The sequence below is a fragment of the Streptomyces sp. CB02400 genome, assembly GCF_001905725.1.
GTDB lineage: Bacteria > Actinomycetota > Actinomycetes > Streptomycetales > Streptomycetaceae > Streptomyces > Streptomyces atrovirens.
Window position 1 is genome coordinate 56,065 of record NZ_LIWB01000022.1, and the last position, 91,986, is coordinate 148,050.

Genomic DNA, 91,986 nt, shown 5'->3' on the forward strand with positions numbered 1-91,986 from the left:
GCACCCGGGAGGGCGACGGAGCCCCACGGCCCCTGGTCGGCAGGGCCGTTCAGCAGCTGGTGTGGGTCCTCACCGGCACCTCCGTGCTGCTCATCCTGGTCGGCACCGTGGTCACCGGCGCCGGTCCGCACGCGGGCGATTCCAGCGAGGTCCCGCGGATGCCGGTCGACTGGGAGACGGTGAGCAAGGCGCACGCCGTGCTGGCGTGGATCGTGGTGACGCTGACGTTCGCCCTGTGGTTCGTCCTGAAGGCGGTCGACGCCCCCAAGGGCCCGCTGGCCCGCACCCGCGAGCTGTTCCTGATCCTGCTCGCGCAGGGGGCCCTCGGTTACGTCCAGTACTTCACCGATCTCCCCGAGGTCCTGGTCGGTCTGCACATGTTCGGCTCGAGCGTGATGTGGATCTGGGTGGTCCTGGTCCTGCTGTCGCTGCGCGAGCGGCCCGGGACGGCGGCGCCGGACCCGTCCGTACCGGCTGCTCAGGAGCCCGCCACCAGCGCGTCGATCGCCGGCCCCAGGTAGTCCCTGGTCAGCCGGGCCCGGCGTACGGTCCACCCCTCGGCGGGCGGCGCGGGATCGTCGTAGCGTCGCCTCCTGATGTCCTCGACGACCTCGCCGGGCGCGCCGAGACCGGGCAGCACGTCCAGGGCCTCCCGTTTGGAGATCAGGCGGCCCTCGCGCAGGGTCACGGTGGCGCGGGCGAAGGTCAGCAGGCCCAGGTCGACCCACACGTCCTGGGTCCAGTTGGCGGCCCGGTCCACCTCCCGCCGCCAGTAGTCGCGCTGGTCGCGCACCACGAAGTCGGCGAGCTCGCCGTCCGGCACCGGCGGCAGTACGTCCGCGGGCGGCACCCCGTGCAGGACCCGGCCGAAGCGGTGCAGCTCGGTGCGGGTGACCGGGGTGACGGGGCGCTTGAAGAGCTGCTCGTGCGCCCAGGTCAGGTGGCGCCGCTCGGCGCCCGCCGCGGCCTGTGGCGCCAGGTAGGTGCAGTGCAGCCGGTCGGCGAGCGGCTCGTCCCGCAGCCGGGCGTGCAGCAGCGCGACGCGCCACAGCGTCCGGGCCGTGACCGGGCCGTCCAGGACCGCGATCACGTCCAGATCGCTGCGGCCCTCCCGGTAGTCACCGGCGGCCAGTGAGCCGTGCGCCCATACGGCCACGGGAGTGAGCGGCGCCAGGCCGGTGAGGAAGCGGTCGAGTAATGCGTCGGTCGGCATCCGCCCAGTCTTCACAGTTCAGTCCAGGCTGTACACCCTGCCCGCGTTCCCCGAGGCGATCAGGCCGGCCACCCGCTGGGCGTCGTCGAGCGACCACGCCCCCTCGGCCACCCAGGTGCCCAGCACCCTGCCCAGCGCCTCGCGGAACAGATGCGCGCCGACCACGTGCAGCTCGGGGAGGCCGCGGGCGCCGCTGGAGAAGAGGATCTTGCCGAAGGGGGCGAGTTCCAGGATCTCCGCGAGGACGGTCGCCGCACGGGCGCCGGTGCGGACCAGGGCGGCGCCGCAGTCGGCGTAGACGTGCGGGAAGACACCGGCGAGATGGGCGGCGTGGCGGTGGTACGGGTAGCCGTGCAGCAGCACCAGGTCGGTGCCGAGACCGGCGGTGGCCCGGACGAAGTCGGTCAGCAGCACCGGGTCGGTGCGGTCGATGCGGGCGTCCGGTGCGGCGAGACCGGCGTGGAGCTGGAGGGGCCGGCCCGAGGCGACGGCGATCCACAGCAGGTGCCGTAGCAGCACGGGGTCGCTCAGTTCGTCCCCGACCCGCCGGGCGGCCAGCCAGCGCCCCGCCGCGCCGCGCACCTCCCCCGGTCCGGGCGGTTCGGGGGCGAGCGCCAGGCCGTGCCGTACGCCGGCGACGGAGGTGAAGGCGACGGCGTGCGCGGCGGCCGCGTGCACCGACTCGGCGAGGTTGGCGAGGAGGGACTCGACGGTGCCGGAGGTGTCGGCGACCTGCTCGGCGAGCTGTTCCAGGCGGACGATCTCGTGCGCCTCGGCGTCCCCGGCCGTGCCCAGCTCGGTGGGTCCTGTGAGGTCGCCGGGCAGCCCGGTGTCGACGAGGTAGGCGGTGATCCCGCTGCCCCGCAGCAGCCGCCGCCCGGCCTCGATCACGCCGAGTTCACGGCGCCGGGCGAGGTAGCGGGCGGGCGGGCAGTGCGGTTCCAGGCCGAGCAGGGGTGGACACCAGCGGCGTACGGCGAAGCCGGTCTGGGTGTCGAAGAGGGTGGTGCCGGGGGCGGGTGGGCCCTCGGTGGGGGCGAGCTGGGCCTCGAAGGTGCCTAGGCCCAGCTCTGTGCGGAGCACTCCGTGGCAGTACTGGTCCACGAGTGAGGGCGTTTCGATCATCCGGGGCTCCCCGTAATGGACCGTGGGCGTCACAGGTCCTAACGGGTGAACCCCGGAAGAGGTCGCGCGTCTGCCGGGTGCCGGTCGGTTTGGCGGGTGCCGGCCGTCTTGGGCTTGTCGCGCGGTTCCCCGCGCCCCCTGGGCCGGCTGCTGCTCAGCCCCCCAGCTGGATGCCGGCCATCCTGTTCCACTCGTACGGCCCCGTCTTCACCTTTGTCGCGAACTCGCCGTCGAAGTTCTCGTGCCTCGTGATGCCCGCCTTCTCGACGGCCTTCTCGGCGATCTCCATGGACGGGGCGAAGACGTCGCCCCAGTCGCCGTCCTCGCCGACGAGGACGATGCGGGCGCCGCGCTGTCCGAGGTACGCGATCTGTCCCTCGGCGCCGCCGTGTGCCGTGGCGAAGCCGCTGATCTGCTTGGCGAGCCGGGCCGCCTTCTGCTCGGCCTTCGGGTCCACCTGCTGCGTGTCTGCCATGACCAGGATGCTACCGACGGGTAGATCAAACGGCGACGGGCGGGGTCCGTGGCCTTGACCACGTACCCCGCCCGGTCGGCGGGCAAGGAGCGGTTACCGCAGGAACGGGTCCACCGCGATGGCCACGAAGAGCAGCGACACGTAGGTGATGGACCAGTGGAACAGCCGCATCTCCTTCAGCTTGCCGCCCGTCACCTCGGCCTTCGCGCGGTTCAGCAGCGCGTGCGCCTCCCACAGCCACCAGCCGCCCGCCGCGAGGGCGACCGCCGTGTAGAACCAGCCGGTGTAGCCGAGCGGGGTGAGCAGCAGCGACACCGCGACCATGACCCAGCTGTAGAGCACGATCTGCTTGGCGACCACCTTGTTGGAGGCGATGACCGGCAGCATCGGGACGCCGACGCGCGCGTAGTCGTCCTTCACCTTCATGGACAGCGGCCAGTAGTGCGGCGGCGTCCAGAAGAAGATGACGAGGAAGAGGATGACCGGCGCCCACGACAACGAGTTGGTGACCGCGGACCAGCCGATCAGCACCGGCATGCAGCCGGCGATGCCGCCCCACACGATGTTCTGCGACGTGCGCCGCTTGAGGATCATCGTGTAGACGACGACGTAGAAGAGGAGTGCGCCGAGGGAGAGCCACGCGGACAGCCAGTTGACGGCGAGCCCGAACATCAGGGTCGAGACGACCGCGAGGGCGATGCCGAAGGCCAGGCACTCGCGCGGGCTGACCATGCCGGTCACCAGCGGACGCTGCGAGGTGCGGTCCATCAGCGCGTCGATGTCGCGGTCGATGTACATGTTGAGCGCGTTCGCGCCGCCCGCGGACAGGTAGCCGCCGACGCAGGTCAGCAGCACCAGCCTCAGGTCGGGCACGCCCTGCTGCGCCAGGAACATCACCGGGACGGTGGTGATGAGCAGCAGTTCGATGATCCGCGGCTTGGTGAGAGCCACGAATGCCATCACACGGGCCCCGAACGGCCGATGAGCAGGGCTCTGACTCGCCCCCAGTACCCCCGCTGGACGGGATTCAACGGCCGTCACGCACACCCCTACAGAGACATCCCAGCAAGCCTCCCCAGGTGAAGTGGCGGTAAAGGCTCGCGCGTACCACGCCACTGTAGACGTTGCCCAGACCCGGACATTCGCGGGGGTCCGTTCGTGTTGGCCGACGTCCTCCGAGGTGCGCCCCGAAGCTCGATTGAGCACCCGGATGAGCGGCTCCGTATTCATCTGCCGAATGGGAAAACGAACCGGTCAGGAGGCGGATCCAGCAGAGTGCCCGCACTCTGGAATGACTCGGAAAAAGGCACGTCCTACGGGGGTAGGCTCGACCACGCCGGTGGGCAGTCACCGGCCGTCCGAATCCATGTGGAGAGGAGCCCTGACTCAGGGTGAGCAACAAGCCGACCACCACAGACCTCGAGTGGACCGAGTTGGATCAGCGGGCCGTCGACACCGCCCGCGTCCTGGCCGCCGATGCCGTACAGAAGGTCGGTAACGGCCATCCGGGTACGGCGATGAGTTTGGCGCCCGCCGCCTACACCCTCTTCCAGAAGGTGATGCGGCACGACCCGGCGGACGCCGACTGGGTCGGGCGCGACCGCTTCGTGCTGTCCGCCGGCCATTCGTCCCTGACCCTCTACACCCAGCTCTACCTGGCCGGTTTCGGCCTGGAGCTGGACGACCTGAAGGCGTTCCGCACCTGGGGCTCGAAGACGCCGGGCCACCCGGAGTACGGGCACACCACGGGTGTGGAGACCACGACCGGCCCGCTGGGCCAGGGTGTCGCCAACGCCGTGGGCATGGCGATGGCCGCGCGCTACGAGCGCGGTCTGTTCGACCCGGAGGCCGCCGAGGGCGAGTCGCCGTTCGACCACTTCGTCTACTGCATCGCCGGTGACGGCTGCCTCCAGGAGGGCATCTCCGCCGAGGCGTCCTCCCTCGCGGGCCACCAGAAGCTGGGCAACCTGGTGCTGCTGTGGGACGACAACCACATCTCCATCGAGGGCGACACCGAGACGGCCGTCTCCGAGGACGTCGTCAAGCGGTACGAGGCGTACGGCTGGCACGTGCAGCGCGTGGCCCCGAAGCCGGACGGCGACCTGGACCCGAACGCGATCTACGACGCGGTCCAGGAGGCCAAGAAGGTCACCGACCGTCCGTCGTTCATCGCCATGCGGTCGATCATCGCCTGGCCCGCGCCGAACGCGCAGAACACCGAGGCGGCGCACGGCTCGGCGCTCGGCGACGACGAGGTCGCGGCCACCAAGCGCGTCCTGGGCTTCGACCCGGAGCGGAGCTTCGAGGTGACCGACGAGGTCATCGGCCACACCCGCAAGGCGCTGGAGCGGGGCCAGGCGGCCCGCGCGGTGTGGGAGAAGTCCTTCCAGCAGTGGCGGGACAACAACCCCGAGCGCGCCGCCGAGTACGACCGGATCGCCGCCGGTGAGCTGCCCAAGGGCTGGCAGGACACGATCCCGGTCTTCGAGCCGGGCAAGGGCGTCGCCACCCGTGCCGCGTCCGGCAAGGTGCTCCAGGCGCTCGGCGCGGTGATCCCGGAGCTGTGGGGCGGCTCGGCCGACCTGGCGGGCTCCAACAACACCACGATCGACAAGACGTCGTCGTTCCTCCCGGTCGGCAACCCGCTGCCCGAGGCGGACCCGTACGGCCGCACGATCCACTTCGGCATCCGTGAGCACGCCATGGCCGCGGAGATGAACGGCATCGCGCTGCACGGCAACACCCGTATCTACGGCGGCACCTTCCTGGTGTTCTCCGACTACATGCGCAACGCCGTGCGCCTGTCGGCGCTGATGCACCTGCCGGTGACGTACGTGTGGACGCACGACTCCATCGGTCTGGGCGAGGACGGCCCGACGCACCAGCCGGTCGAGCACCTGGCCTCGCTGCGCGCCATCCCGGGTCTGAACGTGGTCCGCCCGGCGGACGCCAACGAGACCGCGATCGCCTGGCGGGAGATCCTCACCCGCTGGACGAAGGAGTTCGGCAAGGGCGCCCCGCACGGTCTGGCGCTGACCCGTCAGGGTGTGCCGACGTACGAGCCCAACGAGGACGCGGCGAAGGGCGGCTACGTGCTGTTCGACGCGGAGGGCGGCGACGCCCAGGTCGTCCTCATCGCGACCGGCTCCGAGGTGCACGTCGCCGTCGAGGCGCGCGAGCGGCTCCAGGCCGACGGCGTGCCCACGCGCGTGGTGTCCATGCCGTCCGTGGAGTGGTTCGAGGAGCAGGACCAGGGGTACCGGGACAGCGTCCTGCCGCCGGCCGTCAAGGCGCGCGTGGCCGTCGAGGCGGGTATCGGCCTCACGTGGCACAAGTACGTCGGGGACGCCGGCCGGATCGTCTCCCTGGAGCACTTCGGCGCCTCCGCCGACGGCAAGGTGCTGTTCGAGGAGTTCGGCTTCACCGCCGAGAACGTGGCGGCCGTCGCCAGGGAATCGATCGCCGCAGCCCAGCGCTGACGCCCATATACGACACGTAGGAGATGGAATTTCCATGACAGACGCACTCAAGCGCCTTTCCGACGAAGGCGTCGCGATCTGGCTGGACGACCTGTCGCGCAAGCGGATCACGTCCGGCAACCTCGCCGAGCTGATGGACCAGCAGCACGTCGTGGGCGTCACCACCAACCCGACGATCTTCCAGAAGGCGATCTCCGAGGGCGACGGCTACGACACGCAGCTGACCGACCTCGCCGCCCGCAAGGTCACGGTCGAAGAGGCCATCCGCATGATCACCACGGCGGACGTCCGCGACGCCGCCGACATCCTGCGCCCGGTCTTCGACGCCACCGACGGCCAGGACGGCCGGGTCTCGATCGAGGTCGACCCGCGGCTGGCGCACAACACCCGTTCGACGGTCGCCGAGGCCAAGCAGCTCGCGTGGCTGGTGGACCGGCCGAACACGCTGATCAAGATCCCGGCGACCGAGGCCGGCATCCCGGCGATCGCCGAGGTCATCGGTCTGGGCATCAGCGTCAACGTCACGCTGATCTTCTCCCTGGAGCGCTACCGCAAGGTCATGGACGCGTTCCTGACCGGCCTGGAGAAGGCCAGGGAGCGCGGCCTGGACCTGTCGAAGATCCACTCCGTGGCGTCCTTCTTCGTGTCCCGCGTGGACACCGAGATCGACAAGCGGATCGACGCGCTCGGCACCGACGAGGCCAAGGCGCTGCGCGGCAAGGCCGCCATCGCCAACGCGCGCCTGGCCTACCAGGCGTACGAGGAGGTCTTCTCCACGGACCGCTGGAGCGCGCTGGAGCGCGAGGGCGCCAACAAGCAGCGTCCGCTGTGGGCGTCGACCGGTGTGAAGGACAAGGCGTACAAGGCCACGATGTACGTCGACGAGCTGGTGGCGCCGAACACGGTGAACACCATGCCGGAGGCGACGCTGTTCGCCACCGAGGAGAAGGGCGAGATCCGGGGCGACGCCGTCACCGGCACCTACGAGCAGGCCCGCGCCGACCTGGACGCGGTCGAGGCGCTCGGCATCTCGTACGACGAGGTGGTGCAGCTTCTGGAGGACGAGGGCGTCGACAAGTTCGAGGGCTCCTGGAACGACCTGCTGAAGTCGACCGAGGCGGAGCTCCAGCGCCTCGCCCCCTCGGAGGGCTGAGACCTTGTCGAGCAGCAACCCGCTGCGTGACCCCGCCGACCGACGGCTCCCGCGCATCGCGGGGCCGTCGGGCCTGGTCATCTTCGGCGTGACGGGCGACCTGTCCCGCAAGAAGCTGATGCCGGCCGTGTACGACCTCGCCAACCGGGGCCTGCTGCCGCCGGGCTTCTCGCTGGTGGGGTTCGCCCGCCGGGAGTGGGCGAACGAGGACTTCGCCCAGGAGGTCCACGACGCGGTCAAGGAGCACGCCCGCACCCCCTTCCGCGAGGAGGTCTGGCAGCAGCTCATCCAGGGCATGCGCTTCGTGCAGGGCACCTTCGACGACGACGAGTCGTTCGAGCGGCTGCGCGACACGATCGAGGAGCTGGACAAGGCACAGGGCACGGGCGGCAACTTCGCCTTCTACCTGTCGGTGCCGCCGCGTTCCTTCCCGGTGGTCATCCAGCAGCTCAAGAAGCACGGGCTGGCCGACCAGAGGGACGGTTCCTGGCGCCGCGCGGTGATCGAGAAGCCGTTCGGGCACGACCTGAGGTCGGCCGAGGAACTGAACGCGATCGTCCACGAGGTCTTCGCCCCGGACCAGGTCTTCCGCATCGACCACTACCTGGGCAAGGAGACGGTCCAGAACATCCTGGCGCTGCGCTTCGCCAACACGATGTTCGAGCCGATATGGAACCGGTCGTTCGTCGACCATGTCCAGATCACCATGGCCGAGGACATCGGCATCGGCGGCCGGGCCGGTTACTACGACGGCATCGGCGCCGCGCGTGACGTCATCCAGAACCACCTCCTCCAGCTCCTGGCGCTGACCGCGATGGAGGAGCCCGCCTCCTTCGACGCGGACGCGCTGGCGGCGGAGAAGACCAAGGTCCTCGGTGCCGTGCGGCTGCCGAAGGACCTGGGCCGGGACACCGTGCGGGGGCAGTACGCGGCCGGCTGGCAGGGCGGCGCGAAGGCGGTCGGGTATCTGGAGGAGGAGGGCATCGACGCCTCCTCGAAGACCGACACCTACGCCGCGATCCGGCTGGGCATCGACAACCGCCGCTGGGCGGGTGTCCCCTTCTACCTGCGCACCGGCAAGCGGCTGGGCCGCCGGGTCACCGAGATCGCGGTGGTCTTCCAGCGGGCGCCGCACTCCCCCTTCGACACGACGGCCACCGAGGAGCTGGGCTCCAACGCGATCGTCATCCGCGTCCAGCCGGACGAGGGCGTCACGGTCCGGTTCGGCTCCAAGGTGCCGGGCACGTCGATGGAGATCCGGGACGTGTCGATGGACTTCGCCTACGGCGAGTCGTTCACCGAGTCCAGCCCGGAGGCGTACGAGCGTCTGATCCTGGACGTCCTGCTCGGCGACTCCAACCTCTTCCCGCGCACGGAGGAGGTCGAGCTGTCCTGGAAGATCCTCGACCCGATCGAGGAGTACTGGGACGAGAACGGCAGGCCGGCCCAGTACCCGGCCGGGACGTGGGGACCCGTCGAGGCGGACGAAATGCTCGAGCGAGACGGACGGAGCTGGCGCCGGCCATGAAGACAGACCTCACGGACACCACGGCCAGCAAGATCAACAAGGCGCTGGTGAAGGCCCGCCGGGCCATCGGCACCCCGGCCGTCGGCATGGTGCTCACGCTGGTCATCGTCACGGACGAGGAGAACGCCTACGACGCGCTGAAGGCGGCCGGTGACGCCTCGCGCGAGCACCCCTCGCGCACGCTGGTCGTCATCAAGCGCGTCTCCCGCTCCCCCCGTGACCGCACCCAGTCCCGCCTCGACGCCGAGGTCCGGGTGGGCGCGGACGCCGGCACCGGCGAGACCGTCGTCCTGCGCCTGTACGGCGAGGTCGTCGACCACGCCCAGTCGGTGGTGCTGCCGCTGCTGCTGCCGGACGCCCCGGTGGTGGTGTGGTGGCCGGTCAACGCCCCGCTGGACCCGGCGAAGGACCCGCTGGGCGCGCTGGCCCAGCGCAGGGTGACCGACACCTACGCCTGCGAGAAGCCGGTGGAGGAGCTCGCCGCCCGCGCCGACGCCTACACCCCCGGCGACACGGACCTGTCGTGGACCCGCATCACGCCCTGGCGTTCGATGCTGGCGGCGGCGCTGGACCAGGTCGCCTGCGAGGTGCAGGGCGTCGAGGTGGAGGGCGAGGAGTTCAACCCGAGCTGCGAGCTGCTGGCGATGTGGCTCGCGGACCGGCTGGGCGTCCCCGTCAAGCGCTCCCGCTCCGGCGGCCCGGGGCTCACGGCGGTCCGCATGGACACCGACTGCGGCCCGATCGTGCTGGACCGCGCCGACGGTTCGCTGGCGACGCTGTCCATCCAGGGTCAGCCGAAGCGTGCGGTGGCGCTCAAGCGCCGCGACACGGCGGAGCTGATCGCGGAGGAGCTGCGCCGCCTCGACCCGGACGACACCTACGCCTCGGCCCTGCGCTACGGCGTGGAGCGCCTGAAGTCGTCGGCGTCGGAGAGGGCCGGCGCACCGGCCAAAGGAGAACGGGAAGCGGTCCCCGCTCCCGTCGAGTCGGCTGCGAAAGCTCCCGCGGCCCAGGCGACGGCGCAGGCCCCGGTGAAGAAGGCGGCGGCGAAGTGAGTACGGCACCGCAGCTTGTCGTGCACCGGGACAAGGAGCTGATGGCACAGGCCGCGGCGGCCCGGCTGATCACGAAGATCGTGGACGCGCAGGCCTCGCGGGGTTCGGCGTCCGTGGTCCTGACCGGCGGCCGCAACGGCAACGGCCTGCTGGCCGCGCTGGCGGCGGCCCCGGCACGGGACGCGATCGACTGGGCCCGGCTCGACCTGTGGTGGGGCGACGAACGCTTCCTCCCGGAGGGCGACCCGGAACGCAACATCACCCAGGCCCGTGAGGCACTGCTGGACGCGGTGCCGCTGGACCCGAAGCGCGTGCACGCCATGCCCGCGTCGGACGGCCCGCACGGCACGGACGTGGACGCGGCGGCCGCGGCCTACGCCGAGGAACTGGCCGCGGCGGCGGACCCGACCAACCACGGCCCGGTCCCGACCTTCGACGTCCTGATGCTGGGCGTCGGCCCGGACACGCACGTGGCGTCCCTCTTCCCGGAACTCCCGGCGGTCCGCGAGACGGAACGCACGGTGGTGGGCGTCCACGGCGCCCCGAAACCCCCACCGACAAGGGTCACTCTGACCCTCCCCGCGATCCGGGCGGCCCGAGAGGTCTGGCTCCTGGCGGCCGGCGAGGACAAGGCGGAGGCAGCGGAGATAGCCCTCTCGGGCGCGGGAGAGATCCAGTCCCCGGCAGCAGGAGCGTACGGCCGCACCCGCACCCTGTGGCTCCTGGACAAGGCGGCGGCTTCACAACTCCCGAGAGAGCTGTATCCAGCGGCGTCGGCTTGAATCAGCCCCTCCGGCGCTTGAGGAGCGGGGGTCCGGGGGCAGCGCCCCCGGGTTCGGGACGGGAAGGGGCGGCGGGGGCGAAAACCCCTCCCGCCCCACCCCCTACTTCACGGACCCCGCCATAACCCCCTGCACGAAGTGCCGCTGGAACGCGAAGAACACGACAACCGGCACCACCAGCGACAGAAACGCCCCAGGCGCCAGCACATCGATGTTGCTGCCGAACTGCCGAATCTGCGACTGAAGCTGCACAGTCAACGGCTGCGAAGAACTGTCCGCGAAAAGCAGCGCGACCAGCATGTCGTTCCACACCCAGAGGAACTGAAAGATCGCAAGACTGGCGATCGCCGGCCGCCCCACCGGCAACACCAACCGAGTGAAGATCCGCCATTCGCTCCCCCCGTCCATCCGGGCGGCCTCCAGCATCTCCTTCGGCATCTCCGCGAAGTAGTTCCGCAACAGGAACACCGCGAACGGCAGCCCGTAAGCCACATGGAACAGCACGACGCCGGGAATCGTCCCGAACAACCCGAGCTGCCCGAAGAGCTTGGCGACCGGCAGCAGCCCGATCTGCACGGGCACGACCAACAACGCGACGACGACCAGGAAAACAGGCTCACGCCCAGGGAAGTCCAGCCACGCGAAGGCATATCCGGCCAGCGCGGCCACAACCACCACCAACACGGTGGTCGGCACCGAGATCAGCACGGTGTTCCAGAACGCCTGCGTGATCCCCGAATTCCCCAGCAACGCCGAGTAGTTCTCGAAGGACAACTCCCCCGGACTGGTGAACACGGTCCACCAGCCCCCCTCCGCCGTCTCCTCGGCCGACCGCAGCGAGGACAGGAACAACCCGGCCAGCGGAGTCATCCACACCAGCCCGATCACCACCAGGAACGCCTGCACCACCGCGTTACCCAGGACACGCCGCACCGCGCTCACCGCTGACTCCTCCGAAAACGACGGACGTTGAACACCATGGCCGGAATGACCAGGAGCAGCAGCAGCACACCCAGCGCGCTGCCCAGCCCCTGGTTGTTGCCGCCGCCGAACGACACCAGCCACATCTGCGTCGCGAGCACGGTCGCGTCCTCCTGCACGGGACCGGGCGCGATGATGTAGACGAGGTCGAAGACCTTCATCACGTTGATCACCAGCGTCACGAACACCACGGTGAGAACGGGCGCGAGCAACGGAACGGTGATCCGCCGGAAGATCTGCCACTCATTGGCCCCGTCCATCCGCGCCGCCTCCAGCGCGTCCCGCGGCAGCGTGGACAGCCCCGCCCCGATCAGCACCATCGCGAACCCGGTCCAGATCCACAGGTACGCCCCGATGATCGCCGGGGTGACGAGCGCCGGGCCGAGCCAGGAGATGCCGTCGTAGGGCGCGGCGAAGTTCGACGAGGGCAGCTTCAGGGCGTACGAGCCGCTGCCGAGCCCCGCGAACCGGAACGACCCGTCGGCCGCAGTGGTCGTACTGGCGACCGTCTCCCCGCCACGCACCGCTTCGACCGTGATCCCGGGCAGTCCGCTCTCCTCCCGGTCGACCACCCCCGGCTTCCCTCCCCCACCGGGCGTGAAGTCGAGGTACACCACACCGCGCACCTCATCGGAACCGGCCTTCTCCCCTGCCGCGGCAGCGGCGGGTTCGGCACCCCCCGGCAGATCCTTGGGAGCCACCCCGACCAGCCCCAGCACCGCCGCTGTCCCCCCGGGCGACACATCCGCCCCGGTGACGTACGCCCCGTCCGCCTCCTCGGTCAGCCCCTCACCGTCCCGCGCACGGGCGGTCGGATACGACGACGAGCCCTTGAAGGCATCGTGCACGGACACGACAGCCGCGTTGAGCACCCCCTTGTCCGGGTCGTCGTCGTAGGCGAGCCGGAAGATGATGCCGGCGGCGAGGAAGGAGACGGCCATCGGCATGAACAGCAGCAGCTTGAAGGCGGTGGCCCAGCGGACCTTCTCGACCAGGACGGCCAGGATCAGCCCCAGCCCGGTCAGCAGCGTCGGTGCCACGACGACCCAGATCGCGGTGTTCCGGATGGCCTTGAGGGTGGTCGGGTCGCGGAACATCTCGGCGTAGTTCTCGCCGCCCACGAACTCGCTGCCGGAGGCGTCGAAGAAGCTGCGGCCGACGGAGAACAGCACCGGGTACACGACCAGCGCGCCCAGCAGGAGCAGCGCGGGGAACACGAACAGCAGGGCGATGACGCGCCCCCGCCGGCGCAGGCGCCCACCGCGTGCGCCGTCGGGGTGTGCCGGCGCCGGGGGGCTCGCCTCTTTCACCAGTGTGGCGGTCACGGCCGTCAGTTCCCGTACGCCTTGGCCGCGGCGTCCTCGAGCTCGGCGGCGGTCTTCGCCGGGTCGGCCGGGTCGCGCAGGAAGTCCTGGAGGATCTTCCACTCGCCGGTGCCCTTGGTGCCGCCGAAGGCCGCGGGGGCCTGGTCGGACATGTCGAAGCGGACCGAGTCGCCCGCCTCGATCAGGGACTCGGCGGTGGCGCGGGTGACGTCGTCGCCGTAGGAGGAGAGGTCGAGCTTCTTGTTCGGGGAGAGGAAGCCGCCCGCCTCGGCCCATACGGCGGCGGCCTCCGGGGTGGCGAGGTACTCCAGGAGTGCCATGCCGGCCTCGCTGTTCTTGCCGTCCTTGAGGACGACGGCCGCGTCGCCGCCGCTGACCACGGGGGCCTTGCCGTCGCCGACCGGCGGGAAGGGGAAGAAGTTCGCGTCGGTGCCGATGCTCCTGCCGAACTGGTCCTTGGCGACACCGGCGACGAAGTCGCCCTCGTAGACCATGGCGGCCTCCGCCTCGGGCCCGAAGACCTTCTCCACGGAGCCGGGGAAGTCGGTGTTGAGGGCCTGCTTCCGGCCGCCCGCGACGAGCTGCTCGTCCTTGAAGAGCTTGCCGAGGGTGGTGAGCGCCTCGACGACGGTCGGGTCGGTCCACTTGATCTCGTGCGCGGCGAGGGCGTCGTACTTCTCGGGTCCCGCCTGGGAGAGGTAGACGTTCTCGAACCAGTCGGTGAGCGTCCAGCCGTCCTGGCCGGCCACCGAGAAGGCGGCGAGGCCGGAGTCGGAGATGGTCCGTCCGTTCTCCAGCATGGCGTCGTACGTCTTCGGCGGGGTGACGCCGGCCTGTTCGAGGGCCTCGGGGCTGTACCAGACGGTCGACTTGTGGGCGGCCTTGAAGTAGAGGCCGTACAGGGTGCCGTCGACGCTGCCGTAGTCCTGCCACACCTCGGCGAAGTTGCCGTCGACGGTGGACCGCACCTTCTTGTCGAGCGGCTTGAGCCAGCCCTGCTCGGCGAACTGCTTGAGCACGCCGACCTGCGGGACCATGACGACGTCGGGAGCGTTGCCGCCCTCGATCTTGCTGCCGACGACGGTGGAGACGTTGTCGCCGGTGGAGACGAAGGCGGTCTCGGCGCCGGTCTTCTCGGTGAAGGCGTCGAGCACCTTCTGGAAGTTCTTCTGCTCGCTGCCGGACCAGACGCCGGCCACGGTGACGGTCTGGCCGTCGAGCGACTTGTCGCCGCCGCCGGCCGTGACGGGGTCGCCGCTGCCGCAGGCGGTCGCGCCGAGCGCGAGGACGAGGGCGGTGCATCCGGTGAGCAGGGTGGTACGTCGTCGCATCATCGTCGATGTCCCTTCGTGGGTACGGGGTTTCAGGAGCCGTCGATCCACCAGGCGGCGGTGGAGCCGGGGAGCGTTCCCGGCGGGCAGGGGCCGCTGGCGAGCAGCGGGGTGCCGGCGACCGGGGCGGGTACGGGGGCGGTGCCGAAGTTGACGGCACAGACCAGGTCGTCGCCGCGGGTGAAGGCGAGGACGCCGGGCTGGGTGTCCAGCCAGTGGAGCGTGCCCTCGCCCAACTGGGTGAGTGCGGCGCGCAGTTGGAGGCCGTCGCGGTACAGGTGCCAGGAGGAGCGGGTGTCGGCGAGCGCCCGGTCGGTGGCGTGCTCGGCGAACCACTCGGGCTGCGGCAGCCAGGGCCGTACGCCCTCGGCGCCGGAGGTGAAGCCGAACGGTGAGGCCTGTCCGGACCAGGGCAGCGGCACCCGGCAGCCGTCACGGATCCGGGCGCGGCTGCCGGTGCGGCGGAAGATCGGGTCGGTGAGCACGTCGTCGGGCAGGTCCACGACCTCGGGCAGGCCCAGTTCCTCGCCCTGGTAGATGTACGCGGCGCCGGGCAGCGCCAGCATCAGCAGGGCGGCGGCGCGGGCGCGGGCCGGGCCGAGTCCACTGCCTTCCGGGGTGGGTTCGCCGTAGCGGGTGACGGTGCGGACCTGGTCGTGGTTGTTGAGGACCCAGGTGACGGTGGAGCCGGTGCCGGCGATGTCCTGCATGGCCTCGGAGATGACCTTGCGGAAGGCGTCGGCGTCCCAGGGGGCGCCGAGGAGGTCGAAGAAGAAGGCCTGGTGGAGTTCGTCCGCGCGGACGTAGCGGGCGTGTTCGCGGGCGGTGGGGACGGAGACCTCGCCGACCAGGAGGCGTTCGCGGCCGTCGCGGGCGGTGTACTTCTCGCACACCGTGCGCCAGTGCCGCCACACGTCGTGCACCTCGGGCTGGTTCCAGGCGAGCGGGTTGACCGAGTCGCGGGTGCGGGCGTCGGCCTCCGGGTCCGGGGAGTCGGGCAGCTCCGGGTGCTTGAAGAGGCCGGCGGCGACGTCGATGCGGAAGCCGTCGGCGCCCCGGTCCAGCCAGAAGCGGAGTATGCGGTCGAACTCGGCGGCGACCTCGGGCTCGCGCCAGTTCCAGTCGGGCTGTTCGGGCGTGAACATGTGCAGGTACCACTGGCCGGGCCGGCCGTCCGGTTCGGTGATCCGGGTCCAGGCGGGGCCGCCGAACATGGCGTGCCAGTTGTTGGGCGGCTCGGCGCCGTCGGGGCCGCGGCCGTCGGCGAAGTGGAAACGGGCGCGCTCGGGGCTGCCCGGGGCCGCGTCGAGGGCGGCGCGGAACCAGGGGTGCTCGCTGGAGCAGTGGTTGGGGACGACGTCCAGCAGTACCTTGACGCCGAGCCGCCGGGCGGCGTCGACCAGCAGGTCGAACTCGGCGAGGTCGCCGAAGACCGGGTCGACGCCGGTGTAGTCGGCCACGTCGTAGCCGTGGTCGTGCTGCGGCGAGGGGTAGAAGGGGCTCAGCCAGATCCCGTCCACGCCGAGCTTCTTGAGGTAGGGCAGTCCCGCCCTGACCCCGGCGAGATCGCCGATGCCGTCGCCGGTGCTGTCCAGAAAGCTGCGGACGTACACCTGGTAGATCACCGCGTCACGCCACCAGTGGTGCCTGTTCACTCCGTTGACCTGTCTGTGAGGAGTGCTCGTTATGCATGCATGTTAGGTAGCGGAGTCGCGAGGGTGTCAATGAAAGTGCGCAAGCTACCGTGGAGTTGGCCAGCCCGAACAGGTACTTAAGTGGTCATAGCGGGCGCGTTTGAGACGTCCGCGTTACCTAACATGTAACTAGGGAAGGTTCTATCGCGAGGAGACGACGGCCAGCTCGCTCGCCAGCCGGCGCACCGCGGCCCCGGGCGTCTGCCGCCCGGTCATCGCGTCGTGCACCACCGCCTGCACCACCAGGCTCACCTGGTCGTAGTGCGGGCTCTTGGGGCGCGGGGCGGCGGCGAGCACGCTCTCGCGCAGGGTCGGCAGGTAGGGGAACCGCCGGACCAGTTCCGGATCGTCGTACAGGTCGGCCCGTACGGGCGGCAGGGCGCCGCGCGTGAGGACCTGGCGCTGCACGCGCTCGCTGGTGAGGTACGCGATCAGGCGCGCGGCGGAGTCGGGGTGCCGGGCGTGGCCGGCGACGGCCAGGTTGGAGCCGCCGAGGACGCTGGTGCCCGGACCGTCCGGTCCCGGCAGCGGTACGGCGCCGACCTTGCCGGCGACCTTCGAGCCCGGGGCGGAGGCGGCGACGTAGGCGTAGGGCCAGTTGCGCAGGAAGAGCAGACGGCCGTCCTGGAAGGCCTGCTTGGACTCCTCCTCCTTGTACGTCAGCGCCTCGCGGGGGATCCAGCCCTCGCGGACTCCGCGTGCGAGGAAGCCGATGCCGTCCCTGGCCGCCCGTGAGTTCACGGTGACGCGTTCGCCCTCGTCGCCGAGGATGGTGCCGCCGGCCGAGTAGACGGCCTCGGCCGCGTTGACGGTCAGGCCCTCGTAGGGCAGGAACTGGCCGGCGTAGCCGTCGAGGCCGTACTCCGGGGCGAGGGTCTCAGCGGCCCGTTCGAGATCGGCCCAGGTGCGCGGCGGCGGGACGCCCTCGGCGTCGAGGACGTCCTCGCGGTAGAGGAGCAGTCCGGCGTTGGTGACGTACGGGACGGCGTACAGGCGTCCGTCGTAGGTCGCCGTGTCCACGACCCGGGGCAGGAAGGTGCCGAGCGGGAAGCGGTCGCGGGGCAGCGGGCGGATCCAGCCGGCGGCGGCGAACTCCGAGGTCCAGCTCACGTCGATGTTGAGCACGTCGAACCGGCCGCGCTCGCCGCCGCGCAGGTCGGTGATCATCTGCGCGCGGGTCTCGTCGGCGGAGTCGGGCAGTTCGACGAGGGTGACCTCCTCGCCGGGGTGGGTGCGGTTCCAGCCCTCCAGCACGGAGCCCAGATAGCCGGTGAGGTCGCCGGCGGTGGCCAGGGTGAGCGGTCCGCGACCGCCCCCGCCGGCCTCGTCGGCCCGCGCGCCGGAGGCGACGTAACCGGTCAGGACGACGATCAGGACGAGGAGGCCCCTACCCGCGGCATGGATCCACCGCATAGGTTCCTCCCTGTACACCGGCACCCGGGCACCATCGTCCGGGGGTCAGAGGCCATGTATACCTGTTAGGTATGCGCGATACTAGGCCCTGCGGCACATTACCCACAGGACGCGAGGAGGAGAGCACGAGTGCGGCTGCCCCTCCTGGCGCTGCTCGCCCGTGGCCCGGCCCACGGCTATGAGCTCAAGCAGGACCTTGAGCAACTGCTGGGCTCCGCGTACCCTCAGCCGAACGTCGGCCAGATCTACGTCACCCTCGGCCGCCTCGAGAAATCGGGACTGATCGAGGGCGAGGACGTCGAGCAGTCGAGCCGACCCAACAAGAAGGTCTACCACCTCACCGACGCCGGGCGGGAGGCGCTGCGCGCCTGGTACGAGGAGACGGCGGACGAGCCGCGGGTGCGGGACGAGTTCTTCATGAAGCTGGCCCTGGCCCCGCAGACCGGTCTCGTCGACCAGATCGCGCTGATCAACCGACAGCGGCGCCAGTACCTGAACACCATGCGGCAGTTGTCGAAGCTGGCCGCCGCCGAGCACCGGGACAACCGCATCTCCCAACTGCTGATCGAGGGCGCCATGCTGCATCTGCAGGCCGACCTCGACTGGCTGGAGCGGTGCCAGGAGGAGCTGGAGGGGCTTCCGTGAGCGAGCGCACCGCTGAAGTGCTGCGCGCCGAGGGCCTGGTCAAGACGCACCACGGCGAGGGCGCCCCGGCGCACGCCGTGCGCGGTGTCGACCTGCGGGTGGCGCGCGGCGAGTTCGTGGCGATCACCGGCCCGTCCGGTGCGGGCAAGTCGACGCTGCTGCACCTGCTCGGCGGGCTCCAGCGGCCCGACGCGGGCAGCATCTGGCTGGACGGCGTGTGCACGGACGGCTACGGCGAGGCCCGCTGGGCGGTGGAGCGCCGCAAGCGGATCGGGATCGTCTTCCAGTTCTTCAACCTCGTCTCCGACCTGTCGGTCGCCGACAACGTGGAGCTGCCCGCGCTGCTCGCCGGGGTGCCGCCGAAGAAGGCGCGGGCCGGGCGGGAGGAGCTGCTGGCCGAGCTGGGTCTCGCGGGCAAGGAGCGGAGCATGCCGGGCGAGCTGTCCGGCGGTGAGCAGCAGCGGGTCGCCCTGGCCCGCGCACTGGTCAACCATCCGCCGCTGCTGCTGGCCGACGAGCCCGCGGGCAGCCTGGACAGCAAGGGAACCCGCGAGGTGATGCGGCTGCTGTCCCGCTTCCACGCGCGCGGGCAGACGATCCTGCTGGTCACGCACGACGCGCGGCTGGCGAGCGCGGCGGACCGGGTGATCAGCTTCTTCGACGGCCGGATCGCCGACGACGCCGCACTCGACGGCGGCACCCCGCCGCGCCGGACCGGGACGTCCGGTGTGCTGGAGCTCAAGGACTGACATGCGCTTCCACGACCGCCCCGCGCCGAGGGACTGAGCGCCCGTGCGAGCCACTCTGCGCTGGGCGCACTCCGATCTGCGTACGCACCGTGGCGAGGCGCTGTTCCTGGTCCTCGCCACCGCGGGCATCGTCGCCTCCCTGCTGCTGGCCACGGCCCTGTTCGGGTACGCCACCAACCCCTGGCAGCGGGTCTTCGCCCAGGCGCGCGGCGCGCACGTCACGCTGCACACCACCGCCTCCGCCGACGCGGGGGAGCTGGCCGGCCTTGACGGTGTGGAGTCCGTCGCCGGGCCCTACCCGACGGCCGCGCTCACCCTCGCCTCGGGGGGCGGCCGGGCCTCCGTGGAACTGCGCGGCACCCCCGCCGAGCCCGAGGTGGGCCGCCCGCTGATCACCTCCGGGCACTGGCTGGACCCGGCGACCCCCGACGGGGTGGTCCTGGAGAGCCGGCTCGCGCGGGCACTGCTCACGGCCCCCGGTGACACGCTCACCGTGCCCGGCACCGCGCGGGAACTGACCGTGGTGGGCGTCGCCGACAGCGCCGAGCCGCGCTACCGGCCGGGCGAGCGGGCGGGCCTGGTGTGGGCACTGCCGTCGGCGGTGGCGGACCCGGGCGGTCAGGTGGTCGGGCTGCGGCTGACCGACCCGGGCGACACCGGGTACGCCGTGCAGCGGGCGGTGACCGAGCTGGGCGCCGGGACGATCGGCGAGGTGGCCACCTGGCAGCAGGCGCGCGCCGAGGCGCAGGGCGACAACCGGCTGCTCGGGCAGGTGCTCGGCCTGTTCGGTCTGGGCGCGCTGGCCGCCGCCGGGTTCGCCGTGCACGGGGCGATCGCCACCCGGATCCGGGGGCATCTGCGGGACATCTCGATCCTGAAGGCGATCGGCTTCACGCCCGGCCAGGTCGTCCGCGTCTTCCTGCTCCAGCACCTCGGCTACGCCCTGCTCGGTGCCGTGGCCGCCGCCGTGCTCACCGAGGCGCTGGGCGGCGCGGTGCCGGGGCGGCTCGGGGACGCGGTCGACGTGTGGCAGGGGCTGCCCGGACACACCGCGGCGCTGTTCGCCGTACCGGCCGGGGCGGTGCTGTTCATCGGCGCGACCACCGGGCTGGCCGCCTGGCGGGCGGGACGGGTGCCGCCGGTGCCGGTGCCGCGCCCGGCGGCGCCCCCGGCCGGGCGGCTGACCGGTGTGGCGCGGCGGGCGCTGGGGGCGCGGGTGCCGCCGGCGCTGGTCCTGGGCTGGCACAAGGCGTTCACCCGCCGGCCGCGTTCGCTGGGCACGGTGGGCAGGCTGGCGCTGCTGCTGCTGCTGATCGTGGTGGCGCTGAGCGCGTGGACCACCATCGACCGGTTCCACAGCAGTCCGGAGCGGATGGGGCTGCCCACGGCGCTCAGTGTCCGCGCGGACGCCTCGCTGGGCGACCGGGAGACCCGCGCGCTGCTGGAGCGCGACCCGGAGGTCGCCGCCGCCTATCCGGGTGTGGAGGTGGCCGCGCTGGTTCCCGGCCAGACCGCCACCATCGCCCTGCGCGGTCTCGGCACGCGTGCGGAGCCGTACCCGTTCACGCTGGCCGAGGGGCGCCCCGCGCGCGGGCCGGACGAGGCGGTGGCCGGGCAGGGGCTGCTCGACCTGCTGCACGTGCGGGTGGGCGACTGGGTGCGGATGACCGTCGGCGACCAGCCGCAGATCCTGCACATCGTCGGCCGCAGCATCGAACCGGAGAACGCCGGACGGACCATCTCCACCTCGCTGGACACCCTCCGCGCCAACGACCCGGACCTGCGTCCTGCCCTCCACCAGCTCCGGCTGGACTCCGGCGCGGACCCGGCCGCGGTCGCCGAGCGGCTGACGGCGGCGGGCCGCGGCCATCTGGACGTGCACACCGTGGCCAACCCGGCCGACGGGCTGTCCCCGCTGCGCGCGGTGGTCCTCGGGCTGATCGTGGTCCTCGCGCTGATCGGGCTGATCGAGCTGCTGACGGCGATCGGCGGCACGGTCCGCGAGGGTGAACGCGATCTGCTGGCGCTCAAGGCCATCGGCCTGACCCCCCGGCAGATCACCGCCGTCACGGTCACCGCCACGGCCGGTACGGCTCTGGCGGCCGTGCTCCTCGCCACGGCCCTGGGGCTGCCGCTGGCGCACTGGCTGATCGACGCCCAGGGAAGATCGAGCGGCATCGGCGCGGGGATCGCCCAGCTTCCCTCCCCCGCACTGCTCGTGCCGCTCGGCGCGGCGGCGGTACTGGGGGCCGCGGGCCTCGCCGCACTTCCGGCGGCGCGAGCGGCCCGACGCCGCCTCGCGGACACGCTGGGCGCGGTGGCCTGACTTCTTTCGCCCCCGCCGCCCTTACCCGTCCCATCCCGGGGGCGCTGCCCCCGGACCCCCGCTCCTCAAGCGCCGGAGGGGCTGACTTCCAGCCCCTCCGGCGCTTGAGGAGCGGAGTCTGGGACGGGAAGGGGCGGCGGAGGCGAACACTCCCCGGCGTCAGCCGTCCCAACCACGGACGTAGGGGTTCCCCTGGGGCGGTACGTGGGGCAGCCCCGTCGGCGGCACGGGCGGGGGCATCGGCGGGAGGCTCGACGGGTGGGTGCCCAGCCGGATGCCGTAGCGCCGCTTCAGCCGACCCGTCTCCGCCAGGGCGATCACCGTGACGGTCACCGGGGCGCCCAGGATGAAGACGATGCCCATGGTGAGGCTGAGCCCGTGCAGATCACCGGTGACGAGGTCGGGAATGGCCATCAGCCAGGTCGTCACCGTGGCGAGCAGGGCCGGCAGTGAGCGGTGCACGGCGGCCGTGCCGAAGAAGTTGCCGGAGACCCGGATCGCCCCGAAGACCACGAAGACGAACAACCACAGCGTCACGATCGCCAGGAGCAGGAACGCCGGCCCGCCCAGGGCGGTCGAGAACTGGAGCAGCGTGACCGTGACGACGACCGAACCGATGAACAGCAGCAGCAGCTTCAGGCAGTTGAGGAGCTGCCCCCGCAACTGCCGCACGGTGCCGCCGCGCCGCCAGACGAACAGCATCGCCCCGACGCTGAGCGGGGTGATGAACAGCAGTACGGCGGAGGCGGTGAGCGCGTTCTCCATCAGCTCCTCGAAGGCGAACCCGCCCTCGAGGAAGGTGTAGACCCCGAAGGAGGCGATCGCCCCGGCGATGACCCTGAAACGCTTGAGCCGCTCCACGGACGGGTCGACCGGCTCCGGGATCCAGGCCGGGTGGAACACCGCCCACGCCACGTCCTTGGGCTTGAGGAAGGACCGGGCCGTCAGCCTGCCGCCGATCCAACTCCCGTGCGTTCTCGCCATGTTGCGCTCCCCCGAGCGATTGCCGCCATGATCGCTGGGGATTCTACGGGAAGCGGACGGCACCCTGCCGCCCGCTTCCCATGCCCTGCTCACTGCCGGCCGCGCAGCTCCCGGTAGGTGGCGACGAGAGCCTTGGTGGAAGCGTCCAGACCGGGGACGTCCGCACCCTCGGTGAGGGCGGGTTCGACGCGCTTGGCGAGGACCTTGCCGAGTTCGACGCCCCACTGGTCGAAGGAGTCGATGTTCCAGATGGCGCCCTGCACGAACACCTTGTGCTCGTAGAGCGCGACGAGCTGGCCGAGCACGGACGGCGTGAGCTCGCGCGCGAGGATCGTGGTTGTGGGGTGGTCGCCCTTGAACGTCTTGTGCGGGACCAGTTCCTCCGACACCCCTTCGCCGCGCACCTCGTCGGGGGTCTTGCCGAAGGCGAGGGCCTGGGTCTGGGCGAAGAAGTTGGCCATCAGCAGGTCGTGCTGCGCCTCGAGTTCGTCGCCCAGCTCGGCGACGGGCTCGGCGAAGCCGATGAAGTCCGCCGGGATCAGCTTCGTACCCTGGTGGATCAACTGGTAGTAGGCGTGCTGCCCGTTGGTGCCGGGCGTGCCCCACACCACCGGCCCCGTCTGCCAGTCGACCTCGCGCCCGTCCCGGCCGACGTACTTGCCGTTGGACTCCATGTCGAGCTGCTGGAGGTAGGCGGTGAACTTCGACAGGTAGTGCGAGTACGGCAGCACCGCGTGCGACTGCGCGTCGTGGAAGTTGCCGTACCAGACGCCCAGCAGGCCCAGCAGCAGCGGCACGTTGGACTCGGCCGGGGCGGTGCGGAAGTGCTCGTCGACGATCCGGAACCCGTCGAGCATCTCCCGGAAGCGGTCCGGGCCGATGGCGATCATCAGCGACAGGCCGATCGCCGAGTCGTAGGAGTAGCGTCCGCCGACCCAGTCCCAGAACTCGAACATGTTCGCCGTGTCGATGCCGAAGTCGGCGACCTTCTCGGCGTTCGTCGACAGGGCGACGAAGTGCTTGGCGACAGCGGCCTCGTCCTCGAGGGCGCTCAGCAGCCAGGTCCGCGCGGAGGTGGCGTTGGTGACCGTCTCGATGGTGGTGAAGGTCTTGGACGCGATGATGAACAGCGTCTCGGCCGGGTCCAGGTCCCGGGTGGCCTCGTGCAGGTCGGCGCCGTCCACGTTGGACACGAAGCGGACGGTGAGGTCTCGGTCGGTGAAGGCGCGCAGCGCCTCGTACGCCATGGCGGGGCCGAGGTCGGAGCCGCCGATGCCGACGTTGACGACGTTGCGGATGCGCTTGCCGGTGTGACCGGTCCACTCTCCGGAGCGGACGCGGCCGGCGAAGTCGGCCATCTTGTCGAGGACGGCGTGCACGGCCGGGACGACGTTCTCCCCGTCGACCTCGATCACCGCGTCCCGCGGGGCGCGCAGGGCGGTGTGCAGGACGGCCCGGTCCTCGGTGGTGTTGATCTTCTCGCCGCGGAACATGGCGTCGCGCAGCCCGAACACGTCGGTGGCGACGGCCAGCTCGCGCAGCAGCCGCAGGGTGTCGTCGGTGACCAGGTGCTTGGAGTGGTCGACGTACAGGTCACCGACCCGGAGCGTGTAGCCGGTGCCGCGGCCGGGGTCGGCGGCGAACAGCTCACGCAGCCGCACCTCGCCGAGCTCCTCACGGTGCTTGGCCAGTGCGGTCCACTCGGGCATCTGGTTGAGCCTGGTACGACCGTCTGCGTTCATCTCGGACTTCAGCCTTCTTCCTTGGGTGGCCCCGCTGTGTCCAACCTAATTGATCAGCGGTGAACAGAACGGAAGAAGAAGACGAAAGGAAACCGACACTGTTCGGCAGTGCCCTGAAGGGGCGCGGGACCGTACCGACGTGCGGCTACCGCCGCGTGGGCGCGACCGGCCACGACGGCGCCGCGGACGACCGACGGCACATCGCCGTACTTCCCCGCGGAGCGCTCAGATCTCGCCCCGCAGTTTTGCGAGGGCTTCCGCGAGGATCGCCTCGCCGTCCGCGTCGCTGCGCCGCTCCCGCACATAGGCGAGGTGCGTCTTGTAGGGCTCGGTGCGCGGCGGGTCCGGCGGGTTGTCGCGGTCCTGCCCGGCCGGGAATCCGCAGCGGGGGCAGTCCCAGGTATCGGGCACCTGCGCGTCGCTCGCGAAGCTCGGCTGTGTCTCGTGCCCGTTGGAGCACCAGAAGGAGATGCGCAGCCGGGGCGCGGACTCGCCGCGCTCGGCCTCGCCCATCGGGCCCGCCCCGACCCGGCTTCCCCGGATCGCGTTGCCACTTGCCACGGTCGTAACTCCCTGCGTGATGGTGCCGCGAAGCGAGTCGGCGTGCCGCTTCGCTGCGAGCGCCTCAGTCTACGTAAGGCCCAACGCACGTCCAGTGTGGGGAGTTACCGCCCCCGTATCCAGACGCAGGCCCCATGATAGGCCGCGCTCTGCTGCGCGTACCGAACATGGGGCCTTACGTGCGGAATGCTTGGGGAATGGGTGCGTGACACGCCCTCGGGTCAGTTGCTGACCTTCATGGTGATGCCGAGCACGACGATGCACGCGAACCAGAGCAGACCGACCACGAGGGTGATCCGGTCGAGGTTGCGCTCGGCGACCGAGGAGCCGCCGACGGAGGACTGCATGCCACCACCGAACATGTCGGAGAGGCCGCCGCCCTTCCCCTTGTGCATCAGCACCAGCAGCATCAGCAGCAGGCTGAAGACGATCAGGGCGATGGAGAACCCCATAACCACGGCTGGACCAACTTCCTCGGATTCGGATGGACGACGCGGGGTCCAGCACAGTGCTGGACCCCGCAAGGGTACGACGGATCGCTGCTAGCGCATACTCGCAGTTTGCCGATTCGCCTCCGGGGCGCGGCTCACTGGTCGCGGAAACGAACGATCTTGACGAACTCGTCGGCGTCCAGCGAGGCGCCGCCGACCAGGGCGCCGTCGATGTCGGCCTGCGCCATGATCTCGGCGACGTTGCCGGACTTGACGGAGCCGCCGTACTGGATGCGGACCTTGTCGGCCAGCTCCTGGCCGTACAGCTCGGCGAGCTTGCCCCGGATGGCCGCGCAGACCTCCTGGGCGTCCTCGGCGCCGCAGACCTTGCCGGTGCCGATGGCCCACACCGGCTCGTAGGCGATCACGACCGTCTCGGCCTGCTCGGCCGGGAGGTCCTTCAGACCGCCCTCGACCTGGGCGAGGGTGTGGGAGACGTGGTTGCCCGCCTCGCGGACCTCCAGCTCCTCGCCGACGCAGAGGATGGGGGTGATGCCGTGCTTGTAGGCGGCCTTCACCTTGGCGTTCACGATCTCGTCGGTCTCGGCGTGGTACTGCCGGCGCTCGGAGTGCCCGACGGCGACGTAGGTGCACTTCAGCTTGGCCAGCATCGGGCCGGAGATCTCGCCGGTGTAGGCGCCGCCGTCGTGCGCCGAGATGTCCTGGGCGCCGTACGTGATCTTCAGCTTGTCGCCGTCGACCAGGGTCTGCACGGAGCGCAGGTCGGTGAAGGGCGGCAGGACGGCGACGTCGACGGCCTCGTAGTCCTTGTCGGCGAGGGCGAAGGCGAGCTTCTGGACGTGGGCGATGGCCTCGAGGTGGTTGAGGTTCATCTTCCAGTTGCCCGCCATCAGCGGCGTGCGGGTGGTCATTGAGGTCAGTCCTCCAGTGCGGCGAGGCCGGGGAGCGTCTTGCCCTCGAGGTATTCGAGGGAGGCGCCGCCACCGGTCGAGATGTGGCCGAATGCCTGCTCGTCGAAGCCCAGGATGCGGACGGCCGCGGCGGAGTCGCCGCCGCCGACCACGGTGAAGCCCGGGGAGTCGATGAGGGCCTGGGCGACCGCCTTGGTGCCCTCGGCGTAATCGGGGTGCTCGAAGACGCCCATGGGGCCGTTCCAGAAGACGGTGGCGGCGTCGGCGAGCTTCGAGGCGTACAGCTTGCGGGTCTCCGGACCGATGTCCAGGCCCATGTGGCCGGCCGGGATGGCGTCCGCGGCGACGTTGGTGGGGTGGGACGGCGCCTTGGTCTTCATGTCGGGGAACTCCGCGGCGACCAGCGTGTCGACCGGCAGCAGCAGCTCGACGCCGTTCTTCTCGGCGCGCTCCAGGTACTCCAGGACGGCCGGGATCTGGTCCTCCTGGAGCAGGGAGGTGCCGATCTCGTGGCCCTGGGCCTTGAGGAAGGTGTACGCCATGCCGCCGCCGATGAGGATGCGGTCGGCCTTGCCGAGCAGCTCGTCGATGACGGCGAGCTTGTCGGAGACCTTGGCGCCGCCGAGGGCGACGACGTAGGGCCGCTTGACGTCGTCGGTGAGCTTCTTCAGCACGCCGACCTCGGTGGCGATGAGGTGGCCGGCGTAGTGCGGCAGCCGCGCGGGGAGGTCGAAGACCGAGGCGTGCTTGCGGTGCACCGCGCCGAAGCCGTCGCCCACGTACGCGTCGGCGAGGGCGGCGAGCTGATCGGCGAAGGCGCCGCGCTCGGCGTCGTCCTTGGAGGTCTCACCGGCGTTGAAGCGCAGGTTCTCGACGACCGCGACCTGTCCGTCGGCCAGTCCCGCGACGGTGGCGGTCGCGGACTCGCCGACGGTGTCGGTCGCGAACGCGACGTCGGCGCCGAGGAGTTCGCCGAGGCGCGCGGCGGCCGGGGCGAGCGAGAAGGCGAGGTCCGGGGCGCCCTTGGGGCGGCCCAGGTGGGAGGCGACGACCACGCGGGCGCCCGCCTCGGCGAGGGCCTTGACGGTGGGCAGCACGGCGCGGATACGGCCGTCGTCGGTGATGGTGGTGCCGTCCAGCGGCACGTTGAGGTCGGCGCGGACGAAGACCCGCTTGCCCGCGACGCCTTCGGAGAGGAGTTCGTCGATCGTCTTCATAGGGGCTCCCTGGCTAGAGCTGGCTAGAGCAACGTGTTCAGCGACGTGTTCGCTCGTGATCGCTCGTGATCGAAAGAGGGCGACCGTTCCGATACGTGCGTCAGGGCTCGGACAGCGCGTTGCCGCACCGGCCGAGCCCTGCACTCATATCAGGCTGCCCGCTCCGCGATCAGAGCTGGTTGCCCACGAAGACCGTCAGGTCGACGAGGCGGTTGCTGTAGCCCCACTCGTTGTCGTACCAGCCGATGACCTTCACGTTCTTGCCCTCCTGGACCATGGTCAGGGAGGAGTCGAAGGTGCAGGACGCCGGGGCGTTGACGATGTCGGAGGAGACGATCGCGTCCTCGGTGTACTCGAGGTAGCCCTTCAGCTCGCCCTCGGCGGCCTTCTGGAAGGCGGCGTTGACCTCTTCCTTGGTGACCTCGCGGGAGAGCTCGACGACCAGGTCGGTGACCGAGCCGGTCGGGACCGGGACGCGCATGGCCATGCCGTCCAGCTTGCCCTTGAGCTGCGGGAGCACCAGGGCGGTGGCCTTGGCGGCACCGGTGGTGGTCGGGATGATGTTCTCGGCGGCGGCACGGGCGCGGCGCAGGTCCTTGTGCGGGAAGTCCAGGATGCGCTGGTCGTTCGTGTACGCGTGCACCGTGGTCATCAGACCCTTGACGATGCCGAAGTTCTCGTCGAGCACCTTCGCCATCGGCGCCACACAGTTGGTGGTGCAGGAGGCGTTGGAGATGACGTGGTGGCTGGCCGCGTCGTACTGCTCGTGGTTGACGCCCATGACGAGGGTGATGTCCTCGTTCTTCGCCGGGGCGGAGATGATGACCTTCTTGGCGCCGCCGGTGATGTGCTTCTCGGCGTCTTCCTTCTTGGTGAAGATGCCGGTCGACTCGATGACGATGTCGACGCCCAGCTCGCCCCACGGGATGTCGGCGGGGTTGCGCTCGGAGAGCACCTTGATCGTCTTGCCGTCGACGGTGATCGTGTCGGCGGTGTGGGTGACCTCCTGCTTGAGGCGGCCCAGGATGGTGTCGTACTTGAGCAAGTGGGCGGTGGTCGCGGTGTCACCCAGGTCGTTGACAGCCACGATCTCGATGTCCGCGCCCTGCTCCAGCAGCGCGCGGAAGTAGTTGCGACCGATGCGGCCAAAGCCGTTGATGCCTACGCGGATCGTCACGAACCGATCTCCTCGTTGGTACGCCGGCCCGATGTGCCGGCGAGCTGTATTTGGGATGTCCCCGACCACTGCCGACCCTACCTCTCCGGGGCCCCGGCCGTGACATCGAGTTGCCCCATACCCGGCAGGGCGGCCCGTACCCGTCAGTAGGGTGCGGACCGCCCCGTCCGATGCTCCGTCGTCACTCGATCTCGTTACGGATCGTCAACGTGCGTTGACGCGAGGTGTCACCCGTCCAGGGCGGCCAGCGCCTTCCTCAGCAGCGCGGTCCGGTCGGCCGCGGAGGTGAGGTGCTCCAGGCCGAAGCCCAGCAGCACGGTGTCGCCGGTGGTGACCGCTCCGTAGGTCTGGAACAGCGCTCCGGTGCGCGTCCAGTCCTTCAGGACGGCCGGGCTGCCCGCGGGCGGCCCGGAGACCGTCCAGGCGCCGAGCGAGCTCTCGAAGCCCTCGGTGTCGGCCGCGGCGCCGCCGACCACGAGCGAGGCCTCGTCGGCGAGGACGCCGTGGCCGCCGCTGCCCGGGTCGGTGACGTAGGCGAGGGAGACCTCGACCGTCTTCCCGGCGTAGGCGCTCAGGTCGAACTCCACCTGCTGCCAGCCGCTGGAGGAGCCGGTGAGGCTGTTCCAGGAGCCGGTGGTGCCGGTCGCGGCGCAGCTGCCGTCGCCCAGCGTCAGGTAGTGCTCCAGCCAGGGGTGCTCGCCCATGTAGAACCCGGCCGCGCACTCGGCCGGCACGGTGGTGCGGGTCGCGCCGCCGGCCTCGGGCAGGGTCGTCCAGTCGTCGGCGCCGGTGGTGTGCGCCTCGACGATGACGTTGTCGTAGCCCGGCTCGGTGTCCCACAGGAGCTGGGTGCGCAGGGTGGGCCGGTCGGCCGCGGCGGTGCCGGTGAGGTCGATGGTGCGGGTGAGGCGCTTGTAGCCGTCGTCGGTGTGCACGGCGGCGGCCATGGAGGAGCCGGCGTAGGGCCCGTACGGGTTGACCGTGCCGGGGAACTGTCCGGCGCCGGCGCTGGCGAACTGCGGGTATGTGCCGACGGGCAGTTCGTCGGAGGTGACGCCGTAGGTGCCGGCCTTGTCCAGCGGGTTGCCGGGCGCGTCGCCGAGCGGGCCGGTGAAGCCGCCCAGGCCGCCGGAGCCGGTGAACGCCGCGGCCCCCGGGGTGGAGGTGCGGGAGTAGGCGCCCAGGTAGTACTGGCTGAAGTCGTCGGACAGCGTGCCGCCGCCGAGGTCGACGCTGCCGCCGGCCTGCTCGCCCGCCTCGATCAGCCGGCCGCCCTCGTTGAGGAAGGCCCGCAGCTGGAGCTGGGTGGCGATGCCCGGGGTGGCGGCGCCGGTGTGGTGGACGACCGTGTGGAAGTGGCTCAGCACGCCGAGCGCGTCCGGGGTGCCCTGCTCGGCGACGTCCCAGACCGCCGCGCGGTGGCCGTTGGCCTTCAGCGCGTCGACGTACTTCTGGGTCTGGGTGGCCTTCGCGCCCTCCTCGGAGACGACGAGGACGTCCGCGCGGGGCCGTTCGGCGACGGTGTAGGTGAAGTGCTCGCTGGAGACGTCCCGGCCCCTGCGGGCCTCACCGGTGAACCACACCTCGACCTTGTCACCCGGGTCCGCGTGCCTCACCCTGGCCCGGTACTCGTCGAAGTAGAGGTTGTCCTCACCGCCGTACCGCTCGCCGCCCTTCCACCGTCTGAGGTCCGCGTCGTGCGTACGGCCGCCGTTGACGCGGTACTTGAGCTCCTTGTCGCGTACGGCCTTGCGGACGACGACGGAGACCTCCTGGTCGGCGCCGCGCGCGTACGACGTGCCGAAGGCCGCCGGGGTGAAGTCCGCGGCCTCCAGGCCGACCGAGGAGGACGGCCGGTCGGGGTGGGCGGCGGACTCGGCGACGGAGAGCGCGAACGGGATGTTCTTCGCGAACTCCTGCTGGATCAGCTTCTCGTCGTCGGGGAAGTTGAAGCCCGACCGGCAGTCGCTCGCGTTCCACTCGTCGTCGGGGTCGGCTTCGGAGACGGTCTGGCAGGTCGACATCTCGGGGGTGAACATCGCCATGCCGTTGACGTTGGCCGCGTGGCCGTCGGCCTCACCGTTGGTGGTGTACAGCTCGGAGGAGAGCTGCGGGTGGTAGCCGGGGATCGCGGAGTTGTCGGGCGTGCCGGCCAGGGCCTCGTAGAGGACGTCGTCGGGGGTCGGCGTGGCCACCTGCCAGCCGACCCCGTAGAGGAGGAGTTCGGCCGCGGAGTGGTAGTTGATGCCGTAGGTGAAGCCGATGCGCTTCTCGAAGGCGTCGATGGCCTTGGTCTCGGGCTCGGAGCCCGGGCTCGCGCCGCGGTAGGTCTGGCTGGTGGGGTTGGGGGACGAACCCTCGTCGTCGTAGCCCCACTTGTAGGGGAAGTTCCGGTTGAGGTCGACGCCGTCGCCGGTGCTGATGACGCCGTCGCCGTTGACGTCCCGCAGGTTCTTGCGCCAGAGGCGGTTGTCGTCGTCGGCGAAGGTGTAGTCGTAGCCGTCGGGGTTGGCGGAGAGGACGAACCACAGTTCCGTGGTGTCCACGATCTTCTTGATCCGCTTGTCCGTGCGGTACGAGTCCAGGTAGTGGTGCATCAGCCGCCGGGTCATCTCCGGCGTGATCCACTCGCGCGCGTGCTGGTTGGACATGTAGAGGACCGAGGGCTTGGAGCCGTCCTTGGTCTTCTTGGCCTTCTTGGTGAGCTTCAGGGCGAGGATGTCCTGGCCCCTGACCGTCCTGCCGATGGAGACGACCTTGGTGAGGTCGGGGTTCTCCCGCGCGGTGCGCAGGATCTCCTCCCGCAGACCGCCCGCTCCGCTGTACGGGCGGAACACGCCCTCGGCGGCGTCCTCGACACGGGTCTCCGCGCGGGCGGAGAGCGCGTGCTCGGTGAGGTCGACGCCCTGTTCCTCCAGCTTTTCGGCCTGCCCCTCGGTGAGGTAGACCTCCACGGTGGCCGTGCCCTTGTCGGGCACCCGCTCACCGAGTTCGTGGCCGTCCTGCCCCGCCGCGAGCAGCAGGGACACCTGCTGCTTGGTGACGTCGGCGCGGAAGACCTTGACCTCCTCGGTGTCGGAGGCCGCGGGATTTCCGGGTTGTGCCTGGGCGATGGGTGCGAAGCTCGCTCCGCCGATCAGGAGCGTGCCGACAGCGAGGATCGATCTCGCTCTGTGTCTCATGAGCCCCCCAGAGAGTGGTCCGCCACAGCAGCGAACAGATGCCAGGCTCATGACACAACATGATCGAGTCAAGGGTGCCGCCACGACACGCGAAAACCGGCGCCGGTCACCCGAGTGGGCGTCGGCGCCGGTCCACTGACCGTCCGTCAGACCATGAGCTTGTCGTCCAGCTCCTCGCCGAGGTTGGCCTCCGTGCCCGGGATGCCCAGGTCGGAGGCGCGCTTGTCGGCCATCGCCAGCAGCCGGCGGATACGGCCGGCCACGGCGTCCTTGGTGAGCGGCGGGTCGGCGAGCGCGCCCAGCTCCTCCAGGGAGGCCTGCTTGTGCTCCATGCGCAGCCGGCCGGCCGCGGCGAGGTGCTCGGGGACGTCGTCGGCGAGGATCTCCAGGGCGCGCTGGACGCGGGCGCCGGCGGCGACGGCCGCGCGGGCGGAGCGGCGGAGGTTGGCGTCGTCGAAGTTGGCCAGCCGGTTCGCCGTGGCGCGCACCTCGCGGCGCATCCGGCGCTCCTCCCAGGCCAGCACCGACTCGTGCGCGCCGAGCCGGGTGAGCAGCGCGCCGATCGCGTCGCCGTCGCGGACCACGACCCGGTCCACGCCCCGCACCTCGCGCGCCTTGGCGGCGATCGACAGCCTGCGGGCGGCGCCGACCAGGGCGAGCGCGGCCTCGGGGCCGGGGCAGGTCACCTCCAGGGAGGAGGAGCGGCCGGGTTCGGTGAGGGAGCCGTGGGCCAGGAAGGCGCCGCGCCAGGCCGCCTCGGCGTCGCAGGTGGCCCCGGAGACCACCTGCGGGGGCAGGCCGCGGATCGGCCGGCCGCGGCCGTCCACCAGGCCGGTCTGCCGGGCGAGCTGGTCGCCGCCCGCGACCACCCGGACGACGTAGCGCGAGCCGCGGCGCAGTCCGCCCGGGGCCATCACGATCAGTTCGGAGCTGTGGCCGAAGATCTCCAGGATGTCCCGCTTGAGGCGGCGGGCCGCCATCGCGGTGTCCAGCTCCGCCTCGATCACGATGCGCCCGCTCACCAGGTGGAGGCCGCCGGCGAACCGCAGGATGGCGGAGACCTCCGCCTTTCTGCAGCAGGTACGGGTGACGGGGAGCCGGGAGATCTCGTCCTTCACCGCTGCCGTCATCGCCATGGGCCGATCCTTCCATGCATCCGAAAAATACGGTCGTACGCGGCGGCCAACAGCTCCGGGTCGTGCCGGGGGCTTCCGTCGGGCCTGGCCACCGGGGCCAGCTCGACCGCGGCGCCGAACCGCTCGGCGGCATCGGTCAGGGAGTCGCGGTCGGGCACGGCGGCCTCGTCGGCCAGCACCACGTCCAGGGCGAGTTTAGGGGCGTGTCGTCCCAAAACCTCCAAATGACGCTGCGGGGAGAAGCCCTCGGTTTCTCCTGGCTGCGGGGCGAGGTTAAGGGAGAGTACCCGGCGTGCCTTGGTCTCGATGAGGGCGTCCAGCAGTTCCGGCACGAGCAGGTGCGGGATGACCGAGGAGAACCAGGAGCCGGGGCCGAGCACCACCCAGTCGGCGTCGAGGACCGCGGCGACCGCCTCGGGGACGGCGGGCGGGTCGTTCGGCACGAGGTGCACGGACTGCACCTCGCCCGGGGTGAGGGCGACGGTGGCCTGGCCGCGGACGGTGCCGGTCTCGTCGGGCCGCTCGGGGTCGTGGCCCTTGACCAGGGCCTGGAGCTCCAGCGGCACGGCGGACATGGGCAGCACGCGGCCGTGCGCGCCGAGCAGCCGGCCCACCAGGTCGAGGGCCTGGACGTGGTCGCCGAGCTGTTCCCACAGGGCGACGATCAGCAGATTGCCGACCGCGTGCTCGTGCAGGTCGCCCTGGGACTGGAAGCGGTGCTGGATGACGCGGGCCCAGGTCTGGCCCCAGTCGTCGTCGCCGCACAGCGCGGCCAGGGCCTTGCGCAGGTCGCCGGGCGGCAGCACGCCCAGTTCGTCGCGCAGGCGCCCGCTGGAGCCGCCGTCGTCGGCCACGGTGACGACGGCGGTGAGGTCGCCGGTGATCCGGCGCAGCGCGGCGAGCGAGGCGGACAGGCCCATGCCGCCGCCGAGGGCGACGACCTTGGGCTGGGCGCCCCGGCGGCGCGGTCTCGCGCCACGGGTCTCGGCCGGCCGGCTCGCGCGCCCCTCGGGGACCGCTCTGCGCAGCCGGCTCAGCCGCGGAGTACGTGGTGTCATTCCCGTCCCATGTCCCGGTGGACCACCACCGTCTCCACGCCCTCGGCGACGAGCCGGGCGGCGAGCTTCTCCGACATGGCGACCGACCGGTGCTTGCCGCCGGTGCAGCCGACGGCGATGGTCACGTAGCGCTTGCCCTCACGGCGGTAGCCCGCGGCGACCAGCCGCAGCATCTCCGCGTACCGGTCGAGGAACTCCTTGGCGCCGGGCTGGTTGAAGACGTACGACGCCACCTCCTCGTTGAGTCCGGTGTAGGGGCGCAGCTCGGGGACCCAGTGCGGATTGGGCAGGAACCGCATGTCCACGACCAGGTCGGCGTCGACCGGGAGGCCGTACTTGAAGCCGAAGGACATGACGGTGGCCCGCAGCTCGGGCTCCTCCTCGCCGGCGAACTGGGCGTCCATCTTGGCGCGCAGCTCGTGCACGTTGAGGCTGGAGGTGTCGATCACCAGGTCGGCGTCACCGCGCAGCTCGCGCAGCAGTTCCCGCTCGGCGTCGATGCCGTCGACGATGCGGCCGTCGCCCTGGAGGGGGTGCGGGCGGCGCACCGACTCGAAGCGGCGCACCAGGGCGTCGTCGGAGGACTCCAGGAAGACGGTCCGCCGGGTGACGCCCCGCGTGTCGAGGTCGGCGAGGGACTCGCGGAGGTTGTCGAAGAAGCGCCGGCCACGGACGTCGACGACGACCGCGATCCGCGCCACGTTGCCCTGGGAGCGCGCGCCGAGCTCCACCATGGTGGTGATCAGCGCGGGCGGCAGGTTGTCCACGACGAACCAGCCGAGGTCCTCCAGACACTTCGCGGCCGTCGAACGGCCGGCCCCGGACATGCCGGAGATGATCACCAGCTCGGGGATGGCCGCCTCGGGCACCCCGGCCTTTTCCTTGCCCGTACTCACCTGTGCTCCGTCGTCCTGGCGGGCGGCGGTCCGGCCGGTGCCGTCCCCGCCCGCCTCCTGCTGTGCCCGGTCCCGCTCCGGCTCGTGTCCCGTCTCGTGCTCGGTCATCGCTCCTGCCCCCGTCGTTCGTCCGGGGCGCCCGTGGTGACGGGCTCCCCGGGAGAACCCGTCGCCTGCCCGGGTTCTTCCGTGTCATCCATGATCTCGTCCGTGTCGTCCAGGATCTCGCCCGTCGCCGTGTTCACGGCGGGGGCGGCGGGTGCCGCCCGGTCGAGGGCCGCGACGATCGTCTCGGCCGTCTTGCGACCTATGCCCGGAACCTCGCAGATCTGGTCGATTGTCGCCGATCGCAGCCTCTTCACCGAACCGAAGTGCTTGATCAGCGCCTGCTTGCGGGTCTCGCCGAGGCCGGGCACGTCGTCCAGCGGGCCGGCGCGGAAGCGCTTGGCGCGCTTGGCGCGCTGGTAGGTGATCGCGAACCGGTGGGCCTCGTCGCGGACCCGCTGGAGCAGGTAGAGGCCCTCACTGGTGCGCGGCAGCACCACGGGGTCGGTCTCGCCCGGCAGCCAGACCTCCTCCAGCCGCTTGGCGAGGCCGCACACGGCGATGTCGTCGATGCCCAGCTCGTCCAGCGCCCGCTGGGCCGCCGCGACCTGCGGCGCGCCGCCGTCGACGACGACGAGCTGCGGCGGATAGGCGAAGCGTCTGGGGCGGCCGTCGTCCTCCGTGAGGGTGTTCTCGGGCGGTTCGGCGAGGCCTCCGGGGGGTCCTTCGGCGCCGGGGTCCTCGCCGTCGGTCCACTCCCCCGTCCGCTCCTTCTCCGCGAGGTAGCGCCGGAACCTGCGGGTGATCACCTCGTGCATGGAACGGACGTCGTCCTGCCCCGCGAAGCCTTTGATCTGGAAGCGTCGGTATTCGCTCTTGCGGGCCAGTCCGTCCTCGAAGACGACCATGGAGGCCACCACGTCGTCGCCCTGGAGGTGCGAGATGTCGTAGCACTCGATCCTGAGCGGGGCGCTGTCCAGCTCCAGGGCGTCGGTGATCTCCTCCAGCGCGCGCGAGCGCGTGGTGAGGTCGGAGGCGCGCTTGGTCTTGTGCAGCACGAGCGCCTGCTGGGCGTTGCGCTCCACGGTCTCCATCAGGGCCCTCTTGTCGCCGCGCTGCGGGATGCGCAGGGAGACGCCCGAGCCGCGCCGCTCGGTCAGCCACTGCTGGACCGGCTCCACCGGGTCGGGCAGGGCGGGGACCAGGACCTCCCGGGGGACCGCGTCGCCGGTCTCCTCGCCGTAGAGCTGCTGCAGGGCGTGCTCGACCAGGGCGCCGGTGGTGATCTCCTCGACCTTGTCGGTGACCCAGCCGCGCTGGCCGCGCACGCGTCCGCCGCGCACGTGGAAGATCTGGACGGCCGCCTCCAGCTCGTCCTCGGCGACCGCGATCAGGTCGGCGTCGGTCGCGTCGGCGAGCACGACCGCGCTCTTCTCCATGGCCTTCTTCAGCGCCCCGATGTCGTCGCGCAGACGCGCGGCCCGCTCGTACTCCATCTCCTCGGCCGCCTCCGCCATCCGCCGCTCCAGACGGCGCAGGTAGGCGCCCGTGCGGCCGGCCATGAAGTCGGAGAACTCCTCGGCCAGCGCGCGGTGGTCCTCGGCGGAGATGCGGTCCACGCACGGCGCCGAGCACTTGTCGATGTAGCCGAGCAGACAGGGGCGGCCGGTGCGGGCGGCGTTCTTGAAGACCCCGGCCGAGCAGGTGCGTACCGGGAAGACGCGCAGCAGCAGGTCCACGGTGTCGCGGATCGCCCACGCGTGCGTGTACGGACCGAAGTACCGCACGCCCTTCTTCTTGTGACCGCGCATCACCTGGACGCGCGGGAACTCCTCGTTCATCGTCACCGCGAGGTACGGGTAGCTCTTGTCGTCGCGGTACTTGACGTTGAACCGGGGGTCGTACTCCTTGATCCAGGAGTACTCCAGCTGGAGCGCCTCGACCTCCGTGGACACCACCGTCCACTCCACGGACGCGGCCGTGGTGACCATGGAGCGGGTGCGCGGGTGCAGCCCGGCCAGGTCCTGGAAGTAGTTCGCCAGGCGCTGGCGCAGGCTCTTCGCCTTTCCGACGTAGATCACCCGGCGGTGCTCGTCGCGGAACCGGTAGACCCCCGGCGAGTCGGGGATCTCGCCCGGTTTGGGGCGGTAGCTGGAGGGGTCGGCCATGTCTCACACCCTACTGGCGGGGACCGACACCGCGGCGGGCCCGTGGACGGCGGGGCCCGGCCGGGTCCGGATGGGTTACGGCGTGCGGGAAGCGGGAAGGTGGGGGTTCCGTCCCTCGGGTGATCGGCGGACGGCCACGAGGGCGGTCACGAGTCGGAGGGCTGGTCGGATGCGACAGGCGCGGATCGAGAAACCACGACGGCCGGCCCGGACCCGCCGGTACGCGGACGAGACGTCCGGCATCGCCGACTCCCTCGACCCACGCGATCCCGACATCGTGCGCGCGAAGCGCCTGCGGGCGCGGCCGGCGGGCGGGGACGGGGCCGGCGCGTCGTAGGGAGGGCGCGTGCCGCCGTCGTGGGCCGCTGTTGGACGTCAGGTGTTGTCGGGACTTGGTCAACACGCTTCAATGCGGGGGAACTCCGGGCCCTGAACGACGGCGTACGGATGTGAAGACTCCGCCGCGCCGGCGGGGGGCGGCTCCGGGGTGCCCGCGCGGCGGCCCGACCAGCCGTCGCGGACTTCACAGAAAGGCCCCTGCATGCCGCACGCCACACCGCACGCGGACCTCGTCACCGCGGAACTGGACTCGGCCCTGCAAGGCGGCCCCTTCCACGTCGCCCTGCGCGCGGCGATCGCCGCGCGGGGGCTGCCGTTGCAGCGGGTGCAGCACCATCTGTCGCGCCACGGCGTGAAGGTCGGCGTCACCAGTCTGAGCTACTGGCAGCAGGGCGCCCGCCGCCCGCAGCGCCCCGAGTCGCTGCGCGCCGTACGGGCGCTGGAGGAGATCCTGCAACTGCCGGAGGAGTCGCTGATCCGGCTGCTCGCCGAGCCGGACGAGCACACGGCGGACCGCCACTCCCCCGGACGGTCCTACCGCTCCCTGGTCGAGGCCTCGGGCGTACGCGAACGGCTGCTGGCCGAGTTCGGCACCCCGCGCGACGGCGGGCTGCACACCCTGGGGCACCACGAGCGGATACGGATCGGGGCGCGCCGCGAACTGGCGGAGCGCGAGTCGCACCACATCGTGCGCGCCCACCGGGACGGCGTCGACCGCTATGTGGCCGTCCACCACGGCGACCCCGGTGCCGTGCCGGAGCGGATGACCGTGCGGGCGCTGGAGAACTGCCGCACCGGTCGCGTGCTCCGGCACCACGAGACCGGGGTGCTCGCGGCCGAGCTGCTCTTCGACACCCGGCTGCGGGCCGGTGACACCTTCCTCTTCCGCTACGCCGTCGAGGACGGCACGGCGGGCGTCTCGCGCGAGTACGTGCGCGGGGCGGAGTCCCCCGGCGGCCAGTACGCGCTCCAGGTGTGCTTCGGCTCCGGGACGCTCCCGGTGCGCTGCCACCGGTTCACCCAGCACTCGGCGGCGGCACCGCGCGGCGGCCATCAGGAACTGGTGCTCAGCGGGCGGCACCGCTCGGTGCACCTGGTGGAACCGCGCGTGCGGTCGGGTTACGTGGGGATCGCCTGGGACTGGGAGTGACCCCGGTCAGGTCTGCGGCCTGACGACCAGCGTGCCGTTCTTCACCTCGACGGCCAGCGTCTTCAGGGGGGCCACGGCCGGCTCGCGCAGCACCTTGCCGGTGGTGGCGTCGAACTCGCTGCCGTGGCAGGGGCAGATCAGCTTCGTGCCCTCGAGCTTGTTGATGGGGCATCCCGCGTGGGTGCAGACGGTGTCGTACGCCTTGAGGGTGCCGTCCCCGCTCCGGCTGACCACGACGTTGTGGTCCCGGTACAGCTTCGCGCCGTCCTCGGCGACCTCGCTCTCGGGACCCAGCTCGACGGGGCCGGTCAGCGGGGCGGCGCCCTTCTCGGTGCCTCCGCACGCGGTGAGGCCCAGTCCGGCCACGGGGGTCAGGGCCGCGCCCCGCAGGACGGTACGGCGGGTCGCGGCGGGGCGGCGGGTGGGCATGAGGGCTCCACGGGTGGGACGGCGGTGCGCGGGTGGACATCGGGGACGATACCGGGAGTGATCGTTCCGGCTGCGGGCGGGGGCCGTCGTGGGGGGCCGGGCAGGCGTTCGCGAGCGTTTACGCACGTCCGGCGGATGGGATACGGTCCCCACCCGAGAGGCGGCGCGTGGTGCACGGCTGTGCGGAGTCGGCGGGTCGTGAAGCCCGGCCCTTCGGAGACCTTCTGAGACCTTCGGAGAAGGGAACCCTTCGTGATCGTCGTGGCCGGTGAGGCACTGATCGACCTGGTACCGCGCGGCGCGGGCGCGCTCGCGGCGCTGACGCCGGCGCTCGGCGGCGGCCCGTTCAACACGGCGGTGGCGCTGGGCCGCCTCGGCTCCCCCACCGCGTTCTGCTCCCGGGTGTCGCGGGACGCCTTCGGTACGGCGCTGCTGGACCGGCTGCGGGAGACCGGGGTGGACGTGTCGTCGGTGCAGCGCGGCGACGAGCCGACGACGCTGGCCGTCGCCACGGTCGGCACGGACGGCTCGGCGGCGTACTCCTTCTATGTGGAGGGGACCGCGGACCGCCTGTTCACGGCCCCCGACGCCTTGCCGGCCGGCACCCGCGCGGTGTCCTTCGGGACCTGCTCCCTCGTGCTGGAACCGGGCGCGAGCGCGTACGAGGAGCTGATGCGCACCGCCTGCGCGCGAGGCGTCTTCACGGCGCTGGACCCCAACATCCGGGCGGGTCTCATCCCCGACGCCGACGCCTACCGGGCCCGGTTCCGAAGCTGGCTGCCGTCGGTGTCGCTGCTGAAGCTGTCCGCGGAGGACGCCGAGTGGCTCGGCGGGTCCCCGAAGGAGTGGCTGGCGGCCGGTCCGGCGGCGGTCGTGGTCACCCGGGGCGGGGACGGGCTGACCGTGTTCACCCGCGACGGCGGCGAGTACGCCGTGCCGGGTGAGCGGGTCGAGGTGGTGGACACGATCGGCGCCGGTGACACGGTGAACGCGGCGCTGCTGCACGGCCTCGCGGTGCGGGACGCGCTCAGTGACGCGGGGGTGGCCGCGCTGGGCGGCGAGGGCTGGGCGGGCCTGCTCGGCTTCGCGGCGCGCGCGGCGGCGGTCACCTGCTCACGCGCGGGCGCGGAACCGCCGTACGCCCATGAACTGGAGCCGGAGGCCGTCTGACGCACGCACGCGCCGTGCCGCACGGGGTTCCGTGCGGCACGGCGCGTGGGGGTGCGGGCCGGTCAGGCCTTGGTCGCCCGCGTCGTCTTCTTCGCGGCGGCCTTGGTGGCCGGCTTCTCGGCGGGTGTCTTCTTCGCGGGTGTCTTCTTGGCGGCCGTACCGTCGATCGCCTTGGTGGCCGTCCTCCTGGTGGTGGACTTGGCGGCGACCGTCTTCTTCGCCGCCGCCTTGCGCGGGGCCGGCGCCTGCGCGGCGTCGCTGATCCGGTCCGATCCCAGGATGTCGCGCAGGAACTTGCCGGTGTGGCTGGCCGGGACGCCGGCGACCTGCTCCGGGGTGCCCTCCGCGACGACCAGGCCGCCGCCGGAACCGCCCTCGGGGCCCATGTCGACGACCCAGTCAGCGGTCTTGATCACGTCGAGGTTGTGCTCGATGACGATGACCGTGTTGCCCTTCTCGACCAGGCCGGACAGGACCTTCAGCAGCTTGCTGATGTCCTCGAAGTGCAGACCGGTGGTCGGCTCGTCCAGGACGTAGACCGTGCGGCCGGTGGAGCGCTTCTGCAGCTCGCTGGCGAGCTTCACGCGCTGTGCCTCACCGCCGGACAGGGTGGTCGCGGACTGGCCGAGCCGGACGTAGCCGAGGCCGACGTCGTTGAGCGTCCGCAGGTGGCGGGCGATGGCCGGGACGGCCTCGAAGAAGTTCATGGCCTCTTCGATCGGCATGTTCAGGACGTCGGCGATGGACTTGCCCTTGTAGTGGACCTCCAGGGTCTCCCGGTTGTAGCGGGCGCCGTGGCAGACCTCGCACGGGACGTACACGTCCGGGAGGAAGTTCATCTCGATCTTGATGGTGCCGTCGCCCGCGCAGTTCTCGCAGCGGCCGCCCTTGACGTTGAAGGAGAAGCGGCCCGGCATGTAGCCGCGGACCTTCGCCTCGGTGGTCTCGGCGAACAGCTTGCGGACGTGGTCGAAGACGCCCGTGTACGTCGCCGGGTTGGAGCGCGGGGTGCGGCCGATGGGCGACTGGTCGACGTGGACGACCTTGTCGACGAGGTCGTCTCCGTCCACCCGCGTGTGCCGGCCGGGGACGCTGCGCGCGCCGTTCAGCTCGCGGGCGAGGTGGGTGTACAGGATGTCGTTGACCAGCGTGGACTTGCCGGAGCCGGACACACCGGTGACCGCGGTGAAGACGCCCAGCGGGAAGGACACGTCGATGTCCTGGAGGTTGTTCTCGCGGGCGCCGTGCACCGTGAGCCGGCGCGACGGGTCGTGCGGGCGGCGGATGTCGGGCAGCGGGATGGCCTTCTTGCCGGACAGGTACTGGCCGGTCTGCGACTCGGCGTTGGCCAGCAGCTCCTTGAGGGAGCCGCTGTGCACGACCTTGCCGCCGTGCTCGCCGGCGCCGGGGCCGATGTCGACGATCCAGTCGGCGACCTTGATGGTGTCCTCGTCGTGCTCCACGACGATGAGCGTGTTGCCCATGTCGCGCAGCCGGACCAGGGTCTCGATCAGCCGGTGGTTGTCCCGCTGGTGCAGGCCGATGGAGGGCTCGTCGAGGACGTAGAGCACGCCGACGAGTCCGGAGCCGATCTGGGTGGCCAGGCGGATGCGCTGGGCCTCGCCGCCGGAGAGGGTGCCCGCCGCGCGGTTGAGCGAGAGGTAGTCCAGGCCGACGTCGACCAGGAACCGCAGCCGCTCGTTGACCTCCTTGAGGACGCGCTCGGCGATCTTCTTGTCGCGGGCGGTGAGCTTCAGCTCGCCCAGGAAGTCCGCGCAGTCGCTGATGGACATCCCGGAGACCTCGGCGATGGACTTGCCCATGACCGTGACGGCGAGGACGACCGGCTTGAGCCGGGTGCCCTCACAGGTGGGGCAGGGCACCTCGCGCATGTAGCCCTCGAAGCGCTCACGGCTGGCGTCGCTCTCGGCCTCGCTGTGCCGGCGCTTGACGAAGGGGACGGCGCCCTCGAAGGCCGTGGTGTACCGGCGCTCGCGGCCGTAGCGGTTGCGGTAGCGGACCTCGACCTGGGTCTTGTGGCCGTGCAGCAGGGCCTTCTTGGCGCGCTGCGGCAGGCCGGCGAAGGGGATGTCGGTGCGGAAGCCCAGCGCCTCCGCGAGGGCGCCGATCAGGCGGCCGAAGTAGTCCTTGGTGTGGCCGTGCGACCACGGGTGGATGGCGCCCTCGTCGAGGCTCTTGTCCGGGTCGGGGACGATCAGCTCGGGGTCGACCTCCATGCGCGTGCCGATGCCGGTGCACTCGGGGCAGGCGCCGAAGGGCGAGTTGAAGGAGAAGGAGCGGGGCTCCAGCTCCTCGAAGGACAGGTCGTCGTACGCGCAGTACAGGTGCTCGGAGTACATGCGCTCGCGCTCGGGGTCGTCCTCGGGGAGGTCGACGAAGTCGAGCACGACCATGCCGCCGGACAGGCCGAGGGCGGTCTCGACGGAGTCGGTGAGGCGACGCTTGGCGCTGTCCTTGACGGTGAGGCGGTCGACGACCACCTCGATGGTGTGCTTCTCCTGCTTCTTCAGCGTGGGCGGGTTGGAGAGCTGGACGGTCTCGCCGTCCACCCGCGCGCGGGAGTAGCCCTTGGTCTGGAGGTCGGCGAACAGGTCGACGAACTCGCCCTTGCGCTCGCGCACCAGCGGGGAGAGCACCTGGAAGCGGCTGCCCTCCGGCAGTTCCAGGACCTTGTCGACGATGGCCTGCGGCGACTGGCGCGCGATCGGGCGGCCGCACTCGGGGCAGTGCGGCTTGCCGATGCGGGCGAAGAGCAGGCGCAGGTAGTCGTAGACCTCGGTGATGGTGCCGACCGTGGAGCGCGGGTTGCGGGAGGTCGACTTCTGGTCGATGGAGACCGCCGGGGACAGGCCCTCGATGAAGTCGACGTCCGGCTTGTCCATCTGGCCGAGGAACTGCCGGGCGTACGAGGAGAGGGACTCCACGTAGCGCCGCTGTCCCTCGGCGAAGATCGTGTCGAAGGCCAGCGAGGACTTGCCCGACCCCGACAGGCCCGTGAAGACGATGAGCGAGTCGCGCGGGAGATCGAGCGAGACGTTCTTGAGGTTGTGCTCGCGCGCTCCACGGACGATGAGACGGTCGGCCACGCCGGTCCGCACCTTTCTTGAGAGAAGTGACAGGGGCGGGGCCCCCGTCTTCCTCAGACTAGGGGGAGCCACTGACAACGCCGGTTCGGATTCACGGGTTGTCAACAAACCCCGGCTCTCCAGCATGCCCGACGCCGAACACGACCATATAGCACGTGCATTCGATTTAGGGCGCGGCTTCACCACCTTCACCCGATGGTGTGACGGGGCTAGGGTCAGCACCATGATTGATCACGCTGATGACCTGGCGTCTGTACAAGCAGCGACCGAGCGGCTGCTCACCGCGGTCGCCGCACTGGACAACGCGGCTGTGACCCAGTCGTCACGGCTGCCCGGCTGGACCCGCGGCCATGTGCTGGCCCACCTGGCCCGCAACGCGGACGCCCTGGTGAACGTCCTCGAGGGCCGACCCATGTACGTCTCCGGCGAGGCCCGGGACGCCGACATCGAGCGGGACGCGCCGCGCCCCCTCGACGCGCACCTCGCCGACCTGCGGGAGAGCGGGGAGCGCTTCCGCGCGGCGGGCGCGGCCCCGGCGGACCCGTCGCGCACGGTGGAGCTGCGCAACGGGGTCACGGACCGGGCGGAGCGGGTGCCGTTCCGGCGGTGGATCGAGGTGGAGCTGCACCACGTGGACCTCGGGATCGGCTACGAGCTGGAGGACCTGCCGGCGGACTTCACGGAGCGGGAGATCGACTTCCTCGCGGCGCGGTTCGCCGGCCACCGGGACGTGCCGTCGACCGCCCTGGCCACCGTGGACGGCCAGACCTGGACGACCGGCGGCGGGGCGGACGGCGGCCCGGTCGCGGTCGAGGGGACGGCCGCCGACCTGCTCGGCTGGCTGGCCGGCCGCCGGGACGGCGCCGCCCTGACGGTCAAGGGCGGGGACCTCCCGTCGCTTCCCCCGCTGTAGCGCCTGTCCCGCGCGGGTTCCCGCTATAGGCTGGCGGTCATGACGTACAGCGGTCGGGTGACGGTCGGCGGCCCAGCCGACGTGCACGAACTCAAGGACCTGATGATCACCAAGATCGCGGTCGGCCCCATGGACAACAACGCCTATCTGCTGCGTTGCCGGGCCACCGACGAGCAGTTGCTGATCGACGCGGCCAACGACGCGGGGACCCTGCTGGGGACGATCGGTGACGACGGCATCGCGTCCGTCGTCACCACCCACCGGCACGGCGACCACTGGCAGGCGCTCGCCGAGGTCGTCGCCGCCACCGGCGCCCGCACCCACGCGGGCCGGGAGGACGCCGAGGGCATCCCCGTGCCGACCGACGTGCCGGTCGACGACGGCGACACCATCCGCGTGGGCCGGGTGGAACTCACCGCCCGCCATCTGGTCGGGCACACCCCCGGCTCGATCGCCCTGGTCTACGACGATCCCCACGGGCATCCGCATGTGTTCACCGGGGACTGCCTGTTCCCGGGCGGTGTGGGCAACACCCACAAGGATCCGAAGGCGTTCGCCAGTCTGATCCATGACGTCGAGACCAAGATCTTCGGGGTTCTGCCGGACGAGACCTGGGTCTATCCCGGGCACGGCGACGACACCACCCTGGGCGCGGAACGCCCGCATCTGCCGGAGTGGCGCGCGCGGGGCTGGTGAGACGGGGCCTACGTCTCGGCCACTCCGGGGCCGGCCAGCGCGGCGATCCGCTCCACCGCGAACACGTACCCCTGCACCCCGCATCCCGCGATGACCCCGTCGGCGCGCAGGGAGACGTAGGAGTGGTGCCGGAAGGACTCGCGCCGGTGGATGTTGGAGATGTGGACCTCCATCACGGGCAGGCCGTCGCAGACGTTGAGGGCGTCCAGGATGGCGACGGAGGTGTGGGAGTAGGCACCGGGGTTGATGACGATCCCGCAGTGGTTCGACCGTGCCTCGTGGATCCAGTCCACCAGCCGGCCCTCGTGGTTGGACTGGCGCAGATCCACCGTGCCGCCCCGTGCCGCCGCCGCCTCGGCGCACATCGCCTCCACGTCGGCGAGCGTGTCGGAGCCGTAGATCTCCGGCTGGCGCTGTCCCAGCAGGTTCAGGTTGGGGCCGTTGAGGATCATGATGGGGGCGTTGGCCAGATTGCGGGGCACGGTTCCTCCGGTCCGTCGGGGTGGGGCGGTCCTCGCCGGAACCGCTGCTCGGACCCGGTTTATCACGCTGCGCCGCACGGCCGTTGAGCCCTGCCCGGCCCGCACCGGGCGACCGCGTGGCCGCGAGGCGGGCGCTTCCCGGCACTGCTCGTGGGCCGCCCGGAGAACGAGGTCTCCGGGCGGCCCACGAGCGCCGGGAAGCGTGGCCTGTGCCGCTGGGCGACGTGCTCCCCGCTAGGGGTTGAGCGCCAGCTCCAGATAGGCCGCGAGCAGCACCAGGTGCACGCCGCCCTGGAGTGGTGTGGCCCGCCCGGGGACCACGGTCAGCGCGCCCACCACCATGGTCAGGGCGAGCAGCACCATATGGGTGTTGCCGAGGCCGAGGACGAGCGGGCCGGGGAGCCAGAGGGAGGCCAGCGCGACGGCGGGGATGGTCAGGCCGATGCTGGCCATCGCCGAGCCGAGCGCGAGGTTCATGCTGGTCTGCACCTGGTTGCGGCGCGAGGCGCGCACCGCGGCGATGGTCTCCGGGAGGAGGACCAGCAGGGCGATGATCACACCGACGACGGAGTGGGGCAGCCCGGCGGCATCCACTCCGGACTCGATCGTGGGCGAGACCCCTTTGGCCAGCCCGACCACTCCGACCAGCGCCAGGCCCAGCAGCCCGAGACTGATCAGGGCGGTGCGCGTGGAGGGCGCCTCGGCGTGCTCCCCCTCGGAGGCTGCCGATTCGCTCTGTTTGACGATCGGCAGGAAGTAGTCGCGGTGTCTGACGGTCTGGGTCGCCACGAACAAGGCGTAGAGGATCAGTGAGGAGACCGCCGCGAACGTGAGCTGCACGGTGGAGAACTCCGGGCCCGGCTTGCTCGTGGTGAACGTCGGCAGTACGAGGCTGAGGGTCGCCAGCGTCGCGACCGTGGCGAGGGCCGCGCCGGTGCCTTCCGAATTGAACACCGCCGTGCCGTGGCGCAGTGAGCCCACCAGCAGGCTCAGTCCGAGAATGCCGTTGACCGTGATCATCACGGCCGCGAACACGGTGTCCCTGGCGAGCGTCGCGCTCTTGTCCCCGCCGTCGAGCATCAGCGTGACGATGAGCGCCACCTCGATGACGGTGACGGCGACCGCGAGGACCAGGGAGCCGAAGGGCTCACCGACCCGGTGCGCGACCACCTCGGCGTGGTGCACGGCCGCCAGCACGGATCCCGCGAGAACCGCGGTCACCAGTACGACGATCCAGCCGGGCAGTTCGCGCCCCCAGGTCAGGATCAGCAGAACCACGGCGAACACCGGCACCAGGGTCGTCCACTGTGCCGCGAGTGACCTGAGCCGAGCGGTCATGGGGCGATCGTCGCAGACGTGAACGAGCGACGCACCTCACCGCAGCCCTCCGACCACCGGCCGACCGTGGGGGGCGCGGGGGGTGTCGCCGCCGCACGGCGAGCCCCTCCGCTCCGCGATCCTGATCGTCTCGGGGTCATCATGGTCACGCATGGCCTCCTCGTACGAGTCGTGTTCGGTCGGCGCCGGCGGGCGGCGCGGGGTGGGAACAAACGGGACCGGGAGCGGTGGCCTGCGATGTGCTGACCTCCGCTCCCGGTACCGGCGTTCCGGTGTCCGACAAGGGTCAGACGTCGATGTTGTTCTTCACGGGGTCCTCGCCCCGGCCTGCCGCCGCCTCGGCCTCCGCCTGCTTGCGGGAGGCCCGCAGGCTGGTGATCGTGGTGACGACCAGGACCGCGCAGATGACGCCCAGCGAGACCGGGATGCTGATCTCGGGGACGTGCACCCCGGACTCGTGCAGTGCGTGCAGCACCAGCTTCACGCCGATGAAGCCGAGGATGATCGACAGGCCGTAGGACAGGTGGACCAGCTTCTTCAGCAGGCCGCCGATGAGGAAGTACAGCTGCCTCAGGCCCATCAGCGCGAACGCGTTCGCCGTGAACACGATGTACGGGTCCTGGGTCAGGCCGAAGATCGCGGGGATGGAGTCGAGCGCGAACAGGACGTCCGTGGTGCCGATGGCGAGCATGACGACGAGCATCGGGGTCATGACCCGCTTGCCGTTCTGCTCGATCCACAGCTTGGTGCCGTGGTACCGGTCGGCCACGCCGAAGCGGCGCTCGGCGGCCTTGAGGAGCTTGTTCTCCTCGTACTCCTCGTCCTCCTCGTCGGCCCGGGCCTCCTGGATGAGCTTCCAGGCGGTCCAGATCAGGAAGGCGCCGAAGAGGTAGAACACCCACGAGAAGCTGGCGAGGATCGCGGCGCCCGCGGCGATGAAGATCGCGCGCAGCACCAGGGCTATGAGTACGCCGACGAGGAGCACCCGCTGCTGGTACTGCGACGGCACCGCGAACTTCGCCATGATCAGGACGAAGACGAAGAGGTTGTCGACGCTCAGTGACTTCTCGGTGATGAAGCCGGCGAAGAACTCGCCTCCGGCCTGTCCTCCGCCCCAGATCAGCAGGCCGAGTCCGAAGAGCGCGGCCAGGACGATCCAGACGACGGTCCAGATTCCGGCTTCCTTGATGGATACGTCATGCGGTTTGCGGCCGATGAAGAAGTCGACCGCGATGAGGGCACTGAGGCCCACGATCGTCAGGACCCACAGGGTCAGGGAAACATCCACTGCGCCTCCGGCAGATACGTCACACGGCAAATGTCAGCGTCGTCGCTGCCGGAGGTCTCTTCCACCCGGGCCTCCGGCGCTTGGCTGCGTCCGGACGGTCCTTCGGGCCGACGCCCCGGGATCTGGCCTGATCCGTATTGACGGGGTCGCCGCACAGACAGGGAGTACTCCCCTCCGTGCGGTCAAGAGTACCCAATCACCAAGGATTGGTAAAGGGACGAGTAAAGAAAGGTACAAGTCCCCAGGTGAGAGGGCTTTGCACGGGCTTGGTCAAAGGTACGGGGACGTCACCTGTTCCATGAGCGGCGGGCCGCCGCGACCTGGGTGAGCACCTGGTGGAGGACCTGGCTGTCCGGCGGCACGAGCGGCGGCTCGTACGTCCAGGCGTGCCCGACCCACGGATCGGCCAGATGGTCATCAGGCACGGGAGTCAGTCGCAGCAGCGAACGCCACAGCGGGTCGAGGAGCGGACCGTAGCCCGCGGACTCCTCGCGGTCGGCGACCATCATCAGATGGACCCCGACGGCCGGACCCTCGTCGGCGAGGTAGCGCAACTGGTTCACGGCCCGGTCGTCGAAGCCGTGCGGGAAGTCGTTGACGATCAGTAGCTGCTGGGAGGTGTCGAAGCCGGGCGGCAGCGCGTCCGGAGCACCTCCGCGCAGCGCCATCTGCACCAGGTCGACCCGCTGCGTGAGCCGGCCCAGCACGTCCGTCACCCCCGCGGCGCCCTGGGCGGGCGGGGCCGCCAGCACACCGGTCTGCGTCAGCGGCGCCAGCGGCTGCGCCCCGGATCCGGCCGGGTCGATGACGTGCACGGTGAACTCGCCCGCCGGGTAGACGGCGAGCAGCCGGGCCGCGTGCGCCACCGCCGTCTCCATGGCGAGGCGCCGCATGTCGTGGGAGTCGGTGAACGACCCGTCGACCGAGTCGGCCCGTCCGCTGTCGATCCACAGACCCCGCTCCAGCGGCAGCCGGAGCAGCATCGGGATGCGGATCCGGTCGGCCTCGGGCAGCCGCAGGTCGCCCAGGCGCAGTGCCATGGGTATCTCCATCGGCACCCGGTAGGCGTGCCAGGCGGGATTGTCCCAGCGGGCGAAGGCGGGGGGCAGCGCGGGTTCGACGACGTCGGCCTCGGCGACGAGCTGGACGAGGTCCCGGTCGAGGACCGCTCGCGCCTGGTCGACGAGGTGTGTGTACCGGGCCCGGGCGGCCTCGCGCGCGGCGTCGCCCTGACCGCCGATCCGGCTGCGCGGGTCGGAGAGGGTCTGCTCCAGCTCCTTGTCCATGCGGGACTCGGCGAAGTCGACGGCGCTGCGGTAGGCGGCGGTGGTGCGGGCCAGGTCCTCGAACATGCCCCAGACCTGGTTGTAGAGCCGCTCCTCCATGGACCAGCCGGTGGCGTCCCCAGCGACGGGCTGCGCGGGCTGTCCGGGCTGCGCCGGCGGCGCGGTGGGCGGGGGCGGCGGCGGGGCGGAGTTCTGCCGGCCGGGGTGGCTGTAGTTGATCGGGCCTCCGGTGGTGGCGGACGGGTCCGCGGCACCGGCTCCGCCGTACGCCGGCTGCGGTCCGGTCTGTCCCGGCCCGCCGGCCGGCTGCCCGCCGTACGACGGCGGTACGGGACCGGGGGCGCCCTGCGGTGCGGTGCCGCCCTGGTCGGGGCCGAGGGCGGGGGCGGCCGGCTGACGGGAGCGGTCACCGTCGGCCGGGCGGGGCGGGGGCGCCTGCACGGAGCGGGCGAGGCCCCGCGCGACCGCCTCGTCGATGGTGCCCGCGAGCGGTACGGCCTCGGGCAGGCCCTGGTCGGTGAGGAGCTCGGCCAGGCCGCCCGCGTAGCCCTGGCCGACGGCGCGCACCTTCCAGGCGCCCTGCCGCCGGTAGAGCTCCAGCGCGACGACGGCCGACTCGGCCTCCAGGCCGGTGATGGTGTAGCTGGCGATTTCGCCGCCGTCCAGGCCGGTGACGGCGACGAAGGGGGCCGCCACGGCGCCGAACCGGGCGGGTCCCGGGCCGCCGCCCGGGGCGGGCAGGGCGAGCAGCACACTGACGCGGTGCACCGCGTCCGTCATGGCGTCCAGGTCCACCGCGAGACGGTGGTCGGCGGCCGCCTGACGCGACACCTCCAGACCGGGCTGGGTGGGTGCGCCCGGGTGGGCCACCCACTCCACTCCGTGGATCCGGCCGTTCTCGTCGCCGAGCGCGGCCACGGCCACGACCGGCGTGCCGGCCGAGACCCTGATCTCCAGACGGGACTGGGAGAGCGGGTGGTTCTGTCCCCGCACCAGCTCGGCCGTCATCGCCTTCGTCCCCCCGTGTCGCGGTGTCGCGTGTGATGTGTCGCCTGTCGTGCCCCGGCCCGGGTGCGGTGCCTAGAGGACCGGCAGGATCGCCGGCATCAGATCCTGGAAGGTGCGGCCGTTGGCCGGGTTGCCGAGGGCCGTCATCGTCCAGCCCGCACCCGTGCGGTGCACCTTCGCCATGAGCTGGGCCGTGTAGGCGCCGCCGCCGGCCAGCGTGTAGCGGGCGAGCTCCTGGCCGTTGGTCTCGTCGACGAGGCGGCAGAACGCGTTCTGCACCTCCTGGAAGGTCTGGCCCGTGAAGGAGTTCACGGTGAAGACGATCTGGTCGATGTGGACCGGGACGCGCGAGAGGTCGACGAGGATGGCCTCGTCGTCGCCGCCCTGGCCGACACCGCCGACGAGGTTGTCACCGGTGTGGCGCACGGAGCCGTCGTCGCTCACCAGGTGGCGGAAGAAGACGACGTCGACCGGCTGCTTGTCCGCGAACAGGACGGCCGAGGCGTCCAGGTCGATCTCCCGGGTGCGCGAGCCGAACAGGCCGCGACGGGGAGCCGCCTGCCAGCCGAGACCCATGCGCACCGCGGTCAGGCTGCCACCGTCGTTCTTCTGCAGACTGATGGCCTGACCCTTGGTCATGTTGACGGTCACGCGCTGATTCCCCTCTCGAACTTCCCCTGTTACCGCGCAATCGCGGTTGACCAGAACCCTACGCAGGGGCACTGACAGTGACGTACCCGGGACCGCACTTTGTGTCGTTCTTGCAACACATCGCGTACGCGGCCGTCAGGACAGGCCGGCCTCCTGCATCTGCCGCAACTCCTTCTTCATCTCGGAGACCTCGTCGCGCAGCCGGGCCGCGATCTCGAACTGCAGGTCGGCCGCGGCGGCCCGCATCCGTGTGGTGAGTTCCTCGATCTGCTCGGCGAGTTCGGCGGCGGGCCGGTCGGTCGGCACGGTCTCGGCGGCCTTGCCCCTGGCGCCCTTGGCGCTCTTCGCGCCCTTGGCCGCCTTGGTCCCCAGGGAGGGTACGGGCGCCTTGGTGCCGCCGTCCTTCGTGGCCTGGCGGTAGCCCGAGCCGAGCAGCTCCTCGGTGTCGATGTCCTCGCGGGCGATCTGCGCGACGATGTCGTTGATCTTCTTGCGGAGCGGCTGGGGATCGATGCCGTTCGCCTTGTTGTACGCGACCTGCTTCTCCCGGCGGCGGTTGGTCTCGTCGATGGCCTTCTCCATCGCCGGGGTGATCTTGTCGGCGTACATGTGGACCTGGCCGGAGACGTTGCGCGCCGCGCGGCCGATGGTCTGGATCAGGGAGGTGCCCGAGCGCAGGAAGCCCTCCTTGTCCGCGTCGAGGATGGCGACCAGCGACACCTCGGGCAGGTCGAGGCCCTCGCGCAGCAGGTTGATGCCGACGAGGACGTCGTACTCGCCGCTGCGCAGCTCCCGCAGCAGCTCGACCCGGCGCAGGGTGTCGACGTCGCTGTGGAGATAGCGCACCTGGATGCCGAGTTCCAGGAAGTAGTCGGTGAGGTCCTCGGCCATCTTCTTGGTGAGCGTGGTGACCAGGACGCGTTCGTCCTTCTCCACGCGGGTGCGGATCTCGTGCACCAGGTCGTCGATCTGGCCCTCGGTGGGCTTGACCACGACCTCGGGGTCGACGAGGCCGGTGGGGCGGATGATCTGTTCGACGGTGCCGTCCGCGCGGGAGAGCTCGTACTGGCCGGGGGTGGCCGACAGGTAGACGGCCTGCCCGATGCGCTCCTGGAACTCCTCCCACTTCAGCGGCCGGTTGTCCAGGGCGGAGGGGAGCCGGAAGCCGTGATCGACGAGGGTGCGCTTGCGGGAGGCGTCGCCCTCGTACATGGCGCCGATCTGCGGGACGGTGACGTGCGACTCGTCGATGACGAGGAGGAAGTCGTCCGGGAAGTAGTCCAGCAGGGTGTTCGGCGGGGAGCCGGGTGAGCGGCCGTCGAAGTGCATCGAGTAGTTCTCCACGCCGGAGCAGGAGCCGATCTGGCGGAGCATCTCGATGTCGTACGTGGTGCGCATGCGCAGGCGCTGGGCCTCCAGGAGCTTGCCCTGCTTCTCCAGCTCGGCCAGGCGCTCGCCGAGCTCCTTCTCGATGTCGCCCACCGCGCGCTCCAGCCGCTCGGGGCCCGCGACGTAGTGGGAGGCCGGGAAGACGTAGAGCTGCTGGTCGTCGCTGATGATCTCGCCGGTGAGCGGATGGAGCGTGGAGAGCGCCTCGATCTCGTCGCCGAACATCTCGATGCGGACGGCGAGCTCCTCGTAGACCGGGAAGATCTCGATGGTGTCGCCGCGGACGCGGAAGGTGCCGCGGGTGAAGGCCATGTCGTTGCGCGTGTACTGGATGTCCACGAAGCGGCGCAGCAGCTCGTCCCGGTCGAACTCGTCGCCGACGCGGAGGGGGACCATGCGGTCCACGTACTCCTGCGGGGTGCCCAGGCCGTAGATGCAGGAGACGGAGGCGACCACGACGACGTCGCGGCGGGTGAGCAGCGAGTTGGTCGCGGAGTGGCGCAGCCGCTCGACCTCCTCGTTGATCGAGGAGTCCTTCTCGATGTAGGTGTCCGACTGCGGGACGTACGCCTCGGGCTGGTAGTAGTCGTAGTACGAGACGAAGTATTCGACCGCGTTGTTCGGCAGCAGCTCGCGGAACTCGTTGGCCAGCTGGGCGGCCAGGGTCTTGTTCGGCGCCATGACCAGGGTGGGGCGCTGGAGCTTCTCGATCATCCACGCGGTGGTGGCGGACTTGCCGGTGCCGGTCGCGCCGAGCAGGACGACGTCCTTCTCGCCTGCTTCGATGCGCCGGGCGAGGTCGGCGATGGCCGTCGGCTGGTCGCCGCTCGGCTGGTAGGGGCTGACGACCTCGAAGGGCGCCACCGTGCGTTCGATCTGGGAAACGGGCCGCATGTCATCCACCGTACGGCCCCCCACTGACAACGGGTCCGGATCAGCGGCGCTGCGGGGTCCGGGAGCGGTGTTCCACGGGGCCGCGGGCCCGCAGCCGCGGGCGTGCCGGGGAGTGGTGGGCCGGGGAGTGGGCGGGGACGCCGGGCTTGTGCTCGGCGGGGGACGCGGCGGGCCCGCCGGCGACCATCAGCGGGTCGAAGATCACCACGACGCCCGCGAGGACGAGGAAGGCGAGCGGGCCGACCATCATCGGCCCGAGCAGGGCGGCCGCCGGCTCCCCCGCGGCGGGCTCGGCCGTGCCGTGGACGTGCACCTCGAGTGCGGCCATGCCGGTGTAGTGCATCCCGGTGACCGCGAGCCCCATGACGACGCTGGCGCCCACGCTCCACAGGAAGCCCCGCACCTGTCCGGCCGCCCACAGGGCGGCGCTGGCGGCGGCCGTGGCGATGGCCACGGACGCGGCGACCGTGAGGACGTCGTACTTCAGGTATCCGTCGAGGCTCATCCCGGCCATGCCGAGGTAGTGCATCGAGGCGATGCCGAGGCCGGTGATGGCGCCCCCGGTGAACAGGGCCGTTCCGGAGGCGCCCTTGTAGCCGACGATGAAGATCCCGATGCCCACCATGACGACGGCGACGGCCAGACTCGCGAACGTGATCAGCCGGTCGTAGTGGATCGGCGTGCCCTCGACGGTGAAGCCCGTCATCGCGACGAAGTGCATCGTCCATATGCCGGAGCCGATGGTCGCGGCCCCCAGGGCGAGCCAGCCGGGGCGCCAGGAGCGGGACATCCTGATGGCCCTGGTGGTGCAGCGCAGGCCCAGGGCGCCGCCGAGGCAGGCCATGAGGAAGGCCACCACCGGTGTGACCAGGCCGTAGCTGAATCCGTCGACCGTGCCTTGCATGCGCGGCTGCCCTTCCCGACCCGTGTGTCCCGCAACGTCCTGATATACCCCCCTCCTGGCGCCGTGACGGCGGCCAGGGATGACGCAGAGAGTATGACCCCGCCGGAATGGTCGAACGACTTTCCGGCAAAGAAACACGTCCTTGCCCCAGGTGTGTGGCATCAGTGTGCGGAGTCTGGACAACACCGTTCAATCCGTGGCCATCCCGTACTCGTCTCGCGTCGACCCTCTGCTGTCACAGTTGAGCTGACCGTGACCGTTCGACGCGAGGAGTACGCATGCACGCACGCGCTGTCGCCGCCTCGACCACCGCGCTCCTGGGCACCGCCGCCCTCCTGCTCCCGCTCTCCCCCGCGCGGGCCGCGGAGAGCTCCGCGCGGCCCCTGGTGATAGCCCACCGGGGCGCGTCCGCGTACGCGCCCGAGAACACCCTGGAGGCCGTCGACAAGGCCGCCGCGCTCGGCGTCGACTGGGTGGAGAACGACGTCCAGCGCACCAGGGACGGTGAACTCGTCGTCCTGCACGACGACAGCCTGCGGCGCACCACCGACGTCGAGGAGGTCTTCCCCGACCGGGCTCCGTGGAAGGTGAAGGACTTCACCGCCGCGGAGATCGCCCGGCTGGACGCGGGAAGCTGGTTCGGCTCCGCGTACGCGGGCGCGCGCGTGCCGACGCTGGAGCAGTTCGTGCACCGCGTCGAGCGGCACCGGCAGAAGCTGCTGCTGGAGATCAAGAACCCTCAGCTGTATCCCGGCATAGAGCGGCAGATCGTCAAGGTGCTGGGCAACGAGGGCTGGCTGGACCGCCGGCACGTGCGGAACCGGCTGATCGTGCAGAGCTTCAGCGCGGACAGCGTACGGACGGTCCACGATCTGCGGCCCGCGGTGAAGACGGGCTTCCTCGGGACGCCGCCCGTGTCGGACCTGCCCGCGTACGCGGCCTTCACCGACCAGATCAATCCCTCGCACGGTTCCCTCTCCGCCGCTTACGTCGCCGCCGTGCACGCCTTCAAGGGGGCGCGCGGCAAGCCGCTGGAGGTGTACACCTGGACCGTGAACGACGCGGCCGCCGCCCGGCGGGTCGCCGGGTTCGGGGTCGACGGGATCATCACCAACACGCCCGACGTGGTGCGGGACGCGGTGCGCGGCTGAGGCGTCCGCCCGGGGCGTTGTCAGTGGTGGGCCGTACGGTGGTGCGCATGGACAGCCATGGGCAGTACGAGCAGCGGGTGGTGTGGGCCGTCGTCGGCACCGGCATCGGCCCGCTGCTGCTGGCCGCGACCCGTGAGGGCCTGGTCAACGTCGTGTTCCACGCCACCGACGAGGTGCGCGGCAGTGCGCTGGAGCGGCTGGCGTCGCGGCTCGGCACCGAGCCCGTCGAGGAGCCCGGCTCCCCGCTGCTGGCCGAGGCGATACGGCAGGTCGAGGCGTACTTCGCGAGTGAGCGGCGGGACTTCGAGCTGCCGCTGGACTGGTCGCTGATCTCGGGCTTCAACCGCGAGGTGCTGCGGGAGCTGGCCGCCGGGGTGCCGTTCGGCTCGGTCGTCGGGTACGGCGATCTGGCCCGCCGGGTCGGCCGGCCCGGCGCGGCCCAGGCCGTGGGCATGGCGATGGGCGCGAACCCGCTTCCGGTGGTCGTACCGTGCCACCGGGTGGTGGAGAGCGACGGCGGCATAGGCGGCTTCGGCGGCGGCCTGAAAACAAAACGCCACCTCCTGGCCTTGGAAGGCATCCTCCCCGAACCCCTGTTCTGACCCACTCCTCCGCCCTCCGCGGGCAGCCACATGCCGCGTTCCCGCGGACAGTCGTGCCGCAGGGGCGGCACAAGTGGGCGCAACCGCCCCCCGCTCTCCGCGGACAGTCGTACCGCAAGGGCGGCACGGGTGGGCGCGACGGCACCCCGCGAGCGCCGGGCAGCGCGACCCACCCCCGGCCCACCCCAACGCGGAGAGCGAAAACCCCCGGTCAGTCGTAGTGCCGTGCCTCGAACACGTTGCCGTCCGGATCACGGAAGTAGAAACTGCGCCGCGCCAACCCCCGCGCCCCGAATGAGTCACGCGAGACATCCGACACCGGCACGGACCCCTCCTCCAGCCGACTACGCAAAGCATCGAAGTCCGAGGCCGTCAGCGACAGACAGACATGGTTCACGGGATGCCCCGAACTCTCCGCGGCACCGGGCAGCATCCGCATACGTTCCGCCTTGGCCCGCGGCATGAGATCGAGGATCGTCTCCTCATTGACCCGCACCGAGGGAAACGGCGCCTCACCGACGGAGTAGTCGGTGAGTCTGACGGGCTCCAGGCCCACGGCCTTCTCGTAGAAACCTGCGGCGGCGATGGGATCGCTCACCCACAGGACGATGTGGTCGAGGCGAGTCGTGTTGTCCGTCATGGCTCCCAGCCTCCGCGACACCCATGACCGCGCGCAAGGGGGTTTGGCCCGGCGCCCGGCCCGCCAGAGATGAGGGAGAACCGGCAGACAGGAGGCAGACACGTGGTGCTCATGGTGTCCGAAGAGGTACGGGAGGCGATCGCCGCGGCCCGCCCGGTGGTGGCCCTGGAGTCCACGATCATCGCCCACGGACTGCCCCGGCCGCGCAATCTCCAGGTGGCGCTGGAGCTGGAGGCGGCCGTACGGCAGGAGGGCGCGGTACCGGCGACGATCGCCGTGCTGGACGGGCGGCCCCGGGTCGGCCTGGACAAGGACCAGTTGGAGCGGGTCGCGGGCGAGGACGGCATCCGCAAGCTGGGCCATCGTGACCTCCCGCTCGCGGTGGCCGCCGGGGCGAGCGGGGCGACCACGGTGTCGGCCACGGCCCTGCTGGCGGCACTCGCGGGCATACGGGTGTTCGCCACCGGAGGGCTCGGTGGCGTGCACCGGCAGTGGACGGTGACCCAGGACGAGTCGGCCGACCTCGGCCTGCTGGCACGGACACGGATCACCGTGGTGTGCGCGGGCGTGAAGTCGATCCTGGACGTGCCCGCGACCCTGCAGCGGCTGGAGACACTGGGGGTGGCGGTCGCCGGGTACGGCACGGACCGCTTCCCCGGCTTCTACCTGTCCGACTCCGGGCACCCCGTGGACTGGCGGCTGGACTCTCCGGCGCAGGTCGCGGAGGTCATGCGGGCGCAGGACGCGCTGGGCGGACCCGAGTCGGCGCTGATCGTGGCCAACCCGGTCCCCGAGGGAGAGCAGTTGGATCCCGGGCTGCACGCGCGGGTGCTGGACGAGGCACTGCGCGCGTGCGAGGCGGAGGGTGTCACCGGCCAGGCCGTCACGCCGTTCCTGCTCGACCACTTGGTCCGGCACACCGACGGCGCCTCCCTCGCCGCGAATCTGGCGGCGGTCCGGGGCAACGTACGTCTGGCCGCGCGGGTCGCGGCGTCCTGGGCCGCCGGGGAGTGACGGGCACCGTGCGGGGCGGGGCGCTGCTGGTCGTCGGCGATGTGATCACGGATGTGGTCGCCCGGCACCGGGGGCCGCTCGCGCCGGGGACGGACACGGCGGCGGCGATCCGGACGGTGCCGGGCGGCGCGGGCGCCAACGTGGCCTGCTGGGCGGCGCGTCGGGACGGTACGGAGGTGCGGCTCCTCGGGCGGGTGGGCGAAGACGCGGCAACCTGGCACGAGCGGGAGCTGGCCGCCTGCGGGGTCCGCCCGCTGCTGGTCGTGGACGGACAGGCGCCCACGGGGACGGTGATCTGCCTGGTCGACGAGGGCGCGGCGGCCGAGCGGACGTTCCTCACCGACAGTGGCGCGTCGCTGCGGCTGGACCCAGGCGACTGGTCGGACGCGTTGCTGGACGGGGTGGCGCGGCTGCATCTGTCGGGCTATCTGCTGTTCGCCGAACCGAGCCGTGCGTTCGTCGCGGTGGCGTCGAAGGCGGCGCGGGCCCGTGGGGTGCCGGTGAGTCTGGATCCGGCGTCGGCGGGGTTCCTCGTGCGGCTGGGCGTCGACCGGTTCCTGCCGCTGGTCGAGGGCGTGGACGTCCTGCTGCCCAGCCGTGACGAGGCGTGCCTGCTCACGGGGGCGTCCGAGGTCGCGGACGCCGCGGCGCGGCTGAGCCGGCACGTTCCGCTGGTGGTGGTCAAGCAGGGTGCCGCGGGCGCGCTGCTCGCGCGGTCCGGGGAGGTGTACGCCCGCGTCCCGGCCGTACCCGCGGTGCCCCGGGACACCACGGGTGCCGGTGACGCGTTCACGGGCGCGTTCCTCGCGGCCCTGCTCGCGGGAGCCGGCCCGGAGCAGGCGGCGCGGGAGGGCTGCCGGGCAGGCGCGCAGGCGGTGGAACACATAGGGGGCCGCCCGCCGGCACCCGCCTGACGAACGGGCGCCGCGACGGGCGAACTCCCTCTGTCCACAGGCGGGAACAAAGCGGAATTCCCTCTTCCCACAGGCTCGCACACGACTCGTCCAGGACTGGCAGACTGGCGATCCGGAGCGCGGGAAGCAGGACGGCGCGGGGGAACCACGCAAGGAGAACCGGATGTCCATGGCAGGGAATCTGCGGAAGGTCACGAACCTCGGCAGGGTCGGCGGACTGCGCCGGGTGGCGCGGCTGGCGCGGCGGCGGCCCCGTGTGGACCTGAGTCATCCGGCCCGCTCCCCACTGGGCTCCTCGGTGGTCAACTGCGTGACGTACAGGGACGGTCACCGCACCGGCGCGCGCGGGGACCTGGTGGACGCGGTGAGGCAGGTGCGCAAAAACGGCGAGGGTTTCGTCTGGCTGGGGCTGCACGAGCCGACCACCCGGGAGTTCGCCGGCATCGCGGAGCTGTTCGACCTGCATCCGCTGGCGGTGGAGGACGCGATCGAGGCCCACCAGCGGCCCAAGCTGGAGCGGTACGGGGAGACGCTGTTCGCCGTGTTCAAGACGGTCTGCTACGTCGAGCACGAGGAACTCACCGCGAACAGCGAGGTGGTGGACACCGGCGAGATCATGGTGTTCCTCGGCAAGGACTTCGTGGTCACGGTGCGGCACGGCCGGCACGGTTCGCTGGGACCGCTGCGCGAGGGGCTGGAGGCCGATCCCGGGCAGCTCGCCCAGGGCCCGTCCACGGTGCTGCACGCGATCGCGGACCATGTGGTCGACGACTATCTGACCGTCATCGACTCGGTCCAGGAGGACATCGACCAGGTCGAGACGGATGTGTTCGCGGAGCACGGCGCGCGGGTCGATCCGGGCCGCATCTACCAGCTCAAGCGCGAACTCCTCGAACTGAAGCGGGCGGTGGTGCCGCTGAGTCGGCCGCTGGAGGAGCTCGCCACCCGGCCGATCCGGGTGGTCGCCCCGGAGATACAGGCGTACTTCCGTGACGTCTCCGACCATCTGCTGCGGGCGAAGGAGCAGATAGCGGCCTTCGACGAGCTGCTGAACTCCATTCTCCAGGCGCATCTGGCGCAGGTCACGGTCGCGCAGAACGAGGACATGCGCAAGATCACCGCTTGGGCGGCGATCGTGGCGGTGCCGACGATGGTCTGCGGGATGTACGGCATGAACTTCGACCACATGCCGGAGCTGCACTGGCGGTACGGCTACGGCATGGTCATCGGGGTGATATCCGTGGCGTGTCTGCTGCTGTACCGGGCGTTCCGGCGCAGCCGCTGGCTCTGAGACCCGCTGCTCTCCACCGCCGGGCGGGGAGGCGGGGTCAGCCGCGCCAGGCCGGATAGCGGGGGTCGTCGGCCCGTACCAGTACGTCGGCCGTGCCGGCGGGGTCGGTCTCCTGCTCGTAGCGCTCGAAGGCGGGGAGGGTCCAGTGCTCGGCCTCGGCGGTACGGCGGCGCAGGGCGCCCGGGGAGAGGAGGACGTGGATGCTCAGGTCGAAGGGGAACCAGTGGCGCAGGAGGAGGGGGCCGTGCAGCAACAGCACGCCGCCGGGAGGGAGTTGGACATAGGGACTGCGGGTGGCGCGGTCGGTGACGGGGTCCCACAGGTCGGGCAGGACGCGTCCGCTCCCGCCGGGTTCGAGGGGGCCGAACACCTCGCGCCAGAGGGCGCCGGTGTCGTACCAGCCGCCGTAGTAGGACTCCAGGTCCCGGTGGCCGTATTCGAGCCGGACGGATGCGGGCCGCAGGAAGCCCTCGGTGCCGACGACCAGGGAGGGCCGGCCACGTATCCGCAGCGCCTCGGCGACCCGCTCGGCGAGGTCTCCCGGACGCGCGGCGGGGGCGCCGTCGAGGGCGACCCGCGGCCAGGGCCCGCCGTCGGCCGTCTTCAGTTCCAGCAGGCGCTCGGCGAGGAGGTCGCCGAGCCGGTCCCAGGTGATCGCTTCAAGTCGCACACGGCCATGATGCGCCTGCGGCCCGCCCGGCCGTGCGGATCTCCCGGTGGTACGGGTCTCCTGGCTGTACGGGGCTCCCGGCGGTAGGGGTTCGACGCCCGGTGCCCGGTGCCCGGAGGGGGCGGGTGACGCCCGGGGTGTTCGACGTCCCTGGACGTTCGCGCATGCGCCCGCGCTCCTGGGCCATGGCCGGGGGTGCCAAGGGTCGCTTTCACTGGTGATGACGGTGGTGACGGTGGTGGCCGGGAAGGGTCCCGGCCGGGAACGGGGGTGACGACATGATCGACGGGCCGTACTTCATGCTGACGGTGCTGGGTGTGCTCGGGACCGGGCTGACGGCCGGGGTCTTCTGCGCCTTCTCGACGTTCGTGATGAGAGGGCTCGCGGCGCTGCCGCCGGCGCAGGGGGTGGCCGCGATGCAGGCGGTCAACGTGGCGGCGGTGCGTCCGGCCTTCATGCTGCTGTTCCTCGGTACGGCGATGCTGTGCGCGGTGGTCACGGTGGTGACGTTCGTGCTGTGGCCGGACGAAGGGACGGTCGAGCTGCTGGTGGGCGGTGTCCTGTACCTGGTCGGCTCGTTCGGGCTGACCGTGGCCGCGAACATACCGCGCAACGAGGCGCTGGCCCGGCTCGAACCGGGCGGCCCGGAGGCGGCCGCGTACTGGCCGGTCTATGTGCGCGAGTGGACGATGTGGAACCACGTCCGCGCGCTCGCCTCGGCCGGGGCGGCGGTGGCGTACCTCCTGGCCCTCGTCTGAGGGACCCGGCCGGCGGGCTCCCGGGAAAGCGCTGTCCCGGCGCTCTGCGGGGGCGGGTGAGCGGACGTATCGTGGCCCAAGGAGTGCCGCCCGACGGCGCACGGCCTGTCACCCGCGCACGCAAGGAACACGGCCATGGCCGATCCCAAGGGTTTCCTGACCACACCCCGCGAGGAGTGGCCGCGCCGGCCCGTCGAGGAACGGGTCCGCGACTGGAACGAGGTGTACGTGCCGGGGGCGCTGCTGCCCATCGTCAGTGCGCAGGCCGACCGTTGCATGGACTGCGGTGTGCCGTTCTGCCATCAGGCCTGCCCGCTCGGCAATCTCATCCCCGAGTGGAACGAGCTGGTCTCGCGGGAGGACTGGCGGGCGGCGGCGGAGCGGTTGCACGCCACCAACAACTTCCCGGAGTTCACCGGCCGGTTGTGTCCGGCGCCCTGCGAGGCGGGGTGTGTGCTCGCCATCAACCAGCCGGCGGTCACCATCAAGAACGTCGAGTGCGCCATCGCCGACCGGGCCTGGGAGGAGGGTTTCGCCCCGCCGGCGCCGCCGGAGCGGCTCTCCGGCCGGACGGTCGCGGTCATCGGTTCGGGCCCGACCGGGCTGGCCGCGGCCCAGCAGCTCACCCGGGCGGGGCACACGGTCGCCGTGTACGAGCGGGACGACCGGGTCGGCGGGCTGATGCGGTACGGCATCCCCGAGTTCAAGATGGAGAAGCGGCATCTGGAGCGGCGGGTGGAGCAGATGCGGGCCGAGGGGACGAAGTTCCGTACGTCCACGACGGTCGGGCGGGATGTGGACGCGGCGGAGTTGCGGGCCCGGTATGACGCGGTGGTGATCGCGACGGGGGCTACGGCGTGGCGGGAGCTTGCCGTGCCGGGGCGTGAGCTGGCGGGGATTCACCAGGCGATGGAGTATCTGCCGCTCGCGAACCGGGTGTGCGAGGGGGATCTGGAGTCGTCGCCGTTGTCGGCCGCGGGGCGGCGTGTCGTCATCGTCGGTGGTGGTGACACGGGGGCGGACTGTCTGGGTACGGCGGTGCGGGAGGGGGCCGCGTCGGTCACCCAGCTCGACATCTACGGCAGGCCGGGGGACGAGCGCGATGAGGAGGCCGAGCCGTGGCCGACGTATCCGAGGCTGTATCGGTTGTCTGCGGCGCATGAGGAGGCCGGGGTGTTGCGGACGGCGCCGGTGGTGGACGCGGACGCGCGGCTGTTCGCGGCGTCCACGCTGCGCTTTGCCGGGGACGGGGACGGGCGGGTGTGTGCGCTGCACCTGGTGGGGGTGGACGCCGGGCGTCGGCCTGTGCCGGGGAGCGAGCGGGTGCTGCCGGTGGATCTCGTGCTGCTCGCGCTGGGGTTCTCCGGGCCGGATCGGGGCGATGGGCTCCTCGCCCAGCTCGGGGTGGAGCTGTCACCTCGTGGCACGGTCGCGCGGGATGCGGGGTTCGGTACGAATGTGCCGGGGGTTTTCGCGGCGGGGGATGCGGCGCGGGGGCAGTCGCTGATCGTGTGGGCGATCGCCGAGGGGCGGGCGGTGGCTGCGGCGGTCGATCGCTGTCTGACGGGTGCGGTGAGTCGGCTGCCGGCGCCGATCGGTCCCTATGACCGTCCGATGACGGTGTGACCCTGCGTTGGTGCGGGCCGGGGGCGTTCGCGCAGCCCGGCGCTTGCGGGGTGCCTCCCCCACTCCCGGCTCCTCCCCCACTCCCGGCTTCGCTCGAGCGGGAGGTACCCCCATGAGCGGGAGGTACCCCCACCGCCCACCCGTGCCACCCCTGGGGGCACCTCCCAGGCCCTTGAGGCACTGGGGGAGGCACGACTGCCCGCGGAAACGACGGGGCGGCGGCAGCGGTGGCCCGCTGTGTCGTGGGTAGTGGGCCACCGTCTCCGGGGTTACGGTTTGTGGGCCACCGCGCCGTAGCCGGGGATGATGTCGTCGTCCTGGCCCGGGATCGGGTCGCCCAGTTCGGGGTGCCAGTGGTGGGGGACCTGGACGCCCGGTTCCACGAGGGTCAGGCCGTCGAAGAAGCGGGTGAACTCCTCGCGGGAGCGGAGTGCCAGGGTGACGCCCGCCGCCTTGAGCTGCTCCGTGGCCGCCTTCGACTCCTCCGGGGTGAAGTCGGACGTCGCGTGGGTGACGACCAGGTAGCTGCCCGAGGGCAGCGCGTCCAGCAGCCGCCCGACCAGCTCGTGCGCCCCGTCCTCGTCGGAGACGAAGTGCAGCAGCGCGATGAGCGACAGCGCGATCGGCTCGTCGAAGTCGAGGATCTTCCGCGCGCCCTCCAGGATGACGTCCGGATCGCGCACATCGGCCTGGAGGTACTCGGTCACCCCCTCGTCCGTACCGCGCAGCAGGGCCGCCGCGTGGGCCAGCACGATGGGGTCGTTGTCGCAGTACACGACACGGGCGTCGGGCGCGATCCCCTGCGCCACCTGGTGCAGGTTGGGCTCGGTCGGAATGCCGGTGCCGACGTCGAGGAACTGCCGTACGCCCTGCCCGGCCAGCCAGCGCGTGGCCCGCTGCATGAACGCGCGGTTCACCCGCGCCATCACCGGCACCCGCGGGTCGAGGGCGAGCATCTGCTTCCCCATGGCCTCGTCGACCGGGTAGTTGTCCTTGCCTCCGAGGTACCAGTCGTACATCCGCGCGGGGTGCGGCCTGCTCGTGTCGATCTCCACGGGGTGCTGACCGGTCATGAAGGACTCCATAAGTCTCTGCGCCTGCAATTGCAACTGTTAGTGATCAAGTCAGTGCCAAGCCGGAAGGGCCGGAAGGGGGAACAAAGGTAGTGCGGGCAACAAGGTTCAGGACAGCAGGAAATCCGCCTCTCCCGCCTTCGCTCCCTCGATGAAGGCCGTCATCTCGGCGGAGGTGTAGATGAGCGCCGGCCCGTCCGGGTCGGTGGACTGGCGTACGGCGATCCGGCCGTCCTCGAGCTTCATCGCCTCCAGGCAGTTCCCTCCGTTGCCGCCGCTCCACGGCTTGTGCCAGCCCTCGCTGCCCAGCTCCCGCGCGGGCATGCCGTTGTAGATCCTTCCGGTGCGCGCCCGCTGGCGGGGCGGGGACTTCAGGGTGTCCAGGGGCTTCATGAGTTCCATTCACAGCTCCTTGCGGAGATCCCGGAGGATCTCCTTCGTGCGATGTGCCGTAGCGGCCTGCGCCGCCATGCGGTCCATGACCTCGAGGTGGGTCGCCACCTCTTCGCGCGCGTCCAGGTAGACGGCGCCGGTCAGGTACTCGCTGTAGACCATGTCCGGCAGTTCGGGCATGGCAAATCGGAACAGCACGAACGGCCCGTACGTGCCGGGATGGGGCCCACCGGCGAACGTGGCGATCTGCAGCGTCACGTTGGGCAGCTTCGTGGCCTCGAGCAACTTGTCGATCTGCGCACGCATCACCTCCGGGCCGCCGACCGGGCGGCGGAGCGCGGTCTCGTCCATCACGACCCACATCCGGGGCGCGTCCTTACGGGTGAGCAGTTCCTGTCGTTGCATGCGCAGGTCGACGTGGCGCTCTATGTCCTCGGGCTGGGTCTGCCCGACGGCCCCGGAGCGCAGCACGCCGCGTGCGTAGTCCTCGGTCTGGAGCAGTCCGGGGACGAAGTGGGGTTCGTAGCTGCGTATGAGGGAGGCCGCACCCTCCAGGCTGACGTACATCGAGAACCAGCCGGGCAGGATGTCGTGGAAGCGCTGCCACCAGCCGGGCCGGTTGGCGTCCTCCGCCAGTTGCACGAAGGCGTCGGCCTCCTCGTCGGAGACGCCGTACTCCTTCAGCAGCATCTGGAGGTACGGGATCTTGAGCGCGACCTCGGCCATCTCCATGCGGCGGACGGTGGCGGGCGCGACACGGAGGATGCGGGCCGCTTCCTCACGCTTGAGTCCCGCGCGTTCCCGCAGGTCCAGCAGGCGCCGACCGAGGACGACCTGTCCCACCGTCGGCGCGGACCGGGGTTCGCTCACACTCCACCTCCCTCGAACAAAAGCCGACAGCCCGGCGGCGCCACTCGAAGATCCCCCGAAGACCCATCTCATCCGAACTCGCATTCGAACGGATCTTCGGCGATCCCAACTGGCGCCGCGCGAGGTGCTGTTGCGAGCAGTGTGCCACGCCCGTCCAGAACGTCACACCGCACTCTGCATTTTTCAGAGTGACACTTGCCAAGTGTTCACGGCGGGGCGATAGTGGCAAGCGTGATTCCGTCCGCGCCCTTAGGAACAGACGCCGCCGCAGGGTCCATCGGCCTCGGCGCCGCCTCGGTGTCCGCCCCCTCGGGGGCCGCCGCCGAGCGCCGGTTCCGTTTCGAACTGGCCGCTCATCCGGGTTCCCCGGCTCAGGCCAGACGCCTGACGAGGGCACGGCTGACCGGCTGGTCGGTGTGCGAGGACACCTGTGACACAGCGGCTCTCGTCGTCTCCGAACTGGTCACCAACGCCATCGTGCACACGGCGAGCAGCCACATAGTCTGCGAGCTGCACGACGGTGGCGAGCTGGTGCGCATAGCCGTGCGCGACGAGGGGTGCGCGCCGGGCCAGCCTCGGGCGAACACCCGGCAGCAGCCGGAGGACGAGCACGGGAGGGGACTGCTCCTGGTCGACGCCCTGTGCCATTCGTGGGGCGCGCACGAGAACGGTCCCGGACTGCTGGTCTGGGCCGACCTCCCCCGCACGGCGGACAGCGGTGACACCAGTGACACCGGGCACGGTCCCGTGGAGCCCACCGACGACCTGGGCTGGGGCGCCCGCCCGAAGCCGGGCCCGCCCGGCACCCCGGACGACGACACCGCCAACGAACCGGCCCGCCCCCACGGCCCGGCGGCGGGAAACCACGATCCGGCGGCGGGAAACCAGACCCACACCCCGTCGCTCCCCCCGCACCAGCGCATCCCCCGCCCCCGGGGCCGGGCGTGACAGGCGGCACACCCGGCACCCGCGTGCTGAGCCTGGACTCACTGGTGCGGATCCGGCGCGAACGGCAAGCCCCCGACGCCCGCACTCCCCGGCGGCTCCCCGTCCCCGACGGCATGACCGCGCCCATGGGCTGCGACGCGGTGGCGGTGCCCGCCCGCTTCGGCCCGCTGGTGATGCCCCGGCTGCCCCGCGTGGGCTGCGTGTACGCCGATGACGCGTACTGGTGGTGGCTGGTCCCGTCCGATTCCGACTACGCCATGGAGTGGCCGGCCCCCGCCCGCTACGCCACCGGCGCGGTCCTCCCCGGCCCCTCGGGCGCCCCCGGCGCCCCGGACCTCCCCGGCCTGATCCACCGCCCCGACGGCACGCTCCCCTATACGCCGCCGATACCGCTCTATCTCGCCCTGTGCCGCCTGACGGGAACGCCCCCCGCCTGGTCACGCCCCGTCACCGCGTAACCCGGCACCCCAGCCCGGTCACGCCGTGGCGTCGCCACCCCCGCCGTCCCCCCGGACGATCACCAGGAACATGTCGGTCGCGAGGTCCATGACAACCTCGGCGGGCAGACCCTCCAGGCGGCGCGCGTGGGCGAACTCCTCCGCCGGCCATGAGCCACGCGGTCCACCTGCGGGAAAGCGTTCGAGCACCGTTCGCCCGTTCACCCTGCCACCTCCATGCTGCGTTGTACTCGTAGAGTTAAACGCCAACCATGGGGTGAACGCCTTGCTCAGTGACGGTACTGAGACGTAGTTGACACCCGTTCACCGCCAAGTGTGATCGGACTCTCGGCTGATCGCACCAAGAGGTCACCCTCCGTACCGGCCGCCGCACCGATCGTGCCGTCAGGTGCCGTACTCCTGGATCCGCCGCCCATGACTCCGGTCGACCAGCGCGGGCAGCCGCTCCCCCAGCTCCCGCACCACCTCGGGCACGTCGATCGTGAGCAGTTCCCGGTCCCGCATGAGGACCCGGCCGTCGACGATCGTCGTACGGACGTCGGCGGCGCGGGCGCTGTGCACCAGGGTCGCGGCGAGGTCGTGCACGGGCTGGGTGTGCGGCCCGGTGAGGTCGACGAGGACGAGGTCGGCGCGGCGGCCCGGCGCGATACTGCCGATACCGCCGACGCTGCCGCCGATACCGTCGGCACTGCCGCCGAGGCCGACCGCGCGGGCGCTCTGCAGGGTGGCGTGGTGCAGGGCCTGCCGGGAGGTCAGCCAGCGGGGGTCGCCCTCAGTGGACTTCTGGATCAGGGAGGTGAGCGCCATCGACTCCCACACGTCGAGGGAGTTGTTGGAGGCGGCCCCGTCGGTGGCGAGTCCGACCGGGACGCCGATGTCGCGCAGGGCGCGTACGGGTGTGGTGTGGGGCCAGGCGAACTTGAGGTAGCCGCGGGGCGCGGTGGCCACGGCCGTACGGCCGTCCGCGCGCTCCAGCAGCGGCAGGTCGCTCTCGACGATGCCGGTGCCGTGGGCGATGAGCACGTCGGTGTCGAGGACGCCGGTGCGGTGCAGGACCTCGATGGGGGTGACGCCGTGCCGGGCGAGACTGGCCTCGGTCTGGTCGCGGTTCTCGGCGGCGTGCAGATGCACGGGCAGCCCGTGCTCGTGCGCCAGCCGCGCGGTGGCGGCGAGGTCGGTGTCGTCGACGGTGTAGGGGGCGTGCGGGGCGAGGGCGGTGGTGATACGGCCGTCGGCGGCGCCCCGGTGCCGCAGCGCGAACGCCAGCGACCGCTCCCGCCCCTCTGCCCCCTGCGAGGAGAAGAACGCCTCCTCCAGCAGCGCCCGCATCCCGCACCCGGCGACGACGGCGGCGACCTCGTCCATGGCGAAGTAGTGGTCGGCGAAGCAGGTGACCCCGCCCCGGATCATCTCGGCGCAGGCGAGCAGCGCGCCCAGCTCGACGTCCCGCGCGGTGAGGTTGGACTCGACCGGCCAGATGACGTCGTTGAACCACTCCTCGGTCGGCAGGTCCTCGGCGAGGCCGCGCAGGGCGACCATCGGGGCGTGCGTGTGGCAGTTGATCAGACCGGGCAGCGCGACCTGCCCGCGGGCGTCGATCCACTCCCCGGCCGCCCGTCCCGCGACCGCCCCGGCACCGGTCACCTCCTCCACCACCCCACCCCGTACGACGATCGCCGAGTCCTGCGCGAACCCGATCCGTTCCCGGTCGTCGTGGGTGAGGACGGCGCAGCCGGTGATGACGAGGTCGGCCGGGCTCTCCGTGGCAGCGGGCGTCATCCCGTCAACGTACGACGAACCCGGTGCGCAGGACACACCCCGAAGGGCTGACTAGCCTGGCACTGTCCGACAACACACGCCCCACCGCACCCGGGAGGCGACATGACGCCCGACCGGCTCGCCGGCCACAAGGAGACGGCCCGCCGCTTCATCGAGGAGGACCGGCAGGGGGACCGCGTCACCGAGTACGGCGAACTGTGCACCCCGGACTACGTCGAGCACGATCCGGCGATGCCCCGCGAGACGGTGGACCTGGCCGGGGCCCGGGAGGTGTACCGGGCGGTGGCCGAGGCGTTCGGGCTCCGGCACTCGGTGGAGAGCATGGTGGCCGAGGGAGATCTGGTGGGCATCAGGTTCACGGTACGGGGACGGCACACCGGCGAGTTCCAGGGCGTCCCCCCGACCGGCCGGACCTTCGAGTCCACCGGCCACACCACCCTCCGCTTCCGGGACGGGAAGATCGCGGAGTCATGGTTCAACTGGGACTTCGAGGGAATGAAGGAGCAGCTCACCCCCACTCCCGCGTGACGGCGGCGACTCCCCGCCAGGACCGTCAGAACCGTCAGGACCGAACCCGGCGTTCCCTCACGAGTCCCCGGTCGTCGCCCGGAGCCCCAGTCGGGACATCACCGCACCCGGCAGCGAAGGGTTGGCAGCCGCCGCCTCCACGACCTGCCGGTCGTCGTCCTCCAGCAACTCGACGATCGTCCGCTCCGGCAGAGCGGGATGGCCGGCGGCCACGTGCCTGGCCCGTGCGTCCGCGAGACAGGGCAGCAGGGCCCGGGCGGTCGCGTTCCGGTGCCGGGCGATGTCGCGCAAGGCCCTCCGCACCGCTCGTTGCGGCCGTGCCAGGTCCTCCAGCAGTTCGGCCGGGGTGTCCGGATTGGCCGCCACGCCGGTGACGACCCGGCCGCCGTGCCGGTCGGCCATGGCGCGCAGGCGCGCTTCGGACAGGCCCGGGTGGGGCGCGACGGAGGCGACCACCTTCGCGTCGGGGTCGGCGGCCAGCGCGTCGCGGATCCCGGGCGGCAGATCGCGTCGCGCCGCCACGAGCATCCGCGCCCCGGGGACCGGCGACGCCGCCAGGCTCGCGATCTCCGCCGGGGAGGCGCCGGCGATCCGGGGCAGCAGGACCGGGCCGATCCTCGTGGCACCGGCCAGGTGCGTGAGCACGTCGAGCGGGACGTTCGGGTTGTGTGCCAGCCCGCGCCGCACGTCGTGACCGTTGTCGGTGGCCAGCACGCGCATCAGCGCCTCGTCGATCGCCGGATTCTCGGCGAGGGCGGCCCGGACACCGGGGACGAGGTCCTCGGCGAGACGCCGGAAGACGTGCGCCGGCAGGTCGGGACGCGCGGCCAGCGCGCCGCGCATCACCATCGAGGGGTGTTCGGCGAATCGGAGGACCGCGTCGACCGGTGTGGCCGGATTGCACACCGCCCGCTGCCGCATGTCCCGCACGGTGGACTCGTGGGAGCCGTCGCAGGAGGCGCCCGCAGGCAGGTCGCAGTCGGTCCGTGGGCAGGACGGATCATGGACGAACGGCGTCCGCTCCCGGTCACAGACCAGGCACCGCCGCGCCGGAGGCGGTCCTGTGCCACCGGCCGGCCCGACCAGCCCGGCCAGCACGGCCGGTGGAGCCTTCTCGTTGGCGGCCACCGCGCACCGGACCTCGGCATGCGGATGCTCCGCGAACCGGGCGGCCGTGTCCGGCGTCGTCGTCCACAGGGCGAGCTCCGCCACGACCCGTATCTCCGGATCGGTGCCGAGCGTCGCCACCACGTCCGGCGGCAAGTCCGGACAGGCGGCCAGCTTCTCCCGGCGTTCCGGGTCCGGGTCCGACGCGAGCAGACGCGCCCACTCGGGCCTGCCGGCGCCCTGGTCGAGGAGGGCGAGCGCGGCGCGCGGCTGTACGAGGGGATCGACGTCGGAGGCCGTCAGCCACCCCTCGTACGCGAGTCTCGCGGCGATCTCGTCACCGCGCGCCGCCAGCACGGTCGTCTGCGTCCTGCTGAGGTCGGCGCGTGCGGCGAGTTCCGCGGCGAGGTCGTCGTCCGCGATCCCGATCAGCCGGTCGACGAGGCCGGGCGGCAGGTTCGGGTTCGCGGCGAGCCCGCACAGCAGATGGTTCACCGGGTCATCATGACCGGGTCACGCGCGCGGGGCTCGCGGTTTTCGGCTCCGTCCGGCACCGGCCCGCCGTCCACGTGATGCCGCGTCAGCCGGACCTGTCGGAGAACAGGAGGGTGGGTTCGGCGAGGATGTCGCGGCCGGCCTCGCTCTTGTAGATCTCGTCGACGCTGCCGAACCGGGCCTCGGAGTAGTCGAGGCCCAGGAGCGCGGCGGCCTGCCGGACCGATGTCTCGTCGGGCCCCTCGATCTCCAGGAAGGTGGGGAGGTCGGGCCAGGTGTCGAAGTCGAAGGCGATCTCGCCCAGCCGCCACTCCTCGCGGTAGTTCTCCTGGTAGCGGACCTCGGTGAGGCCGACCCGGCGCAGGATGTCGGCCATGGCGTGCAGGTCGGTGACCTCGGTCTCGATCTCCTTGGTGCCGTCGATCGTCGTGGCGTCGGTGACCTGCTTGAGCGTGAGCGTCGAGCGGGTGCCCTCGTCGCGCAGGCGGAGCCAGGCCCCGTCGTCGAGGGAGTCGTTCTCGAAGATCTTGCGGGTGAGGAGCGTGCGGGGGAACGCCTGGACGGCGCCGAGGGCGGCCAGTTCGGTCTGGAGGCCGACGGTGTCGACGGCCAGGAACTTCGCCTCGTACTCGTGCTTCATGGGTCCTTCTCTCGGAAGTGGTCGGTGAGAGCGGGCGTGCGGGCTGCCACGAGCAGGCTCATGCGGTGGGTGTGGCCGCTCGGTGGCCCGCTGATTCCTACCTGCCGGCCGCCGCCACCGCCCGCGCGAAGGTCGCTTCGGCGTCGGTGACGGCCGCAGTGAGTGACTCCGGGGTGGCTCGCATTCCGGCGATGATGTCGTCCACGTGCTGGAGGCCCGCGCGGTGGAGCAGTCCCTTCTCGTTGGTGACCCACTCCCCGCGTGCCGCCGTCACCGCGTGTGCGGTGCAGGTCGCGGCCACGGCGATGGCGCCCGCGACCTGGGTGAGGGCGCCCTTGGGGGCGTGGCCGGCCTTCGCGTAGGCCAGGGTGGCGGTGGCCACGCCGGTCCAGCGGGGCGGGGCGCTGGCGCGGAGCGCCGGCGGGTAGGTGTCCGGGCGGGGTGCTTCTCCCCGGAGTACCCGGTTGATGGCGAGTTCGGCGACGATCAGGTACGTCGGGATACCGACCAGGTGGAACATCAGCGGCTCGACACGGAAGCGGCCCGCTTGCGCCTCCGCCAGTTCGTGTTCGGCGCTGTCCAGGTCGCGGTAGTGGATGTCGACCCGGCGACCGTCGATGGTCAGCCAGGCGCCGCCGTTGAAGACGCCGCCCCAGTCGCCGATGCCGCAGACCTCGCCCTCCCAGCCGACCGCGCGCAGGTCGTCCGGGTCGAAGGAGCTTCGGTAGTAGAGCGCCAGGTCCCAGTCGCTCTCGGGCCGGTCGGTGCCCTGGGCGCGTGAGCCGCCGAGGGTGACGGCCCGGACGCCGGGGAGGCCGGCGAGGCGGTCGGCCGTACGGTCGAGGAAGGCTTGGTCCGGGAGGGCGGACGGCACGGGGGCTCCTGGTGAGGATCGGTGTGCGGGCGGGGCGTCGGGCAGGGTACGGGGGTGGCGGTCGAGGGGCGAGTGAAATACGGATGCGGTGGCTCGGTGTGTCGCGCAGGATCGAGGGTTGTCCGTCCTCCCTTTAGATCGGAGTCCGCGTGATTCGGCGTGTCACCGTCCCTGCCCTCTTTCCGCCGCCCGTCTACTCCCATGCCTCCGTCGTCGAGGCGGGGACCAGGCTGGCGTTTCTCGCCGGGGCGGTTCCGTTGGACGCCGAGGGGGAGCTGGTCGGTGAGGGGGATCCGGTGGGGCAGGCCCGGCAGGTGATCGCCAACCTTGAGGAGCAGTTGCGGGCTGTGGGCTCCGACCTGGGCCACGTCGTCGCGACGGACGTGTATGTCGTGAGCGGTGAGCCCGCGGTGCTCTCCGCCGTGTGGGACGTGGTCGAGGCGTCCGGGCTGAGCGCGGGGCCCCACTCGTCGACCCTGATCGGTGTGGCCTGTCTCGGGTACGCCGGGCAGCTCGTGGAGATCACGGCGACGGCGGTCGTGCCGGACACCGGCGCCGGCTCGTGAAGGGCGGCGACCGGACGGTGGACCTGCGCCGGGCCCTGCCCTCCGACGCCGAGGCCGCGGCCGGTGTCTGGCTGCGGTCCTTCGCCGCCGCGCTGCCGGGCGTGGTCCGGCCCCGGTCCGACGACGAGGTGCGGGACTACTTCCGGCACGTGCTCATACCCGTGCGGGAGACGTGGGTGGCGGAGACGGCGGGCGGGAACGTGGTCGGTGTGATGGTGCTGGAGGGCGAGGAGCTGGACCAGCTCTACCTCGCCCCCGAGTGGTGTGGGCACGGAATCGGAGACCGGTTCGTCGCGCTGGCCAAGGAACGCAGCCCCGGAGGGCTCGCGCTGTGGACCTTCCAGGTCAACGCACCCGCGCGCCGCTTCTACGAGCGGCACGGCTTCACGGCCGTGCGGTGGACGGACGGCTCCGGGAACGAGGAGCGGGAGCCGGACGTGCGATACGTGTGGCGGCCGTAGACGGCCGGGCGACGTCGTTCACCGTACGGCGCGGTCGTGGCCCGGCGTGAGCCGGACCACGGCATCACCTCGCGCCCGTACGCGGGCCGTGAGTTCGTTCAGGTGTTGGATGTGGTGGGGGTCGAGATGGCCGGTGTCGTCGAGGTGGACGGCGCAGGCGGTGATGGTGTCGACGAGGAGTTCGAGGGTGGCGGCGGTCTCGTCGGTGCCGTGCGCGTGCCGGGCGAGCGGGGGGAGTTCGGCGGAGGCGAGGGCGATGGCCGTACGGGCTTCGGCGAGGGTGCGGTAGGCCTCGCGGCGCAGGGCCCAGCGGGTGGCGCGGTCGTCGGGGTCGCCGAGTACGTGGTCGAGGTAGGCCTGGGCGGCGCCGGCCGCCTCCGCGAGCCGGGCGCGGATGGCGGCGCCGCCGCGCTGTCCCGGCAGCGGGAGGTGGCCTGCGACGAGCACGACGGCGCAGGCCAGCAGGGTTTCGCCGATGCGGCCGACGGAGGCCTGGGGTTCGCCGCCGGCCATCACCAGGGCGAGGACGAGCACGGTGACGACGGCGGTCTGCGCGGCGAAGTGCCGGGCGGCGACGGGGATCAGCGCGCCGCTGACCGCGACCAGTGCGACGAGCCCCTCCGGGCGGGGCAGCACGGCGGCGAACCCGGCGAACAGGAGTGCCCCGAGGACGGTTCCGGCGGCCCGGGACAGGACGCGGGAGGCGAGCGGTCCGAGGTCGGGTTTGACGAGGAAGACGGCGGTGGCGGGCAGCCAGTACCAGTGTTCGTGCTGCCCGTACCAGCGGGTGTGGTGCAGGGCCTGGGCGAGGGCGGCGCTCACCCCGAAGCAGAGGGCGACCCGCATCCCGTACTCCCGGCCGCGGGCGCCGAGGACGGTCCGCAGTGCGGCGGTCCGGGAGCGGTTGCGGCTGTGCAGGTCGCCGCCGCCCTCGCCGTCGCCCCGGTCGAAGGCCTCGGCGGCGCGCAGGAGGGCGTCGTCGAGGGCGCGCAGGGCGGGGACGGTCCGGGAGGGGGCGGGCAGCGGGCCGGTGGGGGTGTTGCCGCGTACGGCGGTGGCGAGGCGCCTGGGTCCTTCGGCGGCGCGGGCCGGTACGGGGTCCCCGGCCCAGGCGAGTGCGGTGGCGGCCTCGGCGAGCGGGAGGGCGGCGGCGTACTGGGCGTGCAGCCGGCGTTCGGCGGAGGAGGAGGCGTAGCGCCGCAGCCGGGGGCCGGCGAGCGCGTCCTGCGCGTGGTCGAGGGCGGCGGTGAGCGCGGCGCGCCGGGCGAGGGCCGACTCCGTTCCGGCGGCGTCGAGCAGCGCGGCGACGGCGTCGTACACCCCGGCGACGGCGTCCCGTTCCCCGTCGAACCGGAAGGCGAGCCGGGAGCCGGGCAGGGAGCCAAGCCGGGAGTCAGACCGGAAGCCGAGCCGGAAGCCGGACCGGGAGTCCCCGGCGAGCGAGCCCGGTGTGGGCAGCGCGAGCCGCAGCAGGAGTAGCCAGGCCGCGCCGGCGAGGAAGGCGAGGGCCCGCTGCCAGCCCGGTTCGGGCAGCGGCATCCCGGCGCCGACGGCGGCGCCGACCAGGAGTTGTGTGCCGACGGAGGAGCCGACGGGGCCCAGTGCGCTGACCGCGCCGGCGAGCAGGCCGAGGACGGTCAGCAGGAGGGTGAGGAGTACGGCGGAGACGTGGGCGCCGGTGTACGTGCCGGTGATCAGTCCGGCCGCGCCGGCGAGTGCGGGGCCGCCGATGCGGCCGATGGAGGCCCGTCGGCTCCCCGGCCGGTCGTTGATCCCGGCGAACATGGCGCCGATGGCGGCGACGACGCCGAGCGTGGGCCGCCCGGCGAGGACGGCCGCGAGCAGCAGCGGCCCGCCGCCCAGCGCGCCCCGCGCGACCGCGCTCCACGGGACCGGTCCGCGCTGGGCGCGCAGGGCGTGGGCCAGCCACGGGGGTACGGCACGGGTCACGGGGCTCCAGTCGTCGCGTCGGGGGCGGGGCATGCTCGCGGGCGACGGTGACCGGGCAGGAGGAGACGTGCCTTCTACGGTAATCGGTGTGGTGGAAGGGGAGCGAACGGCCGTGTTTCCGTGATGTGACGATGCGGGTGGGAGCGGTCCAGCGCCCCGTGGCCTCAGTCGGCGGTTACGGGCGGAGCCCTGTCCACCGCCGGAACCGCCCGACCCACTGCCCCTCCAGCCGCCCGGTGGGACCGGCCCCTTCCCCTTCGCCCGCGTCGAGCGCGGCCGTCCGGGACACTTCCAGCTCCCGCTCGACCTCCTCGACGGCCCCCGGCCGGAACCGGCGCCAGACGGTCACCACGCCGTCCCGCGTCTGCTGCCGGCCCTCACCGACGAGCAGCCCCACCAGGGTCGTACCGGCGGTACCGGCCAGTGTGAGCGGACAGGGATCCGTCGCAGCCCCCGAACGTCCGCAACAATGCCCCACCGTAGCTCAACGCCCGTTGTCCGTAACGTTGTTGACGCTCACGATCGCCCTCACGACGAAGGAGGAACGATGCCCGGTTCCTGGCGCCTGTCGGACTCCCAGCACTTCTGCCTGACCCTTTCCCGGAACAGGAGCCCGGAAGAGGTGCTCGCCCTCTACGGAGCCGACGCGGGCAGCGCCCGCCGGGTGCCCGCGGAGAGCATGCCCGACGCTCCCCCTCGGGGCACGACACTGCGCGCGGGATCACTGGGGGAATGGTCCTTCTGCGTCGAGTTCGATTACCACATCGGCTGCACGGCCACGGTCATGCGCGACCTGTCGGCGGGGACCGAGACACTGGTCCTGTACCGGACGGCGAAGGCACTGGAAATGTTCCGTTACGTGGTCGACGGGCGCGTCGTCGAGCAGTTCGAGCCCGGCTACCCGCCCAGCGCCAGCGGCCGGAGCGCGCACGGGTTCGCCCGCAGGACGGAGACGCTCATCTCCACCGGAACGACCCGGAGGGCAGTATGTCTGGAGGTCATGGCCCGGCACACCGGCCACGAACTCACCACGGACATACTCCACGGCCCCCTGCTCACCGCGGACGTCGACGAGCCCGACCACGCCGCTCTCCGCCACCCGGACCCGCCGCTGCTGTATCCGGACCGGCCCTCGAAAAGGTCCCGGCCCCTGGGCCGTCGACTGGGCAGGCTTCTGCCCGGGCCTGGACAGGCGCCGGGCACGCCGTGACCGGCCGTGTCCGAAAGCCCGGCAACCTTTCGGGCCGCTGTGACGACCACCGAGTCGGAAGCGTGTGTTCTCCCCCGCACCACGTAAGGACTCATCCGTGGCATCCCCCTCCCACCGCCGTCCGCGCGGCAAGCGGCGCGGCCTCCTGGTCCCGGCCGTAGCCGTGGCCACCGTCGGGCTCCTCATATCGCTGGTCGTCGCCCTCACCCGGGACGGCGGATCCGACACCGTGCGGGCCACGGCCGCGTCCGCCACCGGCGTCGACGCCGACGCCCGGCCGAGTGCCTCGCCCACGGCGACCGGGCGGACACCGGAGACAAAACCGTCCACCGCGTCCCCGGCCGCCCCGAAGCCCTCCGCGACGACCCCGTCGGCCCGGCCCTCGCGCGGCGCCACCCCCACGACCGCCCCGCGCCCGGCCTCCGGCGGGGCACCACTGGCGGGACGGATCGAGCCCGGGACCGCCTACAGCGGAGTCGCCACCCACTACGACGCCGGGGATGGCGACGGTGCCTGTCTGTACGGTCCGAGCCCCGACCGCATGACCGCGGCGATGAACACCACCGACTACGAGACGTCCAAGGCATGCGGGGCGTACATCCTGGTCCGCGCGGCCGGTGGCGCCTCCGTGACGGTCCGGATCACCAACGAGTGCCCCGCGCCCTGCGCTCCGGGGCAGCTCGACCTGAGCAGGGAGGCCTTCGCCGAGCTGGCCGGGCTGTCCGCCGGGAAGATCCCGGTCACGTGGAGCCTCCTCAGCCCCGGCACGTCCGACACCGTCTCGGTCCGCTACAAGACCGGCTCCAGCAGCCACTGGTGCGGCATCCAGGCGATCGGCCACCGCAATCCGCTGGCCCGCCTTGAGGTCGCCACCGGATCCGGATGGCAGCGGCTGACCCGGACCGAGTACAACTACTTCCTCTCCCCCGACGGCACCGGCTGCGGCGGCAAGCTGAGGCTCACCGACATCTACGGCCAGGAGCTGACCGTCGACGGCATCCCCGTACGCCCGGACACCGTGCAGCCGACGCGTGTCCAGTTCGCCCGGCACTGACAGCACCCGGCCAGGAAAGGAGCCCCGGTAGTAAAGCTGGTAGAGCACCATGTCCCAGTCGCTCCCTGGCCGGTCGGTGCCCTGTGAAATACGGATGCGGTGGCTCGGTGTGTCGCACAGGATCGAGGGTTGTCCGTCCTCCCCTTGGACACCTCCCCTTGGATCGGAGCCCGCGTGATTCGGCGCGTCACCGTCCCTGCCCTCTTTCCGCCGCCCGCCTACTCCCACGTCTCCGCCGTCGAGGCGGGGACCAGGCTGGCGTTCCTCGCCGGGTCGGTTCCGCTGGACGCCGAGGGGGAGCCGGTCGGTGTGGCCTGTCTCGGGTATGCCGGGCAGCTCGTGGAGATCACGGCGACGGCGGTCGTGCCGGACACCGGCGCCGGCTCGTGAGAAGCCGACTCGTGAAGGGCGGCGACCGGACGGTACGTCTGCGCAGGGCGGGGACGGTCCGGGAGTGGGCGGTCACTCGGACAGTGCCGCCAGTTCCGCGTTGGCGCGCTCGGTGACCAGGGCGAGGACGCGGCCCGCGGCGGCCAGGTCCTCGGCGGGTATCCCGCCCCAGATGCGGGCGGTGACGGGGGCGGTCTGCGCGCCGACGGCGGCGGTCAGCTCGCGCCCCGCCTCCGTGGGACGGAGGTACGCGCCGTCCGCGACGAGCAGTCGCCTGTCCAGCAGTACGTCGATGGCGGCGCGGATGTCGGCGGGGTCGGCCTTGACGTCGCCACGGATCCGGGCGACCAGGTCGTCCGGTGTCCGCGGGGCGTCGGCGGTGACGGCGGCGCGCAGGGTGAGCTGCTGCTGGAACGTGAGGCCGTGCAGGGCGAGGAAGTGCTCCAGGACGCCGCGGGCGGCGTAGTGGGCCCGGCCGAGGGCGCGGCTGTCGGCGACGGGTGCGGTGGTGGTGGTCATGGTGGTGTCCCCTTGGTTCTCTCGTCGGTCGGTGCGGAGGGTGGTGCGAGAGGTACGTCGAGCAGGGTCGTCAGTTCGTCGGTGAACGCGCGGGTCCGTGGGGCGTCCAGGCCGCCGAGTGGTTCCAGCAGCTGCTGGTGCAGGTTCTGGACCACCTCGATGGCCTGTCGTGTGACGGTCTGGCCCTGTTCGGTGAGGGTGAGCTGTACGGCGCGGGGGTCGCGGGGGTCTCGGGTGCGGTCGATCAGGCCGGCTGCTTCCAGGGTGCGGGCCAGCTTTGAGACGTACAGCGCTTCCATGCCGGTGTGGTCGGCGAGCCGGCGCTGGCTGGGGCGTTCACCGGTGCGCTGCATGCCGTGCAGCGACGCGACCAGGGAGTACTGGGCGTGGGTGAGGCCCAGGGGGGCGACTGCTCGGTCGACTGCGACGCGCCACTTGTTGGCGAGGCGCCATACCAGGAAGCCGGGCGTGGAACCCGGTGAACCCTTGCTCATGCCAAATAGAGTACATGGCTACTATGCGCATGACTACTATTTCCGGGCGATCACGCCAGTGCCCCGTGACCCATGTTCAGCGGTCACGGGGCACTGCGGTGCTCTTCGCCCTACGCGGTGTGCCGAGCGGCGAACCCGATGAACCCCGCCCACGCCTCCGGCGCGAGGCTGACCATCGGCCCCACCTTGTCCTTCGAGTCACGCACGTGCGCCGCGCCCAGCCATGAGGCGACCTCGACGCATTCGCCGCCCTCGCCGCTGCTGTAGCTGCTCTTGGTCCAGGCCGACTCGGGCACGATCCCGACAGAGTCTTCGACGCTCATGTCTCCCCTGGCAACTTCTCAACGAGGGCCAGCGATTCACGCGGACTGAGCGCTGCCGCCCGGAGGAGCCCGTACTGCTCTTCAAGCTCCCGGACGACCTTGCGCTCCGTGTAGAGGCGGCTGTCCTTGTGCACCTCTGCATAGCCGGTCCTCTGCCCTTCCGCCGTCTCGATCGACTCGATCAAGGTGAACGGACCAGACAAGCCAGCGTGCTCCTCCCGCTCCGTAGGCATCACCTGGATCTCGACGTTCCGCCTGTGGCCGTGGAGCAGGATCTGCTCCGACTCTCCCCGCGTCACGCCCCGGCCGCCAAGGGGGCGACGCAGTACTGACTCCTCGATCACGAAGCTGATGATCGGCACCGGTGTCCGACCGAAGATCTCCTGTCGGGCCAGCCGAGCCACAACGCGCTGCTCGACGGTCTCCGCGTCCAGCAGCGGGCGCCTCGTCGTGAACACCGCGCGGGCGTACTCCTCCGTCTGCAACAGGCCAGGTACAGCCTGGTTGGCGTACACGTGGAGGACAACCGCCTGCGCCTCCGACCTGGCCGCATCCCGAAAGAACGCCGGATACTGAGCCCGCGCCACCTCCTCCTTCCCCGCCTTCAACAACCCACCCGCGTCGAGCAGTTCATCCGCGTTGTCGATGAACTTGGGCGGCGGAATCCGCCTCCCCCGCTCAAACGAAGCAATCGTCGACGCGGAGTACCCCACCCTGCTCCCCAGGGTCGCCCGATCCAGCCCCGCCCGCTCCCTGCACAGCTTCAACTGCCGCCCGAAGACGTGCAGAAGGCCTCCTGCTCCTGCCCGTCCACCTGCTGCCGCTGTCCCTCCACGTCCGGCACCTCCCGTACGTACTCGCCGAACACCCCGCTCAGTCGTCGCGCACGCGACCAACCGGCCCCGCGAAGCCCCCGTCACGGTCCACCCCGTGTACAAGGCCCACGACATCGACGTACAGCAACCGCCGGTCAGTGCGTCACGCCTGTTCAACGTTACGCACGGTTCGCCACCGTTACCCCATGAAGTCGGCGACTCCCCCGCAAAGGCGCACGCCCCACCCGACCCGCACGTTCGCGATGCAGTTCACCTCGACCCCGCGAGGCGCCCGCCTGGCCCGCCGGCTGGTCTCGCACCGCCTGCACGCCTGGGGCCACGTCTACACCTCAGGGGTCCTCTCGGGAAGTGACGAGAAACCTATGGCGCGGGGTCGGGGTCGGGTCTGTCACAGGTCGGTGGCGTGAACGTCCGCTCCCCCACCGGGTCGGACTTCTCCGCCCCCTCCCCATCAACGATTCTCGGTGCGGTCCCTCGGCCGTCCCTTCGGCCGGTCACCATTCCGAGCCGCCGCAGTTGCTCGCGGAACATGACGCCTCCGGCCGCGAGGGCGTCCACCAGGGGTACACCCGTCTCCTCGATCCCCTCCCCGTCCTGCGCGGGGCCGGCCGAGTCGCGGACGGAAGCGGTCTCCTGCTCCCGCTCGGCGGTCTGCCGCCGACTGTCCGGCTCCTGCCGCGCCCGGGCGAGCGTCTCCTCCGCCCTGGCGCGCTTCTCCTCAACGCCTGGTAGATGCGGCTGTTGTCCCTCGCGCGGGCCTCCAACCGTGCCGCGCCACTGATCCGCTGCCCCTCGGCCGTCCGCCGCCGCCACCCTTCCACCAGGTCCCGCAGCTCGTCGGCGGCCTCCGGGTGTTCACCCAGCAGCCCGACGAAGCGCGCGATCCACCGGCCCCGCAGCGGCCCGGTGGCATCGGGCCCGTCGCTCTCGGCGGCGGCGAGCGCGGTGGTCCGGGACGCTTCCAGTTCGCGCCCGACCTCCTCGACGACCCCCGGCCGGAACCGGCGCCGGACGGTCACCACGCCGCCCCGCGTCTGCTGCCGGCCCTCGGCGACGAGCAGTGTGACCAGGGACGTACCCGCCGTACCGGCCGGTGTGAGCAGAGTGGGACCCATCGCAGCCCCCGAACGTTCGCAACGACGCCCCCACCGCAGCCCAACACTCGCTGTCCGTGACGTCGTTGGCGCTCGCGATCGCCATCACGATGAAGGGGTTGGTGCGAGCCGTTCGCCCGCGCAGGTGGCGCGGCCGTAGGTGCCCGACGCGGTGGCGCTCTGGACGTGGGCGCCGCGGACGGCGAGGGCGCAGCGCGCCTGTCCACCCTTGTCGTCGAGGACGATGCTGATGGTGGGCGGCTGGCCCAGCGGCACCCGGACGGTCTTCTCCCAGGGCAGCTCGATGTCCTTCTCGACGGTCGCCCTGCCCTCCTCGCTGCGGGCGAGGTAGCTGACGTCGACGTTGCCGTCGCCGGTGATCCGGTACGTCACGGCGGCCGTCGGTGCCTTCGGCTGCTCCGGGCGGGGGTCGCTCCCGGTGCCGAGGACGCCGTACAGGACGAAGCCCAGGCAGACGACGAGGATCGCGCCGGCGGCGATGAAGCCCGCCCGGTCGCCGCCCCGGCGCTTGTCGGTCGATTCGCCGGCCGGGGCGTCCTTTTCCGTTGTTTCTTCCGTGCTTTCGGTCGTCGACATGGAGGCCGGCTTTCGTCGGGCGCAATTTCCGCGCGTGCTTCCGGTACGGAACCGGGCGGTTATACACCATGCGGAATACGCGGCGCCACCGAGAAGACAAACGGGGGCGAAGCGACCGCGTCCAGGGGCTTCAATGACCCCAAATGTCCAATCGCTTGACATGCCGTCATCCAACTGGTCAATAATCCGGCCGCCGTTCGGAATTCCCCGTAACGGCTCGTTCGGCGCGCCCTTTTCGCGTACGGCGGGACAGGGGCCGCCGTTGTCGAAAGGTCATGACGTGAAGGTGCCGTACAGGAGATATCTCTCCTGTCTGGTGGTGGCGGCGATAGCGGGATCGCTCTTGCCGCAGGTCGCATACGCGGCCCCGCCATCGGAGCCCGAAAAGGGCGATGAAAAGGGGTTTTTCGATAGCGTCACCGACTGGTTCGGGGACGACGAGAAGAACCCCGAACCCCCGTCGTACGGTGAGCGTGGAATCGCGGACCGCCAGAAACTGCCCAAGGGAAAGAACGCGCCGAAGGCGAAGCGGGTCAAGGAGCTGACCGGCCTGCGGACGGCGAACGCCCGGTACTGGCGGATGTCCGACGGCCGTACCGAGGTGGAGCTGTCGGCGGTGCCGACGTCCTACCGGGACGGTACGGGCGAGAAGGCCGGGTGGAAGCCGATCGACACGTCGGTCGAGGCGTCGGAGACGAAGGGCTTCGACTTCGCGAACACGACGAACACGCTGCACAGCCGGTTCGGTTCGGACGCCGGGAAGCTGCTGCGGGTGGAGGCCGGTGAGGGCCGGTCGGTGACGATGGGCCTGGCCGGCGCGGACGCGCTGAAGCCGACGGCCAAGGGCGGCACGGTCACGTACGAGGACGCGATCGACGGCGCGGACCTCACCTACGAGGTGGGTGCCGGGCGCGTCAAGGAGAACATCGTCCTGGACGAACGGCCCTCCGGTCCGGTGAGGTTCACGTTCACGCTGGACGTGGACGGGCTGACGCCGAAGCAGGGCGAGGACGGTTCGATCCGCTTCTTCGGCGAGTCCGCGGACCCCGTGCTGGTGATCCCGGCCGGGTTCATGACGGACTCGAAGAAGGACGCCTCGTCGCCGTACGGCACCACGTACAGCACCGAGGTGAAGCAGCGGCTCGCCAAGGCCGGGGACGGCTGGACGCTGACCGTCACGCCGGACGCGAAGTGGCTGGCCGCGAAGGAACGCCGGTACCCCGTCACGGTCGACCCGACGATCGAGATCGCGCCGACGCCGACGACGGCGCAAGATGTGATGATCTCCTCGGACGGCCCGGCGTCGAACTACGACGACAACTGGCGGCTGTCGGTCGGCAACACCACCTCCGGATCGTCGCGCGCCCTGCTGCGGTTCCCGCTGTCCGGGATACCGGCCGGGACGCGCGTGGACTCGGCGGACCTGAAGCTGTACTACGACCAGACGCACACCACCTCCGGTGACGAGGTACGCCTGGAGGCGCACCGGGCCACCCAGGAGTGGAGCGAGGCGACGGCCACCTGGAACAGCGCCCAGGGCATCACCGGTGAGCTGTCCGGCACGTCCGTCGTCGTCGACGACGGGGACACGGGCCGCACCGCGGCGGTGGGTTCGTGGCCGGCGTCGGGGAACACCACGTACACGCAGCACGCGGTCAACCAGGACTACCTGTACAACAAGGACTCGGTGGCGGGTGACACGTACACCTGGCAGCCGAGCCTGCCGGAGGACGGCACCTACCAGGTCGACGTGCACAGCGTGCCCGCCGTCGACCGGGCGACCAACGCGCCGTACACGGTGACGTACTCCGGCGGGTCGAAGCAGTACACCGTCGACCAGAGCGCCGGCACCGGCGGTGTGTGGAAGCCGCTGGGCTCGCACCCGTTCAAGGCGGGCACGGCCGGCAAGATCGTCCTGGGTGACGCACCGGCCTCGACGTCCACCGCGGTCGTCGCGGACGCCGTGCGCTTCACCAAGGGCGGGACCGTCACCAAGAAGCCGGGCGAGGTGAGCACCTGGCACTCGTTCCCGGTGACGAAGACCGTCCAGCAGTGGATCGACGGCACCTACGACAACCACGGCTTCGTGGTCAAGGCCGGCGACGAGAGCGCCGACGCCCCCAAGGGCGGCCCCCGCTACGAGGGCAGCGAGTTCGGCTACGGCGGCGAGACGGCCAACTACCCGCGCCTGGTGCTGACCTTCGGGCGGCAGGGCGTGGCCCTCGACTCCCCGTCCGTGATCCACGCGACGGGCGCGGAGCTGCACTGGCCCGACTACCAGGACCCGGACGCCGGCTCCACCGGCGACGACCTGGCCGAGTACCAGGTCCACCGCTCCGTCTACCAGTCGTTCACGCCGTCGGCGGCGACGCTGGTGGCCCCCGTGGACGGGTCGGCGAACGCCTTCACCGACACCACGGCGGTACCCACCCCGGCGGACAGCGCCGATCCGTTCGGCCGCGCCTACTACTACATGGTCGCGGTGAAGACGAAGGACGGGCAGGTCATCGGCTCGCCCACCCAGCTCGTGCGGCTGCCGAAGGCGGGCCGCACCACGAAGGTGATCACGGCCGGCCAGGACACCACCCTGTCCTCCGCGCAGCCGACGGCCGCCCACGACTCGTTCGACGAGTACGGGCCGCAGCCGTGGCTGACGGTCGGCAACAACTCCACCACCTACGGCGACACCCGCGCCCTGCTGGACTTCGGCGACCTCGGTGTCCCCGCGTCCTCGCGCGTCCTCCAGGCCACGGTCCGCCTCTGGGGCACCCAGTCGACGCGGAGCGCCGAGGGAGCGGTCTACGAACTGCGTCCGCTCACGCGGGACTTCGACGAGAGCGCGACCTGGAACAAGGCCACCTCCGGCACCGCCTGGACCGCGCCCGGCGGTGACGTCGGCGCGGCGGTCTCCGACGTCGGCGCGATGAGCAACGACCCGGCCCGCCACGACTGGGACGTCACCTCCCTGGCCCAGGGCTGGGTGACCGACCCGGCCGGCGGGCACGGGGTCGCCATCAAGACGGCGGACGAGGCCGCCGCGCAGGAGCGCTCGGTCTTCCTGTCCTCGGAGGCGCCCGAGCAGCGGCTGCGGCCCAAGCTCGTCGTCACCTACGTGGACGAGACCCCGGAGTCGACGTACTACGCGCCGGGCACGCCGGCCCGGATGACGCCCAACTCCACCTACACCGTCGACGTCACCCTCACCAACACCACCGACCAGCAGTGGACGGTGGCCGGTCACGAGCTGACCTACCGGTGGTCCCTGCCGGACGGCACGGACGCCACCACCGGCGGCAACCAGGTCCGCACCGCGCTGCCGCACGACCTCGCCCCCGGTGCCTCCGTCACCATCCCCGCGCAGGTCAAGACGCCGATCAACTCCGACTCCGGCAACAAGCGCACCGAGTACACGCTGACCTGGGAGGTCCAGGACACGGCCGGTACGGCGGCGGAGGTCACCGGCCTCACCCAGCACGTGGCCGTGGAGGACCCGACCTCCAACCAGCTCGGCCTGGAGAAGTTCTACTCCTACACCGGCAAGAACACCGGCGCCGGCTCGACGGTGATGAACAACCTGGCGGCCGGGAACAGCGTGTGGTCGTACAACGCGTTCACCAACCCCGGCCGAGGGCTGAACACGTTCTTCCGGGTGGCGTACAACTCGCTGGACACCTCGGACACGGTCTCCGGGCACGGCTGGTCGTTCCAGGCGTCGGGCCCCATCCGGCTGGGCGCGCCGCTGGACTTCCACCCCAACCCGCACCCCACCGAGATCCGCCTCCCGGACGGTGACGGCACCACGCACGTCTTCCGCAAGCAGGACGACGGCACGTGGAAGGCCCCCGCGGGCGTCCACTACCGGATCACGTCCAAGGAGGGCCTGGACTGCACCCCGGCCAAGGACCCGGTCCTGGACGCCTGGACGCTCACGCGCCCCGACGGCACCCGCTTCCTCTTCGGCTGCGACGGCTACATGACGTCCGCGGTCGACAAGAACGGCAACACGCAGACGTTCACGTACGAGGAGCGCAAGTCCAACAACAAGCCGACCAAGTTCCTCCGGTACATCACCGACCCGGCCGGCCGGCAGTCGCTCACCGTCGACTACTACGACAAGGCCGAGGCGACCAGCCCGAAGATCGAGGACCACATCCAGTCGGTCACCGACATCTCGGGCCGCAAGCTCACGTTCGAGTACTCGGACAAGGGCCTGCTGACCAAGATGACCGACGGCGCGGGCTCGGCCCAGCCGAAGGTCTTCGCCTTCACGTACGACGCCACGCAGGGCAACAAGAACGTCAAACTCGTCACCGCCACGGACCCTCGCGGCAACGCCACGAAACTGGCGTACAACGAGCCGTCGGCCGGGGACGACCCGAAGTACCACTGGTGGACGAAGACCATCACCGACCGGCTGGACGGGGCGACCGGGTTCACGTACGCGGTGAACGCGGCGAACACGAAGTTCACCGACGCCGAGGTGACGGACGCCGAGTCGCACACCACCTCCTACGTGGCGGACGACTTCGGCCGCCCGGTGCAGACGACGAACGCCAAGTCCCAGACCACGAAGATGAGCTGGGACGCGGACAACAACGTCACCTACCTGGAGGAGGCCAACGGCGCCAGGACGGCTTACTGCTACGACCAGAAGACCGGCTACCCGCTCTGGTCACGGGACGCGGAGACCAACAAGTCCGGTGTCCCGGACGCCTCGGAATGCGCTCCGGGCACGTACCCGGCCGACTCGCAGCGGTACAGCTACCAGACCCGCGCCGACGGCTACGCGGCCGACCTGTCCACCAAGACCTCCCCGGAGGGCCGCACGTGGCAGTTCGGCCATGACGCCTTCGGCAACCTGAAGACGGTCACCGACCCCAAGGGCGTCGCGACGGCGACGGCGGACGACTACACGACGTCGTACGAGTACGACTCCCACGGCCAGCTCACCAAGGCGACGGACGCCAACGGCAACCCGACGACCAACAGCGACTTCGGTCCCACGGGTTATCCGGCGAAGATCACCGACGCACTGGGCGAGTCGACGTCGTTCGTCTACGACCAGCGCGGTCAGGTCACCGAGGTCACCGACGCGCTGGGCAAGAAGACCACGCAGACGTACGACGCCTTCGGTCGGCCGAAGTCGGGCACGGTCGCGAAGGACCAGGACGCGGACGTCTTCATCACCGCGCCGGCCCCGGTCTACGACGCCAACGACAACATCACCGAGTCGACGTCGCCGAACGGCGCGGTCTCGACCGCGGTGTACGACGACGCGGACCAGATGACCTCGGCCACCGCTCCGAAGGACACCCCCACGTCCCCCGAGCGGCGGACCGCCTACACCTACGACAAGGTCGGCAACCTCAGGACCGTCACGGAGCCGAAGGGCACGCTGACCGCCTCGGACACCACCGACTACGTCACCACCAACCACTACGACGAGATCTACCAGCTCACCGCGGCGGTCAACACGGCCGGTGACAGGATCAGCTACGAGTACGACGTCGTCGGCAACCCCGTCAAGGTCGTCGACCCGAAGAAGAACGCCACCGCGGACACCACGGACCACACGTCCAAGATGGCGTACGACCTGAACCACCGGCTCACCACGTTCACGGACGCGGCGGGCAAATCCAGTTCGCGTACCTATGACCGGGACGGCCTCGTCCTCACGTCCACGGACCCCGAGAACAGCACCACCACCTACACCTACGACGAGCGGGGCAAGCAGGCCGAGGTCAAGGTCCCGTACGACGCGACCACGTTCCGCATCACGAAGTACGCATACGACCAGGTCGGCAACACCACCAAGGTGACAACGCCGCGGGGCACCGCGACAGCCACGGTGGACGACTTCGCCTCGCGTACCGAGTACGACGCGCTGAACCGTCCGGTGAAGCAGTACCAGCCGTACGACCCGAGCGACCCCCAGCACGACGACCCGAACGTCTACACGCAGACCGTGTACGACGCGCTGGGCCGGGTGGAGCGGCAGTCGCTGCCGCCGTCGGAGGGCCAGACGGTCCGCAACGACACGGTCTTCGAGTACTTCGACAACGGCTGGACGAGGAAGTCCACCGACCCGTGGGACATCAGCACGACGTACGACTACAACGAGATCGGGCAGCAGACGTCCCGTACCCTCACGTCGGCGGGCGGTTCCTCGGGCCGCACGATGACGCAGTCGTACTACCCCGACGGCAAGCTCAAGTCCAAGTCGGACGACGGCGTACCGGCGGGCAAGTCGGTTGTGCTCGTCGAGAATTCCGACACCCAGCACACCTCGGCCACGGGCACGTGGGCGACCGGCGACGTCGCCGGTCAGCAGGGCTACAACCACCGCACTCATGCGGCCGGTGCGGGCACGGACGCCTTCACCTGGACGCTGAACATCCCGAAGGACGGCACGTACACCGCGTACGCGAAGTACCCGAAGGTCACGGGCGCCGCGACGGCGGCGAAGTACACGCTGGCGCAGGGTGCGACGACCCACCCGTCGGTCAGCAAGGACCAGACGGCCGCCCCCGGCACCTGGGTGACGCTCGGTTCGTACAGCTTGAAGCAGGGCAATGACGCCACGCTGAAGCTGGAACAGAGCAGCTCGGGCGTCGTGGTCGCCGACGCCGTCAAGCTGGTGCGGGACACATCCGGCGAGACGGACGCCGAGAAGCGGACGTTCACCTACGCGTACGACGTCAACGGCAACATGACGTCGATCGACGACACGTCGTCGGGTGCGAGGATCGACGCGTACACGGTCGTCTACGACGGGCTGAACCAGGTACAGAAGGTGACCGAGGCCCTCGCGGGCCAGGAGAAGAAGGTCACGTCGTATACCTACGACGCGAACGGCCAGGCGGACACGGTCACCCACCCGAGCCAGTTCTCCAAGTACGCCTACGACTCGCGCGAGCTGGTCAAGTCGGTCTCCATCGGCGAGTCCGCCACAGACCCCTCGCCCAAGGTCACCACCTTCACGTTCACGGACCGCGGCCAGCGGCTCAAGGAGACCAAGGCCAACGGCAACACCGTCGACTTCACGTACCACCTCGGTGGTGAGCCGAAGTCGACCACTGAGAGGAAGCCCGACGGCACCCTCGTCTCCTCACACACCTACGCCTACGACCTGAACGGCAACAAGGCGCAGGACGTCGCGAAGAAGATGAACGCCGACAACCACGCGGCGTACCTCGACTCCACGACGGACTACACCTACGACCCGGTGGGCCGGCTCGTCGAATCGGTCAAGACCGGCAACGGCGCGGGCACCGAGAAGTACGTCCACGACGACAACGCCAACGTCATCTCGCAGACGGTCAAGAACGTCACGACCACCTACGAGTACGACCGCAACCGCCTGCTGCTGGGCACCACCGGCGGCACGACGGCCACGTACAACTATGACCCGTTCGGCCGCCAGGAGTCGGTCACCTCGGGCGGCGAGGTCATCGAGAGGAGCGTGTACGACGGCTTCGACCACGTCGTGGAGTCCCAGAAGATGGACGCCACCGGCGCGATGAAGTCGACGAAGTACACCTTCGACCCGCTGGACCGCACCGCGTCGAAGACCGCGGACGGCAAGACGACCGAGTTCAGCTACCTCGGCCTGTCCACGGAGGTGCTGAGCGAGGAGGTTGCCGGCCAACTCACCAAGTCGTATCAGTACAGCCCGTGGGGCGAGCGTCTCTCCCAGGTCAAGCACAACACCGACGGCACGAGCGAGGACGGCTTCTACGGCTACAACTCGCACAACGACGTCGAGACGCTGACCGACAAGAACGGCGACGCCAAGGCGACGTACGGCTACACCGCCTACGGCTCCGACGACAAGTCGGAGTTCACGGGCATCGACAAGCCGGACGCCGCCGACCCGACGAAGCAGGAGTACAACCCCTACCGCTTCAACGCGAAGCGCTGGGACGCCCAGTCGGGTACGTACGACATGGGGTTCCGGGACTACAGCCCGGGGCTCAACCGCTTCACCACCCGGGACATGTACAACGGCGCGCTGGCCGACATGAACCTGGGCGCGGATCCGTTCACCGGCAACCGCTACTCGTTCGCCGGCGGCAACCCCACCAGTTTCGTCGAGCTGGACGGCCACTTCGCCATCCCGCTGATCTGGTACGCGGGTGCGGCGCTGGTCACGGCCCTGTACGCGGCGACGCCGTCGGGTCAGCAGAACCTGAACGACATGGCCATGGCCCTCGGCCAGCTGATGCCGTCGGCGGAAGACGTCTCTTCCTCCGGGTCGTCCAGCCGGACGGCCCCCGGGCCCACGCCGTCGCCGGCTCCCGGGCCGGCGCCCACCCCGCCGGGTGGGGGTGGCGGCGGTTCGAGCGGTCCGAAGGGTACGGCCACCGGAGCGGCGGTCTCCATGATCGTCCGGCTCTTCCAGGGCCTTTCGGCGCACAGCTCCGAGCCGGACACGTCGTTCCAGCGCAAGGCGATCGACAACGCCGGCAACGAGAACAAGAAGTGCCAGAGCTCCTCGGGCGCCAGCACCGTCTGGAACTCGCCCGTGGACGGGCAGGGGCGGGCGACAGGTGGTTTCGCCTGTCTGAACCCGTCCGCCCCGGCGACGAGGAACACGAGCGAACCGCAGGAACCGGTCGGCTGGAGCCTGCAGGACGAGGCGGACAACTGGAACCGGGCTCACCTGATCGCCCGGGAATTCGGAGGCACCCACCTCCGGAAGAACATCATCCCGACGACCGCCTACGCCAATCAGACGGAGATGCGGTCGGTGGAGTACGAGATCGAGAGACGGCTCAAGCTGGGCGAGCGGGTGTATTACCAGTCCGTTCCGATCTACATCCCGAACCGGGTGACTCCGATCGGCGTGCACATGTACGTGTCGAGTTCGTCGGGTACATTCTCACGGCTGATCAACAGCGGAGTTCACGACTGACGGACTCCGGAGTCATGAAACCGTTGGCTGACTGATCCAGCACGGCCGAGGCGATGGGGTGGGCGATCGCTGATCGTCCACCCCACCGCCGACACCGACGCCGGTCAGAGCCGATCAGAGAGGAACACATGAATCATCTCGACGTCGTCCGACTACTCGGCTTCGACGCCCCGGCACGACCGGAGGACGAGTACGGCCGGGTCGTTCCTGAGGACTTCGAGCTCCTGGTCCAGGCCATACCGGCCGGGGTCTTCGCAGGGTCCGTACTGCTCGAACGACCCGGCGCTCTCCCCGTACGCTCCCTCGAGGAGTTCATCCGGCCCACCTCCATGCGCATCGGAGACATGGAGCTGTCGCTTCGCAGCCGCGACCAGCGGCTGTGGCTGCCGCTCCACCCGGAGCCCGGCGGCATGGTGCCGTGGGGGCGCAGCGCAACCGACGGCGTGCTGCTGTGGGACACCACCGCCGACAACACCGCGGACTGGACGACCGTCGTCACGGACGACGATTTCCAGCTGTGGCTCGACCTTCCCTTCTCCGCCTCGGAGTTCGTGGGGCGGGCGCTGCTCGGACGTCCCGAGGGGGTTCCCGCGTTCGAGACCATCGAGGAATACGAATCGGGTTCCTTCTGGAAGGTCGCCGACGACATGCGGGCGACGGCCACGGTGCTGTCGAACCCGGACATCGACGCAGTGGAGGAGCTCGTCGCCCGGATCCGGAACATCGGTGTTCCGGGTATACGGCAGTACGCGCGGGAGCTCGTCGACGGGGCCGCGGAGAACACGAAGGTGCCGGACCTCGTGTTCCCGGAGGACTACCTGACAGTCATGCGGGAGTTCCCCGGCGGGGTGATCGCCGGAATGCGCGTGTTTCCCGTCGCCAAGGCCGCCTGGCTGACCGAGGACCCGGTGTTCCTGCAGTGGGGCGAACTGGAGGGCAGGGCTTTCGGCTGGCTCGCCCTGACGGGCGACCCGCAGGAGTGGCGCGTCGCCTACATCGAGCCAGGGGGCACCTCGCTCACCCACCTGGAGGAGCAGACCTTCGCCTCGTTCCTACGACGCCGGCTGCGGGGCGACGACTCACTGTTCTGACGGGGCGCCCCGCCCGGGGGCGGCAGCGCGTCACCCGGGGCGGACGTAAGGATGGATGCCCTGGCTCCACCTCGGCACCGACAACCAGAAGCCGGGAAGAGAACCTCATGGAATGGGTGAGTGAACTCATCTCCCTTACCGGTCGACAGTCCGAGCGGCATGAGGTGGATTGGGCGGACATCGAGCGCGAACTCGGAACACCTCTCCCGGGTGACTTCAAGGAGATCTGCGAAGTGTTCGGCCATGGTGCCTTCAGTGGATTTCTGGAACTACTGCCGGTGGACAGCACCAAACCGCACAGTCTGCTGGGGAGGTGGAATTCACTGAAGGATCAGTGGGACAGTCCGCAGGCGCAGACCCTTTTCGACCCTTATTCGGTCTTCGAGGGCAGCGGACTCATTCTTTGGGGACAGTCGATGACGGAAGCCGCGTATTACTGGCTGGCCGATACGTCGAAAAATCCCGAAGGATGGCCCATCGTCGCCCGGACTGCCCCTCTGGAGGACTGGCACCGATTCGACGGTGTTTCCACCTCGAAGTTCATCCACCAGGTCCTCACGGATCGGGAATTCCGCCCGTTCTCCATCGCAAGGAAAGTGGAGCGTCCGTTCTTCGACGCTTATCGCTGACCCGGATGCATTCGGGTATAACCTGGTCCGCCTCACAGCACGAAGGGCCCCTGCCACCACCCGTTCGAGCGTGGCGGCAGGGGTCTCGCACAGGTGGGAGGCCGCACGGTCGCCGCACCTGCCCCATCCGGCGCTCACGGTGATCGTCCGAACGCACAGGTGGGTTGCGTCCTGGGAAGT

The 91,986-nt window shown here is 71.0% G+C and carries 80 protein-coding genes and 1 pseudogene (1 of these 81 only partly in view); 33 read left to right on the forward strand and 48 right to left on the reverse strand.

Translation table 11 applies throughout. The features are described 5' to 3' along the window. Positions 1-521 carry the 3' portion of a COX15/CtaA family protein gene (locus tag AMK33_RS35230; protein WP_443030947.1) on the forward strand. 508 nt of this gene lie to the left of the window's left edge, so only the last 521 of its 1,029 coding nucleotides appear in the window; the start codon falls outside the window, past its left edge; its stop codon occupies positions 519-521. Here AMK33_RS35230 and AMK33_RS35235 read toward each other — a convergent pair. The 4 genes from AMK33_RS35235 to AMK33_RS35250 form a co-directional block, all read right to left on the reverse strand. Then, the gene (locus AMK33_RS35235; protein ID WP_073937096.1) at positions 479-1,213 is read right to left on the reverse strand and encodes a nucleotidyltransferase domain-containing protein; all 735 of its coding nucleotides are present in this window, start codon (positions 1,211-1,213) and stop codon (positions 479-481) included. The genes AMK33_RS35230 and AMK33_RS35235 overlap by 43 nt on opposite strands. Positions 1,214-1,231: 18 nt before the next feature. Then, on the reverse strand, positions 1,232-2,338 hold the full coding sequence (locus AMK33_RS35240; RefSeq protein WP_073937097.1) for an amidohydrolase family protein: 1,107 nt from the start codon (positions 2,336-2,338) through the stop codon (positions 1,232-1,234). Positions 2,339-2,492: 154 nt separating this feature from the next. Further along, positions 2,493-2,813, reverse strand: coding sequence for a hypothetical protein (locus AMK33_RS35245; protein WP_073937098.1), 321 nt, complete (start codon positions 2,811-2,813; stop codon positions 2,493-2,495). A gap of 93 nt (positions 2,814-2,906) precedes the next feature. Continuing rightward, on the reverse strand, positions 2,907-3,860 hold the full coding sequence (locus tag AMK33_RS35250) for a heme o synthase (protein ID WP_073937099.1): 954 nt from the start codon (positions 3,858-3,860) through the stop codon (positions 2,907-2,909). Positions 3,861-4,204: 344 nt separating this feature from the next. On the opposite strand from AMK33_RS35250, the gene tkt reads away from it, so the two are divergent. From tkt to pgl, 5 genes are read left to right on the forward strand one after another with little or no spacing between them, the layout of a single operon-like run. Then, positions 4,205-6,292, forward strand: a complete 2,088-nt coding sequence (gene tkt, locus AMK33_RS35255; protein ID WP_073937100.1) for a transketolase — start codon at positions 4,205-4,207, stop codon at positions 6,290-6,292. 34 nt (positions 6,293-6,326) lie between these two features. Continuing rightward, a complete protein-coding gene (gene tal / locus AMK33_RS35260) occupies positions 6,327-7,445 on the forward strand; it encodes a transaldolase (RefSeq protein ID WP_073937101.1) in 1,119 nt (372 codons plus the stop codon). Positions 7,446-7,449: 4 nt separating this feature from the next. Next, positions 7,450-8,973 carry a glucose-6-phosphate dehydrogenase gene (zwf, locus tag AMK33_RS35265; protein ID WP_073937102.1) on the forward strand — a complete coding sequence of 508 codons (1,524 nt, stop codon included), beginning with the start codon at positions 7,450-7,452 and terminating at the stop codon, positions 8,971-8,973. Continuing rightward, entirely contained in the window at positions 8,970-10,028 is a 1,059-nt protein-coding gene (gene opcA, locus AMK33_RS35270) for a glucose-6-phosphate dehydrogenase assembly protein OpcA (RefSeq protein ID WP_073937103.1), read from the forward strand. Before zwf ends, opcA begins: the two co-directional genes overlap by 4 nt. Beyond that, positions 10,025-10,810 carry a 6-phosphogluconolactonase gene (gene pgl / locus AMK33_RS35275; RefSeq protein ID WP_073937104.1) on the forward strand — a complete coding sequence of 262 codons (786 nt, stop codon included), beginning with the start codon at positions 10,025-10,027 and terminating at the stop codon, positions 10,808-10,810. Before opcA ends, pgl begins: the two co-directional genes overlap by 4 nt. Positions 10,811-10,912: 102 nt before the next feature. Here pgl and AMK33_RS35280 read toward each other — a convergent pair whose 3' ends face one another. From AMK33_RS35280 to AMK33_RS35300, 5 genes are all read right to left on the reverse strand, one after another. Further along, complete coding sequence (locus tag AMK33_RS35280; protein ID WP_073937105.1) at positions 10,913-11,752, reverse strand: carbohydrate ABC transporter permease; 840 nt, start codon at positions 11,750-11,752, stop codon at positions 10,913-10,915. Then, positions 11,749-13,116 (reverse strand): ABC transporter permease, encoded by a 1,368-nt coding sequence (locus AMK33_RS35285; RefSeq protein ID WP_073937106.1) that lies wholly within the window; start codon positions 13,114-13,116, stop codon positions 11,749-11,751. The genes AMK33_RS35280 and AMK33_RS35285 overlap by 4 nt, the downstream gene beginning before the upstream one ends. Before the next feature lie 5 nt (positions 13,117-13,121). Next, positions 13,122-14,450: an ABC transporter substrate-binding protein gene (locus AMK33_RS35290; protein ID WP_073937107.1), complete on the reverse strand. Its 1,329-nt coding sequence runs from the start codon at positions 14,448-14,450 to the stop codon at positions 13,122-13,124. 29 nt (positions 14,451-14,479) lie between these two features. Beyond that, entirely contained in the window at positions 14,480-16,102 is a 1,623-nt protein-coding gene (locus AMK33_RS35295) for a glycoside hydrolase family 13 protein (protein WP_073937108.1), read from the reverse strand. Between the two features lie 180 nt (positions 16,103-16,282). Further along, the gene (locus AMK33_RS35300) at positions 16,283-17,554 is read right to left on the reverse strand and encodes an ABC transporter substrate-binding protein (protein ID WP_073937109.1); all 1,272 of its coding nucleotides are present in this window, start codon (positions 17,552-17,554) and stop codon (positions 16,283-16,285) included. Between the two features lie 129 nt (positions 17,555-17,683). On the opposite strand from AMK33_RS35300, the gene AMK33_RS35305 reads away from it, so the two are divergent. The 3 genes from AMK33_RS35305 to AMK33_RS35315 are packed head-to-tail and all read left to right on the forward strand — an operon-like array spanning position 17,684 to position 21,274. After that, positions 17,684-18,199, forward strand: a complete 516-nt coding sequence (locus AMK33_RS35305) for a PadR family transcriptional regulator (RefSeq protein WP_073937110.1) — start codon at positions 17,684-17,686, stop codon at positions 18,197-18,199. Then, on the forward strand, positions 18,196-18,948 hold the full coding sequence (locus AMK33_RS35310; RefSeq protein ID WP_073937111.1) for an ABC transporter ATP-binding protein: 753 nt from the start codon (positions 18,196-18,198) through the stop codon (positions 18,946-18,948). Before AMK33_RS35305 ends, AMK33_RS35310 begins: the two co-directional genes overlap by 4 nt. Before the next feature lie 43 nt (positions 18,949-18,991). Continuing rightward, complete coding sequence (locus AMK33_RS35315) at positions 18,992-21,274, forward strand: ABC transporter permease (protein ID WP_073937112.1); 2,283 nt, start codon at positions 18,992-18,994, stop codon at positions 21,272-21,274. A gap of 159 nt (positions 21,275-21,433) precedes the next feature. Here AMK33_RS35315 and AMK33_RS35320 read toward each other — a convergent pair whose 3' ends face one another. The 12 genes from AMK33_RS35320 to uvrC all read right to left on the reverse strand — a co-directional run bounded on the left by AMK33_RS35320 (position 21,434) and on the right by uvrC (position 36,803). Further along, positions 21,434-22,258 (reverse strand): hypothetical protein, encoded by an 825-nt coding sequence (locus tag AMK33_RS35320; RefSeq protein WP_235618290.1) that lies wholly within the window; start codon positions 22,256-22,258, stop codon positions 21,434-21,436. 89 nt (positions 22,259-22,347) lie between these two features. Continuing rightward, complete coding sequence (gene pgi / locus AMK33_RS35325) at positions 22,348-24,000, reverse strand: glucose-6-phosphate isomerase (RefSeq protein WP_073937113.1); 1,653 nt, start codon at positions 23,998-24,000, stop codon at positions 22,348-22,350. A 225-nt stretch (positions 24,001-24,225) separates the two neighbouring features. Then, on the reverse strand, positions 24,226-24,561 hold the full coding sequence (locus AMK33_RS35330; protein WP_003957010.1) for an RNA polymerase-binding protein RbpA: 336 nt from the start codon (positions 24,559-24,561) through the stop codon (positions 24,226-24,228). Positions 24,562-24,782: 221 nt separating this feature from the next. Continuing rightward, complete coding sequence (secG, locus tag AMK33_RS35335) at positions 24,783-25,013, reverse strand: preprotein translocase subunit SecG (RefSeq protein WP_179167131.1); 231 nt, start codon at positions 25,011-25,013, stop codon at positions 24,783-24,785. A 134-nt stretch (positions 25,014-25,147) separates the two neighbouring features. Continuing rightward, positions 25,148-25,924: a triose-phosphate isomerase gene (gene tpiA, locus AMK33_RS35340; protein WP_073937115.1), complete on the reverse strand. Its 777-nt coding sequence runs from the start codon at positions 25,922-25,924 to the stop codon at positions 25,148-25,150. Between the two features lie 5 nt (positions 25,925-25,929). Further along, complete coding sequence (locus AMK33_RS35345) at positions 25,930-27,141, reverse strand: phosphoglycerate kinase (RefSeq protein WP_073937116.1); 1,212 nt, start codon at positions 27,139-27,141, stop codon at positions 25,930-25,932. Positions 27,142-27,310: 169 nt separating this feature from the next. Continuing rightward, positions 27,311-28,318, reverse strand: a complete 1,008-nt coding sequence (gene gap, locus AMK33_RS35350; protein ID WP_073937117.1) for a type I glyceraldehyde-3-phosphate dehydrogenase — start codon at positions 28,316-28,318, stop codon at positions 27,311-27,313. 227 nt (positions 28,319-28,545) lie between these two features. Next, positions 28,546-31,500: a M14 family metallopeptidase gene (locus tag AMK33_RS35355; protein WP_073937118.1), complete on the reverse strand. Its 2,955-nt coding sequence runs from the start codon at positions 31,498-31,500 to the stop codon at positions 28,546-28,548. Positions 31,501-31,646: 146 nt separating this feature from the next. Continuing rightward, positions 31,647-32,636 (reverse strand): DNA-binding protein WhiA, encoded by a 990-nt coding sequence (whiA, locus tag AMK33_RS35360; protein WP_073937119.1) that lies wholly within the window; start codon positions 32,634-32,636, stop codon positions 31,647-31,649. Next, a complete protein-coding gene (locus tag AMK33_RS35365) occupies positions 32,627-33,694 on the reverse strand; it encodes a gluconeogenesis factor YvcK family protein (RefSeq protein WP_073937120.1) in 1,068 nt (355 codons plus the stop codon). Before AMK33_RS35365 ends, whiA begins: the two co-directional genes overlap by 10 nt. Next, a complete protein-coding gene (rapZ, locus tag AMK33_RS35370) occupies positions 33,691-34,698 on the reverse strand; it encodes an RNase adapter RapZ (protein ID WP_073937121.1) in 1,008 nt (335 codons plus the stop codon). The genes AMK33_RS35365 and rapZ overlap by 4 nt, the downstream gene beginning before the upstream one ends. Continuing rightward, positions 34,695-36,803, reverse strand: a complete 2,109-nt coding sequence (gene uvrC / locus AMK33_RS35375; protein ID WP_073937122.1) for an excinuclease ABC subunit UvrC — start codon at positions 36,801-36,803, stop codon at positions 34,695-34,697. The genes rapZ and uvrC overlap by 4 nt, the downstream gene beginning before the upstream one ends. A 169-nt stretch (positions 36,804-36,972) precedes the next feature. On the opposite strand from uvrC, the gene AMK33_RS43130 reads away from it, so the two are divergent. Both AMK33_RS43130 and AMK33_RS35380 read left to right on the forward strand, forming a co-directional pair. Continuing rightward, the gene (locus AMK33_RS43130) at positions 36,973-37,140 is read left to right on the forward strand and encodes a hypothetical protein (protein ID WP_167748615.1); all 168 of its coding nucleotides are present in this window, start codon (positions 36,973-36,975) and stop codon (positions 37,138-37,140) included. Between the two features lie 204 nt (positions 37,141-37,344). Then, on the forward strand, positions 37,345-38,292 hold the full coding sequence (locus tag AMK33_RS35380) for a hypothetical protein (RefSeq protein WP_073937123.1): 948 nt from the start codon (positions 37,345-37,347) through the stop codon (positions 38,290-38,292). 6 nt (positions 38,293-38,298) lie between these two features. Here AMK33_RS35380 and AMK33_RS35385 read toward each other — a convergent pair whose 3' ends face one another. Beyond that, positions 38,299-38,721, reverse strand: a complete 423-nt coding sequence (locus AMK33_RS35385) for a Rieske (2Fe-2S) protein (protein WP_073937124.1) — start codon at positions 38,719-38,721, stop codon at positions 38,299-38,301. 252 nt (positions 38,722-38,973) lie between these two features. On the opposite strand from AMK33_RS35385, the gene AMK33_RS35390 reads away from it, so the two are divergent. After that, positions 38,974-39,891 (forward strand): carbohydrate kinase family protein, encoded by a 918-nt coding sequence (locus AMK33_RS35390; protein WP_073937125.1) that lies wholly within the window; start codon positions 38,974-38,976, stop codon positions 39,889-39,891. Between the two features lie 62 nt (positions 39,892-39,953). Here the strand turns inward: AMK33_RS35390 and uvrA are convergent, their stop codons facing one another. Further along, positions 39,954-42,998 carry an excinuclease ABC subunit UvrA gene (gene uvrA, locus AMK33_RS35395; RefSeq protein WP_073937126.1) on the reverse strand — a complete coding sequence of 1,015 codons (3,045 nt, stop codon included), beginning with the start codon at positions 42,996-42,998 and terminating at the stop codon, positions 39,954-39,956. Positions 42,999-43,221: 223 nt separating this feature from the next. On the opposite strand from uvrA, the gene AMK33_RS35400 reads away from it, so the two are divergent. Then, complete coding sequence (locus tag AMK33_RS35400) at positions 43,222-43,911, forward strand: maleylpyruvate isomerase family mycothiol-dependent enzyme (protein ID WP_073937127.1); 690 nt, start codon at positions 43,222-43,224, stop codon at positions 43,909-43,911. A gap of 39 nt (positions 43,912-43,950) precedes the next feature. Beyond that, a complete protein-coding gene (locus AMK33_RS35405) occupies positions 43,951-44,607 on the forward strand; it encodes an MBL fold metallo-hydrolase (protein ID WP_073937128.1) in 657 nt (218 codons plus the stop codon). An 8-nt stretch (positions 44,608-44,615) separates the two neighbouring features. Here the strand turns inward: AMK33_RS35405 and aroQ are convergent, their stop codons facing one another. The 7 genes from aroQ to AMK33_RS35440 all read right to left on the reverse strand — a co-directional run bounded on the left by aroQ (position 44,616) and on the right by AMK33_RS35440 (position 53,847). Further along, on the reverse strand, positions 44,616-45,089 hold the full coding sequence (gene aroQ / locus AMK33_RS35410) for a type II 3-dehydroquinate dehydratase (protein WP_073937129.1): 474 nt from the start codon (positions 45,087-45,089) through the stop codon (positions 44,616-44,618). A gap of 234 nt (positions 45,090-45,323) precedes the next feature. Beyond that, positions 45,324-46,427: a calcium:proton antiporter gene (locus tag AMK33_RS35415; protein ID WP_073937130.1), complete on the reverse strand. Its 1,104-nt coding sequence runs from the start codon at positions 46,425-46,427 to the stop codon at positions 45,324-45,326. A gap of 286 nt (positions 46,428-46,713) precedes the next feature. Then, a complete protein-coding gene (locus tag AMK33_RS35420; RefSeq protein ID WP_073937131.1) occupies positions 46,714-47,715 on the reverse strand; it encodes a TerC/Alx family metal homeostasis membrane protein in 1,002 nt (333 codons plus the stop codon). A gap of 287 nt (positions 47,716-48,002) precedes the next feature. Continuing rightward, positions 48,003-50,009: a TerD family protein gene (locus tag AMK33_RS35425; RefSeq protein WP_073937132.1), complete on the reverse strand. Its 2,007-nt coding sequence runs from the start codon at positions 50,007-50,009 to the stop codon at positions 48,003-48,005. 72 nt (positions 50,010-50,081) lie between these two features. Beyond that, positions 50,082-50,660, reverse strand: coding sequence for a TerD family protein (locus AMK33_RS35430; RefSeq protein ID WP_073937133.1), 579 nt, complete (start codon positions 50,658-50,660; stop codon positions 50,082-50,084). Between the two features lie 135 nt (positions 50,661-50,795). Continuing rightward, on the reverse strand, positions 50,796-52,943 hold the full coding sequence (uvrB, locus tag AMK33_RS35435; RefSeq protein WP_073937134.1) for an excinuclease ABC subunit UvrB: 2,148 nt from the start codon (positions 52,941-52,943) through the stop codon (positions 50,796-50,798). A gap of 40 nt (positions 52,944-52,983) precedes the next feature. Then, positions 52,984-53,847: an MHYT domain-containing protein gene (locus AMK33_RS35440; protein WP_073937135.1), complete on the reverse strand. Its 864-nt coding sequence runs from the start codon at positions 53,845-53,847 to the stop codon at positions 52,984-52,986. Positions 53,848-54,125: 278 nt separating this feature from the next. Here AMK33_RS35440 and AMK33_RS35445 point away from each other — a divergent pair, with 278 nt between their 5' ends. Further along, the gene (locus AMK33_RS35445) at positions 54,126-54,998 is read left to right on the forward strand and encodes a glycerophosphodiester phosphodiesterase (protein ID WP_073937136.1); all 873 of its coding nucleotides are present in this window, start codon (positions 54,126-54,128) and stop codon (positions 54,996-54,998) included. Positions 54,999-55,045: 47 nt separating this feature from the next. Next, positions 55,046-55,600 (forward strand): methylated-DNA--[protein]-cysteine S-methyltransferase, encoded by a 555-nt coding sequence (locus tag AMK33_RS35450; RefSeq protein WP_073937137.1) that lies wholly within the window; start codon positions 55,046-55,048, stop codon positions 55,598-55,600. Between the two features lie 211 nt (positions 55,601-55,811). On the opposite strand, the gene AMK33_RS35455 is transcribed toward AMK33_RS35450, so the two are convergent. Beyond that, positions 55,812-56,240 carry a VOC family protein gene (locus tag AMK33_RS35455; RefSeq protein WP_073937138.1) on the reverse strand — a complete coding sequence of 143 codons (429 nt, stop codon included), beginning with the start codon at positions 56,238-56,240 and terminating at the stop codon, positions 55,812-55,814. 102 nt (positions 56,241-56,342) lie between these two features. On the opposite strand from AMK33_RS35455, the gene AMK33_RS35460 reads away from it, so the two are divergent. The 3 genes from AMK33_RS35460 (at position 56,343) to AMK33_RS35470 (ending at position 59,459) form a co-directional block, all read left to right on the forward strand. Continuing rightward, positions 56,343-57,254: a pseudouridine-5'-phosphate glycosidase gene (locus AMK33_RS35460; RefSeq protein WP_073937139.1), complete on the forward strand. Its 912-nt coding sequence runs from the start codon at positions 56,343-56,345 to the stop codon at positions 57,252-57,254. Next, on the forward strand, positions 57,236-58,168 hold the full coding sequence (locus AMK33_RS35465; protein WP_073937171.1) for a carbohydrate kinase family protein: 933 nt from the start codon (positions 57,236-57,238) through the stop codon (positions 58,166-58,168). The genes AMK33_RS35460 and AMK33_RS35465 overlap by 19 nt, the downstream gene beginning before the upstream one ends. Before the next feature lie 163 nt (positions 58,169-58,331). Next, entirely contained in the window at positions 58,332-59,459 is a 1,128-nt protein-coding gene (locus AMK33_RS35470) for a magnesium and cobalt transport protein CorA (RefSeq protein ID WP_073937140.1), read from the forward strand. A 37-nt stretch (positions 59,460-59,496) separates the two neighbouring features. Here the strand turns inward: AMK33_RS35470 and AMK33_RS35475 are convergent, their stop codons facing one another. After that, complete coding sequence (locus tag AMK33_RS35475; RefSeq protein ID WP_073937141.1) at positions 59,497-60,129, reverse strand: uridine kinase; 633 nt, start codon at positions 60,127-60,129, stop codon at positions 59,497-59,499. A 278-nt stretch (positions 60,130-60,407) separates the two neighbouring features. On the opposite strand from AMK33_RS35475, the gene AMK33_RS35480 reads away from it, so the two are divergent. Together AMK33_RS35480 and AMK33_RS35485 are read left to right on the forward strand one after the other, a co-directional pair. Then, a complete protein-coding gene (locus AMK33_RS35480; protein ID WP_073937142.1) occupies positions 60,408-60,887 on the forward strand; it encodes an anthrone oxygenase family protein in 480 nt (159 codons plus the stop codon). A gap of 135 nt (positions 60,888-61,022) precedes the next feature. After that, positions 61,023-62,513, forward strand: a complete 1,491-nt coding sequence (locus AMK33_RS35485; protein ID WP_073937143.1) for a glutamate synthase subunit beta — start codon at positions 61,023-61,025, stop codon at positions 62,511-62,513. A 269-nt stretch (positions 62,514-62,782) separates the two neighbouring features. Here the strand turns inward: AMK33_RS35485 and AMK33_RS35490 are convergent, their stop codons facing one another. The 3 genes from AMK33_RS35490 to AMK33_RS35500 all read right to left on the reverse strand — a co-directional run bounded on the left by AMK33_RS35490 (position 62,783) and on the right by AMK33_RS35500 (position 64,849). Continuing rightward, positions 62,783-63,586, reverse strand: coding sequence for an SAM-dependent methyltransferase (locus tag AMK33_RS35490; RefSeq protein ID WP_079195079.1), 804 nt, complete (start codon positions 63,584-63,586; stop codon positions 62,783-62,785). Positions 63,587-63,694: 108 nt separating this feature from the next. After that, positions 63,695-63,979 carry a DUF397 domain-containing protein gene (locus AMK33_RS35495; protein WP_107425318.1) on the reverse strand — a complete coding sequence of 95 codons (285 nt, stop codon included), beginning with the start codon at positions 63,977-63,979 and terminating at the stop codon, positions 63,695-63,697. Positions 63,980-63,988: 9 nt separating this feature from the next. Continuing rightward, entirely contained in the window at positions 63,989-64,849 is an 861-nt protein-coding gene (locus tag AMK33_RS35500; protein WP_073937146.1) for a helix-turn-helix domain-containing protein, read from the reverse strand. Between the two features lie 222 nt (positions 64,850-65,071). Between AMK33_RS35500 and AMK33_RS35505 the strand changes: the two genes are divergently transcribed. Both AMK33_RS35505 and AMK33_RS35510 read left to right on the forward strand, forming a co-directional pair. Then, the gene (locus tag AMK33_RS35505; RefSeq protein ID WP_079195080.1) at positions 65,072-65,797 is read left to right on the forward strand and encodes an ATP-binding protein; all 726 of its coding nucleotides are present in this window, start codon (positions 65,072-65,074) and stop codon (positions 65,795-65,797) included. Continuing rightward, on the forward strand, positions 65,794-66,255 hold the full coding sequence (locus AMK33_RS35510) for a hypothetical protein (protein WP_073937148.1): 462 nt from the start codon (positions 65,794-65,796) through the stop codon (positions 66,253-66,255). The genes AMK33_RS35505 and AMK33_RS35510 overlap by 4 nt, the downstream gene beginning before the upstream one ends. A gap of 18 nt (positions 66,256-66,273) precedes the next feature. On the opposite strand, the gene AMK33_RS35515 is transcribed toward AMK33_RS35510, so the two are convergent. Continuing rightward, positions 66,274-66,459 carry a hypothetical protein gene (locus AMK33_RS35515; protein ID WP_073937149.1) on the reverse strand — a complete coding sequence of 62 codons (186 nt, stop codon included), beginning with the start codon at positions 66,457-66,459 and terminating at the stop codon, positions 66,274-66,276. Between the two features lie 180 nt (positions 66,460-66,639). Beyond that, positions 66,640-68,034 (reverse strand): amidohydrolase, encoded by a 1,395-nt coding sequence (locus AMK33_RS35520; protein WP_073937150.1) that lies wholly within the window; start codon positions 68,032-68,034, stop codon positions 66,640-66,642. Positions 68,035-68,136: 102 nt separating this feature from the next. On the opposite strand from AMK33_RS35520, the gene AMK33_RS35525 reads away from it, so the two are divergent. After that, positions 68,137-68,562 carry an ester cyclase gene (locus tag AMK33_RS35525; RefSeq protein WP_073937151.1) on the forward strand — a complete coding sequence of 142 codons (426 nt, stop codon included), beginning with the start codon at positions 68,137-68,139 and terminating at the stop codon, positions 68,560-68,562. A gap of 57 nt (positions 68,563-68,619) precedes the next feature. Here the strand turns inward: AMK33_RS35525 and AMK33_RS35530 are convergent, their stop codons facing one another. From AMK33_RS35530 to AMK33_RS35540, 3 genes are all read right to left on the reverse strand, one after another. Next, positions 68,620-70,164: a hypothetical protein gene (locus tag AMK33_RS35530; RefSeq protein WP_073937152.1), complete on the reverse strand. Its 1,545-nt coding sequence runs from the start codon at positions 70,162-70,164 to the stop codon at positions 68,620-68,622. Between the two features lie 85 nt (positions 70,165-70,249). After that, positions 70,250-70,804, reverse strand: coding sequence for a class IV adenylate cyclase (locus tag AMK33_RS35535; RefSeq protein ID WP_073937153.1), 555 nt, complete (start codon positions 70,802-70,804; stop codon positions 70,250-70,252). 97 nt (positions 70,805-70,901) lie between these two features. Further along, positions 70,902-71,678, reverse strand: coding sequence for a nucleotidyltransferase domain-containing protein (locus AMK33_RS35540; RefSeq protein WP_073937154.1), 777 nt, complete (start codon positions 71,676-71,678; stop codon positions 70,902-70,904). Between the two features lie 149 nt (positions 71,679-71,827). Here AMK33_RS35540 and AMK33_RS35545 point away from each other — a divergent pair, with 149 nt between their 5' ends. Both AMK33_RS35545 and AMK33_RS35550 read left to right on the forward strand, forming a co-directional pair. Next, complete coding sequence (locus tag AMK33_RS35545; protein WP_073937155.1) at positions 71,828-72,244, forward strand: RidA family protein; 417 nt, start codon at positions 71,828-71,830, stop codon at positions 72,242-72,244. Next, a complete protein-coding gene (locus AMK33_RS35550; RefSeq protein ID WP_073937156.1) occupies positions 72,241-72,705 on the forward strand; it encodes a GNAT family N-acetyltransferase in 465 nt (154 codons plus the stop codon). Before AMK33_RS35545 ends, AMK33_RS35550 begins: the two co-directional genes overlap by 4 nt. Positions 72,706-72,723: 18 nt before the next feature. Here AMK33_RS35550 and AMK33_RS35555 read toward each other — a convergent pair whose 3' ends face one another. Beyond that, positions 72,724-74,688: an FUSC family protein gene (locus tag AMK33_RS35555; protein ID WP_073937157.1), complete on the reverse strand. Its 1,965-nt coding sequence runs from the start codon at positions 74,686-74,688 to the stop codon at positions 72,724-72,726. Positions 74,689-74,830: 142 nt separating this feature from the next. After that, the gene (locus tag AMK33_RS35560) at positions 74,831-75,052 is read right to left on the reverse strand and encodes a hypothetical protein (protein WP_073937158.1); all 222 of its coding nucleotides are present in this window, start codon (positions 75,050-75,052) and stop codon (positions 74,831-74,833) included. A gap of 150 nt (positions 75,053-75,202) precedes the next feature. On the opposite strand from AMK33_RS35560, the gene AMK33_RS35565 reads away from it, so the two are divergent. The 3 genes from AMK33_RS35565 (at position 75,203) to AMK33_RS35575 (ending at position 77,309) form a co-directional block, all read left to right on the forward strand. After that, positions 75,203-75,865 (forward strand): DUF6461 domain-containing protein, encoded by a 663-nt coding sequence (locus tag AMK33_RS35565; protein ID WP_073937159.1) that lies wholly within the window; start codon positions 75,203-75,205, stop codon positions 75,863-75,865. 97 nt (positions 75,866-75,962) lie between these two features. Then, on the forward strand, positions 75,963-76,919 hold the full coding sequence (locus AMK33_RS35570; RefSeq protein WP_073937160.1) for an expansin EXLX1 family cellulose-binding protein: 957 nt from the start codon (positions 75,963-75,965) through the stop codon (positions 76,917-76,919). A gap of 174 nt (positions 76,920-77,093) precedes the next feature. Next, positions 77,094-77,309 (forward strand): hypothetical protein, encoded by a 216-nt coding sequence (locus tag AMK33_RS35575; RefSeq protein ID WP_073937172.1) that lies wholly within the window; start codon positions 77,094-77,096, stop codon positions 77,307-77,309. 72 nt (positions 77,310-77,381) lie between these two features. On the opposite strand, the gene AMK33_RS35580 is transcribed toward AMK33_RS35575, so the two are convergent. The 4 genes from AMK33_RS35580 to AMK33_RS35595 all read right to left on the reverse strand — a co-directional run bounded on the left by AMK33_RS35580 (position 77,382) and on the right by AMK33_RS35595 (position 79,433). Next, a complete protein-coding gene (locus AMK33_RS35580; protein ID WP_073937161.1) occupies positions 77,382-77,828 on the reverse strand; it encodes a MarR family transcriptional regulator in 447 nt (148 codons plus the stop codon). Beyond that, positions 77,825-78,322, reverse strand: a complete 498-nt coding sequence (locus AMK33_RS35585) for a MarR family winged helix-turn-helix transcriptional regulator (protein WP_073937162.1) — start codon at positions 78,320-78,322, stop codon at positions 77,825-77,827. The genes AMK33_RS35580 and AMK33_RS35585 overlap by 4 nt, the downstream gene beginning before the upstream one ends. Before the next feature lie 110 nt (positions 78,323-78,432). Next, on the reverse strand, positions 78,433-78,645 hold the full coding sequence (locus tag AMK33_RS35590; RefSeq protein ID WP_073937163.1) for a DUF397 domain-containing protein: 213 nt from the start codon (positions 78,643-78,645) through the stop codon (positions 78,433-78,435). Then, positions 78,642-79,433, reverse strand: a complete 792-nt coding sequence (locus AMK33_RS35595) for a helix-turn-helix domain-containing protein (RefSeq protein ID WP_073937173.1) — start codon at positions 79,431-79,433, stop codon at positions 78,642-78,644. The genes AMK33_RS35590 and AMK33_RS35595 overlap by 4 nt, the downstream gene beginning before the upstream one ends. A 233-nt stretch (positions 79,434-79,666) precedes the next feature. On the opposite strand from AMK33_RS35595, the pseudogene AMK33_RS44280 reads away from it, so the two are divergent. Further along, positions 79,667-79,819: pseudogene (locus AMK33_RS44280) on the forward strand (ATP-binding protein); the annotation flags it as partial. Positions 79,820-79,975: 156 nt separating this feature from the next. Here the strand turns inward: AMK33_RS44280 and AMK33_RS35605 are convergent. After that, a complete protein-coding gene (locus AMK33_RS35605; protein WP_073937165.1) occupies positions 79,976-80,596 on the reverse strand; it encodes a hypothetical protein in 621 nt (206 codons plus the stop codon). 84 nt (positions 80,597-80,680) lie between these two features. Continuing rightward, on the reverse strand, positions 80,681-81,172 hold the full coding sequence (locus tag AMK33_RS35610) for a hypothetical protein (RefSeq protein WP_073937166.1): 492 nt from the start codon (positions 81,170-81,172) through the stop codon (positions 80,681-80,683). 1,279 nt (positions 81,173-82,451) lie between these two features. Here AMK33_RS35610 and AMK33_RS35615 point away from each other — a divergent pair. The 3 genes from AMK33_RS35615 to AMK33_RS35625 all read left to right on the forward strand — a co-directional run bounded on the left by AMK33_RS35615 (position 82,452) and on the right by AMK33_RS35625 (position 91,806). Continuing rightward, positions 82,452-90,086, forward strand: coding sequence for a golvesin C-terminal-like domain-containing protein (locus AMK33_RS35615; protein ID WP_235618292.1), 7,635 nt, complete (start codon positions 82,452-82,454; stop codon positions 90,084-90,086). Between the two features lie 128 nt (positions 90,087-90,214). Beyond that, positions 90,215-91,177: a hypothetical protein gene (locus tag AMK33_RS35620; RefSeq protein WP_073937168.1), complete on the forward strand. Its 963-nt coding sequence runs from the start codon at positions 90,215-90,217 to the stop codon at positions 91,175-91,177. A 116-nt stretch (positions 91,178-91,293) separates the two neighbouring features. Continuing rightward, the gene (locus AMK33_RS35625) at positions 91,294-91,806 is read left to right on the forward strand and encodes an SMI1/KNR4 family protein (protein ID WP_143203890.1); all 513 of its coding nucleotides are present in this window, start codon (positions 91,294-91,296) and stop codon (positions 91,804-91,806) included. Positions 91,807-91,986 lie beyond the last annotated feature (180 nt).

Bases quoted from the DNA above. Each gene is read 5' to 3' on its own strand.
- AMK33_RS35380 (WP_073937123.1), top strand. From the start codon at position 37,345: ATGCCGCACGCCACACCGCACGCGGACCTCGTCACCGCGGAACTGGAC.
- AMK33_RS35300 (WP_073937109.1), bottom strand. From the start codon at position 17,554: ATGCGGTGGATCCATGCCGCGGGTAGGGGCCTCCTCGTCCTGATCGTC.
- tal (WP_073937101.1), top strand. From the start codon at position 6,327: ATGACAGACGCACTCAAGCGCCTTTCCGACGAAGGCGTCGCGATCTGG.
- AMK33_RS35585 (WP_073937162.1), bottom strand. From the start codon at position 78,322: ATGAGCAAGGGTTCACCGGGTTCCACGCCCGGCTTCCTGGTATGGCGC.
- AMK33_RS35490 (WP_079195079.1), bottom strand. From the start codon at position 63,586: ATGACCGGTCAGCACCCCGTGGAGATCGACACGAGCAGGCCGCACCCC.
- AMK33_RS35235 (WP_073937096.1), bottom strand. From the start codon at position 1,213: ATGCCGACCGACGCATTACTCGACCGCTTCCTCACCGGCCTGGCGCCG.
- secG (WP_179167131.1), bottom strand. From the start codon at position 25,013: ATGGGGTTCTCCATCGCCCTGATCGTCTTCAGCCTGCTGCTGATGCTG.
- AMK33_RS35450 (WP_073937137.1), top strand. From the start codon at position 55,046: ATGGACAGCCATGGGCAGTACGAGCAGCGGGTGGTGTGGGCCGTCGTC.
- AMK33_RS35320 (WP_235618290.1), bottom strand. From the start codon at position 22,258: ATGGCGAGAACGCACGGGAGTTGGATCGGCGGCAGGCTGACGGCCCGG.
- AMK33_RS35365 (WP_073937120.1), bottom strand. From the start codon at position 33,694: ATGACACCACGTACTCCGCGGCTGAGCCGGCTGCGCAGAGCGGTCCCC.
- tpiA (WP_073937115.1), bottom strand. From the start codon at position 25,924: ATGACCACCCGCACGCCGCTGATGGCGGGCAACTGGAAGATGAACCTC.
- AMK33_RS35610 (WP_073937166.1), bottom strand. From the start codon at position 81,172: ATGTCGACGACCGAAAGCACGGAAGAAACAACGGAAAAGGACGCCCCG.
- AMK33_RS35495 (WP_107425318.1), bottom strand. From the start codon at position 63,979: ATGAAGCCCCTGGACACCCTGAAGTCCCCGCCCCGCCAGCGGGCGCGC.
- AMK33_RS35615 (WP_235618292.1), top strand. From the start codon at position 82,452: ATGATCTCCTCGGACGGCCCGGCGTCGAACTACGACGACAACTGGCGG.
- AMK33_RS35525 (WP_073937151.1), top strand. From the start codon at position 68,137: ATGACGCCCGACCGGCTCGCCGGCCACAAGGAGACGGCCCGCCGCTTC.
- AMK33_RS35620 (WP_073937168.1), top strand. From the start codon at position 90,215: ATGAATCATCTCGACGTCGTCCGACTACTCGGCTTCGACGCCCCGGCA.
- AMK33_RS35485 (WP_073937143.1), top strand. From the start codon at position 61,023: ATGGCCGATCCCAAGGGTTTCCTGACCACACCCCGCGAGGAGTGGCCG.
- AMK33_RS35405 (WP_073937128.1), top strand. From the start codon at position 43,951: ATGACGTACAGCGGTCGGGTGACGGTCGGCGGCCCAGCCGACGTGCAC.
- AMK33_RS35470 (WP_073937140.1), top strand. From the start codon at position 58,332: ATGTCCATGGCAGGGAATCTGCGGAAGGTCACGAACCTCGGCAGGGTC.
- AMK33_RS35480 (WP_073937142.1), top strand. From the start codon at position 60,408: ATGATCGACGGGCCGTACTTCATGCTGACGGTGCTGGGTGTGCTCGGG.
- AMK33_RS35385 (WP_073937124.1), bottom strand. From the start codon at position 38,721: ATGCCCACCCGCCGCCCCGCCGCGACCCGCCGTACCGTCCTGCGGGGC.
- uvrC (WP_073937122.1), bottom strand. From the start codon at position 36,803: ATGGCCGACCCCTCCAGCTACCGCCCCAAACCGGGCGAGATCCCCGAC.
- AMK33_RS35290 (WP_073937107.1), bottom strand. From the start codon at position 14,450: ATGATGCGACGACGTACCACCCTGCTCACCGGATGCACCGCCCTCGTC.
- AMK33_RS35590 (WP_073937163.1), bottom strand. From the start codon at position 78,645: ATGAGCGTCGAAGACTCTGTCGGGATCGTGCCCGAGTCGGCCTGGACC.
- AMK33_RS35520 (WP_073937150.1), bottom strand. From the start codon at position 68,034: ATGACGCCCGCTGCCACGGAGAGCCCGGCCGACCTCGTCATCACCGGC.
- AMK33_RS43130 (WP_167748615.1), top strand. From the start codon at position 36,973: ATGCGACAGGCGCGGATCGAGAAACCACGACGGCCGGCCCGGACCCGC.
- AMK33_RS35535 (WP_073937153.1), bottom strand. From the start codon at position 70,804: ATGAAGCACGAGTACGAGGCGAAGTTCCTGGCCGTCGACACCGTCGGC.
- AMK33_RS35445 (WP_073937136.1), top strand. From the start codon at position 54,126: ATGCACGCACGCGCTGTCGCCGCCTCGACCACCGCGCTCCTGGGCACC.
- AMK33_RS35415 (WP_073937130.1), bottom strand. From the start codon at position 46,427: ATGACCGCTCGGCTCAGGTCACTCGCGGCACAGTGGACGACCCTGGTG.
- pgi (WP_073937113.1), bottom strand. From the start codon at position 24,000: ATGAACGCAGACGGTCGTACCAGGCTCAACCAGATGCCCGAGTGGACC.
- AMK33_RS35555 (WP_073937157.1), bottom strand. From the start codon at position 74,688: ATGCCCCGCCCCCGACGCGACGACTGGAGCCCCGTGACCCGTGCCGTA.
- AMK33_RS35345 (WP_073937116.1), bottom strand. From the start codon at position 27,141: ATGAAGACGATCGACGAACTCCTCTCCGAAGGCGTCGCGGGCAAGCGG.
- whiA (WP_073937119.1), bottom strand. From the start codon at position 32,636: ATGGCGATGACGGCAGCGGTGAAGGACGAGATCTCCCGGCTCCCCGTC.
- uvrB (WP_073937134.1), bottom strand. From the start codon at position 52,943: ATGCGGCCCGTTTCCCAGATCGAACGCACGGTGGCGCCCTTCGAGGTC.
- opcA (WP_073937103.1), top strand. From the start codon at position 8,970: ATGAAGACAGACCTCACGGACACCACGGCCAGCAAGATCAACAAGGCG.
- rapZ (WP_073937121.1), bottom strand. From the start codon at position 34,698: ATGACCGAGCACGAGACGGGACACGAGCCGGAGCGGGACCGGGCACAG.
- AMK33_RS35400 (WP_073937127.1), top strand. From the start codon at position 43,222: ATGATTGATCACGCTGATGACCTGGCGTCTGTACAAGCAGCGACCGAG.
- AMK33_RS35440 (WP_073937135.1), bottom strand. From the start codon at position 53,847: ATGCAAGGCACGGTCGACGGATTCAGCTACGGCCTGGTCACACCGGTG.
- AMK33_RS35425 (WP_073937132.1), bottom strand. From the start codon at position 50,009: ATGACGGCCGAGCTGGTGCGGGGACAGAACCACCCGCTCTCCCAGTCC.
- AMK33_RS35355 (WP_073937118.1), bottom strand. From the start codon at position 31,500: ATGAGACACAGAGCGAGATCGATCCTCGCTGTCGGCACGCTCCTGATC.
- AMK33_RS35605 (WP_073937165.1), bottom strand. From the start codon at position 80,596: ATGGGTCCCACTCTGCTCACACCGGCCGGTACGGCGGGTACGTCCCTG.
- AMK33_RS35580 (WP_073937161.1), bottom strand. From the start codon at position 77,828: ATGACCACCACCACCGCACCCGTCGCCGACAGCCGCGCCCTCGGCCGG.
- AMK33_RS35245 (WP_073937098.1), bottom strand. From the start codon at position 2,813: ATGGCAGACACGCAGCAGGTGGACCCGAAGGCCGAGCAGAAGGCGGCC.
- AMK33_RS35565 (WP_073937159.1), top strand. From the start codon at position 75,203: ATGCCCGGTTCCTGGCGCCTGTCGGACTCCCAGCACTTCTGCCTGACC.
- AMK33_RS35240 (WP_073937097.1), bottom strand. From the start codon at position 2,338: ATGATCGAAACGCCCTCACTCGTGGACCAGTACTGCCACGGAGTGCTC.
- AMK33_RS35455 (WP_073937138.1), bottom strand. From the start codon at position 56,240: ATGACGGACAACACGACTCGCCTCGACCACATCGTCCTGTGGGTGAGC.